Source organism: Streptomyces sp. NPDC000594 (assembly GCF_040299965.1).
Lineage (GTDB): Bacteria > Actinomycetota > Actinomycetes > Streptomycetales > Streptomycetaceae > Streptomyces.
This window is the reverse complement of record NZ_JBEPCY010000018.1, coordinates 1-115343: the sequence shown is the minus strand read 5'-3', so window position 1 is coordinate 115343 and position 115343 is coordinate 1. Positions and strand designations below refer to the sequence as shown.

Below are 115343 nucleotides of genomic sequence, written 5' to 3'. Positions count from 1 at the left end.
CCCATCGCCATCAAGCGCAAGATCTCCCTGATGTGCGACGTGGACGAGGCCGCCGTGGTCGCCGCCATCGACGCCAAGTCGATCTACGACATCCCCAAGGTGCTCCACACCGAGGGCCTGGACGCCTATGTCGTCCGCAAGCTGGACCTGCCCTTCCGCGATGTCGACTGGTCGACCTGGGACGATCTCCTCGACCGGGTCCACAACCCGGCCCACGAGGTCACCGTCGCCCTGGTCGGCAAGTACATCGACCTCCCCGACGCCTATCTCTCGGTGACCGAGGCGCTGCGCGCCGGCGGCTTCGCCAACCGGGCCCGGGTCAAGGTCAAGTGGGTCACCTCCGACGACTGCAAGACGGCCGCCGGCGCCGCCCGCCAGCTCTCCGACGTGGACGCCATCTGCATCCCCGGCGGCTTCGGCGACCGGGGCGTCAGCGGCAAGGTCGGCGCGATCCAGTACGCCCGCGAGAACAAGATCCCGCTGCTCGGGCTCTGCCTGGGCCTCCAGTGCATCGTGATCGAGGCGGCCCGTAATCTCGCCGCGATCCCCGAGGCCAACTCCACCGAGTTCGACGCCGCCACCGCCCACCCGGTGATCTCCACCATGGAGGAGCAGCTGGCGTACGTCGAGGGCGCGGGCGACCTCGGCGGCACCATGCGGCTCGGCCTCTACCCGGCCAAGCTGGCCGAGGGCTCCATCGTGCGCGAGGTCTACGACGACCAGCCGTATGTGGAGGAGCGCCACCGCCACCGCTACGAGGTGAACAACGCCTACCGTGCCGAGCTGGAGAAGAAGGCGGGCATCGTCTTCTCCGGCACCAGCCCCGACAACAAGCTGGTCGAGTACGTGGAGTACCCGCGCGAGGTGCACCCCTACCTGGTGGCCACCCAGGCCCACCCGGAGCTGCGCTCCCGCCCGACCCGCCCGCACCCCCTCTTCGCCGGTCTGGTGAAGGCGGCCGTGGCGCGTCGCACCGCGAGCTGACGGCGGGCACGGCCCCGGCGGAGCGCACCGCGCCCGCCGGGACCGTGACCCCCAGGCGTTACCGTTGACCGGGGTACGTGTCCAAGTGACGACATGTACCCCGGTCGACGTTTTCGCGGGAGGACAGCGCACATGGACAGGACCGCACCGAAGGTGGACACCCCCGAGGAGTGGCGGGTCATCGCGACCGCGACACCGTTCCGGGGCAACAAGACCAGCGTCCGCACGGACGACGTGGTCATGCCCGACGGCCAGGTGGTGCGCCGGGACTACCAGGTGCACCCCGGATCGGTCGCGGTGCTCGCCCTCGACGCCTCGGGCCGGGCCGTGGTGCTGCGCCAGTACCGCCACCCCGTGCGCCACAAGCTCTGGGAGATCCCCGCCGGGCTGCTCGACGTACCGGGGGAGAACCCGCTCCACGCCGCCCAGCGGGAGCTGTACGAGGAGGCCCATGTCAAGGCCGACGAGTGGCGGGTGCTGACCGATGTCTACACCACCCCCGGCGGCTGCGACGAGGCGGTACGGATCTTCCTCGCCCGGGGTCTCTCGGAGGCCGAGGGCGAGCGGTACGACGTCTCCGAGGAGGAGGCGGACATGGAGCTGGCCCGGGTGCCGCTGACCGATCTGGTACGGGGCGCGCTCGCCGGGGAGCTGCACAACACCTGCCTGGTGACGGGCGTCCTCGCGGCGGCCGCCGCGCTCGCGGGCGAGGGCTTCGACGCGCTGCGCCCGGCGGACGCGCCCTGGCCGGCCCGGCCCTTCACCGCCTAGCCCTTCACCATCTAGCGGCTTCGCTTCCCATCCGAAGAGCCCCGAGCCCCGGGGCTCTTCGGATGGGACCCTTCGCAGGGGGCCCTTCGGCTGGGCCGGATGGCCGTATCAGTGCGATGATCTTTCGATCCTACTGATCCGATCAGGCGATATAACGGACACGTTCCTTCCGATCCGTCGCAGAGAGTGAACTACGCTCGTCGGAGTCCGAGCGGAATCCCGCCGGGCGCGACGGACGCACGGACTGGACGGGAGCGTGGCCCGTGACGGATCAGGCGGTGGACTCGGGCGGCCGGGCCGGCCCGGCCCGGGGCCAGTTCTGCGGTCGGCAGCGGGAGTTGGACTCCCTGCGCGCCGATATCGAACGGGCCGGTCTGGACACGATCGCGGGCCGCAAGGCGCCCCGCGCCCGGGTGCTGCTGATCGCCGGGCGGCCCGGCTCCGGACGGACCGCGCTCGCCGAACGGCTGGTCGAACGGATCGCCCCCGACTACCCGGACGGAGTCCTGCGGGCCCGGCTCACCGAGCCCGACGGCCGCCGGGTGCCCCCCGAGGAGACCGCCCGCGAGCTGCTGGAGACCCTCGGTATCGAGGGCCCGCCCGGCGCCGGTGAGGAGGAGCTGAGCCATCTGCTCCGCAAGGCGTTCACCGGCCGCCGCGCGCTGCTCCTCCTCGATGACGCCGCCGACGCCGAGCAGGTCGACGCGGTGCTCCCGGACGCCCCCGGCTGTCTGGTGGTCGCCGTCTCCGGCGGACCGCTCACCGGGATCCCCGATGTCCGCCCCTGCACCCTCGGCGGGATGGACCCCAAGTCCGCGATCGAACTGCTGACCGGGTACGCCGGGTCGGTCCGGGTCACCGTCGACCCGCAGGCCGCGGAATCCGTCGCCGAGGAGTGCGGCGGAATGCCCGCCGCCCTGGTCCTCGTCGGCGGCTGGCTCGCCGCCCGGCCCGCCCTCTCCGTCGCCGACGCCACCCGGCAGCTGCGGGCCCTGTCCGGCGACGGCGACGACGGGCCGCCCGGGGTCGCCCGGCCGCTGGTCCGCGCCTTCCACCTGGTCCACGGCTCGCTGCCGGCCGCCGCCGCCCGGCTGCTGCGGCTCTGCCATCTCGCCCCCGGGGGCCTGGTGGACGAGCACACCGCGGCCTCCCTCGGCGGCTGCTCCCTCTCCCAGGCCGGGGAGACGCTGGAGCGGCTCGCCGGCTGGGGCCTGCTCCACCGGGACGGGGACCGCTACCGGGTGCCGGGCGCGCTGGCCCCGCTGCTGCGGGCCGCCGCCGGCACCACCGACCGGCCCGAGGAGATCCGGCTGGCGCGCGCCCGGATGCTGGAGCGGACCGTCCGCAGGCTCCAGGCGTGCCGGGGGGTGACCGAGCCGCCCGGCTCCCCGGCCCGGGAGGCGCTGGACACCCTGCCGAACGGGCTGCGCTTCCCGGACGCGCGGGCCGCCGCCGAGTGGCTGCGGTCCCGCCAGTCCACCCTGCTGGCCGCGGCCCGGGTCGCCGTCGCCGACGGGGAGCTGGACACCCTGGCCCGGCGGCTGGTCTCCGCGCTGGTACGGGCGCTCGCCGCGCACCGGGGCACCGAGGCCGCCGCCTCCGAGCTGTACACCCTGCACGGTCTGGTGCTCTCGGTCGCCGAGCGCCGGGGGCTCCACCGGGAGGCCGCCGCCGCCCTGCTCAACCTGGGCGACCTCGACGCCGGGACCGGCCGTACCGAGGAGGCGCTCACCCGCTACCGGGCCGCGCTGGACGCCGGACGCCTCGCCCGCGACCCGTACGCGATCGGCAGGGCGATGGAATCCGTAGGCGGCGCCCACCAGGATCTGGGCGACTGGAACCGGGCCGCCGACTGGTACGGCAGAGCGCTGGTGGAGCGCCAGACCCGGGGGGAGCGCGCCGACGAGGCCCGGCTGTACGGGCGGCTCGGCACCGTCCACACCTATGCCGGCCGCTACGGCGAGGCCCTGCGCCACTGGCGGGCCTCGGTCGCGGGCTACCGCCGGGTGGGGGACCTCCCCTCGCAGGCGAGGGCGCTGAGCGAGGTGGCCCGGGTGCAGGAGTACGCGGGCCGCCCCGAGGAGTCCGTGCAGACCTGCCGGCAGGCGGTGGAGTGGGCCCGCCGCTCCGGCGACCTGCGGCTTCAAGCGGCGCTTCAGCTCCGCCTGGCAGATACATGGGAGCGCCTCGGCGACCCGGCCGCCGCCCGGCTGCACCGCGGCACCGCGCGGCGGATGCTGGACGAGTCGGCGGACGGACGGCAGGCGCCGGAAGCGGACGACCCGGGGAGCCGGTCGTCCCGGCCGGACCCGGCGGGGCCGGGCGCCCGGCCGGCGGGAAGGAGTGCCGGGGCGGCGGGGGATCCCGCGCCCGCCCCGGGGCCGAAGGGACGGGCCCGCACGGCCGACCGCACCGGCGGTCGGGGCGCGGACGGCACGTCCGGAGAGGCAGAGAAAGGCAGGAGAGGCGGTTCTGCCTGCGAAATCCGTAGTGCCCTTGCTGAAGATTAGTGGTTTGCAAGGCTAGACAGCGCGTACTCCTTCATTAGACTGGCTCCACCGCGTCTTTTCCGTGGTGTCTCCCGGTGCGCCCCCCGTTGCCGGGTATGTATGGAATAACCCTCCTGTATCCCCTGAGCCAAGGACCGTGATCGACGTGAAGGTCGGCATCCCCCGCGAGGTCAAGAACAACGAGTTCCGGGTGGCGATCACCCCCGCCGGTGTGCACGAGCTGGTGCGCCACGGCCATGAGGTGTTCGTGGAGCAGCACGCCGGTGTCGGCTCCTCGATCACGGACGACGAGTACCTGGCCGCCGGTGCCCGGATCCTGCCCACCGCCGACGAGGTCTGGGCCACCGCCGACCTGCTGCTGAAGGTCAAGGAGCCCATCGCCGAGGAGTACCACCGCCTCCGCAAGGACCAGACCCTCTTCACCTACCTCCACCTCGCGGCCTCCCGTGAGTGCACCGACGCCCTGGTGGCCTCCGGCACCACCGCCATCGCCTATGAGACGGTCGAGACCGCTACCCGCGCCCTGCCGCTGCTCGCCCCGATGTCCGAGGTCGCGGGACGGCTCGCCCCGCAGGTCGGCGCCTACCACCTGATGCGCTCGGCCGGCGGCCGGGGCATCCTCCCCGGCGGTGTCCCGGGCACCCACGCGGGCCGCGCCGTGGTCATCGGCGCCGGTGTCTCCGGCTGGAGCGCCACCCAGATAGCCGTCGGCATGGGCTTCCACGTCACCCTGCTCGACCGGGACATCCACAAGCTGCGCGAGGCGGACAAGGTCTTCGGGACCAAGGTCCAGACGATCGTCTCCAACGCCTTCGAGCTGGAGCAGGCCGTCGTCCAGGCCGACCTGGTCATCGGCGCGGTGCTCATCCCCGGCGCCAAGGCCCCCAAGCTGGTCACCAACGAGCTGGTCGCCAAGATGAAGCCCGGAAGTGTCCTTGTCGACATCGCGATCGACCAGGGCGGCTGCTTCGAGGACTCGCGTCCCACCACCCACGCCGAGCCGACCTTCACCGTCCACGACTCGGTCTTCTACTGCGTCGCCAACATGCCCGGCGCGGTCCCGCACACCTCGACCTACGCGCTCACCAACGCGACGCTCCCGTACATCGTGGAACTCGCCAACCGGGGCTGGACCGAGGCGCTCCGCCGTGACCCGGCGCTGGCGCTCGGCCTCAACACCCATGACGGACAGGTCGTGTACGGGCCGGTCGCCGAGGCCCACGGGCTGCCGCTGACCCCCCTGCACACCCTGCTCGGCTGAGGGTTCCGCACCCCCCCTGCGGCCCCGGGGCGGGTCAACCCGCCGCCGTCAACATCGCCCACCCGGCCGGACCTTGCCCCGCGAGGTCCGGCCGGTGGCATGTTCGGTGGTGTGTTCGGTGGTGTTCCGGCGGGCGCGGCGGCGTGCGGCCCGGCGATGGAGCGGTCAACTCGCCGCGAACGCAACGCTTCCACCGATTCGCACACCCCCGGAACTCCGGCGACACCGCCGGTCCGAAGGGGCGCGCACCCTTGACAGAACGGTGTTCCGTTGCCGACACATCGGGCCGGGTCCGGCGCATTGTGTTGCTGCGGAGCGGTGACACGCCATAGAGTCGCCAACCGTCGGCATGGTGCCACGCTGACCTATCGATAAAGTCCTGGTCACATCCAAGGAGGTAAGACGACTTGTGAATGAGTCGACATTTACTCCCGGAGGTGGCCACGCGGTCGCACCCCTGCGAGGAGGGGCCCCCGCGTCCGGGCCGGGCGCTGTCGGCTCCGTAGCGGTCCGTTCTCCCGCGTCCCCAGCGTCTCCCGCGATCCGCCAGGACACCCCGCACATGACGACAGCCCACACGATGACGATGATGGACGGCCTACACGTGAACGCCACGGCCGGCAACGAGAGTGGCCGAGAGTCCACCCACTTCGCCGCTTACGAGGAACTCCCCGAGGGGCACTTCTACGACCCCGACGCCGAATACGAGCCCGACCCGGAGTACGCGGCCACCCTCGCGCCCGACGCCGCGCGGCAGCGCCGCGAGCGGATCGGTCCCACCGGGCGGCCCCTGCCGTACTTCCCCATCCCGGGCCCGCTGACCGACCACGGCCCCGCGAAGATCATCGCGATGTGCAACCAGAAGGGCGGCGTGGGCAAGACCACGTCGACCATCAATCTGGGCGCCGCGCTCGCGGAGTACGGACGCCGGGTCCTGCTGGTCGACTTCGACCCCCAGGGCGCCCTCTCCGTCGGCCTCGGGGTCAACCCGATGGAACTCGACCTGACCGTCTACAACCTGCTCATGGAGCGGGGCATGTCGGCGGACGAGGTGCTGCTGAAGACCGCGGTCCCCAATATGGACCTGCTGCCGAGCAATATCGACCTCTCGGCCGCCGAGGTGCAGCTGGTGAGCGAGGTCGCGCGCGAGTCCACGCTCCAGCGGGCGCTGAAGCCGCTGCTGTCCGACTACGACTACATCGTGATCGACTGTCAGCCCTCCCTCGGTCTGCTCACGGTCAACGCGCTGACGGCGGCTCACAAGGTGATCGTGCCGCTGGAGTGCGAGTTCTTCGCCCTGCGCGGCGTCGCGCTGCTCACCGAGACCATCGAGAAGGTCCAGGAGCGGCTCAACCCCGAGCTGGAGCTGGACGGCATCCTCGCCACGATGTACGACTCCCGCACGGTGCACAGCCGTGAGGTGCTGGCCCGGGTGGTCGAGGCGTTCGACGACCACGTCTACCACACCGTCATCGGGCGTACGGTCCGCTTCCCGGAGACCACGGTCGCCGGTGAGCCGATCACCACCTACGCGTCGAATTCGGTCGGCGCCGCCGCGTACCGCCAGCTCGCCAGGGAGGTGCTCGCCCGGTGTCACGCCGAGTGAGTCTGCCCGGCGCCGACGAGCTGTTCCGTACCACCGGCGGGAGCGCCCTCCAGTCGTCGTCGCCGCGCGGCAGGGCGGCGGAGGGGGCCCGGGTGCCCCCGCCCCCGGCGGAGAGCGATCCGCCGGCGAGCGGGACGGCCCCCGGCGGCGAGCACCCCGGCTCCGCCCAGGGCACCGGCGGGGAGGGGCGTGGCCGGGCCGAGGAGCCCACGGCGGGCTCCGTGCCGCCGATCCCCCGCAGCCGCCGCTCCCAGGCCGCCCAGACGGCCCAGGAGGGCGCCGGGGCCCCGGCACGGCGTGCCCCCCGGGGCCGGTCGAACCGCCGCCCCAGCGGGCGGGAGCGCCATGACGAGAAGATCACGGTCTATGTCTCCGCCGAGGAGCTGATGGACCTCGAACACGCCCGGCTGGTGCTCCGGGGCGAGCACGGGCTCGCGGTGGACCGGGGGCGGATCGTGCGCGAGGCGGTCGCGGTCGTCCTGGCCGATCTGGAACAGCGCGGCGACGCGAGCATTCTCGTACGACGGCTGCGGGGCCGCTGAGGGTAGCCTCGCGCTGGCCCCTCCCCGTGGGCGTGGGCCGGCCGCCTTCCGCTCCCCCTGTTTGGACCCCCGATGCCCCCGACCGACCAGCCCCGTCCCCCGCGCCGTGTCCTGGGCGGGGGACCCGGGGCGGTACGGGGGAGCGCGCCGGGGATCCGCGTACCCGCACCGGCTCCGGAGGCCGCGCCGGAACCCGCGCCGGAGGCCGTCCCCGCACCGGCACCGGAAGAGGCCGGGGAGCCGGTGGTGGACGCGGCGCCGGAGGACACCCCCGTACCGGAAGACACCCCCGTACCGGCGGACACCCCCGTACCGGAAGCGGAGGCAGAGCCGGAATCAGGGCCTGAGGCGGAGCCCGAGGCCGGGGACGACCGCCGGTTCACCGTCCGGCTCGCCAACTTCGAGGGCCCCTTCGATCTGCTGCTCCAGCTCATCTCCAAACACAAGCTGGATGTCACCGAGGTCGCCCTCTCCAAGGTCACCGATGAGTTCATGGCGCACCTCCACGCCCTGGGCGACGACTGGGACCTCGACCAGACCACCGAGTTCCTGGTCGTCGCCGCCACCCTGCTCGAGCTCAAGGCGGCCCGGCTGCTGCCCGCCGCCGAGGTCGAGGACGAGGCCGACCTCGCCCTGCTGGAGGCGCGCGACCTGCTCTTCGCCCGGCTGCTCCAGTACCGCGCGTACAAACAGATCGCCCAGATCCTCGCCGACCGGCTGGAGGCCGAGGGACGCCGCTTCCCCCGGACCGTCGGGCTGGAACCGCACCATGCCGAGCTGCTGCCCGAGGTCGTCATCAGCATCGGCCCGGAGGGGTTCGCCCGGCTCGCGGCCAAGGCGTCCAGGCCCCGGCCCCGGCCCGAGGTCTATGTCGACCACATCCACGCCCCCCTCGTCAGCGTGCGCGAGCAGGGCGAGCTGGTCGTCGCCCTGCTGCGGGAGCGCGGCCGGGCCAGCTTCCGGGAGCTGGCCGAGGGGGCGGCGGACACCCTGACCGTCGTCGCCCGCTTCCTCGCCCTGCTGGAGCTGTACCGGGACCGGGCGGTCGCCCTGGACCAGCCCGAGGCCCTGGGGGAGCTGCTGGTCAGCTGGACCGGCGGGGACGCGGTGGCCACCGTCACGGACGAGTTCGACCGGGCTCCGGACCTCCCGGACCCGGCGGGGGAGAAGAGCGGCAGCAGCGAGAGGGAGAAGGACCCGGCGTGAGCGATCTCAAGCCCGCCCTGGAGGCCGTCCTCATGGTGGTGGACGAGCCCGCCACCGAGGAGCACCTGGCCAGGATCCTGGAGCAGCCGCGCCGGGCCGTCACCGACGCGCTGTGCGAGCTGGCCGACGAGTACACCGTCCAGCGCCGGGGCTTTGAGCTGCGGCTGGTCGCGGGCGGCTGGCGGTTCTACGCCCGCCCCGAGCACTCCGCCGCCGTGGAGCGCTTCGTCCTCGACGGCCAGCAGGCCCGGCTCACCCAGGCCGCCCTGGAGACCCTGGCGGTCGTCGCCTACCGTCAGCCGGTCGGCCGATCCCGGGTCTCCGCCGTGCGCGGAGTGAACTGCGACGGGGTGCTGCGCACCCTGCTCCAGCGCGGTCTGGTCGAGGAGGCGGGCACGGAACCCGAAACAGGTGCGATCCTGTATAGGACGACGAACCATTTCCTGGAGCGGATGGGCCTGCGCGGCCTGGACGAGCTGCCGGAGCTGGCGCCCTTCCTCCCCGAGGCCGACGCGGTCGAGGCCGAGACGGAGGAAGGCGTACCGTCGTTCGATCCGGACGCTCCGGACAGTGACCCAGACCATCCAACGACGGAACTTTGATGCGAAGCAGCGGCAGGAACAGCGGGAACAGCGGCGGTCGGGGCAACTCCCGGGGCGGTAGCGGCGACGGTCGGGGCACTTCCCGGGGTGGCGGCGGCGACAGCCGGGGCGGCTCCCGGGGCGGTAGTGGCGACAGCCGGGGCGGTTCCCGGGGTGGCCCCCGGGGCGGCGACGCTCGCGGTGGCTCCCGGGGTGGCGGCGACAGCCGGGGTGGCTTCCGGGGCGGCAGCGGCGACGGCCGGGGCACCCCCACCCGGGGTGCCGGGAAGGGCCGGGACGACCAGCAGAAGCGCTCCGACCGGCCCCGTCCCGAGGAGCGCCGTTACGACGTAGGCGGTTTCTCCGGCGGTCCCGGTGGCTCCGGCGGCCCCGGTGGCGGCCCGAAGAAGGGGCGCGGCACGGCGGCGCGGGGAGGGGCCAAGGGCGGCCCCAAGCAGTCCCCCCAGCGCGCCGCGGGCGGGCGTTCCACCCCGGCCCGCTCACGTGAGTACGACGCCCGTACCGAGGAGCGGAACCGCGAGCGCTATGCGAACCGCCCCGAGATCAAGACCCCCAAGACCTTCGGGGAGCAGGAGGGCGAGCGGCTCCAGAAGGTGCTGGCGCGGGCCGGTATGGGGTCCCGCCGGGCGTGCGAGGAGCTGATCGAGGCCAGCCGGGTCGAGGTCAACGGCGAGATCGTGGTCGAGCAGGGCCTCCGGGTCGACCCGGAGAAGGACGAGATCAAGGTCGACGGGCTGACCGTGGCGACCCAGTCGCACATCTTCTTCGCGCTGAACAAGCCGGCGGGTGTCGTCTCCACCATGGAGGACCCCGACGGGCGCCAGTGCCTGGGCGACTACGTCACCAACCGCGAGACCCGGCTCTTCCACGTCGGCCGTCTCGACACCGAGACCGAGGGCATCATCCTCCTCACCAACCACGGTGAGCTGGCCCACCGGCTGACGCACCCGCGCTACGGGGTGAAGAAGACCTATCTCGCCGCCATCCAGGGCCCGCTGCCGCGCGATCTCGGCAAGCGGCTCAAGGACGGTGTCCCGCTGGAGGACGGCTACGCCCGTGCCGACCACTTCCGCGTGGTCGAGAACACCGGCAAGAACTACCTGGTCGAGGTGGTCCTCCACGAGGGCCGCAAGCACATCGTGCGCCGGATGCTGTCCGAGGCGGGCTTCCCCGTCGACCGGCTGGTGCGGACGGCCTTCGGGCCGATCGGCCTCGGCGACCAGAAGTCGGGGTGGCTGCGCCGCCTCACCAACACCGAGGTCGGCATGCTGATGAAGGAGGTCGGTCTCTAGACCGTCCCCCGGCTCCGGCGGGCGACCGCCCGACGCCCTGAAGAAGCCCGCGATCCGCCCGGTCGCGGGCTTCTTCGGCTCTTGCGCCGGGTCCCGCCCCCGCTTTATGGTCAAAGTGACCACTTAAAAGTGTCGGAGTGACCATGCACGGGGGCCGCCGTATGGCCGAGCACGCCGCAGAACCTGCCGCGGGACATACCGGGGGGCGTACCGGGGGAGATCCGGCCGGGCCCGCCGCAGGACACCTGGCCCGGTGGCCCGCCGCCGTGCCGGACCACGTCGCCGTGCCGGACGGCGACTACGACCCCCGTGCCTTCCCGCCCTTCGCCGTCGCCGTCGACCTCGCCGTCTTCACCGTCCGCGACGCCCGCCTCCAGGTCCTGCTGGTCCGCCGGGGCGAGCACCCCCACCGCGGCGCCTGGGCGCTCCCCGGCGGCTTCGTCCGCCCCGAGGAGTCCGCCGGCGAGGCCGCCCGCCGGGAGCTGGCCGAGGAGACCGGGCTCTCCCGGGAGACCGTCCGCGGCCTCCATCTGGAGCAGCTGCGCACCTACAGCGACCCCCGCCGGGACCCCCGGATGCGGGTGGTCTCCGTCGCCCACACCGCCCTCCTGCCCGATCTGCCCGAACCGAGGGGCGGCGGTGACGCGGCCCACGCCCAGTGGGTCCCCCGGGACGGTGCCGGGCCGCTCGCCTTCGACCACGGGCTGATCCTCGCCGACGCCCACGACCGGATCCGCGCCAAGCTCGAATACACCTGTCTGGCCACCGCCTTCTGCCCGCCCGAGTTCACCCTCGGGGAGCTGCAACAGGTCTACGAGACGGTCTGGGGCGTCCCGCTCGACCGGCCCAACTTCCGGCGGAAGGTCCTCGCGACACCCGGCTTCGTGGAGCCGGTCCAGGGCCCGCCGCGTCCCACCGGCGGCCGGGGGAAACCGGCCGCGCTCCACCGTGCGGGCCCCGCCTCCGTGCTGCACCCGCCGCTTCTGCGACCGGAAGGACGTCCCCAGCCATGACGACCCCGTACCGACTCCAGCGGCTCCCCGGGAGCGGCCCCCGGCACGCCGCCACCGGCGCGCTCACCGGGCTCGCCCTCGGTGACGCCCTGGGTTTCCCCACCGAGTTCGACGACGTCCCCCGGATCCTCGCCACGTGCGGCCCCTGGCGGGAGATGGCCCTGCCCACGCCCGCCTTCGTCACCGACGACACCCAGATGACCCTCGCCGTGGGCCGTGCCGTCCGCGACGCCATGGGCAGCGGGCCGCTCACCGCCACCCGGCTCACCGGGCCGCTGCGCGAGGAGTTCGTCGCCTGGTCCCGCTCCCCGGAGAACAACCGGGCCCCCGGCCACACCTGTCTGGTCGCCTGTGAGCTGCTCGCCGATCCCACCCTGCCCTGGGTCCGCGCCAGCCGTCTCGGCTCCAAGGGGTGCGGGGCCAATATGCGGGTGGCGCCGCTCGGGCTGGTCCCCGGACTCTCCGACGAGCAGCGCGCCGGGGCCGCCCAGCTCCAGGCCGCCCTCACCCATGGCCATCCCACCGCGCTGGCCGCCGCCGATCTGACCGCCCGCGCCGTCCATCTGCTGGCCCGGGGGACCGGTACCGAGCGGCTGGTGGAGCGGTTGCGGGCCTACGCGCTGGAGCACCGCGGCCACTACCACGAGCGCTGGCTGGGGCCGCTGTGGACCCTCGCCCCCGCCGACGCGGGGCCGGGGTCCTTCATGGCCCGGGGCTGGGACGAGTGCCTGGCCGTCCTGGACCGGCTGGCCGCCGCGCTGGCCGCGCCGGACCCGGAGGCGGACCCCTGCGAGGCCACCGGGGACGGCTGGATCGCCGAGGAGGCCCTGGCCACCGCCCTCCACTGCTTTCTGCTCTTCCCCGAGGAGCCGGTCACCGCGATCCGCCGGGCGGCCTGCACCCGGGGCGACTCCGACTCCATCGCCGCCATCACGGGCGCCCTCGCCGGGGCCCATCTCGGCGCGGACGCCTGGCCCGGGGAGTGGGCCGAGCGGGTCGAGTACCGCAGCGATCTGATCTCCCTGGGGGCGCTCTGGGACTCCTGACCCCGGGGCTCGGAACACCCCGGGGCTCCGGTGCACCCCGGGGCTCCGGTGCACCCCGGGGCTCCGGTGCACCCCGGGACGCCGGTAAGCCCCGGGGGCGCCGGGACCCCGGGACCCCGGGCCCTCGGGCTCCCGGGCCCACCGGCCCGCGCCCCGGGACCGGGCGGCCCGGAATCCCGCCCCCGTGCCCCGCCCGCCCCCGCCACCTGAGAATGTTGTGCCCATGACCGACCTTCAGGCCCTGGACCTGCGCGCTTTCGTCGCGACCTGTCCCGACCCGCTGCTCTTCGCCACCGTCTCCGGCGCCCATCTCTACGGCTTCCCCTCCCGGGACTCCGATGTGGACCTGCGCGGAGCGCATCTGCTCCCGGTGGCGGAGCTGATCGGGCTCGACGAGCCGGAGGAGACCCGGACCGTCATGGCCGACCACGACGGGGCCGAACTCGACCTCGTCACCCACGATCTGCGCAAGTTCGTCCGGCTGATGCTCCGCCGCAACGGCTATGTCCTGGAGCAGCTGCTCTCGCCGCTCGTCGTGCACACCACCGACGCCCACGCCGAACTGGTCGCCCTCGCCCCCGGGGTGCTCACCGTCCACCACGCCCACCACTACCACGGCTTCGCCCGCACCCAGGAGCGGCTCTTCGAGCGCACCGGTGAACTCAAGCCGCTGCTCTACACCTTCCGCGCCCTGCTCACCGGCGTCCATCTGATGCGCAGCGGACGGATCGAGGCCGATCTGACCCGGCTGGCCGGCGAGATCGACGCCGCCCCCGGCTATCTGCCCGAGCTGATCGCCGCGAAGGCGGAGGCCGAACACGGACCGGCCGCCGGGATCGACCCCGGCACCGTGGAGCGGGACATCGAGGAGCTGCACACCGTCCTGGAGGCCGCCCGGCTCGCGTCAGCGCTGCCCGACGCGGCCACCGTCCGTGCCGACCTCGCCGACTTCGTCGTCCGGACCCGGCTGGAGCCTCCCCAGCGCTGACGCCCGGCGCACCCGTACCAGGAAGTCCTCCACCCGGGCCCGGTCCGGCTCCTCGGGCAGCGGGGAGCCGGGGACCGCCCGCTCGGCCTCCTCGGCCGCCCGCTCCATCCAGGCGGCCACCCGGGGCCAGGGCAGCTCGCCCCGCCTGACCGCGAGCAGCCGCTCCCGCTCCGCGCTCCGGTCCAGCGTCAGCTCCCCGGTGCGCAGCAGGTCCCGGCAGGAGATCAGCAGCCGCAGCATGTGCACGGCGTGCTTCCAGTTCGGCTCGCCCCGCTCCCGCAGCCGGGTGTCGAGGCGCCGGCGCTGGCTCAGGGCGTAGCGGACGAAGGTGGTGTGCACCTGCCGGGAGAGAAAGGCCCCGCGCAGCTCCAGCAGCTCCCGCCCGGTGGCGTCGGCCCGCTCCACCAGCGGGGAGTACAGACACTCCAGGATGTTCGGGTTGGCCCGCAGCGCCAGCTCGCAGAAGCGCTCCAGCTCCCAGGAGAACTGCTCCTCGGCCGGCCCCTCCACATGGGTCGGCGGCTTCTCGAACCGCCAGTACAGCGGGGTCGGCGCGACGAAGACCCCCCGCCGGTCGGTGTCGCTGCGCCCGGTGGCCAGACCGAACGCCCGTGACCCCATGACGCAGGAATAGATCGTGTGGTCGCGCACCAGCTCATACGGGGTCATCCGCCCAGGTTAGAACGGTGCCCGGCGGGCCCGAAAGCCGGTTTTCCCGGGTGTGCGGCGGGCGGGTGGGCCAGCGGGACGGCCCTCCGCTGACTACGCTGAACGGAGCATCCGCAGACCTGTGTACCTCGGTGCCGCCGCCGCCCTGCGCAAGGACATCGCCCAGTGAGAACCGCCGTCGTCATCGGAACCGGCCTGATCGGTACGTCCGCAGCCCTCGCCCTGGTGGCGCGGGGCGTCACCGTCCATCTCATCGACCACGACCCCGAGCGGGCCCGGACCGCCGCCGCCCTCGGCGCGGGCACCGACGACCCGCTGGAGGGCCCGGTCGACCTCGCGATCATCGCGGTGCCCCCGGCGCACACCGCCACCGCGCTCGCCGACGCCCTGCGGGCCGGGATCGCCCGCGGCTGTCTCGATGTCGCCAGCGTCAAGGGCGGGCCCCGGCGGGAGCTGGAGGCGCTGGGTCTGGACCTCTCCGGGTACATCGGCACCCACCCCATGTCGGGCAAGGAGCGCTCGGGCCCGCTGGCCGCCTCCGCCGATCTCTTCGAGGGGCGGCCCTGGGTGCTCACCCCCACCCCGGAGACCGACACCGAGGTCCTCAATCTCGCCCTGGAGCTGGTGGCGCTCTGCCGGGCGGTGCCCGTGGTGATGGACGCCGACGCCCACGACCGGGCCGTGGCCCTGGTCTCGCACACCCCCCAGCTGGTCTCCTCGATGGTCGCCGCCCGGCTGCGGGAGGCGGACGAGACCGCGGTGCGCCTCTGCGGGCAGGGCATCCGCGATGTGACCCGGATCGCCGCCTCCGACCCCCGGATGTGGCTGGAGATCCTCGCCGCCAACCCCGGGCCGGTGGCCGACACCCTCGCCGGGATCGCCACCGACCTGGACGAGACGGTACGGGCGCTGCGCTCGCTGGAGTCCCCCGACGACGACAAGCGGGAGGACGGGGTCCTGGCGATCGAGGATGTGCTGCGGCGGGGGAACGCGGGCCGCGCCCGGGTGCCGGGCAAGCACGGGGCCGCCCCCGCGGCCTATGAGATCGTCGCCGTCCTCATCAGCGACCAGCCGGGCGAGCTGGCGCGGATCTTCGCCGACGCGGGCCGTGCCGCCGTCAATGTGGAGGATGTACGGATCGAGCACGCCACCGGGCAGCAGGCGGGTCTGGTGCAGCTGATGGTGGAGCCCTCGGCGGCGCCCGTGCTGTCGGCGGCGCTGCGGGAGCGCGGCTGGTCCATCCGCCAGTAGCCACCGGTACGGATCGGTGGTCACCGGTACGGGTCGGTGACCGGGGGCCCGGCGGCCGTCGCGGGGCCCCCGACCGGTGGTACGGGGGTGCCGTGCGGCCCTTCCCCCGGCGGTACGGGGATGCCGCCGGGGCGCTCGTCCGCCGGTGCGGCCGTACGTGTGTCCATGACGGGCCCGCGCACTCGGTAACCTTGTCCGGGGCCCACCGCACTTTCGCCCGGCCCCGCTCCCCACTCCAGGAAAGGTGTCCGACACCGTGGAATCCGTGATCGTCGCCATCGACGGCCCCGCCGGCACCGGCAAGTCGAGCACGTCCAGGGCGGTCGCCGCCGAACTCGGGCTCAGCTACCTGGACACGGGTGCGCAGTACCGGGCGATCACCTGGTGGATGATCAGCAACGGGGTCGACACCGCCGACGCCGACGCCGTGGCCTCCGCCGCCGAGAAGCCCTCGATCGTCTCCGGTACCGACCCGGCCGGTCCGACGATCACCGTCGACGGCGCGGACGCCTCCGGCCCCATCCGGACCCAGGAGGTCAGCTCCAAGGTCAGCGCGGTCAGCGCGGTCCCCGAGGTGCGGACCCTGATCACCGACCTCCAGCGCGCCATCGCCGCCGCCGCCCCCGAGGGCATCGTGGTCGAGGGCCGGGACATCGGCACCACCGTCCTCCCGGACGCCGACCTCAAGATCTTCCTGACCGCCTCCGCCGAGGCGCGGGCCGCCCGCCGCAGCGGTGAGCTGAAGGGCGCCGATCTGGCCGCCACCAAGGAAGCCCTGATCAAGCGGGACGCGGCCGACTCCAGCCGGAAGGCGTCCCCGCTGGCCAAGGCCGGCGACGCGGTCGAGGTGGACACCACCGACCTCACCCTTCAGCAGGTCATCGAGTGTGTCGTCACCCTGGTGCGCGAGGCCCGGGACCGGAAGGCCGGGAAGTGACCACCGCCGCCCCGCCGGCGGAGGCACCCTCCGCCCGGGGCGCGGGCGTGGGCCGGGGCATCGGTATCGGCCTGATGTACGGCCTGTGGCGGCCCCGGGTGCTCGGCGCCTGGCGGGTCCCGTCGGCGGGGCCGGTGATCCTCGCCGTCAACCACACGCATATCGTGGACGGCCCGATGCTGATGGGCACCGCGCCCCGGCCGGTCCACTTCCTGATCAAGAAGGAAGCCTTCATCGGCCCGCTCGACCCGTTTCTGCGGTCCATCGGGCAGCTGAAGGTGGACCGCTCCGGCACCGACCGCGCCGCGGTCACCGGGGCGCTGGGCGTCCTGGCCAACGACGGGGTCCTCGGGATCTTCCCGGAGGGCAGCCGGGGCGAGGGCGACTTCGCCTCGCTGCGGGCGGGCCTCGCCTACTTCGCGGTGCGCTCCGGGGCGCCGGTCGTCCCGGTGGCCGTGCTGGGCGGCGACGAGCGGCCCGGACGGCTGATCCCGAGGCTGCCCGCCCTCCGCGGCCGGGTGGATGTGGTCTTCGGACCCGCCTTCACCGCCGGGGACGGCAGTGGCCGCCGCACCCGCACGGCCCTGGACGAGGCCACCACCCGGATCCAGGAGCGGCTGCGCGCCCATCTGGGCAACGCCAGGCGCCTGACCGGCCGCGCCGGGTAAGACTTGAAGAGTGGACCGCCCCCGGCGGTCCTGTCGACGAACGAGGAACGGACTTCATGAACGACCAGCACGACCACGGAGCACTCGGCGACGCCGAGTACGCGGAGTTCATGGAGCTTGCCGCGGAAGAGGGGTTCGACCCGGAGGATGTCGAGAACGCGATCGACGCGGCGGGCCATGGCCCGCTGCCCGTTCTCGCCATCGTCGGCCGTCCCAACGTCGGTAAGTCGACCCTGGTGAACCGCATCATCGGCCGCCGTGAGGCCGTGGTGGAGGACCGTCCCGGCGTCACCCGCGACCGGGTGACCTACGAGGCCGAGTGGGCGGGCCGCCGCTTCAAGGTCGTCGACACCGGCGGCTGGGAGCAGGACGTCCTCGGGCTCGACGCCTCCGTCGCCGCCCAGGCCGAGTACGCCATCGAGGCCTCCGACGGGGTCGTCTTCGTCGTGGACGCCACCGTGGGCGCCACCGACACCGACGAGGCCGTCGTCAAGCTGCTGCGTCGGGCCGGCAAGCCCGTGGTGCTCTGCGCCAACAAGGTCGACGGCCCCAGCGGCGAGGCGGACGCCGCCGCGCTGTGGTCGCTGGGGCTCGGCGAGCCCCACCCGGTCTCCGCGCTGCACGGCCGGGGCACCGGCGACATGCTGGACGCCGTCCTGGACGCGCTCCCCGAGGCCCCCGAGCAGTCCTTCGGCACCGCCGTCGGCGGCCCCCGCCGGATCGCCCTCATCGGCCGCCCCAATGTCGGCAAGTCGTCGCTGCTGAACAAGGTGGCGCGGGAGGAGCGGGTCGTCGTCAACGAACTCGCCGGCACCACCCGTGACCCGGTGGACGAGCTGATCGAGCTGGGCGGCGTCACCTGGAAGTTCGTCGACACCGCCGGTATCCGCCGCCGGGTCCACCTCCAGGAAGGTGCCGACTACTACGCCTCCCTGCGGACCGCAGCCGCCGTCGAGAAGGCGGAGGTCGCGGTCGTCCTGATCGACGCCAGTGAGTCCATCAGCGTCCAGGACCAGCGGATCATCACCATGGCCGTCGAGGCGGGCCGGGCGATGGTGGTGGCCTTCAACAAGTGGGACACCCTGGACGAGGAGCGCCGCTACTACCTGGAGCGGGAGATCGAGACCGAGCTGGGCCAGATCGCCTGGGCTCCGCGGGTCAATGTCTCGGCGCTCACCGGCCGCCATATGGAGAAGCTGGTCCCGGCGATCGAGACCGCCCTCGCGGGCTGGGAGACCCGGGTCCCCACCGGCCGTCTCAACGCCTTCCTGGGCGAGCTGGTCGCCGCCCATCCGCACCCGATCCGGGGCGGCAAGCAGCCGAGGATCCTCTTCGGCACCCAGGCGGGCACCAAGCCGCCCCGGTTCGTCCTCTTCGCCTCCGGCTTCCTGGAGCACGGCTACCGCCGCTTCGTGGAGCGCAGGCTGCGCGAGGAGTTCGGCTTCGCCGGCACCCCGATCCACATCTCGGTGCGGGTGCGGGAGAAGCGCGGACGCAAGAAGTAGGACCGCGCACCCGTGCGCGTCGCCGCCCCGGCCGGTCCCGGTCCGGGGCGGCGCCATGTCCGCCCCGAGCCGCTCACAGACCCCGGCGGGGGCCCGGCGGCAGCGCGGCCGGGTGGTGCGCGGGCATCCGGTAGCCGGGATGGGGCTCCCAGCCCGACCCCGGGTAGGGCGTATGGAGGCCGGTGCCGAAGCCCCGGCCGAGGAGCGGCCCGCTGCCAAACGGCCGGAAGGCCAGATCCTCCTCCCCGCTGCGGTCCCCGGGCAGGGTCCTGAAGGCCCTGCGGTACTCGGCGCACAGCGCGTCGTAGAGCGGTGTCGGGGACACCGGCGGCAGGGGGGACGCCGTGGGCCCGTGGTCGTACGGGTTCTCCCGCGCGGGTCGCATCGCGGGGATCTGACCGTACGGATAACGGCTGGGGTCGTATGAGTGCACGTACCTGAAACGACGCACGCCCCCGGCCCGTCACTGCCCGGCGCGCTTCGGAAACGGGCCCCGGGAGCGGATGTTCCCGGGGCCCGCCGTCATGCGATCGGATGTACGGGGGAGGGGGCCGCGCGGTTCCGGGGATACGGCGCTTCAGGGCTTCGGCGATGTGTCGACACACGGACACACCGACACACCCGTACAGGGACACAGCGGTCAACGGACACGGCGGCAAACGGACACAGCGGTACAGGGACACAGACACACAGCGACTCGGCGGTACAGCGCTCCAGCGCTACGGCGATACGGTGCCCTGGCGTTCCGGGGACACCACCGGGCGCCCGCCGCCCCGGGTGCCGCCGGGCTCAGGAGGCGCCGGTGCCCGCCAGCGGCATCGCCGCCGCCACCAGCCGCCCGCCCGCCGCCGCCTTCTCCAGCGCGTCCCGCATCAGATCCTCCCGGGGCTGCTGACCGATCGAGCCCGCCGGAGCCGCGTACACCAGCACCGTATGGGTCTTGTTGGCGGTGGTCCGCCAGTCGTCGGTGACCTGGAGCGGCTGGTGCGCCTGCCACCAGGCGACCGGACTGCCCCCGGCGGCCCCCGGGGCGAGCACGGCGTGCAGCTGGCCCATGGCCAGCAGCACCGACCAGCCGGAGAGCGGCACCGGCGCCCTGTTCACCTCGTGGACCGGGGCGAAGCCCTGCTCGATCAGGAGCGGAAGGAAGACATCCCCGCCCGATCCATCGGTACCGGGACGGGCGATGGGCCCTGTCGGCTCGACCACGAGGGCGGGGTGCAGCTCGCCCTGGACCAGGATCAGCCCGCTGGTGATGCCCAGCACCGCCTGGCCCGGCGCGGGCTCCGGCGTCCGGGCGGGCGGCCCGGCGGGTGCCGGTGGCGGGGCGGCGGGCCGCTCCCCGGTGATGGACCGGACCGCCCCCTGCAACTGGGCCTCGGCGACCCGTACCACCTGCGAGGGGATACAGCTGGCATGGGCGAAGGCGAGAACGGCGGTCTCCTCACCGACGAACAGCACCGTGCTGGTGCGCTCCTGCTCGGTGTCGCCCGGGGTGCGGCAGGAGGTGCAGTCATAGCTGCTCGGTGCGGACTCGCCGGCGAGCAGCCGGTCGGCTTCCTGATCACCGATCTCGGCGCGTACGTCCTCGCTGACGTCGAGCATGCGCGGCACGGGTGGCTCCTCGGAATCGTTCTCGTGCGCCGGGTGGCCCCCGGCTCCTCCACGGTTCAACGGGTCTTGGTGGCCTGAGTCACGCATGGAAGGGAACGGAATCGAACCGGCGCTCCCGGGGACCGCGTCCACTTGGGCAGTAAGGTCCGATGTGGACCGCATTGCACCTCCGGGGGAACGGAACCCACCCGCATGCGCATCTCCTTTCTGCTCCACAACGCGTACGGGATCGGCGGCACGATCCGTACGACCTTCAATCTCGCGCACGCCCTCGCGGAACGGCACGAGGTCGAGATCGTCTCCGTCTTCCGGCACCGGGACGACCCGCTCATGGGGGAACCGGCGGGGGTCACCCTGCGGCACCTCGTCGATCTGCGAAGAAACACCCCGGGATACGAGGGGGACCACCCCGACCAGCTGCGCCCCGCGAAGGTCTTCCCGAAGGGCGACGGACGCCACGGGCAGTACAGCAGGCTCACCGACCGCCGGATCGCGGCCCATCTGGCCGGGGTCCGGGCCGATGTGGTCATCGGCACCCGGCACGGGCTCAATGTCCATGTCGCCCTCCAGACCCGCCCCGGACCGCTGCGGATCGGCCAGGAGCATCTGACCCTGGACAGCCATGGCCACCGGCTCCGCCGGGAGATCGGCTACCGCTACCCCCTGCTCGACGCGCTCACCACGGTCACCGAGGCCGACGCCCGCGCCTACCGGGAGCTGGGCCTGCCCGGAGTGCGGATCGACGCGGTGCCCAACAGCGTGCCCGCGCCCGCCGTCGCCCCCGCCGACGGGAACGCCCGCTGTGTCGTCGCGGCGGGCCGTCTCACCCGGGTGAAGCGGTACGACGTCCTGATCGAGGCCTTCGCCGCGGTGGTGGCCGAACACCCCGACTGGCGGCTGCGCATCTACGGCAGCGGCGACCGGACGGGCAACGAGCGCGGCGCGCTGACCGAGCTGATCGCCCGGCTCCGGCTGACCGAATCGGTCGCGCTGATGGGCAACGCCGCGCCGCTGGAGAACGAGTGGGTCAAGGGCTCGATCGCGGCGGTCACCTCCGCCCGGGAGGCCTTCGGCATGACGATCGTGGAGGCGATGCGGTGCGGACTGCCCGTGGTCGCCACCGACTGCCCGCACGGCCCCCGCGAGATCATCGAGGACGGTGTCGACGGCCGGCTGGTACCGGTCGGGGACGTGGCCGCGGTCGCCTCCGCACTGCTCGGGCTGATCGGCGACGACGGGGCCCGCCGCCGGGCCGGGCGGGCCGCCCGTGCCGCCGCCGAGCGCTTCGACCCCGGGCGGATCGCCCACCGCCATGAGGCCGTCTTCACCGAGCTGCGCGCCCGCGCGGGGTCCGGGGCCGCCCGGAGCGCGCTCCGCGACACCCGATTCCGGGCCTCGGGCGCGGTACGGGACGGGCTCTGCGCCCTGCGCTACCGCGCCGCCGTCCTGGTCCGCCGGGGCTGACCCCCGTACCCCCGTACCCCCGGAGGCCGGGCCCGCAGCCCCGGGTCATCGCGGACCAAGGGTGTCCGCAAGGACTGTCAGACTGGCGCCATGCTGGAAACCTCCGCACGACTGCTGCGCCTGCTCTCGCTGCTCCAGGCCCACCGCGACTGGTCCGGCGCCGATCTCGCCCACCGGCTCGGGGTGACCCCGCGGACCGTGCGCCGGGATGTCGACCGGCTGCGGGAGCTGGGCTACCCGGTCAACGCCACCCCCGGCACCGGCGGCGGCTACCAGCTGGGCGCGGGTGCCCAGCTGCCCCCGCTGCTCCTGGACGACGAGGAGGCCGTCGCCGTCGCCGTGGGGCTGCGCACCGCCGCCGGCCAGGGGATCGAGGGCATCGGCGAGACCTCCGTACGCGCCCTCGCCAAGCTGGAGCAGGTGCTGCCGGACCGGCTGCGGCGCCGGGTGGGCGCGCTGACCTCGTACACCGTGCCCATGCTGCGCTCCCCGGCGGACCGGGTGGACCCCTCCGTCCTGACCGAGCTGGCCAACGCCTGCCGGGACGCGGAGCTGCTGCGTTTCCGCTACCGCGACCACGGCGGCACCGAGAGCCGCCGTACCGTGGAGCCGCACCGGCTGGTCTGCACCGAGCGCCGCTGGTATCTGGTCGCCTGGGACACGGACCGCGACGACTGGCGCACCTTCCGGGTGGACCGGATCACCCCCACCCCGCCGCACGGCCCCCGCTTCGCCCCCCGTACCCCGCCCGCCGACGATCTCGCGGCCTATGTCTCCACGGGGGTGTCGACGACGGTCTACGCGACCCGCGCGGTGCTGCGGCTCAAGGTGGGCGCCGAGGAGGCCGCCCGGATGGTGGGCCCGTCCGACGGGACGCTGGAGCCGATCGACGACGGCTCCTGTCTGCTGCGGACCGGCGCCACCAGCCTGGAGGTGATGGTGATCCATGTGATGCTGCTGGGGGTGGACTTCGAGGTGATCGAGCCGCCGGAGCTGAAGGAGCGGTTCAGGGAAGCCCGGGACCGCTTCTCGCGGGCTCTTCGCTGACGGGCGGCGGCGGCCGCAGCGGGGCGTACTCCGGGTGGTGGAGGTCGAAGGCGGGGGACTCCGAGCGGATCCTCGGCAGGGTACGGAAGTTGTGCCGGGGCGGTGGACACGAGGTGGCCCACTCCAGGGACCGCCCGTACCCCCAGGGATCGTCCACCTCCACCTTCCTGCCGTACTTGGCGGTCCGCCAGACGTTGTACAGGAAGGGCAGGGTGGAGATCCCCAGCAGGAACGAGCCGATGGTGGAGACGGTGTTGAGCGCGGTGAAGCCGTCGGCCGCCAGATAGTCGGCGTAGCGCCGGGGCATTCCCTCCGCGCCCAGCCAGTGCTGGACCAGGAACGTGGTGTGGAATCCGGTGAAGAGGGTCCAGAAGTGGATCCGCCCGAGCCGCTCGTCCAGCATTCTGCCGGTGAACTTCGGCCACCAGAAGTGGAAGCCCGCGAAGGTCGCGAAGACCACGGTGCCGAAGACGACGTAGTGGAAGTGGCCCACCACGAAGTAGGAGTCCGTCACCGCGAAGTCCAGCGGGGGTGACGCCAGGATCACGCCGGTCAGCCCGCCGAAGAGAAAGGAGACCAGAAAGCCGACGGACCAGAGCATCGGGGTCTCGAACGAGAGCGAGCCGCGCAGCATCGTCCCCGTCCAGTTGAAGAACTTCACCCCGGTGGGGACGGCGATGAGGAAGGAGAGGAACGAGAAGAACGGCAGCAGTACCGCGCCGGTGGCGAACATGTGGTGGGCCCACACCACCACGGAGAGCCCGGTGATGGCCATGGTCGCCCCGACGAGGGTCAGATAGCCGAAGACGGGTTTCCGGGAGAAGACCGGCAGGATCTCGGTGACGATCCCGAAGAACGGCAGCGCGATGATGTAGACCTCGGGATGGCCGAAGAACCAGAACAGATGCTGCCAGAGCAGCGCCCCGCCGTTCGCGGGGTCGAAGACCTGGGCGCCCAGCCGGCGGTCCGCCTCCAGCACCAGCAGCGCGGCGGCCAGCACCGGGAAGGCGAAGATCACCAGCACCGAGGTGAAGAGCACGTTCCAGGTGAAGACCGGCAGCCGGAACATCGTCATCCCCGGCGCGCGCATCCCCACGATGGTGGTCAGGAAGTTGACCGCGCCCAGGATCGTCCCGAAGCCGGAGAGGGCGAGACCCATGATCCATATGTCGGCGCCGACGCCGGGGGAGTGCTCACGGGCGTTGAGCGGCGCATAGGCGAACCAGCCGAACGAGGCGGCGCCGGACGGGGTCAGCAGCGAGCCGACCACGATCAGCCCGCCGAACAGATAGAGCCAGTACGCGAGGGCGTTCAGCCGGGGGAAGGCGACATCGGGGGCGCCGATCTGGAGCGGCATGATCTCGTTCGCGAATCCGGCGAACGCGGGGGTGGCGAAGAGCAGCAGCATGATCGTGCCGTGCAGGGTGAACGCCTGGTTGAACCGTTCGTTGTCGATCAGCTGGAGCCCGGGGCGGGCCAGCTCGGCGCGCATCACCAGCGCCAGCACCCCGGCGAAGAGGAAGAAGCCGAACGAGGTGATCAGATAGAGATGCCCGATCCGCTTGTGATCGGTGGTGGTCAGCCACTCCACCAGGACCCGGCTGCCCCGCAGCTCATGGACCCGCTCCCGGTCCCCGTCCCCGCCGCCTGGGGCGTCGCCCGGTGCGGAAGTCTCTGTTCCGCTCACCGGTCCCCGCTCCGGGCCCGGCGGAATTCACCGGTGTCCGCCCCACGGCCCGCCGAAAGGTCAGCCAATTCGCCCTCCGCTGTTCACCGGCCCGATTACATCCGGGAATTCTGCATGATCAGGGGACGTCACGGAATTACCGTACGGCGGGTGTCGAAGTGCTCGTTCGGGTGATGTGGTGCGCTACCGGCGGGAGTACGGATCTGTGACGTAGGTGTGACGCGCGACCAGGGGTGGGCGACAGGCGGGCGATGCCCTCCGCCGACCCGGCCTTCCGTCACCGTCCGCTGCCGCCTACGGTGGGGCGCATGGCACCCACATCCCCGCCGGGGCGCCCCGACGAGGCCCCCGCGTCCTATGTCGGCCTCGCCGCCGACACCGCCGAGCGGCGCGCCCGGCAGCACGGCTGGACCACCGTCCGCTCCCTGCCGCCCGGGGCGCTCATCACGCTGGAGTATCTGGAGGGGCGGCTGAACTTCGAGGTGAAGGGCGGCACCGTCGTCCGCTGCTGGCCCGGCTGACAGAAGGCGGCAGAGAGCTGGCAGAGAGCCGACGGAGGCCGACGGAAGGTCGACGGAAGGTCGACGGAAGGTCGACGGAAGATCGACGGAAGGTCGACGGAAGGTCGACGGAAGGTCGACGGAAGGCCGGCGGGAAGCCGGTGGCGGGCCCACGGAAAGAGGCCCCGGCCGGGAGCCAGGGCCTCGTACCCACGGACGAGTGACGGACCGCACCGGTGTGACCGGTGTGACCGGACGGACCGGAGCCGACGCGGTCGTGTCAGCCGCGTGCCGTCGGCCGTGCCCGGACCTGCCGGGCACCCGCCGGGCCCATCGCGGGCTGCGGGATCGTCTGGGTGAGCCGGTCCCCCGAGCGCACGGGGGTGCCGGGTCTCGGCGCTGCCGCGGGAGCCGCGGGGCAGCCCGGCCCCCCGGCGAGCGTTCCCACCGAGACCTGTCCGCGCGGCGCCTGCGCCGGCTGCTCCACCGGGGGCCGCTGCGCGGTGGGCACACCGGGACGCGGACCGCCCGCCGCCACCGGCAGCGAGGGCGCGCCCTGCCGCCTTCTCGCCCGCCACATCTCCCGGCGTCCGAGGATCCAGGCCTCCGCCCGCCCGATCAGCGGCTCGCACCAGGGCAGCGCCAGCAGGATCAGCAGCCCCGCGGCCCAGCCGAGCAGAACATCGCTCAGCCAGTGCGTACCGAGATAGACCGTGGTGAGCCCGACCCCCAGCGAGACCGCCGCCGAGAGCGCCGACAGATAGCGCCGGGTCGTCGGGGTGGTGGCCAGATACGCCAGGATTCCCCAGGTCACCACCGCGTTGGCGGTGTGCCCCGAGGGAAATATATCCCCGCCCGCGAACAGCTCGGCCGAGCCGATCTGGGTCGCGTAGTGAGGGCCGAGCCGGCCGAGTCCGATCTTGACCGCGCCGACGGTCGTATTGAGGAGCAGCAGCGAGACGCCGAGCACCAGCAGCGGTCGCAGGGTGTGCTGTCGCCAGGAGCGCCAGCCCAGCCAGGCCGCGACCATCACCGCGGTCGGGCCGCGCTGGCCGAGCACCACGAAGGAGTCCAGAAAGGCGTGCAGCTCCGGCCACTGCTGGTAGGGCCGGAAGAGCATGACCTTCCAGTCGATCAGGACCAGCCAGGACGACGCCAGCACGGCGATCACGATGGCGAGATAGAACACGGCTGTCCCGCCGAAGAGGGCGAGCCGGGTCCGGCTCATCCGCGGGATCTCTATCTTCGGCGGTTCCGTCTCTCGGTCCAAGCGGGCAAAGATGTCGGTACGCACCCAATCGACGTTACAGGGAGTGAGGGTGGTGCCTGGTCGATCCCGCGGCTTTGTGATGACCATGTGATGTGGAGTATGTCTCAGCCGGGAGGATTATTCGGGGCCAACTCGGAAATCCTGGAGGCCATCCGTCCTATTGCTCAGGGCTGTTGCGGAAGGAACCTTTCCAGGCCATGAATTGACGTTCTCCACCCGGCTGTATGAATTCTTTCTCACGTTTGACGCCGGTGATCACGGGACCGCCCCGCCCCGGGGGCCGTGACGGCCCGGACCCCGCCCGCTCCCCCCGGCCCGTCCACCCGGGGGTTACCCGTCGGAAACATGGGTGGCGTACACCACAGCCCTCCCGGGGAAGCTGTGAGAGCCGGGCCACACGGGCCGGGTCGGACCTCGCGTAATCTGACGGCTCACTCGCCCGTCGACGCCGGACCACCCGTGAGGGGCCGTCCCCTTCTCCGGCTGGCCCGCCGAGCGCGAGGGGACACGGGAGGTAAGTGCATGTCAGGGACGACCACGGCCGCGGCACGGCTGCGTGCGGCGGGCAGCGGCAAGGACCGCTGGGTCGTTCTGATGGTCCTCTGCGTCAGCCTGCTGCTGGTCGCCGTCGACGCCACCGTCCTCCATGTCGCCGTCCCCGCCGTCACCGAGGACCTGCGCCCCAGCGGCATCGAACTGCTCTGGATCGTGGACGCCTATCCGCTGATCTGCGCCGCGCTGCTGATCCTCTTCGGCACCCTCGGCGACCGGGTCGGCCGCCGCCGGGTGCTCCTCCTCGGCTATGCCCTCTTCGGCGCCGCCTCCGCCCTCGCCGCCTTCGCGCCCACCCCCGGGATACTGATCGCCGCACGGGCCCTGCTGGGCATCGGCGGCGCGATGATCATGCCCGCCACCCTCTCCATCCTGCGCACGGTCTTCCCCGACCGGCGCGAGCGGGCGACCGCCATCGGCATCTGGACGGCGGTCGCCGCCGTCGGCGCCGCCACCGGACCGGTCCTCGGCGGCTTCCTCATCGAGCACTTCCACTGGGGCTCGGTCTTCCTGATCAACATCCCGCTGATGGCGGTCATCCTCCCGCTGGGCCGATGGCTGCTGCCGGAGTCCCGGGGCGGCTACGAGGGCCCCTGGGACGTCCTCGGCGCGCTGATGGCGGCGGGCGGCATCCTCGGCGTGGTCCTCGGCGTCAAGCGGCTCGGCGTCGGCCACTCCCCGCTCGAACACCTCACCGCGGGCCCGCTGCTCACCGGGGCGCTGCTGCTGGTCCTCTTCGTCCACCGGCAGCGCAGCCGCCGCCATCCGCTGATCGACATCCGGATGTTCGCCGTCCCGGCCTTCTCCACCTCGGTGGGGTGCATCGTCCTCGCCATGCTCGCCCTGGTCGGCCTGGAGCTGATCGCCGTCCAGTACCTCCAGCTGATCCTGGGGCTCGGGCCGATGGAGACCGGGCTGCGGCTGCTGCCCCTGACCTTCGCCGCCATGGCCGCCGGCGCCACCGGCTCGTACACCCTCCGCAGGATGGGCCCGCGGTGCATGGTCGGCTGGGGCTTCGTGCTGACCGCCGCCGCCGTGCTGCTGCTCACCGCGATGGGCCAGCAGGACCGGCCGCTGCTGCTCACCGCCGGTTTCGTCCTGCTCGGCTTCGGGCTCCAGACCACGCTGTTCGCGGCGTACGAGTCGATGCTCAGCGAGGCCCCGGCGGAGCGGGCGGGTGGCGCGGCGGCCATCGGCGAGACCTCGTACCAGCTCGGTGCCGGGATCGGGATCGCCCTGCTGGGCAGTGTGATGAACGCGGCCTACGCCCCCGCCGTCCAGGGGGTCGCCGGGGTGCCGGAGGGCGCGCGCGACTCGGCCGCCCACTCGCTCGGGGAGGCGTACCAGATCGCCGACGGTCTCGGCGGGGGCACGGGGGAGCTGCTGCGGACCACGGCCCGTCAGTCCTTTGTCACCGGGCTCCATGTCACCCTGCTGGTCAGCGCCGGGCTGCTGCTGCTCGGGGCGCTCGCCGCGCTGCGGCTGCCCCGCCGGATGGAGGGCGGGCCGGACGGCCCGGCCGAGTGCGCCGCCGCCCGGGTGGCCCTGGGCCCGGTGCCGGAGCAGGCCGCGGGCGCCCGGCGGGCCCCGGCCCCGGCCCTTCCCGGCAGCCGGGAATCGTCCGAGGTGACAGGCGTGGTGCGGCGCGCCCCGGCCGAGACGGGCGGGTCTGGACGGACCGCGCACTGAGCCGTAACGTCGGGCCCCGCGGTACGACGTCGTACGGAGGTGGAGGCCCGCCCATGCGCGAAGAGCCCATGTCCGGGGAGCCGGAGCCCGGGGAGCCGGAGCCGGGGAAGCCCGGGGAGCCCGAGCCCGGGAGGTCGGCGCCGGGGAGCTCCGGGCCAGGGGGGTCCGGGCCGGAGAGGTCCGGGCCGGGGCGGTCGGAGCACGGCAGGTCCGGGCCCGGGGGATCCCTGTTCGAGGAGCCCCTCGCCCCCGCCCGCTTCGACCCGCTGGACCCCCTCGGCCTCGACGATCTGCTCACGGGCGAGGACCGCGCCTTCCGGGACGCCGTCCGGGTCTGGGCCGGGGACCGGGTGCTGCCGTACATCACCGACTGGTACGAGCGCGGTGAGCTGCCCGGGATCCGGGAGCTGGCGCGCGAGCTGGGCGGCCTCGGCGCGCTCGGGATGTCCCTGAAGGGGTACGGCTGCGCGGGCGCCTCCCAGGTCCAGTACGGCCTGGTCTGTCTGGAGCTGGAGGCCGCCGACTCGGGGATCCGCTCCCTCGTCTCCGTCCAGGGCTCCCTGGCGATGTACGCCCTGCACCGCTTCGGCTCCGACGAGCAGCGCGGGCGGTGGCTGCCCGCGATGGCGGCGGGCGAGGTCATCGGCTGTTTCGCGCTCACCGAGCCGGACCACGGCTCGGATCCCTCGGGGATGCGGACCCACGCCCGGCGCGACGGCGGCGACTGGGTGCTGACCGGCCGCAAGATGTGGATCACCAATGGCTCGGTGGCCGGGGTCGCCGTGGTCTGGGCCCGGACCGACGAGGGCATCCGGGGATTCGCCGTCCCCACCGACACCCCCGGCTTCTCCGCCGTGGACATCCCCCACAAGTGGTCGCTGCGGGCCAGTGTCACCAGCGAGCTGGTGCTGGACGGGGTACGGCTGCCCGCCGACGCGATGCTCCCCGGGGCACGGGGGCTGCGCGGGCCGCTGAGCTGTCTCTCGCACGCCCGGTACGGCATCGTCTGGGGCGCCATGGGCGCGGCGCGCAGCTGTTTCGCCTCGGCGCTGGAGTACGCACGGACCCGGGAGCAGTTCGGCCGGCCGATCGGGGGGTTCCAGCTCACCCAGGCCAAGCTCGCCGACATGGCGGTCGAGCTGCACAAGGGGCTGCTGCTCGCGCACCATCTGGGGGTACGGATGGACGCCGGGCGGCTGCTGCCGGAGCAGGTGAGCTTCGGGAAGCTGAACAACGTACGGGAGGCCATCGAGATCTGCCGTACCGCGCGCACGGTGCTCGGCGCCAACGGGATCTCGCTGGAGTACCCCGTGATGCGGCATGCGGCCAATCTGGAGTCGGTGCTCACCTATGAGGGCACCGTGGAGATGCACCAGCTGGTGCTGGGCAAGGCGCTCACCGGCCTGGACGCCTTCCGGTGACCCCTCGGGGGAGGGGGCGGTACCGGAAAGCGGACGGCGGGGGGCTCGGGGGAGCGCCCGATCAGCTCTGGTTGTAGAACCCGTCCTGGGGGCGTCCGGCGCTCTCCTGGCCGACGACCTGGGTGTGGGCGGGGCTCAGCAGGAAGACCCGGGTCGCCACCCGCTCGATGGAGCCGCGCAGCCCGAAGGTCAGCCCGGCGGCGAAGTCCACCACACGCTTGGCGTCGGCCGACTCCAGCGAGGTGAGGTTGACGATCACCGGGATGCCCTCCCGGAACAGTTCGCCGATGCCCCGGGCGTCCCGGAAGCAGGTCGGGGAGACCGTCGCGATTCTGCGGCCCCCCTCCTGGGCGGAGTCGGAGGCGACCCGCACCCGGGGGTCGGTGACCCAGGCGTCTCCCGTCTCTCCGCTCTCGGGGTACTCGGCGTACTCGTCGGCGTAGTAGCGCTCGTCGTTGTCGACGAGACCCAGCCATGCGCTCGCCTTGCGCACAGATCCCATGGACGCCTCCTTCCACTGTGGTCCGCTCACGAGCGGTCTTTCGTCTTTCCTGTCCCCATCGTCGTCCATCATGCGGATCGCGCGCCAAGTGGATAGCCGCCGCGCAGGTTTTTCGTGACGGGACTGGTGCAGAAGATGTGGTACCTCGTCAGGTTTCTTCCACTCTACGGAGAATGATCCGCACAAAATATGAAAGTCGGTCCGGATGGGTGAGGTGACGGGCGTACAGGTGAACGATCCGGTGGATACGATGCCTGCCGCACCAGCCGATCGACACCCGCCGCGCCGGTCCGTCCGGCCGTGGCGACCGGTGCCGGTCGCGTTTGTCCACGGGGGGAACAGAACAGTGTTCGGAATCGTCAGGCCCTGTACACACCGGCTCACCCAGGGCCTCAGGACCGAGTGGATGGCCCATCTGTGCGGGCTCTGCCTGGCGCTCCGCTCCGACCACGGGCAGTTCGCCCGGGTCGCCACCAACTACGACGGGCTGATCATCTCCGTCCTCACGGAGGCACAGTCCGAGCGGACCCCGGACGGGCGCCGCACCGCCGGGCCCTGCCCGCTGCGGGCGATGCGCACCGCGCCGATAGCCCGGGGCGAGGGGGCCCGGCTCGCGGCGGCCGTATCGCTGGTACTGGCCTCGGCGAAGATGCGGGACCATGTCGCCGACCGGGACGGCCTGCTGGCCCGCCGTCCGATGGCCGCCGCGGCCCGCCGGGTCGCCCGGCGCTGGGAGGGGGCCGGGACACGGGGCGCCGCCGGTCTCGGCTTCGACACCGCCGTCCTGCTGGACGCGGTGGACCGCCAGGCCGGCCTCGAACGGCTCGCCGGGCCCGGTACCCCGCTGCTCACCGTCACCGAGCCCACCGAGACCGCCACCGCGGCGGCCTTCGCGCACACCGCGGTGCTCGCCGGACGTCCGGGGAACGCGGCGCCGCTCGCCGAGGCGGGCCGGCTCTTCGGGCGCCTCGCCCATCTGCTGGACGCGGTCGAGGACCGCACGGCGGACGCCGAGGCGGGCGCCTGGAACCCGCTGACCGCCACCGGCACCTCACCGGAGGAGGCCCGCCGCCTCGCCGACGACGCCGTGCACGGCATCCGGCTCGCCCTGCGCGACGCCGACTTCACCGACGACCGGCTGGTCCACCGGCTCCTCGCGCACGAGCTGTCCGTCTCGGTGGCGCGGGCCTTCGGCGACGGCGCGGGCTGCGGCCACCGGACCGCCTCCATGGGCTGGGCCGCCCCCGATGAGGAGGGCGGCGCGCCGCCCCGGGAGCCCGAGCGTCCGCCCCGGGGCTTCCTCGCCGGGTGCGCCGCCTTCACCTGGGTCTTCTGCTCCTGCCAGATGTGCTGCGCCGGTTCGTACGAGGGCCCCTGGTCACGCAAGCGCCGGGAGGGCTGCTGCCACACCTGCCAGTCCCCCGACTCGGGCTGTGACGGCGGCTGCTGTGACAGCGGCGGCCGGGGCGGCTCCGGGGGCTCGGGGGGCTCCGGCGGTGGCTGCGACGGCTGTTGCTGCTGTCCCTGCGACTGACCGCTCCGCCGGGGGGTGTTCCGGGGTACGGGCACGGCGGCGCACCCCGCCCGGGGAAGCGGGCGGGGTACACGGCGGTACTGCCGAGGGGAGGGCAGGGCGCGCGGGCGAGGAGGTGTCCGTGGAACGGGAACGGGCGAAGGGGCGGCCGGACGGGCCCGGGTGACGGAGGGTCATGGCCGTCAGGGGCCCGGCGACGCGGTGGCGGGTCGGCTCGGGAGCCTCAACAGGAGGCGGACCACACGCGACCGAGGTCGATGTGGGAGCGCTTGACCAGCCGCAGCGGTGACGACATGGCCCCAGTGGAACAGTCATCCGAATCTCCGTCAACCGCGCCTGGACACCGTGACCACAGTGTGGACGGCCTTGACAGCGGGCCGTGCGGACCGCCTAGCCTCGGCGGCGGGGACCGTGCTGAGGGGCGCGCTCCCCGCGTGTGACGCGCCGGTGGGCAGCCGGAGCCGGTGAGGGCGACCGTGGACGACCCCGTCCCCACGGAGCCCCGCCATGGCCGCGTCCGCAGCCCGATCCCCCGAGCCCCACCTCTTACCGGGGCACCCCCATGCCTCGGCCCGCCGCCCGTACGCCTCGGCCCGCCGCCCGCACCGGGCCGCGCGGCCCCGCGCGGGGCGCTCCGGCCGGGCCGTCGCCGATCGGCCGGATCGCGTGATGACGCCCGTGGGGGGTGCGCCCGCCGGACCCCGGCCGCCGGTCCCGCGCGCCTGCCCGCCACCGCCCCGGCCCGGGGGCGTGCCCTCCGTGCGACCGCTCCCCGCTCGGGACCGGACCCGGGTCACCCGCCCCGCCCGGCGCCCCGGGTCGCTCCCGCCCGGGTCCGGAGTTCCGGGGTGGAGGGGGGCCGATGAGGGATGACCGCCGGGGGTACGGGTGGCCGTGTCCCCGAGGGAGGGGCGCGGGCCCCCGTACCCGGCCGTGCTCCTGATCCGTACCCCCTGATCCGTACCCCCGCCGTTCCCGTTCCTTCCTTCAGGACCGACCCCCCGGAAAGGCATTCCATGTCCGCCACCCGTCCGCTGCATCTGGCCGTCGCGCTCGACGGACCGGCACGCTTCGACGCCACCCCCTACGCCGATCTCGCCCGGCTCGCCGAGCGCGGCGCGCTGGACTTCGTCACCCTCGGGGACTCCTTCACCCGCCCCGGTCTCGACGCGCTCGCCGTGCTCGCCCGGGTCGCGCCGCTCACCTCGCGGATCGGTCTGGTGCCCACCGTCACCACCACCCATACCGACCCCTTCCAGGTGTCCACCTCGCTCGCCACCCTCGACTGGGTGAGCCAGGGCCGGGCCGGCTGGGCGGTCGGGGTGTCGGGCACCCAGGCCGAGGCACGGCTCTTCGGCCGCCACCCCGCACCCTCCGCCGACGCGCTGTGGAGACAGGCGGGCGAGACGGCCGAGGTGGCCGCCCGGCTCTGGGACGGACTGGAGGACGGCGCCGGGGCCGGCGGCGGGACGGGCGAGGGAGCGGACGCGCCCCGCCCGCCCCAGGGCAGACCACCCGTCGTCGTGGACCTCACCGGCGCCGGGGAACCGGGCCGCCGCACCGCCGCCCGCCACGCCGATGTCGTCCTCCTCCGGGCCCGCACCCCGGAGGAGGCCGAGCGGCGGCGGGCCGCCGTGCTCCGGGACGCCGCCGCGCTCGGCCGGGACCCGGCCGACCTCAGGGTGCTGCTCTCCATCTCCGTCGACCTCGGCGAGGGCGAGCCCTGTCCCGCCTTCCCGCGCGCGGACGCCCGCGCCCGGGCCGCCGCCCGCGCCGCCCACTTCAGCGGCGGACCGGTCGAACTCGCCGAGCTGATCGGCGGCTGGCACCGCGACGGCGCCGTGGACGGCTTCCACCTCGTCCCCCTCGTCCCCGCCCGGGACATGGAGCGGATCGTCAACGGCACGGTCGCCCTGCTCCAGCACCGCAGCCTCTTCCGTACCTTCCTCCCCGGCGGCACCCTGCGGGAGCATCTGGGGCTGCGCCGACCCCTCGACCGCCGTCCCGCCGCCGCCGTCGCCGGGAGGGCCAGGTGACCGCCCCGGAGCGACGGCTGCGGCTCGCCGTGCGCATCCCCGACGCCCGCGACGCCCGCGCCACCGCCGTCCCGGCCGGGGACCGCGACCCCGGCCGGATCGCCTTCTCCGCCTTCGGCCGCCTCGCCCGTACCGCCGAACGAGGACTGTTCGACTTCGTCCTCCTCCCGGACGGGCGACGGGCCCGGGAGCGGCACACCCCTGGCCATGAGACCGGCCGGGAGACCGGTCATGACCACGGTGCGACGGGCCGCCCGGAGCCCCTGACGGTGCTGAGCGCGCTGGCCGCCGTCACCGAGCGGATCGGCCTGGCCGCCGCCGTCGACCTCGGCCGCCATGAGCCGTACGAACTCGCCCGGCGGCTCGCCTCGCTGGACCATCTCAGCGGGGGCCGGGCCGCCTGGTCCGTGGTGACCTCGGTGGACCCGTTCGCCGGTGCCGACCGCCGCCAGGGCGGCGCCGACCACGCCGAACAGCACGCCCGCGCGGAGGAGTTCGTCCGTACCGCCCGTGCCCTGTGGGACTCCTGGACCCCCGACGGACGGCAGCGCCCCCTCGACCACCGGGGCCGGCACTTCAGCGTGGCGGGCGAGTTCACCGTGGCGCGCTCCCCGCAGGGCCACCCCGTGGTGATCCAGTCGGGCGGCTCGCACGCGGGCCGGGAGCTCGCCGCCAAGGCCGCCGATGTGGTGCTCTCCCGCCACCGCACCCTGGCCTCCGCACGCGCCTTCGCCGCCGATCTCCGGGGGCGGTTCGCCGCCCAGGGCCGGGACCCGGCGGAGCTGACGGTGATGCCGGGGGTCACCGTGGTCCTCGGCGACAGCGCCGCCGACGCCCGGGAGCGGGCCGCCGCGCTCCGGGAGGGACAGCTCTCCCCGGCCGGGGCCATCGCCGCCCTGGAACGGATCTGGGGCCGGGACCTCTCCGGCCACGACCCCGAAGGACCTCTTCCGGAGATCGACCCGGCCCCCGGCGGCGGCCCGCCCGCCCGGTGCGGGGGCCGCACGGCCGACGGACCGGCCGTCGCCGAACGGCTGCGGGCGCTCTCCCGCCGCAAGGGCCTCACCAGCCGGCAGACGGTCGCCGAGGTCACCGCCCGGCAGACCTTCGTCGGCACCCCGGAGCAGGTCGCCGCCGAGATGGCGGTCCTGCTGCGGGAGCGCGCCGCCGACGGATTCCTGCTGCTGCCCCAGCCCACCCCCGGCGGACTCGACGACTTCGTGGCCCGGGTGGTGCCGCTGCTCCAGGAGCGCGGCATCCTGCGGACCGGGTACGAGGGCTCCACACTCCGCTCCCATCTCGGACTCGCCGAGCCGGTGTGGAAGGGTTGACGGCATGAGTACCGACGCACGGCACACGGCCGACGCGGCCCAGCCGCCGCACACCTGGCTGACCTGGCAGGAACGGCGGGCGAAGACCCTCACCGCCCCGTACGGGCCGCTCTCCCTCACCGGCACCCACTGGCTGGACGACCACCCCGGCGGGCGGCTGCCGGGCATCGGGGGCCGCTGGCGGGCCGAGGGGGACGCGGTGGTCCTCACGGCGGCGCCCCAGGACGGGATCACCCTGGAGGGGGTGCCGGTCGACGGGGAGGTACGGCTCACCGCCCACCAGGGCCCCGTCCCCGACGCGCCGCTCGCCCTTGGCGGGCGCAGGCTCGTGGTCCTGCGGCGCGAAGGGCTCTGGGCGGTACGCGACTTCGACCCGGACGCCCCGGCGCGGGTCACCTTCCCCGGCATCGCGGTCGGTGACTACGACCCCCAGTGGGCGCTGCCGGGCCGCTTCCGGCCCTACCCGGACCAGCGCAGCGTCCGGGTGGCCAACGCCGACGGGCGGGAGCGCGGGCTCGGCCTCCATGGCGAGATCGTCTTCACGGTGGCGGGGGAGGAGCACACCCTGGCGGTGGCGGTCGAGGAGGACGGCTCGCTCTGGGCCGTCTTCGCCGACGGTCTGCGCGACCAGGGCGGATATCCCTTCCGCTTTCTGCGGCCCCCGGCCCCGGCGGCGGACTCCACGGTGACCGTCGACTTCAACCGGGCGCTGCTGCCGCCGTGCGCCTTCGCCGATCACTTCATCTGCCCCTTCCCGCCGCCGGGGAACACCCTTCCGTTCGCGGTGCCGACGGGGGAGCGGGCGGTACGGGCCGACTGACCCCGCCCCGGGGCGCCCCTGCCCGGGGCGCTCCGGTTCGGTGCTCCGGGCGGGGGCTCCGGCACGGGGAGCGGGCCCTCGCGTGGATGACCGCCCGGGACGCCCCCTTGCGTGGATTCCCGGCCGGTCGAATACTCCCGAACGGCGCCTGTCAGCCGCGGGAAGTGGCCGTGGACGGGACGGTTTCCCCCAGGCGTCGCACGGGCCCCGCACGCCCCGCGGGTCCCTGGCCCCCTCGGGAGGAGAACCACGTGAGGACCGAGCCCACCGCCCCCTTACGCACCCCCGCCCCCACCGCTTCCGCCGCTTCCGTTCGCCCGGTCTCCGGCCGGGCCACCGGCCGGTCCATCACAGCGCGATGGATACGGGCCGCCGCGGCCCTGACCGGTCTGGTCACCGCCGCGGTCCTGACCGCCCCCGCCGCCGTGGCCGCCCCCGCCGAATCCACCGCGCCCCCCGGGTCCGTCACCCCCGGTGTCCTCGCCGCCGTCGGTGACGCCGTGGGCGCCGCCGATGTGGCGGGCACCGCCTGGTACACCGATACCGCCGCCCGCCAGGTGGTCGTCACCGCCGACTCCACCGTGGACACCGCCGGGCTCACCCGGCTGAGAGCCGCGGCCGACGGCCTCCCGGGCGCCCTGCGGATCGAGCGCACCTCCGGCACCCTCGGCGCACTCGTCAGCGGCGGCGACCGCATCTACCGGCCCGGCGGCTCCTGCACCGCCGGCTTCAACGTCCGCAACACCTCCGGCACGTACTACATCCTCACCGCCGGGCACTGCACCACCACACCGGCCACCTGGTACGTCGACGGCGGGCTCACCGTGCCGATCGGCCCGGTGGCGGGCGGCACCTTCCCCGGGCAGGACTTCGGACTCATCCGCTACGACAACCCGGCCGTGCCCCGGCCCGGAACCGTCGGCACGGTGGACATCACGGGGGCGGCCAACCCCAGTATCGGGTTGCGGGTCTCCAAGCGCGGTGCCACCACCGGAGTCACCAACGGCACCGTCCTCGGGCTGAACGCCACGGTCAACTACGGCGGAGGGAACATCGTCTACGGTCTCATCCAGACCAATATCTGCGCCCAGCCGGGCGACAGCGGCGCCCCCCTCTACTCCGGTACGACGGCCCTGGGCATCCTCTCCGGCGGCAGCGGCAACTGTGTCTCCGGCGGGGTGAGCTTCTACCAGCGGGTGGTTCCGGTCCTCAGCCAGTACGGCGTCTCCGTCTACTGACCGGCCCACCCGCCGCCCTGCCGATCCGCCCGTGCGCACCCGCCCCGGCCGCCCCGGCGGCCGGGGTCCGGCGGCCCCGGAGTACCGCTCCCCGCTCCCCTCTGTCGTGTGTCCGCGCCCTTTCACTCTTTGGACGGAATTCCGCCCGCCGCGCTCACCCGCCACCCCGTCAGGTCCCGGCCTGCGCAAATACCGGGAATACCGGAGGCGGGCCGGATGCATTGTCCGCGGGCCGCCCCGGCGGGAGTGGGCCGAAGAGTAAAGTCGTGCCGCCACCGTCGCCCCGACGCGTGGCGAACTGCATGGGAAACACACACAAGGACGGCCCCATGAACACCCCCGACACCACTCCCGTCACCCCTGCCGAGAACAGCCGTGTCCCGCTCGGACTGCTCGATGTGAGCACCGGTGAAGCGGCCGAGAAGCTGGCCCGTGTCCTCCCCGTCAACCGTGAGAGCCGACGCGTCTCGACGTTCAACTCCGCTCTCTAGTCTGCCTCTAGACTGACGGAATGAAAGGACCCCTGGTCCCATTCCGTGAGATCGTTCTGAAAGTCCACAGCAGATGCGATCTCGCATGCGACCACTGCTATATCTACGAGCACGCCGACCACAGTTGGCGTAACCGTCCCCGGGCCATCACCGACGAGGCCATCACCTGGACCGCTCTGCGACTGGCCGAGCATGCCAAGCGTCATGACCTGCCCTCCGTGTCGGTGATCCTGCACGGAGGGGAGCCACTGCTGGCCGGGACCGCCCGGCTGCGGCGGGTCTGCGAGGAGCTGACCGCCGCCCTCGACGGCGTGGCCGCGCTCGATCTGCGGATCCACACCAACGGCCTCCAGCTCGGCCCGCGCCATCTCGAACTCTTCGACGCCTACGGGGTCCGGGTCGGGGTCTCCCTCGACGGGGACCGCGCCGCCAACGACCGGCACCGGCGCTTCGCCGACGGCCGCACCAGCCACCCCCTCGTGCTGCGGGCCGTCTCCCTCCTCCGCCAGGAGCGGTGGCGCCATCTCTACCTCGGGCTGCTCTGTACCGTCGACATCGCCAACGACCCCGTCGCGGTGTACGACGCCCTCGCCGCGCTGGAGCCCCCGCGCATCGACTTCCTGCTGCCCCACGCCACCTGGGACACCCCGCCCGAGCGGCCCGGCGGCGCGGCCACCGCCTACGCCGACTGGCTGCTCACCGTCTACGACCGCTGGGACCGGCAGGGCCGGCCCGTCCCCGTACGGCTCTTCGCCTCGGTCCTCTCCACCCTCGCGGGCGGCCCCAGCCTCACCGAGTCGCTGGGCCTCGCCCCCACCGATCTGGTGGTCGTGGAGACCGACGGCACCCTGGAGCAGGTCGACTCCCTCAAGAGCGCCTACGACGGCGCCGCCGCCACCGGGTTCGATGTCTTCCGCCACTCCTTCGACACGGTCGCCGCCCACCCCGGGGTACGGGCCCGGCAGCGCGGACTCGACGGGGTCAGCGCCGACTGCCGCCGCTGTCCGGTGGTCCTCTCCTGCGGCGGCGGCCTCTACACCCACCGCTACGGCGCCGCCCATGGCTTCGACCGGCCCTCCGTCTACTGCGCCGATCTGGAGGCGCTGATCCGGGGCGTCGAGCGGCGGGCCGCCCCCGGGCTCGTCCCCGCCGCCGTCACCGATCCCGGGGCGCTCCGGGACGACCACCGGGAGCTGACCCGGACCCTGCTCGCCCTGCTCCACCGGGAGCTGACGGGGCGGGGCGGGGCCGACGCCCGGTGGGAGCGGGCCTGGGGGCTCGCCCTCGCCCTGGACACCGACGGCGGGCCGCTCGATCTGCTCTGCGGCCACCCGTACACCCACACCTGGCTCAGGGACACCCTCACCGCCCTCACGGATCCCGGGGCGGGCACCGAAGCCCCCGGGGTACCCGATCCGGTGGGGGCGCCGGCCGGTGTCCTCGCCGCGCACCTCGCCGCCGCCCTGATCCGGGCCGGCGACCCCACCCCCGTCCCGGTGCCCTACCGCGACGGCGTGCTCCGGCTGCCCGCGCTCGGGCGGCTGCGCCTGGGCGCCGCCGGGGCGCCCGACGGGCGGGGAACGGCCCGGGTGTGCGCCCGCGACGGGGGCTTTTCGGTCACCGTGGACGGGGCCCCGCCCCGCCGGGTGGTGCTCACCGCCGAGGGCGACGGCTGGGAGCCCGTCCGGGTGATCGGCGGCCGGGCCGGGGTCCCGGCGCTCCGGCTCGACGATCTCGACCCCCACCGGGACTGTTTCGCCTCCCCGGCCCGCCCCCGGCTCACCGCCGCCGAGGCGGAGCAGTGGGACGCCCGGCTCACCGCCGCCTGGGCGCTGCTGGCCCGCGCCGCCCCCGGGGCGGCCGCCGAGGCCGCCGGGATGTTCACCACCCTCACCCCACTGGCACCCCCCGCCCCCGGGGAGCCGGTCCTCTTTGGCCAAAGGTCCGCGCGTGGCGGCGCCCGGCGCGGGCACGGTTATGGAGCACTGGGGATCGCGCTCCCCGACACCCCCGGTGAGCTGGCCGCCCTGCTCCTGCGCGGAGTGGGGCTGGCCCGGCTGGACGCGTTGCTCGATGTGTGCGACCTGTACGCCCGGGACGGCCGGTGGCGCTATCCGGCCCCCTGGGAGGAGGCGGAGGTCCCGGTGTCCGAACTGCTGGCGGGCGCGGTGGAGCGGGCGGCGGTCGCCCCCCTGCTCCCGCACGCAGGAGCCGAGGCCGAAGCGGCCCTCGCCGCCCTCGACCACGCCCCCGAACTCTCCGTCGCCGGGCGCCGCCTGGTGCGTACCCTCCGCGCCGGACTGACGGCCCGTACCCCCGCCCGTACCCCCGCCCCCCGCGGACATGGCTGACCCGGGGCCGCCCGCCGGGCGCGGACCGGGGAGAACGGCGGCACCGGCGTCGGCCCGCCCGCCCGCCGGCCCCTGCCCGGCCGTCCCCAGGGGCGGCATCCGGACAGCGGGAAGCACGGCGACCGACGGTACGCGCGACCGCGCACGCCTGGCCCGCGCCCTGCGCGCCCTCGGGGTCGAGCCGGGCATGATCCTGCTGGTGCACGCCTCCCTGCACGGCACCGGAGTACGTTCGGACACCCTCCGCGACGCCCTCCTGGAGGCGCTGGGCCCCGAGGGCACCCTGGTCACCCCGGCCTTCACCGCGGCCAACTCCGACACCTCCGACGCCCATCGCGCCCTGGTGGCCGGACTGACCCCGGCCGAGGTACGGGAGTTCCGCCGGGCCATGCCCCCCTTCGACCCCGCCACCACCCCGAGCCAGGGTGTGGGGCGGCTGGCCGAGGCGATCCGCACCACCCCCGGAGCCGTACGCTCCACCCACCCCCAGACCTCGTTCGCCGCGCTCGGCCGCCGGGCGGCGGAATTGCTCACCGATCATGCCCCCGACTGCCACCTGGGTGAGGAATCCCCCCTGGGCGCGCTCTACCGCGCCGCGGCGCACGTTCTTCTGATCAATGTGGCCTACCAGGTCTGCACCGCATTCCATCTCGCGGAATACCGGATCGGCGCCCCTCTTCGCACCTACCGTTGTGTAGTTCGGAAGCCCGACGGGGGTAAGAAATGGACGGAGTACGAGGACGTCCATCTCGACGACAGCGACTTCGGTGCGATCGGCGCCGCGTTCACCTGGGGAATGGAACGGAAGGGACACCTGGGAGGACGTCAGGCGCTGTTCTTCCCGATGCGGGAAGCCGTTGATCACGCCGTCGGATGGATGACCGAAAAACGGCACTGATACGTCGGACAGCGCGGATCGGGGAGTCCCGGGCTCCAGAATATTGGCAACACCCGCGCTCTCCGGCGACAGGGGTGCGGGTGGCGGGTGTTCACACAGGACGGGGGTCGTGTGTCGGATTCAGCGCGGCGTGCGCCGGACCACCGGCCGTACTTCTTCTTGAGTTATGCCCACACACCGCGGTACGGCGGCGGTGGCCCCGACCCGGACATGTGGGTGGAACGGCTGTTCCGGGATGTCTGCGGCCATGTGATGGCCATGACCGACCTGCCCGCCGGAGCCCCGGCCGGCTTCATGGACCGGGAGATCCGCTCCGGCGAGGGCTGGTCGGAGCGGATCGGTGAGATGCTCGCCACCTGCCGGGTCTTCGTCCCGCTCTACTCCCCCCGCTACTTCGCCAGCGAGATGTGCGGCAAGGAGTGGTACGCCTTCGCCCAGCGGGCCATCTACCACCGCGCCAAGCACAACCGCGCCGCCGAGGCCATCGTCCCCGCCCTGTGGGTGCCCATATCACCGGAACAGCTCCCCGGCCCCGCGGGCCGGCTCCGGCTGGACCACCGGGCCTTCGGCGACCGCTATGCCACCGACGGCCTCTACGGACTCATCAAACTCCGGGTCCTCGCCGAGGAGTACGAGGCCGCCGTCTACGAACTGGCCAAGCGGATCGTCAGTGTCGCCGACACCACCGGGGTCGCCCCCGGCAGCCCCGTCGACTACGGGCTCGCGCCCAGCGCCTTCGGCGGCGCGGCCGGCCCCGGCCCGCGCCCCATGCAGCTGACGATAGCCGCCCCCACCCGGCACGACCTCCCCGAGGGCCGCGCCCCCGACTACTACGGCAAACAGCCCCAGGACTGGAACCCGTACCATCCCGACTCGGCCCGGCCGCTCGCCTATGTCGCCCAGGACCTGGTGCGCTCCCTCGACTACCAGGCCACCCTCTCCTCCTTCGACCACGAGGTGCCGCCCGCCCCCGGGACCCCGCCCACCCGGCCCGAGATCCTGCTGATCGACCGGTGGGCCCTGGAGGACGACGACCGCTGCGCCCGGCTGGCCGCCTTCGACGCCACCCCGCGCCCCTGGGTCGGGGTGGTGGTCGCCTGGAACCGCGAGGACCCGCAGAGCCGGATATCCGAGGCCCAGCTCGTCGAGAAACTGGAACGCACCATGCCGCACCAGCTGAGCCAGGGCCGGGCGGCCTGTCGCGCGGCGGCCCGGGGCGTCCTCAGCATGGAGGCGTTCGGGCAGATCCTGCCCCAGGTCGTGGAGGCCGCGGCGCAGGAGTACCTGCGCCACGCCACCGCCTTCGCGCCCAGCCCGTCCCCCGGGGCCGTCCGCCCCTTACGCGCCCGGCTCACCGGCCCCATGGCCGGCTCCGGGCCCCTCTCCCCGACCGCGCCACGCGGCACCCCCGATGCGGAGGACACGGATGACAGCCAGTCGTGACGGACGCATCGTCACCTTCTACTCGTACAAGGGCGGAACCGGCCGCACCATGGCCCTCGCCAACACCGCCTGGATCCTCGCCGCCAATGGCCAACGGGTCCTCGCTGTCGACTGGGATCTGGAGGCGCCCGGTCTGCACCGCTTCTTCCACCCCTTCCTCGACCCGTCCACCCTCGGCGCCACCACCGGCGTGATCGATCTGATCACCGAGTACGCCTGGGCCGCGATCACCCCCGACACCGGCCGCCGGGACGACTGGCACGTGGACTACGCGCGTATCCAGCCCCACGCGGTCTCCCTGGCACCGGAGAGCCTGGGGTGGCGGTTCCCCGGCGGCGGCACCCTGGACTTCGTCTCGGCGGGCCGGCAGAACCGCGAGTACTCCGCCACCGTCTCCACCTTCGACTGGGACAACTTCTACGACCGGCTGGGCGGCGGGCTCTTCTTCGACGCCCTGCGCGACGACATGAAGGCCCACTACGACTATGTCCTCATCGACAGCCGCACCGGGCTCAGCGACATCGCCGACATCTGCACCGTCCATCTGCCGGACATCCTGGTCGACTGCTTCACCCTCAGCGACCAGTCGATCGACGGCGCCGCCGCCGTCGCCCGCCAGATCGACGAGCGCTACGGCGGGCGCGGCATCCGGATCTACCCGGTCCCCATGCGCATCGACGAGGGCGAGAAGGAGAAGGCGGACGCCGGACGGGCGCTGGCCCGGGTCAAGTTCGACCGCTTCCCCACCGGGCTCACCGGCGACGAGCTGACCTCCTACTGGGGCGCGGTCGAGATCCCGTACCGCCCCTACTACGCGTACGAGGAGACACTCGCCACCTTCGGCGACGAGACCGGGCTCACCAACTCCCTGCTCTCCGCCTTCGAACGGCTCACCGCCGTCGTCACCGAGCAGCGGATCACCGCCATGCCCCCCGTCGCGGACGAGATCAGGCTGCGGATCAAGGACGCCTTCACCCGGCGCAGGCCCGCCCTCCCCGCCGATCTGTCCCTCAGCTATGTCGCCGAGAACCGCATGTGGGCGGATTGGATCGAGTCCCTGCTCACCCAGGCCGGCTTCCGGGTCGTCCCCCGCGATGTCTCCACCGGGCCCGAACCCGGCTCCTCCGACGACCACCCCGGGCAGAACGCCTCCCGGAGCGTGGTCCTGCTCTCCGCCGCCTACCTCAAGTCGCCCCGGGCGGTGGAGGTGTGGCAGCGGGCCCTCGCCGAGGACGCCGGCGGGACCCGTAACCACCTGCTGCCCATCCGGGTCGGCGATGTCCGGCTCACCACGCCCTATATCGACCGCAACCCCGTCGACCTCTTCCGGCTGGACGAGGTGCAGGCCACCGGCGCCCTGCTGCGCGCGCTGGACCGGCCCGTCCAGCTCGGCGACCCCGGCCGGCCGCCCGGTCCGCGCTTCCCCGGAACCGTGCCCACCATCTGGAACGCGCCGCCCCGCAACCCCGGCTTCACCGGGCGCTCCACCGCCCTGGAGCAGATGCGCGACCGGCTCGGCGGCGGGATGTCGGTGGCCGCCGTACTGCCCCAGCCGCAGACCCTCTACGGACTGGGCGGCGTCGGCAAGACCCAGGTCGCCATCGAGTACGTGCACCGCTTCATGGCCGACTACGACCTGGTGTGGTGGATCTCCGCCGAACAGCCCGACGATGTGATCTCCGGTCTCGCCGAACTCGCCGCGCGCCTCGGCGCCCAGGGCGGCGAGGACATGGCCGCCGCCTCCCAGGAGGCCATCGATCTGCTGCGGCGCGGGGTGCCGCACGCCCGCTGGCTGCTGGTCTTCGACAACGCCGACGACCCCGAGCAGCTGAAGCGGTTCTTCCCGCCCCAGGGGCCCGGCCATATCCTGGTCACCTCCCGCAACCAGACCTGGTCCCAGTACGGGGACGCCCTCGCCATCGATGTCTTCACCCGCGAGGAGTCCGTCGAGCACCTCCAGCGGCGGGCCCGCGGACTGACCACCGCCGACGCCGATCAGGTCGCCACCGCCGTCGGCGATCTGCCGCTCGCGGTCGAACAGGCGGCGGCCTGGATCGCCGAGACCGCCACCCCCGTCGCCGAGTACCTCGACCGGCTGCGCGAGCAGGCCACCAGCGTCCTGGCGCTCAACCAGCCCGCCGGCTACCCCGAGCCGGTCGCCGCCACCTGGAATGTCTCCATCGAGAAGCTGAAGGAGCGGTCACCGGCGGCGGTGCGCCTCCTCCAGCTCTGTGCCTTCTTCGCGCCCGAGCCGATCTCCGCCAATCTCCTCTACAGCAAGGAGATGATCGACGCCCTCAAGCCCTATGACGCGTCGCTCCAGGAGAAGCTGGTCCTCGGCCGGGTGATCCGGGAGATCGGACGGTTCGCCCTCGCCAAGGTCGACCAGGTCAACAACAGCATCCAGGTGCACCGGCTGGTCCAGGCGGTGATCCGGGCCCAGCTCAGCGAGAAGGAGCAGCGGGACGCCCGGCACGCCGTCCACCGGGTGCTCGCCGGGGCCCGCCCCGACGACGACGAACCCATCGACAACCCCGCCACCTGGGACCGCTTCGCCACCATCTGGCCGCATCTGGCGACCTCGGAGGCGCACAGCTGCACCGAGCCGGAGACCCGCCGGCTCCTCATCGACCGGGTGCGCTATCTGTGGAAGCGCGGCGACTGGGCCACCGCCCGGGGCATCGCCGACGAGGTGCGCGAGACCTGGCGCACCAGGCTGGGCACCGATGACCTCCAGTACCTCTACCTCTGCTTCCACATCTCCAACCTCTACCGCTCCGAGGGCCGGTACAAGGAGGCCAGGGCGCTGGACGAGGAGACCCTCCAGCGTCAGCGGCGGGTGCTGGGCCCGACCCATCCGCACACGTACATGACCACCAGCGGACTGGCGATGGACCTGGGCACGCTGGGCCAGTACGGCAGGGCGATGGAGCTGGCCCGGGAGGCCCATGACGGCTTCAGCCAGATCTTCCACGAGTCCCATCCGCGCACCCTGGCCGCCGCCAACAATCTGGCGCTCAATCTGCGGATGGTGGGCCAGTACGCGCGCGCCCGCGAGATCGACCAGGATGTCTTCGACCGCCGTACCGAGGTGCTGGGCCCGGACCATCCGTACACCCTCTCCTCCGCCGGATCGCTCGCCCGCGATCTGCGGGAGGTGGGGCGGTACGAGGACTCCGTCGTCCTGCTGAGCCGCAGCTACGAGCTGTACAAACAGCAGCTGGGGCGGACCTTCCCAGGGACCCTGGCGGCGGCCAAGAGCCTGGCGGTCTCGCTGCGCCGGGCCGGGCGTCTGGAGGACGCCCGGCGGCTCACCACCGCGACCCGCAACCGGTACCGCTCCCGGTACAGCTCCACCAATCCGGACTCCCTCGCCTGTGATCTCAATCTGGCGGCGGACCTCTTCGCGGCGGGGGAGGCGGTCGCCGCGCGGGATCTGGCGCAGGAGGTCGTGGACCAGTACACGCTGGTGCCGGGGGACCGGCACCCGTACACCCTGGCGGCCATCAACAACCTCGGCATCTACCAGTGGGGGTGCGGGGACCCGGAGGCGGCCGAGCGGCTGCTGGTGACGGTGGGCACCCTGATGCGGGAGGTGCTGGGGGAGGGGCACCCCCACTACCTCTACAGCACCATCAACCTCGCCAACGCCAAGGCCGATCGGGGGGCGGTGGAGGAGGTGCTGGAGATCGAGCAGCGCTCGGTGGCCCGGCTCCGGGAGGTGCTGGGGCGGCACCACCCCGAGGTGCTGGGGGTCGCCTCCAATATGGCGGTCACCCTCGGGCGGCTGGGGCGCACGGCGGAGGCGGCGCGGCTGCGCACGGAGACCGTGGAGGAGCTGGCCCGCCAGGTCGGCGAGGAGCACGCGCTGACCCGGCTGGCCCGGGAGGAGCGCAGGGTCCACCGGGATCTGGAACCGCTGGCGGTGTGAGGCACCGGTCCGGCGGGGCCTCCCGCCGGACCTCGGTCCCCCTTCGGTCCACCCGTCCTCCGGTCCACCTGCCGGGCGGCTCACCCGGCGGGTGGCTGGAGCGTGCCGGGCGGCTCACCCGTCCAGCAGCCAGGTCAGTGCCCGGGGCAGCGCGTGCAGCGCGTCGAAGTGCGCCGCCCTCGGTTCCAGTACGGCGGTCGCCCCCGGGATCCGCTCGGCGAGCCAGCGCGAGTGCCCCACCGGGGAGAAGACGTCCTTCTCGCCGTGCCAGAGCATCACGGGCGGGGTGATGTCCGCCGGGTCGAACCCCCAGGGGCCGCAGAACGCCAGGGCGTCGTCGATCCAGCCGTACGCCGAGGTGCGCAGCGCCTCCTGGTAGTTGCGGAGGAGCATGCTCCGTACCCCCGCGTCCTGCACCACCATCCGATCCGATTCGGTCAGCTCCTTGCGCAGATCATTAAGGAGTCTGATCGGATCCTTGCGGATCTGGGCGGAGCGGATGATGAACCGCTCGGTGAGGACCTCCGGATGGTCCGAGGCGAAGGTGTACTCCAGGACATTGGAGGCCGCCATGCCCTCGAACCAGTCCAGCCCGGCCGCGTCCCGGGGCGCCAGGGTGACCAGCGCCGCGGCCCGGGTGACCCGCTCCGGCAGCAGCGCCGCGCAGGCCAGCGCGTGCGGCGCCCCGCCGGAGCGGCCCACCACCGCGAACCGTTCGAGCCCCAGCTCGTCCGCGATGTCCCGGACATCCTGGGCGACATCCGCGACACTGCGCCCGGGGAGCCGGTCCGATCCGCCGTAACCGGGCCGGTCATAGGTGATCAGCTGGGTGCGCCGCTGGTAGAGCACCATCCCGCGCGGCGCCGGGCCCAGCCGGGACCCGGGGGTGCCGTGCAGCAGGAAGACCGGCCTGCCCCGGGGATCGCCCAGCCGCTCCACCATCAGCTGCCGGCCGTCGGACGTACGCATCTGTTGTCGCACGGCCTGCCCCCTTGGCTCGCTGCCGGTCGGGACCGTGTGGGTCTCTGACAATGTCCCACCCCCTGCTCCCCGGTGTCGGCCGCGCCGGCCGGCCGGGCTGTCCTACGGGCTGTGGGGTCCGTCCGACGGACCCTAAACGGGGATTACCGCCGAAAGGGCGTACCTATGCGGTCGGAGGGCGGCCGAACCTCCCAGGACCGGAGTTCGGCCATCACCCGGGGATGCCCGGCCCGGAAGCGGTCGGGGCCGGGGCGGGCGCCGGGCGCTTGTGGGCGCACACCAGGGTGACCAGGGTGCCGCCGGCCGCCCAGGCGGCCAGCACCAGGAGTGAGCCGCCCAGGGCCCGCTCCTGGAAGTAGCTGATCGAACGGGCCGCGAAGGTGCCCGCGCCGGGCGGCAGCGCCGGGCCGATCGCCGACCAGAAGGGCGGCAGCATCGGCCAGGGGTAGGCGCCGCCCGCGCTGGGGTTGCCGAGGACGACCACCACCAGGATGGCCAGCCCGATCCCCACGATGCCCAGCAGCCCCTGAAGGGCGAGGGTGAGCACCCCGACGGTGAACACCAGCAGGGTGCCCAGGCCCCACAGCGGTGCGATCCCGCCCGGCAGCGCGTCCAGGACCGGCCCGGCGATCACCGCGCCGAGCAGCCCGGCGGCGATCGAGTACAGCAGCAGCGCGCCGAGCCGGATGAGCGCCCGGTGGACATTGGCGGGCCGGGCCCCGGCGCTGATGGCGAGGATCGCGGCACAGAGATAGCCGCCCACGCACCAGCCGATGACCAGATAGAAGGAGGAGAGCCCGCGGGCGTCCCCGGGGGCGTTGGGGACGATGTCGGTCACCTCCAGCGAGCGGCCCCGGGACTGCTCGGCGGAGCCGACGACCCCGCCGAGGGCGTCCGCGAGCGAGGCGCCCGACGCACCCGCGACCAGCAGCCGGTCGGTGGTGGTCCCGGGGTCGAGGATCAGCGCCCCGTCGATCTCCCGGTTCTGGATCTGCCGCCGTGCCGAGGCCTCGTCCGCCACCACCCGGGGCGCCAGCGGATCACCGGGGAGCGCCGCCAGCTCCCGTACGGTGTCCCGCGCGAGCCGGTCGGAGGGGGCCACCACGGCGAGCGGGACCTCACGGGGTTCGGGTGCGTGGAAGGCGCCGATGTACGAGGTGACAAAGGCGAGCTGGAGCGCGAGCACCCCGATCACCAGGACCGCCGCCCGCAGCGTCACCGCGTCCCTGACCTCGGCGAGAAAGCCGTTCGGTGTGCCGCCCGGGGTCCGGGCGCCCCAGGCCCCGGCCTGCGACGGTTCCCCGGGGCCCTCCGATGTCCGCTTCATGGCCCCACGCTCCTGGGCGTGCGGCGCCCGCGCAGGCGGTACGCGGCCGAATGGCTGACGCCGCCCCGGGATGGCGTGGGATGGACCCGGGGCGGCGTCAGAGTCATGGGCCGGCCGGTCGGACCGGCCGGGTGGAGCGGGGTCCCGGGCCGGGCACCCGTCCGTGGTGGGCGGACGGGCACCCGGCGGCTCCGGGGGACGGGTCAGCGCGCGGCGCGGCCCGTGGCCCGGCGGCGGGCGGCACCGAACATCCCGGCCGCGCCCAGCGCGAGCGCGGCGGCACCGCCGATGGCGATGTACGTGGTGCTGCTGGAGCCACCGGTCTCCGCCAGGTTCTCGCCCTGGGTCGCCAGCTCGGTCGTCCCGGCGTTCTGGGTCTCGGGGGCGTTGCCGCCGTCCTGCGCGGCCTTCGCGTCGCCACCGGAGACCGCGGAGGTCTGCTGGGCGACATGGGCGGCGTTCGCCTTCTTCTCGGCCGGGGTGTCACCGCCCTTGCCGCCGTGGTCCACCGAGGAGTTCGTGGTGGCCTGCTTGATCTCGTTCTCGGTCGGGGCCTTGGCGGCCGGGGCCGGGGTGGTGCCCGCGGTGCTCTTGCCGAAGACCACGTCGGAGCAGGTGTAGAAGGCCTCGGGGGAGTCCGAGCGCTGGAGGATCGAGTAGATCAGGTGGCGGCCGGTGCGCTTGGGCACCTTGCCCTCGAAGACATAGGAGCCGTTCACCAGCCGGGGGTTGGTGACCTTGGCGAAGGGCTGCGCCCCCAGGTCCGACCACTTCAGCGCCTTGGTGGGCTTGTAGCCGGCCTTGGTGATGTACAGCTCCAGCGTGCCCAGGTGGGGGGCGGTGGCCCGCCAGCGGAAGGTGTTGTTGCCCGCCTTCATGGGGCTGGACGGCCAGTCGGCGCGGGGCGCGTTCAGGCCCTGGTACTTGGCCCGGTTCGCGCTGCACAGCTTGCCGTCGGGGATGATCTGGCGGTGCCGCCCCGCGGCTTCGCCGATGTTGACCTCGTTCCAGTCGTACAGCGGCTGGGTGCCGCCGGCCGCGACCAGCGCCTTGCATGCCGCGGAGTCCGGGCTTTCGGGTCCCTCGGCGAAGCACGCCGTGATCCGGCTGACCGGGTCCTGCATCGACCCGTGCGCGGCGGCGGGAGTGACGCTCAGGGTGGTCAGCGCGAGCGGCGCGATACCCAGGACAGCGGCCACGGCCACCTTGCGACGAGCGGTCATTGACGATCTCCTCAGTGGGACATTGGGGGGCCCGGGGCCGTCCGGACACCGGTGGACGCGACTCGGTCCACCACGGGTGCTTGTTCGAACCGGCCCCGGTGAGCAGCAAGTTAGCCGTTCGGGAGGGCCGAATCGCCCCGTTGGGCGGCTGTCGGGGGATCCTTATCCTTGCTTTAAGGAAGAACTAAGCGGCGGCTGAGGAAGGGCCCTTCGGGTCCGGCGGGACACCGCCCCGCCCGGTGCTTCCGGCCTGCTCACCGGGTGTGCGCGCAGGGTGGCGCGGGGGCCCGCGGGGTGAACGCCCAGGGCGCGGGGGTGACGCCCCGGGCGGGTGTCCGGGGTGTTCGCGACGGCAATTCCGGCCGGGAGAACAGGGCCCTGGACCGCCGGGTGGCCCGGTGGGCGGTCGTTGGGCGGTCAACCAAGGGGGCGGAAGCCGCTCGCCCGTCCGGATGAACCGCCCCGGCGCGCTCCCCGAGGGGCCCGCCGGGCCGCCCCGGACGGACCGGGGCACGGCGGTGCGGGCGGGTTCCGCGACCCTGTCCCGCCGGGCGGCCGGCCGGGCGCGGCGCGCTGCGGGAGGGGGTGCCCGGCGGGGGTGGACCGGGCCCCGGCCGACCCCTCCCGCTCCGGCGGACCGGGCCGGACGGCCATCGCCTCCGACGGGTCCGGGCCACCGTCCGCCGGCCGGCCGGGGGGGCGCCCCGGGCGGCCCGTTCCCGCCCCCGGCGGACCCTCTGTGCGCCGGGGCGGTGGACGGTGCGCCGCACCCGCGTCGCGCCCACGGCGCGCAGGGGGCGAAAGTGGTCAACCGATAACCCACGGAGTGGTCAAGTCCGGTCCGGCGTCCGGCGGGGACCTGTAGCTTTGCCAAGTCAGCGGGACGATTACCAGCCGACGATCACACCCGGCCCCGGACCGGCACGACCGGTGGACCGACGCGAAGGAGTCATCCGTGACCCTGACCCGTGAAGAACGCCAGCAGTTCCTGGCCGAACCGCATATCGCGGCCCTGGCGGTGGACGCGGGAGAAGACGGGCGAGCGCCCCTCACGGTGCCGGTCTGGTACCAGTACGCCCCGGGCCGCGACGTCTGGATCATGACCGGCCTCGGCTCCCGCAAGGAACGTCTGATCTCCCGTGCGGGCCGCTTCTCCCTGCTGGTCGACCGGGAGGCCCCCACCGTCCGCTATGTCTCCGTCGAGGGACCCGTCGTGGAGACCCTGCCCGCCACCCGTCGGCATGTGGTCGAGATCAGCGCCCGCTATCTTCCCGCACGCAAAGTCGCGTCCTATGTCGAGTTCGTGGAGAAGGAGCTGGACGAGCAGGTCATCATCCATATGCGCCCCCAGCGGTGGAACAGCGCCGACCTCGGCCCCGTCTGACCGCCCGCGCCCCGGAGCGGAACCGCCGGCGGGCCCCCGTCCCAGGAGCGTCCCGGGGACGGACCCGCCGTCCCAGGAAGGGGCCCGTCGTCCCAGCAGCGGACCCGTCGCCTCAGGACGGGGCCCACCGCCCCGCCTCCCGCTCCGGGGAGGGCCGCCGCTCGCCGAGCAGCCCGCCGCCCGCCAGCCGGTAGCGCCGCTCCGGCCGCCCGGTCCCCCCGTACCGCAGACTCACCTGCACCCGGCCCGTCTCCACGAAGTACTCCAGGTACCGCCGGGCGCTCACCCGCGACAGCGAGCCCGCCTCCGCGCACTCCGTCGCCGACAGATCGCCCCCGTGCTCCCGCAGGATCCGCTCCACCAGCTCGGCGGTGTGCGCCGCGAGCCCTTTGGGCAGCTCCCGCGAGCCCGGCGGCCGGGTCCCGAAGATCTGGTCCACATCCTCCTGCCGGGCCTCGCCCAGCCGGTCGAACCGGGACCGCAGCGCCGCCACATGCCGCAGCTGCTCCTGGAGCGCCGCCTGGTTGAACGGCTTGATCAGATAGTGCAGCGCCCCCGCCCGCAGCGCCGCCCGTACCACCCCCGCGTCCCGTGCGGCCGTGATGAACAGGGCGTCCGCACTCGGCCGTGCCGCGTCCAGCCCCTCGGCCACCCTCAGCTCCCGAAGTACCGCGAGCCCATCCATATCGGGCAGATAGATATCGAGCAGCACGAGGTCCGGCCGCAGCCGCTCCGCAGCGCTCAGCGCGTCCGCGCCGCTGTGGGCGACTCCGGCTACCCGGAACCCCGCCGTCGCGGTCACATAGCGGCTGTGCAGCTTGGCGACCATGAAGTCGTCGTCCACCACCAGCACGTTCATCACGAGGCACACGCTAGGGCGAGACCACAATGACCACAACGTCCGTTGATTCCGGAAGAGAGACACTTTCTTAACGCACAGGCAACATGTGGGCCACTTCACATCTCCACCACCGAAAGGCGGCTCACGTGCGATTGCGCACTCCCCTCGCCGTGCTCGGGGCGGCACTGCTGGTGTTCGTGGGGCCGCCACTGCTCAGTGACGGCGACGGCGACGACAGCGGTACCCGGATCCCCGGGCTCCGGATCATGGTCCCCAACACCCCCGGCGGCGGCTACGACATCACGGCCCGTACCGCGGCCAAGAACGCCGAGGACGCCGACCTCAGCAACAACATCGAGGTCTTCAACCTCCCCGGTGCCGGTGGCACCGTCGGACTCGCCCAGCTGGTCAACGAGCGCGGCAATGGCAAGCTGATGATGTCCATGGGCCTCGGTGTCGTCGGCGCCGTCCACACCAACAAGTCCCCGAAGACCCTGGCGGACGCCACCCCGATCGCCCGGCTCACGGAGGAGCAGGACATCGTGGTGGTGTCCAAGGACTCCCCGTACAAGACCATCCAGGACCTGGTCGCCGCCTGGAAGAAGAACCCCGGCAAGCTGCCCGTCGGCGGCGGTTCCTCGCCCGGTGGCCCCGACCACCTCGCCCCCATGCTGATGGCGCAGGCGGCGGGCATCGCCCCCAAGACCGTCAACTACATCCCCTTCGACGGCGGCGGCGAACTCCTCGCCTCCATCCTCGGCAACAAGGTCGCCTTCGGCGTCTCCGGTGTCGGCGAGTACCTCGACCAGATCAAGGCGGGCGAGCTGCGGCTGCTCGCGGTCACCGGCCCCGAGCGGGTGCCCGGACTGGACGCCCCCACCCTGCGTGAGGCCGGTATCGACACCGAGTTCACCAACTGGCGCGGGATCGTGGCGCCCCCCGGACTCTCCGACGAGGAGCGCGAGAAGCTCATCGCCCTGGTCGCCAAGCTCCATGACTCCAAGGAGTGGAAGGAGTCCCTGAAGACCCATGGCTGGACCGACGCCTTCATGACCGGGGACAGGTTCGGCGACTTCCTGGACGCGCAGGACGAGCGCGTGGACACGGTGCTGAAGGAGCTGGGACTGTGAACTCACAGGAATCTCCCGTGAACCGGACGGAGAGCTCCGCCCGCCCCGCCGGATCCGGCGGCGGCTGGCTGCGCGAACACTCCGAGATCGGCGTCAGCGTCCTGCTCTTCGCCATCGGTCTGCTGGTCCTCGGCGACGCCATCACCATGGACGTCGACATCTCCCAGCGCGGCCCGGTCGGCCCCAGGACGGTGCCGATAGCCGTCGGCCTCGGGCTGCTGGTGATCGCCGTCCTGCTCGCCATCGATGTGGTGCGCGGCGGCCGGGGCGAGGCCGAGACCGGCGAGGACATCGACCTCAGCGAGCCCAGCGACTGGCGCACCGTGCTGCTGCTCGCCGGAGTCTTCCTCGGCTTCGCGGTCCTCATCGGCCCGGTCGGCTTCCCCATCTCCGGGATGCTCCTCTTCTGGGGGGCCGCCTTCGCCCTCGGCAGCCGGAGCCACCACCGGGATCCGCTGATCGCCGCCGTTCTGTCGCTGGTCACCTACTACCTCTTCAACAATCTGCTCGGCGTTCCGCTCCCCGGTGGCCCGCTGATGGGGGTGCTCTAGCCGATGGACTCTTTCAATTCCCTGATCGACGGCTTCGGCACCGCGCTGACCCCGATCAACCTCCTCTGGGCGGTGATCGGTGTGCTCCTGGGCACCGCCATCGGCGTCCTGCCCGGCATCGGTCCCGCCATGGCGGTGGCCCTGCTGCTGCCCGTCACCTACGGCCTGGAGCCGACCGGCGCGTTCATCATGTTCGCCGGTATCTACTACGGCGCCATGTTCGGCGGCTCCACCACCTCGATCCTGCTCAACACCCCCGGTGAGAGCGCGGCGGTGGTCGCCGCGATCGAGGGCAATCCCATGGCCAAATCCGGCCGGGGCTCCCAGGCGCTCGCCGCCGCGGCCATCGGCCACTTCACCGGCGGTCTGATCGGCACCCTGCTGCTGGTCGCCCTCGCCCCGACCGTCGCCGAACTCGCCGTCGACATCGGCGCCCCCGACTACTTCGCCATCATGGTGCTCGCCTTCATCGCGGTCACCTCCGTCCTCGGCTCCTCCCGGATCCGCGGTCTGGCCTCCCTGCTGATCGGTCTGACCATCGGCCTCGTCGGTCTCGACTCGATGACCGGCCAGCAGCGGCTCACCTTCGGCAATCTCCACCTCGCCGACGGCGTGGACGTCGTCATCGTCGCGGTCGGTCTCTTCGCCATCGGCGAGGCCCTGTGGGTCGCGGCCCATCTGCGCCGCGGCGGCGCCGAGCCCATCCCGGTCGGCCGCCCCTGGCTCGGCAAGGAGGATGTGAAGCGCACCTGGAAGCCCTGGCTGCGCGGACCGTTCATCGGCTTCCCCTTCGGCGCGATCCCCGCGGGCGGCGCGGAGATCCCGACCTTCCTCTCCTATGTCACCGAGAAGCGGCTCTCCAAGAACAAGCAGGAGTTCGGCAAGGGCGCCATCGAGGGCGTGGCCGGACCCGAGTCGGCGGCCTCCGCCTCCGCGTCGGGCACCCTGGTCTCGATGCTCACCCTCGGCCTGCCCACCACCGCCGTCGCCGCGGTGATGCTCGCCGCCTTCCAGCAGTACGGCATCCAGCCCGGACCGCTGCTGTTCGAGCGCGAGCCCGACCTGGTCTGGGGCCTGATCGCCTCGCTCTTCGTCGGCCTGGTGCTGCTGCTGGCGCTGAACCTGCCGCTCGCCCCCGTCTGGGCCAAGCTGCTGCGGATCCCGCGTCCCTATCTCTACGCGGGCATCCTCTTCTTCGCCGGTGTCGGCGCCTACGCGGTCGGCGGCGAGGCCCTCGACCTGGTCATCCTGCTGCTCATCGGTCTGCTGGGCTTCGGGATGCGGCGGTACGGGCTGCCGGTGCTACCCGCCGTCATCGGTGTGATCCTCGGCCCCAACGCCGAGCAGCAGCTGCGCCGTGCGCTCCAGATCAGTGACGGCAGCGTCTCCGGCCTGGTCAACACCCCGTTCTCGGTGACCGTCTACGCGATCATCGTCGTCCTTCTCGCCTGGCCGCTGATCATGAAGCTGGTCGTCCGGCGCCGAAGCGTCTCTGAATAATCCCCCCACACACTCTCCCCGCGGCCGGTACTCCGGTCGCGGGGAGAGTGCTTTCCCGGTGCCGGTGCCGGTGCCGGTGGTCGGTCCTGGTCCCCGGTGGCCGGGTGCCCGCTCAGCGGTGCGGCGGCGGTACGGGCGGGGTTACGGGCGGGGGTACGAGCAGCTCCCCGATCCGGCCGGCCCGGGCCAGGGCCTCCAGCTCGTCCAGGGCGCTCAGTGCCTGCCGGGCGGCCTCGGGGTCCCTCCCCTCCAGACCGCTCGCCGCGAACTCGTCCTCGTCCAGCCGGAGCACCGGAGAGCCCTCCGCGCCTACCCACAGATCCAGGTCCAGGTCCTCGGCGACCACCTCGCCGCCGTCACCGGGGATCCGCGCGGGCCGGGTGATGTCGCAGTACCAGCCCTTGAGCACACCGTCGCCGGTCCGGACCTCCTTCACCGCGTACCAGCGGTCCCGCCAGTAGTGCTCGATAAACACATCGCCGGGCTCGAACCGGACAAAGCCGAAGTCCCGGACGCCCGAACCGGCCCAGCGCGCCCGGACGGTCAGCCGGGTCCCGTCGTCACCGACCACCTCCGCCGGATACGCGATCTTCTCCCGGCCCGCCTTCATCAGCCGGACCGTCACCGTTCTCGCTCTTTCCATGATCCGTACGTTAGGTACGGCGGGGACCGTGTCGCACGGGCATTTCCGGTGGACACCCCGGGGCCGGGGGAGAATCGGGGGGTGACTCTGAAGATCGTGATCGACACGGACTCGGCCATCGCCCCCTTCGAACAGCTCCGTGCCCAGCTCTCGGAGCGGGCCCGCTCCGGGGCGCTGCCGGTCGGCTACCGGCTGCCCACCGTGCGCGGGCTCGCCCAGGAGCTGGGCCTGGCCGCCAATACGGTCGCCAAGGCCTATCGCGCGCTGGAGACGGACGGGGTGATCGAGACCCGGGGCCGGCACGGCACCTTCGTGGCCGCGGCGGAGGACGCCGCCGCGCGGGAACTGGCCGCCGCCGCGGGGGTCTTCGCCGACCGGGCCCGCAGACTCGGCGCGGACCGGGAGGCGGCGGGGGCGGCGGTCCGGGACGCCCTGCGGGCCGCGTACGACGGCTGAGCCCCTCCGGGCGGCCCGGGGGCTCAGCGGCGTCGGGGGTTCAGCGATGTCGGGGCTCGGAGGTGCCGGGGCTCAGAGGTAGAGACCGGCCCCGGCCCCGGCGTTCTGCTCGGGTACGGAGGCGGGCCCCGTGCCCCGGCGCAGCGCGTACAGCTCCGCCAGGGTGGAGCCCTCGCGCCCCACCCCCTCCTCGGTGCCCAGCCAGTTCGCCGACTCCTCGCGGGTCAGCGCCCCCACCTCGATCCGGGCCAGACAGCGGCCCGGCCGTACCACCGCCGGATGCAGCCGCTCCAGGTCCTCGTTGGTGGTCACCCCGACCAGGACATTGCGGCCCTGCCCCAGCAGGCCGTCGGTGAGATTGAGGAGCCGGGAGAGCGCCTGGCCCGCGGTGTGCTTGGCCTCGCCCCGGATCAGCTCGTCGCAGTCCTCCAGCAGCAGCAGCCGCCACCGGTCCTTGCCCGTGCCGTCGTCCTCGCCGATGGCGATGTCCATCAGATAGCCGACATCGCTGAAGAGCCGCTCCGGGTCGAGCACACAGTCCACCTGGCACCAGTCCCGCCAGGAGCGGGCGAGGGTGCGCAGCGCCGAGGTCTTCCCGGTGCCCGGCGGCCCGTGCAGCAGGAGCAGCCGGCCGGCGATGTCGTCCGGGGTGACCTTCATCAGCCGGTCCATGGCCCCGGCCACCGGGGCGGTGTAGTTGCGCCGGATGTCGGACCAGCTGCCCGCGGTGATCTGGCGGGTGGTGCGGTGCGGGCCCCGGCGCGGGGAGACGTACCAGAAGCCCATCGGTACGTTGTCCTGCTGGGGTTCGGGCTCGTCGGAGGCGTCCGCGGTCGACTCACGGACGATCCGCTCGGCCAGCTCGGGGCTGACCGCCGTGACCGAGACATGGACTCCCCGGTTCCAGCGGGAGATCAGGACGGTCCAGCCCTCGCCCTCGGCGAGCAGGGCGCTGCGGTCGTCGTCGCGCGCCGAGCGCAGCACCTTCGCCCCCGGCGGCAGCAGCTCGTGGCCGTGCTTGACCCGCTCGATCTGCCGGGCGTGGGAGTAGGGCTGCTCGCCGCTGGCGAACCGGCCGAGGAAGAGGGCGTCGACGACATCCAGCGGCGAGTCGCTGTCGTCCACGGTGAGCCGGATCGGCAACGCGCTCTGCGGTGGTACTGCTGCGGCGGACATGCGCTCCCACTGGTGTCGGGTGGATCGGGTGGATCGGGTGAAGCCATGCGGTGGATATGCGCCCCATGATCCGGCATCGAACCTTTCGGCGCACCGGGTTTCCCGAGCGGAAACGGCGGACGCGCACCGAGTTGTCTCCTATGCTCCGCCTCAGGGCGCTTTGGTCGTTGATGATCCGTTGAAAGCGCTTGCTACAGCGGTATCTGAGGCTCCGTCAAGAGGTATTCGATTGATTGTCATGAACACTTCCGAAGTTCCGTACTGACTGGTAAGAACGTGAATCGACGCAGCGATCCTGCTACTTGAGAGGTCTCATGAAACTGTCGCGCATCACGGCTCTCTCGTCCTCGCTCCTGCTCGGAGCCGTGCTCGCCCTGACCGGCGCGGGCCAGGCCCAGGCCGCCGAAAGCGCCGCCCCCCTCGACTATGTGGCGCTCGGGGACTCGTACTCCTCGGGCGTCGGCGCCGGCAGCTATGACAGCGCCAGCGGTGACTGCAAGCGCAGCAGCAAGGCGTTCCCCCGGCTCTGGGCGGCGGCGAACGCCCCCTCGTCCTTCTCGTTCACCGCCTGCTCGGGCGCCATCACCAGTGATGTGACCGGCAGGCAGCTGGGGCCGCTCAACGCCTCGACCGACCTGGTCTCGGTCTCCGTCGGCGGCAATGACGCGGGCTTCGCCGATGTGATGACGACCTGCATCCTCCAGTCCGAGGCCAACTGCATCAACCGGGTCAACACGGCCAAGGCGTTCGTCGACAGCACCCTTCCGGGGAGGCTCGACAGCGTCTACAACGCGATCTCCGGCAGGGCGCCCGCCGCCCAGGTCGTCGTCCTCGGCTACCCCCGCTTCTACAAGCTGGGCGGCGGCTGTCTCGCCGGGCTCTCCGAGAACGAGCGCGCGGCGATCAACAACGCCGCCGACCATCTGAACACCGCCATCGCCAAGCGGGCCGCCAACCACGGCTTCGACTTCGCGGATGTCGTCCCCTACTTCACCAACCACGAGATCTGCTCCAGCGCCTCCTGGCTGCACAGCGTGAACTGGCTGAACATCGGCGAGTCGTACCACCCCACCGCCAATGGCCAGTCCGGCGGCTATCTGCCGGCCTTCCGCGCGAAGGTCTGACCCGGGCCTCCGTCCGACCCGGGGTGCATCCGGACCCGGGGCGCCGCCGGCACGGCCTCGGGCCGGAGGCGCCCCGGACGCCGTCACAGGGTGTGACCGTCATCACGCCAGAGGCCGCTCGGGCGCATGGGGCACGTGAGGAAGGGAAGAATCCTTCCCGGGTGCTCGTAAGCTGTCCAACTCGCCCGGGATTCGGGTGGATTCATCGGGCGAAGGTCAACTCGCCTGCGGTCATGGTGAATCCTCCGGGCGGGATACCCGGGTGCCCGGCGGGGACGATAGGGTTAGCCTGCCCAGGGCCGGGTGTGCCAGGGGCGGGGAAGACGGCGGAGTGACGGTGGGATGGACCGGAAATGGACATGGAACAGATAACTGCGCGCAGCAGGCCGCGTGTGCCTGCGATCACCTGCGGGAACAAAGCGACCAGCACCCGCCTGGACCGGCATCTCTCGGTGCTCGGCGGTCCCGCCGTGCCCCGGCGTGACGCCGTCGAGGCCACCTCGCTGATGCGCGAGCTGACCAAGCGCGATGTGACGCACGACCGGGGGCGCCGGGGCGGGGTCTCGCTCTTCGCGCCGCTGCGCCGACTGCGCCGCTCGCTCTTCGGCAGCCGCCACTGACCCTCGTCGCTCCGCTCGACGGCACGCCTCCCCCACGCGCGTGCCCGCCGTCACGTGTCACCGCCTGAGCGACCCCGCGCTCGGGCCATCACTCCTTCCCGGCGCGGCTCCGCCGTCACTCCGCGTCCACCGTGACCGAGAAGGAGAAGCGGTCCCCCCGGTAGCGGATACGGGCCACATCCACCACGCGGCCGTCCCCGTCGTAGGTCACCCCCGTGTAGTGCAGGATCGGGCTGAGCAGCGGCACCTGAAGGAGCTGTGCGGTCGGCGGGTCGGCGAGCCGGGCCTCGACGGTGTCGGTGATCCGGCTGATCCGTACCCCGACGGCGTCCCGCAGGACCTTGGTCATCGGCCAGCGCTCCAGATCGGCCAGGTCGATCCGGGCGGCGATCTCGGGGTGGACGGCGTTCTCCGCCCAGTTGGTGGGTTCGCCGCTCTCGCCGTCGCAGCGCAGCCGCCGGTAGGTGACCACCTCGGTGAGGCCGGGGAAGTACTCGGTGATATCACCGGGGACCGGCCCGGGGCCGTGCCCCAGGATGGTGGTCCGCTCGCCGGACTGCTGGGCGACGATCGCGTCGATGGAGCCGAGCAGCCGCCGGGGAGCCCCCCGGCGCGCCCGGGGCTCGATAAAGGTGCCGCGCCGCCGGTGGCGGCTGATCAGCCCTTCCTCCTCCAGTTCCTTGAGCGCCTGGCGCATGGTGAGCACGCTGACCCCGTAATGCGCGGCCAGCTGTTCCTCGGTGGGCAGCCGCAGCGAGGCGTCGGGCCCACGGCCGAGTATCGAGGCCCGCAGTGACTGCGACACCTGGTACCACAGCGGCAGCTTGCGGTTGAGCACCACCGAGTCGGGGGCGAAGGAGGAGGTCACGGCGGGCTCCGTCTCTCCGGATCAGGAGGGGAAATGACGCTCAAGACCCTGCCATACGCCGTCGTACCCCTTCTGCCGGTGGTCCGCCCCGGCCGCCTGCTCCGTGGTGAGGATCGGCCAGCGGGTCTCGAACATGAAGGCGAGACCGTCGTCGATCCGCTGCGGTACGAGGTCGGCGGCGCTCGCCCGGTCGAAGGTCTCCCGGTCGGGGCCGTGCGCCGACATCATGGGGTGCAGTGAGCCGCCGCCGGGGACGAAGCCGCCCTTTCCGGCGGTCTTGGCGTCGTACGCGCCCTCGATCAGCCCCATGTACTCGCTCATCACATTGCGGTGGAAGTACGGCGGGCGGAAGGTGTCCTCGCCGACGAGCCAGCGCGGGGCGAAGACCACGAAGTCCACTCCGGCGAGCCCGGGGGTGTCCGACGGTGAGGTCAGCACCGTGAAGATCGACGGATCCGGGTGGTCATAGGAGATCGACCCGATCACATTGAAGCGGCGCAGGTCGTAGACGTAGGGGACATGGTTGCCGTGCCAGGCGACCACATCGAGGGGGGAGTGGTCCAGGGTGGTGCCCCAGAGGTTGCCGCAGTACTTGGTGACCGTCTCGACGGGCGCCTCCACCTCCTCGTAGGCGGCGACGGGGGCCCGGAAGTCACGGGCGTTCGCCAGTCCGTTGGCACCGATGGGGCCGAGGTCGGGAAGGACGAAGGGACGGCCGAAGTTCTCGCAGACATAGCCCCGGGCTCGCTCGTCCAGCAGCTCGACCCGGAAGCGGACCCCGCGCGGGATCAGGGCCACCTCGCCGGGGCGGGCGGCGAGGACACCCAGCTCGGTGACGAGCAGCAGCCCGCCCAGCTCGGGCACGATCAGCAGCTCGCCGTCGGCGTCGCCGAAGACCCGGGTCATGGGCGCGTTCGCGTGGTAGAGGTGCACGGCCATGCCGCCGCGCCGGGCGGGGTCGCCGTTGCCGCCGAGGGTCCACAGACCGGCCAGCCAGTCGGTGCCGGGCGCGGGCTCGGGCAGGGGGTCCCAGCGCAGCCGGTTGGGGTCGGGGGCGGCCCCGGTGAACGGGGCGCCGCACAGGCTCCCGTTCTCGATCCGGCGCAGCGGGGGATGGGCGGCCGAGGGGCGGATCCGGTAGAGCCAGGTGCGGCGGTTGTGGGCGCGCGGCTCGGTGAAGGCGGAGCCGCTGAGCTGTTCGGCGTAGAGACCGAGGGGGGCGCGCTGGGGGGAGTTGCGTCCCACCGGGAGGGCCCCGGGGACCGCCTCGGAGCTGTGCTCGTTGCCGAAGCCCAGGGAGTGCCCCAGGCCTCCGGCGGTCTCCCGTGCCTGTTCCCGTTCCCGTGCCCTGGCCTGCTCGATGCCGCTCATCGCCGCTCCCGGTGGATAGCCGAAGTCAATCCTATGGGTCACCGTAGGATTGCGCGCCCCGGGCGTCAATGGCGACCCGGCGGACGGGTGCCGGCGGCGGTACGGAGGTGGTCCCGGGACGGTACGGAGGCGGTCCGAGGGCGGTTCGGAGGCGGCCCGTCGGGTGGTCCGGAGGTGGTCCGTGGCGTGGCCCGGGGGGTGTCGGCGGGCCGCCGGAAGGCCCCGGGAGCGCCGTTCCGGGGCGCGGATCGGCCGTATCCGCCTTCACCTGGTGTTTTGCTCTTATTGCTCACACGTCAACATCTTGTTAACAGCTTTTGACGGGACCTAACGTCATCCGGACCGCCGCTCCGGTGGGAGTTCAAGGATGAACGTTAGGTAGCCCCCATGCTGACAATCCTCGGCTTCGCCATGATTGCGACCTTCCTGGTCCTGATCATGATGAAGAAGATGTCGCCCATCGCGGCGCTGGTCCTCATCCCCGCGCTCTTCTGTGTGCTTGTCGGCAAGGGCGCCAAGCTCGGGGACTACGTCATCGAAGGGGTGGGCAATCTCGCTCCCACCGCGGCGATGCTGATGTTCGCGATCGTCTACTTCGGTGTGATGATCGATGTCGGTCTCTTCGACCCGATCGTCCGCGGCATTCTGAAGTTCTGCAAAGCGGACCCGATGCGGGTCGTGGTCGGTACGGCGGTGCTCGCCGCGATCGTCTCGCTGGACGGCGACGGCTCCACCACCTTCATGATCACCGTCTCGGCGATGTATCCGCTCTACAAGCGGCTCGGGATGAGCCTGGTCGTGATGACCGGTGTCGCCGCCACCGCCAACGGCGTCATGAACACCGTGCCCTGGGGCGGTCCCACCGCCCGCGCGGCCACCGCGCTCAAGCTGGACGCCGCCGACATCTTCGTCCCGATGATCCCGGCGCTTCTCGTGGGTCTGCTCTTCGTCTTCGTCCTCGCGTACTTCCTGGGCCTGCGGGAGCGCAAGCGCGTCGGCTACCTCAGCCTCGACGAGGCGCTGGAGACGGAGCAGGGCGATGTGCTGGTCACCTCCGGCGGCGGCACCTCGCTGACCAAGGACGCCAAGGGCGGCACGGGCGGCACGGACGGCAAGGGTGCCACCGGCTCCGCGGGTACCGGCACGGACGGCGACGGGACGCCCGGCGACGCCGATGACGAGGGCTTCCATGGGCTGGACCCCAACCGCCCGACCCTGCGCCCCAAGCTCTACTGGTTCAACGCCGGTCTCACCGTCACCCTGCTCACCGCGATGATCATGGAGCTGCTGCCCATCCCGGTGCTCTTCCTGCTCGGTGCGGCCCTCGCCCTCACGGTCAACTACCCCAACATGGCGGAGCAGAAGGAGCGCATCGGCGCCCACGCCGAGAACGTCCTCAATGTCGCCGGCATGGTCTTCGCCGCCGCTGTCTTCACCGGTGTCCTCACCGGTACCGGCATGGTCCAGAGCATGGCCGACTGGCTGGTCGAGACGGTCCCCGAGGGCATGGGTCCGCACATGGCCATCGTCACCGGTCTGCTGAGCCTGCCGCTCACCTACTTCATGTCCAACGACGGCTTCTACTTCGGTGTGCTGCCGGTCCTCGCCGAGGCGGGCGCCGCCCACGGCGTCTCCCCGCTGGAGATCGCCCGCGCCTCCCTGGTGGGCCAGGCGCTGCACATGTCCAGCCCGCTGGTGCCCGCCGTCTACGTCCTGGTCGGCATGGCCAAGGTGGAGTTCGGCGACCACACCCGCTTCACCGTCAAATGGGCCGCGCTCACCTCGCTGGTGGTGCTGGCCGCCGGGCTCCTCTTCGGCATCATCTGACCCTCGCCCCGGGCCGTCCCGCACGGCCCCCGCGACCGCCCCCGTACCGACCGGAACGGCCTCGCGACCACCCCCGTACCGCCCAGGCGCAAGCACCGGCCCACCCCCGGTGTCCGGCCTCCTCCGTCCTGCCGGAGACCGTCCCACGGTCTCCCCGGAGGCCATGCGCCCGGCGGTGCGGGGGTTTTCCGTTCCATGAGAGGAATGTCATTTTGGGACGGGCCCCGGGTGGGTAAGGGAAGGGCGCCGGGGCGGGTGACCGAGGGGTGCCGGGGAAAGGCCGGGTAAATCTCTTCCGCCGCCATGTACCCGCCGGGGGCGGTCGGATAATTTCAGGCGTCTCAGCCGCTCCCCACATCACGGCGGGACCCCCACATGACACGCGCCATTTCCCTGCACAACGTCAGCAAAAGCTATGGACGGGCACCGCGCGCCGTCGACCGGCTCACCCTCGGAGTCGCACCCGGTGAATTCCTGGCCCTCCTCGGCCCCTCCGGCTGCGGAAAGACCACCGTCCTGCGTCTGATAGCCGGACTGGAACACCCCACGGACGGTGAACTCCTGCTCGACGGAGAACCCGCCGGCCAACTCGCCCCGGGCGCCCGCGACATGGCCATGGTCTTCCAGGATTTCGCCCTCTACCCCACGATGACCAACCGCGACAACATCGGCTTCCCCCTTCGGGTGATTCACCCGCGCCGCGACCCCGGCCCCCTGGTCGAGGCCACCGCCCGCCGGCTCGGGATCGAGGAGCTGCTCGACCGCTACCCCGCCCAGCTCTCCGGCGGCGAACGCCAGCGGGTCGCCATGGGGCGGGCCCTCTCCCGCCGCCCCTCCGTCCTCCTCCTGGACGAACCCCTCGCCCACAGCGACCCCAAGCAGCGGCTGAGACTGCGGGCGAGGATCGTCCGCTTCGTCCGGGAGACCGGGGCCACCACCCTCCATGTCACCCATGACCAGGCGGAGGCGATGGCGCTCGGGGACCGGGTCGCCGTGCTGCGCGCGGGGGTGCTCCAGCAGATCGGGCCGCCCCGCGACATCTACGGCCTGCCCCGGAACCTCTTCGTCGCCACCTTTGTCGGCACCCCCCGGATCAGCCTCCTCCAGGCCGTGGTGCACGCCCCGCCCGGCGGGGGAATGGCCCTGGACCTCGGCGGACAGCGGCTGCCGCTGCCCGAACCGCTCAGCGTCGACCATCAGCTGCTCCGGATCCAGCAGGGGCGGCGGATCGTGGTCGGGCTGCGCTCCGAGGCGGTCCGGATCGCCCTTCCCAGCCGGGCGCGACCCGGCGAGGTCCCGCTCGGCGGGGTGGTGGCCCATACCGACTACCAGGGCCACGAGGCCCTGGTGCACTGCGACACCGGCTCCCGGGCCGCCGCCGTGCCGGAGCCGGAGCCACCCCGTCCGCCGCGACCCCGGCGGAGCCGGCCCACCGGGCGCGGCACCGGCCGCCCGGTCCGCGGCCGGCCACCCACCGGACCGGCCGAGGCGGGCCGCTCCGGAGCCCGCGGCACGGGTCGGCCCCCGTACGACCCCTATGCCCTCTACGACCCGGAGGGCGCCGCCCTGACCCCCGGTGACCTGGTGGTCCGGGCCCGCCCGGACCTCTGGCTCCAGCCCGGGGCGCGGGTGCCGCTCCTGGTCGACCTGGCCCGGCTCTATGTCTTCGACCACCACGGCCGCCGGGTCTGTCCCACCCCCGCCGACCTGCTGGGTTTCGACGGCTGACGCCGCTCGGGCCCGCCCCCGCGCAACGGCCCGCCCGGCACCGGGTGGACCGTTTTCGCGGGGGCGGGCGTGGGTGGCAGCCGGGACCCGCGCTGGCTACGTTGAGCCGTACGGGTGAAGCACCACCCCGTCAGCGGTCAGCGGCCAGCGGTCACCGGTCGGCGGAGTTCCAGGAGGAGTCGCGTTGAACCCCCACAACGGGATGTACATCGGTGGAGCGTGGCGCCCCGCCGCCACCGGCGACACCATCGAGGTGGTCGACCCCGTCACCGAGGAGGTCATCGCCGAGGTCCCGGCGGGCACCGCCGAGGACATCGACGCGGCGGTACGGGCCGCCCGCGCCGCCCTGCCCGGCTGGGCGTCGACCCCGCCCGCGGCACGGGCCGCCGGGATCGCCGCGCTCCGGGACGTCCTCGCGGCCCGCGCGGACACCATCGCCGCCACCATCACCGCCGAGCTGGGCGCCCCGCCCGCCCTCGCCCGCCAGGTCCACGCGGGGCTCCCGGTGACCATCGCCGGGTCCTACGCCGAACTGGCGGCCGGCTTCGCCTTCGAGGAGCGCGTCGGCAACTCCACGGTGCTGCTGGAACCGGTCGGTGTGGTCGCCGCCATCACCCCGTGGAACTATCCGCTGCACCAGGTGGTGGCCAAGGTGGCGCCCGCGCTCGCCGCCGGGTGCACCGTGGTCGTCAAGCCCGCCGAGAACACCCCGCTGACCGCCCAGCGCTTCGCCGAGGCCGTCCACGAGGCGGGGCTGCCCGCCGGGGTGGTCAATGTGGTGACCGGCACCGGCCCGGTCGCCGGTGCGGCGCTCGCCGCCCACGACGGTGTGGACCTGGTCTCCTTCACCGGCTCCACCGCCGTCGGCCGGCAGATCGGCGCCCTCGCCGGGGGAGCGGTCAAGCGGGTGGCGCTGGAGCTGGGCGGCAAGTCCGCCAATGTGATCCTGCCCGGCGCCGATCTCGCCCGCGCGGTCACCACCGGGGTCGCCCGGGTGATGTTCAACTCCGGGCAGAGCTGCAACGCGTGGAGCCGGATGCTGGTCCACCGGGAGCGGTACGAGGAGGCCGTCCGGCTGGCCGCCGGGGCCGCCGCCGGACACCCGCCGGGCGAGGGCATCGGGCCGCTGGTCAGCGCCCGGCAGCGGGACCGGGTCCGGGGCCTGATCGAGCAGGGGATCGCTGAGGGCGCCCGGCTGGTCACCGGCGGACCCGAGGCGCCCCGGGAGAAGGGGTACTACGTCAGCCCCACGGTCTTCGCCGATGTCACCCCGGGGATGACCATCGCCCAGGAGGAGATCTTCGGTCCGGTGGTGGCGGTGCTGCCGTACGAGGACACCGAGGACGCGCTGCGGATCGCCAATGACACGGTGTACGGGCTCGCGGGCGCGGTCTGGGCGGCCGACGAGGCCGAGGCGGTCGCCTTCGCCCGGCGGATGGAGACCGGACAGGTCGACATCAACGGCGGCCGGTTCAACCCGCTGGCCCCCTTCGGCGGCTACAAGCAGTCGGGTGTCGGGCGTGAGCTGGGCGAACACGGGCTGCGGGAGTATCTTCAGACCAAGTCGCTCCAGTTCTGACGGTTTCCGGTCCCGGCGCTCACCGGCGCCCGGTGCCTTTCGATCCGGCGGGGACCCCGCCGGATCCCCGCCGGGCGGTCCACCCGCCCGGCGGATCGCACATCTAAGCGCTTGCTCACCTGCCGGGGTATGGTGTTCCCCCTGGTAGCAGGAGAGAGGCGGGCCATGAACACGGCCGACGAAAGAATCGGCGACGAGGCCCCCTGGGCCGAGGTCGCGCCGGAGGCGGCGAGAAAGCTGCTGGTCGCGGCCGTCGAGGCGTTCGCCGAGCGCGGCTATCACGCGACGACCACCCGGGACATCGCGGGCCGCGCCGGTATGAGCCCCGCCGCGCTCTACATCCACTACAAGACCAAGGAAGAGCTGCTCCACCGGATCAGCAGGATCGGCCACGACCGCGCCCTGGAGGTGCTGTCCACCGCCGCCGAGCGCCCCGGCACCCCCGGCGAGCGGCTGGCCGACGCCGTCAGCTCCTTCGTCCGCTGGCACGCGGGCCGCCATGACACCGCCCGGGTGGTCCAGTACGAGCTGGACGCGCTCTCCCCGGAGCACCGGGCCGAGATCGTGGAGCTGCGCCGCCGCAGCGGCGCCGTGGTCCGGGGCATCCTCCACGACGGTGTGGAGACGGGCGAGTTCGATGTGCCGGATCTGCCCGGGACCACCCTGGCCGTGCTCTCGCTCTGCATCGATGTGGCCCGCTGGTTCAACATCCGGGGGCGGCGCACCCCGGAGGAGGTCGGCGCGCTCTACGCCGATCTGGTCCTGCGGATGGTCACCGGGGGAGCCGGCGCGGCGCCGGGGGCACCGGCCCGGAAGCCGTAACGGCAGTCGGGAGCGGCGGCCGGATCCGGAAGCGGTAGCGGCGCCGGAAGCGGTAGCGGGGTCGGAGGCGGGTACGGGGTCAGAAGTAGTAGCGGGAGACCGACTCGGCCACACAGACCGGTTTGGTGCCGCCCTCGCGCTCCACCGTGACCACCGCGGTGACCTGCACTCCGCCACCCGTCTCCACCACATTCGCGATCACCGCCGTGGCCCGCAGCCGGGACCCCACCGGCACCGGGGCGGGGAAGCGCACCTTGTCCGTACCGTAGTTGAGCCCCATCCTCAGGCCCTCGACCCGCAGCACCTGCGGCACCAGCGCGGGGAGCAGGGAGAGCGTCAGATAGCCATGGGCGACGGTCGCCCCGAACGGCCCGGCGGCGGCCCGCTCCGGGTCCACATGGATCCACTGGTGGTCGCCGGTCGCCTCGGCGAAGAGGTCGATCCGCTTCTGGTCGATCTCCAGCCAGTCGCTGTAGCCGAGCGGTTCGCCGATCGCGGCGCGCAGTTCTCCGGCGGAAGTGAAGATCCTCGGTTCGGCCATCTCACCCATCCCTGTCCTCCGGCGCGGCCCCGCGACGCCCACGGGCCTTCCCCGGACGCCCGCTCGGCGCTGAGCGCTTGCTCAGCATGGTGAAAGGGCGGGCGGCTGTCAACGACGGACCCAGTAGGGTGGACGGGGTGTCCGAGACTCCCGAGCAGAGCCATGAACTGACCGTAGGTCAGCTGTCCGCGCGCAGTGGCGCGGCCGTCTCAGCCCTGCACTTCTACGAGGCCAAGGGGCTCATCAAGAGCCGCCGCACCAGTGGGAACCAGCGCCGCTACGCCCGGGACGCCCTGCGCCGGGTGGCCTTTGTCCGGGCCGCGCAGCGGGTCGGCATCCCGCTCGCCACCATCCGGGACGCCCTGACGGAGCTGCCCGAGGAGCGGACGCCCGACCGGGACGACTGGGCCCGGCTCTCCCACACCTGGCGTACCGAGCTGGACGACCGGATCAAGCAGCTGCACCGGCTGCGGGACCATCTCACCGACTGCATCGGCTGCGGCTGTCTCTCCCTGGAGACCTGTGTCCTCTCCAACCCGGAGGACGCCTTCGGCCGTCGGATGGCGGGCTCCCGGCTGCTGCCGGTCCGCTATCAGGACGAGGACTGATCTCCGCGCCCGGCCGCCACGGCTGATCTCCATGGCTGATCTCCGCGCCTGACTTCCGCGCCCGGCCTTCACGGGTGGACGGCCTCCTGGGGCCGGGGCGGCCCGCCCCCGTACTCATCCGGGCCACCGCCTCCACCGGGGCGCCGTTCGCCCCGGTCCGTTCTCAGGCCGCCGACGCCAGGGCGTTCCGGGTGGCCCGCTTGGCCGCCGCGACCGTCTCCGGGGTGAGCGCCGGGCGGGGCACCACGATGCCGCAGCCCGTGCAGACCGGCCCGTTCCACGGCTCGTCCGTCAGATCCCGCCGCCACACGATCACGGTGGCCGCGCAGACGGGGCAGTGGGCGGCGGGCTCCCGCTCCAGCGCCTCGATCAGCCGGCTCAGCACCTCGTCCAGCGGGGCCGAGGGGTGGGCGTGCGGGCGGTCGCACCGTGCCACGCCATTGCCGCCCCGGGCGCGCCGGTGCCACTCGTCCTCGGCGGAGAGCCGTCGCAGCCCGTCGTACTTCTCCCGGCGGCGCCGGTCCGCGAAGCGCTCCTCATAGGCGAGCCAGACGGCCCGCGCGCGCTCCAGTTCATCGAGTGCGGCCACCAGCCGCTCAGGGTCGGGGGACCTGTCCTCGGGATGGATCCTGTGCCGGGAGCACAGATGGTCCCAGGTCGCCCGGTGCCCATAGGGGGCGAAACGCTCCAGACACTTCCGCAGCGAGTAGCGCCGTAGCGCCATGTCGCACCGTGTGTCCCGGACCTGTCTCGCGAGACTCCGAAAACCGGCCATCGCTCTGCCACCTCCGTCGCTGGTACATCGGCGTTACCGCTTGGACGTACGGGTGCCCGTTCCGGCTCCATCGAAGTGTGATGATGAGGAAAAGGTGACGTGCAGATGTCCTGTACACGAAACTGACGGTCGGTGATGTCCGTGGGGGACGGGGGTCCCGCGGTCCGCTCAGTGCCCCATCCGGCCCGCCGCCACCACCACCCGGGCCAGCTCCCGATGGCAGATGTCGTTGTGCGCCCCGGACGGGGGCCCACCGCGCCGTACCACCGACGCCGTGTCCACGCTCACACATCCCGAGCCCGGCATCCCCGAGCCCAGCGCCTCCTCCAGGGTCAGCCGGACCGAGGGCGAGGAGACCGCGCGGAGCCCGTCGTGCCCCACCGCCCACCAGCGCCGGTCCTGGCCGCCGAGGCCGTTCCGCTCGTCCCGCGCCAGCCGGGAGGCGAGCGGGTACAGCACCCCGAGGGCGCTGTCGTACCGCGAGTAGCAGGCCACCACCGGCCCGTCGACCCGGTCCTCCATCGCCCGCAGCGCCCCGGACTTCTGGGCCGCGTGGGGCAGGCTCGCGGCGAAGGCGTAGTGCGAGAAGGCTCCCTGGAGGAAGGTCACCGACTTCACGTTCCGTGCTCCGTCGGGCAGTCCGCGCAGGGCGAAGGCGACCAGCCGGGCGCCCTGGCTGTGGCCCACGAGATGGACCCTGGTCCCCGGGCGGCTGCGGGCCAGCTGTCCCAGCAGGGGGCCGAGCCCCAGCTCGCCGACGGCCCCCGCGCGGCGCTTGAGCGCGTAGTACGTGGTCTGGCGGAGCAGCTCCTTCGCCCCCCGCCACAGCCGGTCCGCCGCCGCACCGGTCTCCCCGGCCGGGCGGGCGCTCTCCAGCGCCGCCGTGAACTCCCGGCAGAGGGTGAGGGTGTCCTCGTATAGCAGTGCGGGTGGCCCCTGCTCGTCCTGGGGCAGGTCCTGGCCGAAGCAGCTGCCGAGACCGCCCGGCGGGGTCTCCGCCAGATTCCGGGCCAGCCGCCCGAACTCATGGAACGCCCCCTCGGCCCGGGGCCGCCGCTCCAGCAGCGCGGCGAGCCGGGCGACCGTCCCCTCATGGCCGGGGAACAGCCCCTGGAGCGCCAGCCGGGTCCCCGGGTCCAGCGCGATCCGCCCGTCCTCCGGTACCGCGCCTGGTGGACGGACCGCTCCCGTCCCCGGCTCCGGGAGCGGTCCCCGCGGACCCGGCGGATCCGGCGGTACGACGAGCGGCGGCGCCGGTTCGTCGGTGAACCGCATCGACGGCCAGACGATCCCGGCGTACGCCATCCGGACCCCCGTCCCCAGCAGCCCGGGGAAGGGCGCGAAGAACGCCGAGAACAGCCGGGCCGCCTCGGTGGGGGAGTTGTTCCGGTCATGGGCGAACATCACCAGATCGGTGCAGTCCAGCCCGAGCAGCCGGGCGCGTTCCGCCCGGTCGGCCTCACCCTCCTCATCGAAGGTGATGTCCTGATAGGGCCCTACGCTCATCCCCGGCATGGTGCCCCCTCCCCCGATACGTCCGCATCTGTCAGAAGGATCCTGCCTCGGGGGCGCCACAGCCATACCTGGGATGGCTTGTTCTCGTCAGAGTCGTCAGAGTTGTCGGGGTCGTCGGGGTCGTCGGGGACCCGGTCAGCCGCGCCGGTCCGTCGGAGCACCGCCGGCGGGCGGCAGCAGCCGGGAGGCGGTCACCCGGCGGAGATGGATCAGGATGTCGTACCCGGTGGCGAGCCGGGCCGGACGGGCCCGCTCCGGCCAGGAGTTGCCGATGCTCCACACCGGCCGGTACGTGTTCAGCCACTCCCGCGCGGGCGCCGGAACGGTCCGCAGATCGAGATAGTGGTCCTGCCGGGCCACCCGCTCCAGCGTCTCCTCGGCGCTGCCCGGCTCCGGGCCCCGGATCGAGAACTCCCGCAGCGGCTCCGCCGGGTCCGTCAGATCCATCGCGTGGAACGACCCCCGGCCGAAGGTGAACCCGACGCTCACATAGCGGTCCCCGACCATCTCCCGCAGAAACGCGCCCTGGAGCTTCGGATACCGCTCGGGGTCGACCGTCTCGTACCCCACATGCCCGTTGTGCGCGGAGAGCAGGACCCGCCCACCGGTCCTCCGCTGCCACCACACCGTGTTCTCGGCCATCACCCGGTCGCGGTAGCGCATCATGGGCCCGGTCTGCGCCGGGTCGAAGTAGTCGTACGCGTAGAACCCGCCGACCTGTGCGATGGCGCGGGCGTGCCGGCGTACCCAGGAGTGCCGCTCCGGGTCGGCCCCGTCCGGCCGCCGCTCGATCAGGGCCGCCACCGCCGCCAGGTCGTCCCGCATCCGGTGGCGCTCCGCCAGCGGGGCGGCGAGGAGCCCGCTCACGGTCTCCGCCACGGTCCCGGTCGGCCGCCAGGGCCGGTACCGCTCCCGTACCTCGGCGAGCAGCCCCGGCCGGTGGTCGGCGACATAGCGGGTCACGGTGTCGAAGAGCGCGGCGCTCGCGTAGGAGCAGTCATTGCCCATGAACCGCACGGGGTGGCGCGGATGCCGCAGATTGTGCTCCCGCATCCAGCGGATCAGATCCCGGTACTCCCGGGTGTTCCAGAGGGTGTACGAGCTCTGGAACTCCTCGCGCATGATCTGTTCGAGGTCGCCCCGGCCGTGCACGACATAGTCGTCGAGGCGGACCCCCGTACTCCAGTTGGCTTCCAGGGCGAAGGTGGTGAAGCCCGCTCGCTCCACGAGGTGTTCGAGGATCCGGTGCTTGACGCGGAAGAACTCGCCGGAGCCATGGGTGGCTTCGCCGAGGCCCACGATGGACGCCCCGCGGATCATCCGTTCCAGCGGGCGCAGCTCGGTGAGCGGGTGCGCCGCCCGTGCCAGCGCGGGTACGGGGTCGGCGGGGGCGGGCCGGGTGTCCGGGGGAGCGGATGCCGGGCCGGTCGGGGGGTGTCGGCGTTGCCGGGCGGCGGCGGGGGATGCCACCGCCCCGGAGGCGAGCAGGGTGGTGAGGGCGAGCGCGGTCAGCCGTCGTCGTCCCAGCGGTGCGGTTGTCGGGAAGTCCATGGCTCCAGGCTGGCGCGGGCGCGGGGACGCCACCATCCGGTGGCCCCCCTGCCACCGGGTGGGGGACACCCCCGGGACGCCCTCGGGCACACCGCCGGGACCCTCCCGTGCCCCCGACACCCCCGGGTGGCCGGGCTCAGTAGCGCAGATAGCGCCGTCGCAGCCGGCGGAACGCGGCCAGTTCCGGCTGCCACGACGCCACCACCGCGTCGGTGTCCGCGCCCGCGTCGATCAGGGCGCGGACCCGCCCGGAGCCGGTCAGCCGGTCGATCCACCGCCCGTCCTGGGTCCAGCCGAAGCCGCTCCAGCTCCGCCGGGCCGTCACCAGCAGCCCGATACCGGTCCGTACCGGATCGAAGGCCTCCCGGTCGTGGACATGGAGCTGCACCCCGCCCACGGTCTGCCCGGTGAACTTGGAGAAGGTGGGGGCGAAGTACGCCTCGCGGAAGCGCACCCCGGGCAGCTCCAGCGCGTTCGCCGCCGCGGCCCAGCGGTGGTCGATCCCGGGCGCGCCCAGCAGCTCGAACGGCCGGGTGGTGCCCCGGCCCTCGGAGAGGGTGGTTCCCTCGAAGAGGCAGGTCCCCGCGTAGACCAGGGCCGTGTCGGGGGTGGGCATATTGGGGCTCGGCGGCACCCAGGGCAGCCCGGTGGAGTCCTGGAAGTCGCCGCGCCGCCACCCCGACATCCGGACCGTCTCCAGCTCCACCGGCCGCTCCCGCAGAAACTCCGCGTTGAAGAGCAGGGCCAGTTCGGCGACGGTCATGCCATGGGTCTGGGGGATCGGTTCCAGACCCACGAAGGAGGCGTACGCCGGGTCGAGCACCGGTCCCAGCGCTCGGCGGCCGGTGATCGGATTGGGCCGGTCCAGTACGACGAATCGTTTCCCCGCGAGCGCCGCCGAGCGCATGCAGTCGTACAGCGTCCAGATATAGGTGTAGAAGCGGGCGCCCACATCCTGGATGTCGAAGACCAGGGTGTCCACGCCCGAAGCGGTGAAGACATCGGCGAGCCGCTGCCCGCTGAGCCGGTAGGTGTCGAAGACCGGCAGCCCGGTGGCCGGATCGTCGTACCGCCCCTCGGAGCCGCCCGCCTGGGCGGTGCCCCGGAAGCCGTGCTCGGGCCCGAAGACGGCGATGAGGTCGACCCGGTCGTCGGCGTGCATCACATCCACGATGTGCCGCAGCTCGGCGGTGACCCCGGTGGGGTTGGTGATCACGCCCACCCGCTCCCCGGCCAGCGGGGCGTATCCGGCGGCGGCGAGCCGGTCGAAGCCGGTGCGCACCCGCCGGGCCCCCGCCCTCCCGAGCCGCTCCGCTTCTGTGGCTTCCCCGGCGGCGGCGGAGGGGGTGCCCGCCGCCAGTGCCCCCATCGCTCCCGTGGCGGCCAGCAGCCCCCGTCTGGACAGGCTCATCCGATCCCCTTCCGGCCGGAACGGTCCGTCATGGCGCGTCGGCGATGCGTACGTCGGCGAGGCGTACGTCGGTGATGTGTACGTCGGCGAGGCGTACGTTAGCGCCACGCGGGGCCCGGGGGAACGATCCGGACGGCGCGATCCGCTCTGTCCAGGGTCATACCGACCGGTTAGTATGTGCCTGATCGCGTCGGGGCGGGACGCCGGCCGAACACGGACAAGGGGAGAGCGATGGACGAGGTCAAGGGCGCGGGAGTGGTCGTCACCGGAGCGGGCGGCGGGATCGGTGCCGCACTCGCCCGCCGGTTCGCGGCGGAGGCCGCCAGGGTCGTCGTCAACGACCTCGACCCCGGCAAGGCGCGGGCCGTCGCCTCCGCCATCGGCGCCACGGCGGTCCCCGGCGACGCCTCCGCCGTCATCGCCGACGCCCGTGAGGCACTCGGCGGCACCGTCGACATCTACTGCGCCAACGCCGGACTCGCCTCCCCCGGCGACGCCTTCGCCGACGAGGAGGTCTGGGCCGCCGCCTGGGACGTCAATGTGATGGCCCATGTCCGCGCGGCCCGCGCGCTGCTCCCCGACTGGCTGGAGCGCGGCACCGGCCGCTTCGTCTCCACCGTCTCCGCCGCCGGGCTGCTCACCATGATCGGCGCGGCCCCGTACAGCGTCTCCAAGCACGGCGCCCTCGCCTTCGCCGAATGGCTCTCCCTCACCTACCGCCACCGCGGACTGAAGGTGCACGCCATCTGCCCGCAGGGGGTCCGCACCGACATGCTCACCGCCGCGGGCTCCGCCGGGGAGCTGGTCCTCGCCCCCACCGCCATCGAGCCGGACACCGTCGCGGACGCCCTCTTCGAGGGCATCGCCGCCGACCGCTTCCTGATCCTGCCCCACCCCGAGGTCGCCGGTTTCGCCCGCAACCGGGCCACCGACCCCGAGCGCTGGCTCGATGGGATGAACGGCCTCCAGCAGGCCTGGGAGACGGGTCCCGGGCACGGCACCCCCCGCGATTAGTGGGAAGATCCTCGGAACGGAACCGGTGCCTCCTGGAACCGCGCCCCCCGCGCGGCCGTCAGAATCGTCACGGACAGCACAGACGTCACGGACAGCACGCGGCCGTCGCGGACCGCGCGGACCGCGCGGACCGCGCGGACCGCACGGACGGCACCGGACATCACGGAGCAGAGCGAACGAGAGGTTGGTGGCGGCCATGGCCAGGACGACGGACGGGGACGACACCCCGGTGCCGAGCAGACTGCTCGCCGCCGCCACCCGCCTCTTCGCCGAACAGGGCTACGACCGCACCTCGGTCCAGGAGATCGTGGAGGCCGCCGGGGTCACCAAGGGCGCCCTCTACCACTACTTCGGCTCCAAGGAGGACCTCCTCCACGAGGTCTACGCCCGGGTGCTGAGGGTCCAGCAGGAGCGGCTCGACGCCTATGCCGACGCGGACGAGCCGGTCGAGGTCCGGCTGCGCGCCGCCGCCGCCGATGTCGTCGTCACCACCATCGACAACCTCGACGACGCCTCGATCTTCTTCCGCTCCATGCACCATCTGAGCCCGGAGAAGCACAAGCAGGTACGGGCGGAGCGCCGGCGCTACCACGAACGCTTCCGCGCCCTGATCGAGGAGGGCCGGCGGGCGGGGGTCTTCTCCACCGCCACCCCCGCGGACCTCGTCGTGGACTACCACTTCGGCTCGGTCCACCATCTCTCCACCTGGTACCGGCCCAACGGGCCGCTCACCAAGCGCGAGGTCGCCGACCACCTCGCCGATCTGCTGATGCGGGCGCTGCGCCCCTGATCCACCGGACCGCCGGACCGGACCCGCCCAGGGGTCCGGTCCGGCGGTCACCGCTGTATCGGAAGGGCTGCCGTGGTCACCGATGGCGGTCCAGCTCACGGCGGGCCAGCGAGCGCTGGTGCACCTCGTCCGGGCCGTCCGCCAGCCGCAGGGTCCGCGCCGACGCCCACAGCTCCGCCAGCGGGAAGTCCTGGCTCACCCCGCCGGCCCCATGGATCTGCACCGCCCGGTCCAGGATCTCCTGCACCGCCCGGGGCGTGGCGATCTTGATGGCCTGGATCTCCGTATGGGCCCCCTTGTTGCCCACGGTGTCCATCAGCCATGCCGTCTTCAGCACCAGCAGCCGCAGTTGCTCCACCGTCACCCGGGAGTCCGCGATCCAGTTCCGGACCACCCCCTGGTCGGCGAGGGGCGTGCCGAACGCCGTCCGGTCGAGCGCCCGGCGGCACATCAGCTCGATCGCCCGCTCGGCCATCCCGATCAGCCGCATGCAGTGGTGGATCCGCCCCGGCCCCAGCCGCGCCTGGGCGATGGCGAACCCCCCGCCCTCCTCCCCGATCAGATGGGAGACCGGCACCCGGACATCCTCGAAGACCACCTCCGCGTGCCCGCCGTGCGCATGGTCCTCGTACCCGTACACCCGCATCGCGCGGCGCACCGTCACCCCGGGGGTGTCCACCGGGACCAGCACCATCGACTGCTGGCGGCGGCGGTCGGCGGCGTCCGGGTCGGTCTTGCCCATCACGATGAGGATCCGGCACTCCGGGTTCATCGCCCCCGAGATGTACCACTTGCGGCCATTGATGAGGTACTCGTCGCCGCGCCGCTCGATCCGGGTACGGATATTGGTCGCGTCCGAGGAGGCCACCTCCGGCTCGGTCATCGCGAACGCCGACCGGATCTCCCCGGCGAGCAGCGGCTCCAGCCACTCCTTGCGCTGCCAGGCGTCACCGAAGTGCGCCAGCACCTCCATGTTCCCGGTGTCCGGCGCGGCGCAGTTCAGCGCGGTGGGGGCGAGCTGCGGGCTGCGGCCGGTGATCTCGGCGAGCGGCGCGTACTGGAGATTGGTCAGCCCCGCCCCGTACTCCGGGTCGGGGAGGAAGAGGTTCCACAGCCCCCGCCGCCGCGCCTCGGCCTTCAGCTCCGCCACCACCCGGGGGGTGTCCCACGGTGACGCCAGCCGCTGCCGCTGTTCCTCGGCGATCTCCTCGGCCGGGTGGACCCGTTCGTCCATGAAGGCGAGCAGGCGCTCCCGCAGCTCCTCGGTGCGCGCGTCGTATGCGAAGTCCATGGGTGGGGTTCAGCCTTCCTGGAGTGTGGTGAGGCCGTGCTCGATGAAGACGGGGACGACGGCGCCGATCCGGTCGAAGCCCTCGCCGACGGTCTGTCCGAGGGTGTAGCGGTAGTGGATGCCCTCCAGGATCACGGCCAGCTTGAACCAGGCGAAGGCCGTGTACCAGGAGATCGCGGAGGTGTCCCGGCCGGACCGGGCGGCGTACCGCTCGATCAGCTCCGCCACGGGCGGATGGCCCGCCGACCCCGCCGTACCGCCGATCGGGGAGCCGGGCAGCTCGGCCGGGGTGCTGTACATCGCCAGCAGCCCCAGATCGGTCAGGGGGTCGCCGAGGGTGGACATCTCCCAGTCGAGGACGGCCGTGATCCGGTCGTCCGGGCCGACCAGGGCGTTGTCGAGCCGGTAGTCGCCATGGACGACGGCGGGCGCGGGGGAGGAGGGCAGTGCCCGGCCGAGCGCGGTGTGCAGCTCCTCGATCCCCGGCAGCTCCCGGCTGCGGGAGGCGGCGAGTTGCTTGCCCCAGCGCCTGAGCTGCCGGTCGAGAAAGCCCTCGGGTCGGCCGAAGTCGCCGAGGCCGACCGCGTCCGGGTCCACGGAGTGCAGCTCGACCAGGGTGTCCACCAGCCCGAGCACCACCTGGCGGGTGCGGTCGGGGCCGAGCGGGATCAGCTCCTCGGCCCGGCGGTAGGGGGTGCCGGGGACGAAGTCCATCACATAGAACGGGGCCCCGATGACCGTTTCGTCCTCGCAGAGCAGGACCGCCGTGGGCACCGGGACGGCCGTGGACTCCAGGGCGCTGATGACCCGGTGCTCCCGGCGCATGTCATGGGCGGTGGCGAGGACATGGCCCAGCGGCGGCCTGCGGACCACCCAGCGCCGGGCCCCATCGGTGACGCGATAGGTGAGATTGGACCGGCCGCCCTCGATCAGCCGGGCGTTCAGCGGTCCGCTCACCAGACCGGGGCGGACCCGGTCGAGATGGCCGCGCAGCCTCTCGGGGTCGAGACCGGGCGGGGCGACTGGGCTCATCGGGGCTCCTCCGAGGGGCGACAGGGGGCTGTGCGGGGAACGGGGGTGCGGTGCCCCGCTTATGATGACCGACCAGTCGGTATGTCGTCCAGTGGGTACGGGAGCCTCCGCCGACGCGCGGGAAAACCTCAGGTGGGAAGGGGTGTTACGGGGGTACGGGCGACGCCGCCGCCAGGCCGGGGGCCGTCGTGGGTCAGACGATCATCGTCATCGCGAGCGCCGCCAGGGCCAGCGTGCACGCCGCCGCCGCGCGCGCCTCCCAGGGGCCGAGCAGCGGGGGCACCGGACCGCCGCCCAGGACCCGGATCCTGCGGTGCGCCAGCGCCAGCAGGGCCAGCCACACCAGGGCCCCGGCGGCCAGGGCGACCGTGCCCCGGGTCCCTTCGCCGCCGGTCATCAGCGCCTGGCGGACGGCGAGCACGCCCACCACGGTGAAGGCCAGGGTGGTCCGGCGCCAGGCGAGGCGGGTCCGCTCGGGCTGGAGCCCCGGATCGCGTACCGGCCGTTCCGCCGCAGGGCCGTCGGAGCCCGGACCCCCGGAGCCCGGACCTGCGGATTCCGGAGCCTTGGCCGGCCCCGGGCCGTCGGTCACCGCCCGCCCTCCCAGCCGAAGAGCACCACGACCACCATCGCCACCGCGACCGCCGCTGTCACCAGCCCCAGCAGCACCGGGAAGCGGGAGACCGGCAGATCCTCGCCGCGCCGCATCGCCCGTTCGCACCGCACCCAGTGGTTCACCGCCCGCAGCGCGCACAGCACCCCGGCGCCCAGCAGCCCCAGCGCCAGACCCACCCGTACACCCCAGCGCAGATCGGGCAGGAACTGGTCCACGGCGAACCCTCCGCCGATGAGCGCCAGCGCCGTGCGCAGCCAGGCCAGGAAGGTGCGCTCATTGGCGAGCGAGAAACGGTAGTCGGGCGTCTTTCCCTCCGCCCGCACCCGGTCGGGCGCGAACCACAGCCGCAGGCTCCGCGCGAAGTCGCTCACCTTTCGCACCCTACCCGCGCGGAACGATCAGATGATCAGTGGCCGTACTCGGTCAGCAGCCGGTACGCGGCCAGCCCGTCCGGGACCCACTCGCCGTGCGCCGTCTCCTCCGCGAGCCGCCGCTCCAGCTCCGCGCGGGGCAGAAACGCGTACCAGTCGACCTCCTCGGGCTGGGGCCGTACCGGAAGATCCCAGCGCACCTGGTAGACCGCCGACCACCAGGACATGCCCTCGCCGTCGTAGCGGAAGCGGAACAGCGGTGTGGGCTGCGGCAGCCCGCTGACGCCCAACTCCTCGCCCGCCTCGCGCAGCGCCGCCCCGTCATAGCTCTCGCCCGCGCCGACGACACCGCCGGTGAACATGTCGTACCGCGAGGGGAAGACCAGCTTCCCCGGGGTCCTGCGGTGGACGAAGATCTCCCCGGCCGCATTGGTCACCAGGACGAACACACAGCGGTGGCAGAGCCCCCGCGCGTAGACCTCGCCCCGGGGCGCCTGACCGATCACCCGGTCGGACGCGTCCACGACATCGAGCAGTTCCTCGGCGGCTCCCATGCCACCCCGCCTTCCCCCGGGCGGTGCCTCCCGGTGATCCGACTCGGTCCGGGGCGTTGACGGGTTACCGGACCGTACGGAAGATCGGACCGGTCGCCGTCACCGCCGGCCGCCCCACCGGACGGGCGCCCGGTCGCCCGCCGATCGTCCCACCCTCCGCGCCGACAAGGATGGTTGCCATGGCGTACGACGCTGATGTGATCGTGATCGGGGCCGGTCTCGCCGGTCTGGTGGCCACGGCCGAACTGGCCGCCGCCGGGCGCAAGGTCGTCCTGCTCGACCAGGAGCCGGAGGCCTCCCTCGGCGGGCAGGCCCACTGGTCCTTCGGCGGGCTCTTCCTGGTGGACTCGCCCGAGCAGCGGCGGCTGCGCATCCGGGACAGCAGGGAGCTGGCGCTCCAGGACTGGCTCGGCACCGCCGCCTTCGACCGGTCCGAGGACCACTGGCCCCGCCGCTGGGCCGAGGCGTATGTCGACTTCGCCGCCGGGGAGAAGCGGGCCTGGCTGCACCGGCGCGGCGTGCGGTTCTTCCCCGTCGTCGGCTGGGCCGAGCGCGGTGGGTACGGTGCGCGCGGCCATGGCAACTCCGTCCCCCGCTTCCACATCACCTGGGGGACCGGGCCTGGGCTGGTCGCCCCCTTCGCCCGGCAGGTGCGCGAGGCCGCCGCCCGGGGCCTGGTCGAGCTGCGCTTCCGCCACCGGGTCACCGGTCTGGGCACCACCGGGGGCGCCGTCGACACCGTCTGCGGGGAGATCCTGGAGCCCTCCACCGCCGAACGGGGCACCGCGAGCAGCCGCGAGGTCGCGGGCGCCTTCGAGCTGCGGGCCCCGGCGGTGATCGTCGCGTCGGGCGGTATCGGCGGCAATCAGGAGCTGGTACGGGCCCACTGGCCGGAGCGTCTCGGCACCCCGCCGCGCCGGCTGCTCAGCGGGGTCCCGGCCCATGTCGACGGGTTGCTGCTGGGGGTCGCGGAGCGGGCGGGCGCCAGCCGGATCAACGGCGACCGGATGTGGCACTACACCGAGGGCATCGGGAACTGGGACCCGGTGTGGGAGCGGCACGGCATCCGGATCCTGCCCGGTCCGTCCTCGCTCTGGCTGGACGCGCGGGGGCGGCGGCTGCCGGTCCCGCTCTTCCCCGGCTTCGACACCCTGGGCACCCTGGAGCACATCATGCGCTCCGGCCATGACCACACCTGGTTCGTCCTCAACCAGCGGATCATCGGGAAGGAGTTCGCGCTGTCGGGCTCCGAGCAGAATCCGGATCTGACCGGGAAGTCGGTCCGGGGGGTGGTCGAGCGGGCCCGTACCGCCGTACCGGGGCCGGTGCGCGCCTTCATGGAGCACGGCGCGGACTTCGTCGTGGCGCGGGATCTCCCGGCCCTGGTGCGCGGGATGAACGAGCGCACCGGGGAGGGGCTGATCGACGAGGCGGAGCTGCGCGGTGAGATCACCGCCCGGGACCGGGAGATCCGCAACCCCTTCACCAAGGACCTCCAGGTGACGGCGATCCGGGGGGCGCGCAACTATCTGGGCGACCGGCTGGTCCGTACGGTCGCGCCGCACCGGATCCTGGACCCGAAGGCGGGGCCGCTGATCGCGGTGCGGCTGGGGATCCTCACCCGTAAGACCCTGGGCGGGCTGGAGACCGATCTCTCCGCACGGGTCCTCGACGACGGGGGCGAGGTGCTGCCGGGGCTGTACGCGGCGGGCGAGGCGGCGGGGTTCGGCGGGGGAGGGATGCACGGGTACCGCTCGCTGGAGGGCACCTTCCTCGGCGGCTGTGTCTTCTCCGGGCGGGCGGCGGGCCGGGCCGCCGCGCGTGCCGTGGCCTGAGCCGCCGGGGGGTACGGGTAAGGGCGGGCGGTCCGCTGGGGACCGCCCGCCCTTACCCGTACCGCCGCTGTCGCTACAGCACCAGCGAGAGCAGCAGCACGAAGACGATGCCGACCACCGAGATGATGGTCTCCATCACCGACCAGGTCTTGAGCGTCTGGCCGACCGTCATGCCGAAGTACTCCTTCACCAGCCAGAAGCCCGCGTCATTGACATGGCTGAAGAAGAGCGAACCGGCACCGATCGCCAGCACCAGCAGCGCCGACTCGGTCGAGGACATCCCGGCCGCCAGCGGGGCGACCAGACCGGCGGCGGAGATCGTCGCGACCGTCGCCGAGCCGGTGGCCAGCCGGATCGCCACCGCGATCAGCCAGGCGAGCAGCAGGGTCGGTATCGACCAGTTCTCGGAGATGTCCAGGATCATCTGGCCCACGCCGACATCGATCAGCGTCTGCTTGAAGCCACCGCCGGCGCCGACGATCATCAGCACACCCGCGATCGGGGCGAGCGACTTCTCGACGGTGGAGGCGAGGCGGTCCTTGGTGAAGCCCGCCGCGCGGCCCAGCGTGAACAGACCCACGAGCACCGCCGCCAGCAGCGCGATCATCGGGGAGCCGATGACATCGGTGACCTTCTGCACCGGGTTCTCGGGGTCGTCGACGACGATCTCGACCAGGGCGTTGGCGAGCATCAGCACGACCGGCAGCATCACCGTGAAGACGGTGGCGCCGAAGCCGGGGCGGTGCTCCAGGTCCTCGGAGGGGCGCGCCGGGATCATCTTCTCCGGGGCCGGGATGTCCACCCAGCGGGCCGCGTACTTGGCGAAGACCGGACCGGCGATGATCACGGTGGGGATGGAGACCAGCACACCGAGGCCGAGGGTGATGCCGAGGTTGGCGTCGAGGGCGTCGATCGCGACCAGCGGGCCGGGGTGCGGGGGCACCAGGCCGTGCATCACCGAGAGACCGGCGAGGGCGGGGATGCCGATCCGCATCAGCGAGTAGTTGCCGCGCTTGGCGACCATCAGCACCACCGGGATCAGCAGCACGATGCCGACCTCGAAGAAGAGCGGCAGACCGATCACCGAGGCGATCAGCACCATCGCCCAGGGCATGGTCCGGCCATTGGCCTTGGCGAGGATGGTGTCCACGATCTGGTCGCCGCCGCCGGAGTCGGCGAGCAGCTTGCCGAGGATCGCGCCCAGCGCGATCAGGACGCCCACGCCGGCGACGGTCGAGCCGAGGCCCTTGGAGAAGGACTCGATGGCCTTGCCGAGCGGCGCCCCGGCGAAGGCGCCCAGCGCCAGCGACCCGATGGTCAGCGCCAGGAAGGCGTGCAGCTTGAACTTGGTGATGAGCAGGACGATGACGGCGATGCCCGCGAGGACGGCAAAGCCGAGCTGGGCGTTGCCGGCCGAGGTGATCGGCGCTACGGCGTCCGCTGCCAGCATCTCGACGCTGAGACTGGTCACGGTGGTTCCTTGGTGAGTGGTGCGATGGGGGTGGGGGCGGGCCGGGGCCCGGTGCTACGTCTGGCTCTCGGTCCGGTCCCGATCCCGGTCCCGGTCGTGGCCGTGCAGGGCGGTGACCGCCCGCGCGGCGATCTCCTCGGGGGTGCCGGAGACATCGACGGCGAAGCCCGCCTCGTCCTGACCCAGCGGCTGGAGGGTGGCGAACTGCGAGTCGAGCAGCGCGGTGGGCATGAAGTGCCCGGTCCGCTCCGACATCCGGCGCTCGATCAGTACGCGGTCCCCGGTGAGGTGGAGGAAGACGGCGTGCGGTGCGGCGGCCCGCAGCCGGTCCCGGTAGGACCGCTTGAGGGCGGAGCTGGAGACCACGCCGCCGAGTCCCGCCCGGCCGTGGGCCCACTCGCCGATGGCGTCCAGCCACGGCCAGCGGTCGTCGTCGTCCAGCGGGGTCCCCGACGACATCTTGGCGATGTTCGCCGGGGGGTGGAAGTCGTCGCCCTCGGCGTAGGGAACGCCCAGGGCCTCGGCGAGCAGGGGGCCGACCGTGGTCTTGCCGGTCCCTGCCACGCCCATCACCACGACGACGTGAGGGGTGCTCATCTGGATGCCTCGCTGTTTCCGTCCCACCGGCGCCGACCACGGTGTCGACACCGGCCTGTCGCGCTACTGAAACCTATTAGGTACGACTTATTCAAGAGGGTGAGATCTAAACGTCATACTTTTTCTTGGACGGATGGCCGATGGGCGCCCCGTACCCTTGATCCATGACGACAGCGGGACCGGGCCTCCATGAACAGGTGCTCGACACCCTGGGCCTCGCGATCACCGCGGGTGAGTACCCCCGGGGCAGCGTGGTGCGCACCGACGAGATCGCCCAGCGCTTCGAGGTCTCCCGCACCGTGGTCCGTGAGGTGGTCCGGGTCCTGGAGTCGATGCGGCTGGTCGAGTCGCGCCGCCGGGTCGGGGTCACGGTCCGCGCCATCGAGGAGTGGAACGTCTACGACCCCCGGGTCATCGGCTGGCGGCTCGCCGGGGCGGACCGGCCCCGGCAGCTGCGCTCCCTGACCGTGCTGCGCTCCGCCATCGAGCCGGTCGCCGCCGGGCTCGCCGCCCGCAACGCCACCCCCGAGCAGTGCGCCGAGCTGACCGCGTGCGCCCTCGGCATGGTCGCCACCTCGCGCGGCCAGCGGCTGGAGGAGTACCTCGGGCATGACATCGCCTTCCACCGGGTGATCCTCACCGCCTCCGGCAACGAGATGTTCGCCCGGCTCGGCGATGTGGTCGGCGCGATCCTCACCGGACGCACCCGGCACCAGGTGATGTTCGACGACCCGGACCCGGCGGCGGTGACCCTCCATGTGGAGGTGGCGCAGGCGGTACGGGAGGGCGACGCCGAGCGGGCCGAGCGCATCACCCGGGAGATCGCGGTGGGTGCCCTCGCCGAGCTGGATGTGCTCGCCCCCGACTCCACCTCCTGAGCCACCCGTACGCCCCCGCCTCCTGAGCCGCCGGTACACCCCCGCCTCCTGAGGCCTCTGAGCCGCCGGTACGCCCCTGCCTCCGGAGGCACCGGTACGCCCTCTGAGCTGCCGGTATGCCCCGACTCCGCGCCGTGCCCCGTACATCCCCGGCCCCCGGCACATCGTGAATGTCACATCCCGTACGGCACTCCCCTTGTCCCTCAAGGGGTCGGGCCCCCGCCGTCCCGGCCGGTGATCCGCAATGCGCGCAAGCCATGATTTACTGCGACGGTTTACTTTTCCCGGGCCTTGCTTTATCCGCCCGCAACCTCAGAAAGTCCTCAGATCTATGTCTGTGTGACCTTCAGCACTGCCAGAATCGCAGGGCTGCTGATGACCCTTGCACCACACACGAAGGCGACTCTCCCCCCATGAGCGAACGCACCAGCGCTGTCGAAGCGCCGATCACCGCTGCCACGGCGAAGAGTTCTTCGAGTTCTCCGCATGTGGACGCCGGTGACGCCGGTTACCGCAAGGACCTGAAGTCCCGCCATATCAACATGATCGCTATTGGCGGGGCGATCGGTACCGGTCTCTTCCTCGGTGCCGGCGGCCGGCTGGCCGACGCGGGCCCCTCGCTCGCCATCGCCTACGCCGTCTGCGGTGTCTTCGCCTTCTTCGTGGTCCGCGCCCTCGGTGAGCTGGTGCTCTACCGGCCGTCCTCCGGAGCCTTTGTCTCCTACGCCCGTGAGTTCATGGGCGAGAAGGGCGCGTACACGGCGGGCTGGCTGTATTTCCTCAACTGGTCCACCACCTGTATCGCGGACATCACCGCGGCGGCGACCTATGCGCACTTCTGGGCGATGTTCAGCGATATCCCGCAGTGGATCCTCGCGCTGATCGCCCTGGCCGTGGTCCTCACCGCCAATCTGATCTCGGTGAAGTACTTCGGCGAGATGGAGTTCTGGTTCGCGATCATCAAGGTGGCCGCCCTGGTCGCCTTTATGCTCGTGGGAATCTTCCTGCTGGTGACCCAGCAGGACATCGGCGGGCACACCCCCGGCTTCTCCACCGTCTCCGCCAATGACGGCATCTTCCCGATGGGCGCGCTGCCCATGCTTCTGGTGATCCAGGGTGTGGTCTTCGCCTATGCCTCGGTCGAGCTGTGCGGTGTCGCGGCGGGCGAGACCAAGGACCCCCACAAGGTCATGCCGGGCGCGATCAACTCGATCATGTGGCGGGTCGGTGTCTTCTACGTCGGCTCCGTGGTGCTCCTCGCGCTGCTGCTCCCGTACACCGCCTACACCGGCGACGAGAGCCCCTTTGTCACCGTCATGGACAAGCTGGGCGTCCCCGGCGCCGCCGGGGTGATGAACCTCGTGGTGCTGACCGCCGCGCTCTCCAGCCTCAACGCGGGTCTGTACTCCACCGCCCGCATCCTGCGCTCGATGGCCCTGGCGGGCTCCGCGCCCAAGTTCACCGGCCGGATGAACAAGGGCCAGGTGCCCTATGGCGGGGTGCTGCTCACGGCGGCCTTCGGCATCGGCGGCGTGGCGCTGAACTATGTGATGCCCGGTGAGGCGTTCGAGATCGTCCTCAACCTCGCCTCGATCGGCATCCTCGGCACCTGGGGCATGATCATGCTCTGCTCGCTGATCTTCTGGCACCGCTCCCGGGACGGCCGGGTCACCCGCCCCGCCTACCATCTGCCCTGGGCCCCGTATACCCAGATCGTCACCCTGATCTTCCTGGTCACCGTGCTGGTCCTGATGTGGTCGGGCGGCGGTGTGGGCCGGACGACGGTGATGTTCCTGCCGCTGATCGCCGCGGCGCTCGTCGGCGGCTGGTTCCTGGTGCGGAACCGGGTGACCGCCATCGCCGAGGGCGTCCGGAAGGACTGAGCCCGAGAGCTTCCGTACCCCGGGGGAGGCCCCCGCGACCGAGGTGTCGCGGGGGCCTCTGTCTCTTCGCCCTGCCCGCCCGGCGGTCAGTGGTGCGGCCCGTGTCCGCCGCCGTGGTCGAACTTCAGCACCTCCCGGGGCATCACCACGAACGGCCGCATCATGCCCATGTCCTCGTGCTCCAGCAGATGGCAGTGGTACATGAACCGCCCGTGCGCCCCGGCGAAGTGGCCCATCACCGTCACCATCTCCGCCGCACCGACCCGGAACACGTCCTTCCAGCCCTGCTCGTTCGGCGGGACGGGGGTCGGGCGGGCCGGGTCGACGGCGACCGGGCTCCGGGTCCCGCCGAGCACGGGGTCGAAGCCCCCGACGGTGTACGCCTCGCGCGCCAGGATCTGGAAGTCGGTGAGATGGATGTGCATCGGATGGACCGGGGCGCCCAGATTGAGGAACGACCACTGCTCGTGGGAGCCCTCGGCGAGGGTGATGCCGAGACCGTCGTTGAAGGTCCGCGCGGTGCGCCGATAGGTCCGTACGGTCCCGTCCCGCCCCCTGACCTGGATCACGCCCTCGGCGGGCAGCCGGACCGAGGACTCCGGGATCTCCCGTGTCTCCCAGATCTCGGGGTGGCCCCCGCCGCCGACCGTCGCCGGGGGCGTCAGCACGATCAGCCGGTGGCCATGGGCCGTGTCGTCGTGCGCGTACCGCTGGAAGGAGCCGGAGAGCACCTGCGGCAGCGCGAAGTCGTCCGGCCGCTTCTCCCGGCCCACCCGGAACTCCATCACCTGCGGGTACGGGACGTTGTCCGCGAGGTCGTGCATCCCGGGGCGCTGGTTCCGTCCCCGGTTGACCAGCCGTACCTTCCGTCCCGCCAGCCCGCGGAAGTCGATCAGCAGGTCGAAGCGCTCGGCGGGGGCCACCACCAGCGGTGCCCCGCCGGTGAAGTCCAGGGGCACCGGGCGCGGCAGCAGCCCGCCGTCGCTGCCGATCTGATGCATCACCCCGGGTACGGGGGTGTCGTCCTCGTCCACCAGGACGAGCTGGTAGATCCGGGCGTTGGAGGCGTTCACCAGCCGGAAGCGGTACGGGGCCGGGTCGGTCTCCAGATGCGGCCAGATCACCCCGTTCACCGTGGAGTAGGGGCCGAGGAAGGGCAGGGTCACCGGCCGGCCGGTCTCCGGGTGGCGTGGGTTGATCACGGTCGTCTTGTGCAGCAGCCGCCCGTTGAGCCGGCCGTCCTCGTCGGTGTCGAGATTGCGGTCGGCGAGGATCAGCGGGATCTCCCGCTCGCCGCCGGGCAGCCCGAGGGCGTCCTCCTCGTCGTCACGGACCAGATAGGTGCCGACCAGACCCGCGTACACATTCCAGCGGGTGATGTTCATGGCGTGGTCGTGGTACCACCACTGCACGGCCCGGTGGTCGTTGGGGTATTCGGACAGCTGGGCGTCCCCGGCGGCGACGGCGTTGTCGGCCCAGCCGTCGTTGCCGCCGCCGGTCGGGGCGCCGTGCAGATGCGTCACCGACCAGGCGGGCAGCGCGGCCACCTCCCGGTTCGGCCGTACGCCCTCCCGGCCGGGCCGGTTGTGAGGGAGGGGCTGCCCCGGTCCGCCGGCCGGTACCTCCACCGCCGTGACCGGGTACGGGCTGCCCTCCGGGATCCGGTTGGTCCAGGCGATCCGGATCCGCTGGCCGCGCCGGACCTCGACGGTGGGCCCCGGCACCGTACCGTCGTACCCCCACATCAGGGTGGGCGGCAGCTGGGAGTGCATCCGTACCCAGGTGGGCCGCAGGGCGATCTCGATCTCCCTGCGGACATCGGGCTCGTCCGGGCGGAGCACCCGGGGCACCGGCAGCGCGTCGGCGTACGGCGTCAGTTCACGGCTGCGGCCGTCGCCCCCGGCGGTCCGCGCCTCCTCGATGATCTCCTCGGCGAAATCGGCGATCTCGGTCATACGTTCCCCCGTATGGTCGTTCATGTACATGGCGCACAGATCACCCGGTGATCCGCATACGGAATGACTGGTACGAAGGCGATGGAGTTTCTTATTACGGTCAACTTGGCCGAAAGTTCCGCTCTCTGAAGCCATGTGTACCGTGCATCTCAGCCAGTACGGCGCGGCGGCGTGACACAGAACGCGCCATAGTGGTCGTCGACCGATGGACAAGGAAGGGCAGGTAAGCGATGTCGCAGCAGGTGCTCGGTGTGATCGCGCCCGGCAGGGACGAACCGGTACGGGTGGAGACGATCGTCGTCCCCGACCCCGGCCCCGGTGAGGCCGTGGTCGCGGTGCAGGCCTGTGGGGTCTGCCACACCGATCTCCACTACAAGCAGGGAGGCATCAGCGACGACTTCCCCTTTCTCCTCGGCCATGAGGCCGCCGGGGTGGTCGAGGCCGTCGGACCCGATGTCACCGAGGTGGCCCCCGGCGACTTCGTGATCCTCAACTGGCGCGCCGTCTGCGGACGCTGCCGCGCCTGTCTGCGCGGCCGGCCCTGGTACTGCTTCGACACCCACAACGCCCGGCAGAAGATGACCCTGGCTGGGGGCACCTCCCTGGCCGGAGGCTCAGGGGGAGGCAGGGAGCTGTCGCCGGCGCTCGGCATCGGCGCCTTCGCCGAGAAGACGCTGGTCGCGGCCGGACAGTGCACCAAGGTCGACCCCGCCGTCTCCGCCTCCGTCGCGGGCCTCCTCGGCTGCGGTGTCATGGCGGGCATCGGCGCCGCCCTCAACACCGGCCAGGTCTCCCGGGGCGACACCGTCGCCGTCATCGGCTGCGGTGGCGTGGGCGACGCCGCCGTCGTCGGCGCCCGGCTCGCCGGAGCCGCCAGGATCATCGCCGTCGACCTCGACGACCGCAAGCTGGAGACCGCCCGCACCATGGGCGCCACCCACACCGTCAACTCCCGCGACCACGACCCCGTCGAGGCCATCCGGGAGCTGACCTCCGGCTTCGGCGCCGATGTCGTCATCGAGGCCGTCGGCCGCCCCGAGACCTACCGCCAGGCGTTCTACGCCCGCGACCTCGCCGGAACCGTCGTCCTCGTCGGCGTACCCACCCCCGAGATGAAGCTCGAACTCCCCCTCCTCGACGTCTTCGGCCGCGGCGGCTCCCTCAAGTCCTCCTGGTACGGGGACTGCCTGCCCTCCCGCGACTTCCCGATGCTGATCGACCTCCACCAGCAGGGCCGGATCGACCTCGCCGCCTTCGTCACCGAGGAGATCGGTCTCGGCGATGTCGAGAAGGCCTTCGCCCGCATGCACGAGGGCGACGTCATCCGATCGGTGGTCCGGCTGTGAGCACCGCCCGTATCGACCGGCTCGTCACCGCCGGGACCTTCGCCCTCGACGGCGGCACCTGGGACGTCGAGAACAATGTCTGGATCGTCGGGGACGACACCGAGGCCCTGGTCATCGACGCCGCCCATGACGCCGACGCCATCCTCGCCGCCCTCGGCGGCCGGACCCTGCGCGCCATCGTCTGCACCCACGCCCACAACGACCACATCGACGCGGCCCCCGCGCTCGCCGAGGCCACCGGCGCGCCCGTGCTGCTGCACCCCGACGATCTGCCGCTGTGGAAGCAGACCCACCCGGACCGCGCCCCCGACGGCGAACTGGCCGACGGACAGCGGCTCACCGTCGCCGGGGTCGAGCTGACCGTGCTGCACACCCCGGGGCACGCCCCCGGCGCGGTCTGCCTCCACGCCCCCGCCCTGACCACGGTCTTCACCGGGGACACCCTCTTCCAGGGCGGCCCCGGAGCCACCGGGCGCTCCTTCTCCCACTTCCCGACGATCATCGACTCCATCCGTGACCGGCTGCTCGGACTGCCGCCGGAGACGATCGTCCGCACCGGCCACGGCGACCCGACCACCATCGCCGCCGAGGCCCCGCACCTCGACGAGTGGATCAGCCGGGGACACTGAGACCGTACGCACCGGTGCGCCGGCCCCCTCCGGGACCGGCGCACCGGCATGTCGGCACATCGGCACATCGGTACACCGGTGTTTCACAGCACGAGCCGCAGACCGCTCTCCAAGCGGAGCGCCCGGCCGGTGAACGGATCGGTGAACTCCAGCCCCCGCGCCAGCAGCCGGAGCGGCCGGGACCAGTCCTCGGCCGCCCCCTCCTCCCGTACCACCGGATAGAGCGGATCGTCCACGATCGGCAGCCCCAGCCCGCTCATGTGCACCCGCAGCTGATGGGTCCGGCCCGTCCCGGGGAGCAGCCGATAGCGGGCGAGACCGCCCCGCACCTCCAGCAGCTCGATCCGGCTCTCGCTGTTCGGCTCGCCCGGCACCTCCCGCGCGGCGGGCACCCCCCGCTCCTTCACGATCCGGCTGCGCACCGTCCGGGGCAGTGCCACCGCCGGGTCGTACGCGGCCACCGCCTGGTACTCCTTGCGCACCAGCCGGTCCCGGAAGAGCGTCTGGTACGCGCCCCGGTCCTCGGGCCGCACCACACAGAGGACCAGCCCCGCCGTCAGCCGGTCCAGCCGGTGCGCGGGCTGGAGCAGCGGCAGATCCAGCTCCCGCCGCAGCCGTGCCACCAGCGTCTCGGTGATGTGGGAGCCGCGCGGTGTGGTCGCCAGGAAGTGTGGCTTGTCCACCACCAGCAGCCGCTCGTCACGGTGGACGATCCCGATCCCGGACGGCACCGGCCGCTCGGGGGCGAAGTCCCGGTGGAACCAGAGCAGCCGCCCCGGCTCGTACGGCTCCGCCGCCGCCACCGGGCCGGTCAGCGAGACGATCCGGCCCTCGGCGAACAGCTCCCCGACCCGTGCCGCGCCGATCGCGCCGCCGTACCGTGCCACGAGATGGTCGTACACCGTCCGCCACACCCCACCGGGGTCCTCGGGCAGCCGCACCCGTACGGGATCCACCCCCTCCCGCTGGGGCAGCGGCGGGGTCGGCGGGGTGCGATGTCTGCGGCTCACCGCCCGACCCTACGCCCGCCCGTGGGCCCTCCGCGCCGGCCGGGTCAGTGGTGGGTGTGGCCGAGGGTGTGCAGTTCGGCGGCGGCTTCGGCCTGACGGGGGTGGTGGTGGGTGGTGAGCGTGTCCAGGGCGGTGGCCAGTACCGTGCGGGCCTCCTCGGTACGCCCGAGCCGGCGCAGGACGCGTCCGAGTTCGAGCCGGGCGGGCCCGGTCCAGGCCGTCATGTCCAGCCCTTCGAAGGTGTCCCCCGCCGTGCGCAGGGAGGTTTCGGCCTCCTGCCATCTCTCCAGGGCCGCGTAGTCGTTGCCGACGTGTTGCAGGGTGAAGGCCCGGTAGGTGGTGAGGAGATGGGGCGCCTGGCCCGGGATTCCCGTGTGGCAGATCTCCAGGGCGCGGAGGTGGTGTTCGAGGGCCCGGTCGGCGTGGCCGTGCTCGCGCAGGGTCTCGCCGAGGGCGTTGAGCGTGGTCAGCAGGGCCAGTGCGCTGGAGGGCGAGGCGCTGCGGCGATGGCAGTCGGCGGCTTCGTGGAGCCGGGCGACGGCCTCGTCCATCCGGCCGAGCCGGTGCAGCGCCCCGGCTCCGTAGCCCAGGGCCCAGCCCGTCTGGTCCAGATCGGCGCAGGCGCGGGCGACAACGAGGGCGGCGTCGGCGGCTTCGAGGGCGGCGCCGTGGTCGTAGGCGCAGACATTGTGGGCCCAGGCGAGGTAGTTGAGCTGGGTCGCTTCTTCGTGCGGGCTGCCGAGGGCGCGGGCGGCGTCGGCGGCGTACCGGAAGACGTCGACCCACTCCTGCCAGTGATGGGTCACATCGGAGAACCAGTGCATGGCTTCGGCGGTGTCGACGGCCTGCCGGTGCCAGCCGTGGGTGTGGGCGTGGTGGAGGGCGGCGAGCCACTGGGCCCGTTCGGTCTCCAGCCAGACACGGGCCCGGTCACGGCCGGTGGGCGCGGTGGCGGGGTCGGGGTCGCCGGCCGGCGCGTGATGGCGTTCGGCGTCGAAGTGGAGGGCGGCGGCGGTGGCGCGGGCCAGCATCCAGCGGGCGGTACGGTCCAGGGCCCCGGCCCGGTCCGCCGGATCGTCCTCGGCCGCCGTCCGCTCGGCGGCGAACAGCCTGAGCAGATCGTGGAAGCGGTACCGCTCGGCGGTGGGGTCCGCCTGGAGCAGTCCGCGGTCGCAGAGTTCCTCCAGGCCGAGTCCGGCGTCAGGGACCGGGATCCCCGCCAGGAGGGCGGCGGTCTCGGGGCTGACATCGGGGCCCGCGGCGAGGGCGCAGCGCCGCAGCAGCAGCCGGGGGACGGGGTCGAGCCGCTGGTAGGAGAGGGCGAAGGCGGCCCGTACGCGCAGGTCGCCCGCTTGGAGGGTGTCGAGTCGGCGTTCCTCGCGGTCGAGGAGTTCGGTGAGTTTGGTGAGGGTCTCCTGGGGCCGGGCGGCGAGGCGCTGGCCGGCGATCCGCAGGGCGAGCGGCAGCCGTCCGCACCGGTCGGCGAGGTCGCGGGCGGCCTGTGCCTCCCGGGCGACCCGCTCCGGGCCGACGATCCGGGTGAGGAGCGCGACCGCTTCCTCACGGCGCAGCAGGGGGAGGTCGACGCGGTGGACGGCCTCCAGGCCGGTGAGGCTGTTGCGGCTGGTGACGATGGTGAGGGAGGCGCCGGCCCCGGGCAGCAGGGGCCGTATCCGGCCCTCGTCGGCGGCGTTGTCCAGGATCAGCAGCAGTCGGCGGGGCGCGGCCAGTGAGCGGAACAGCCCGGCCCGGTCCGCCAGGCCCTGGGGCAGGGCTCGTTCGGCCACTCCGAGGGCGCCCAGCAGTCGGGCGAGGGCGTCGCCGGGCCGGACGGGTTCGGGGTCCATGGCGCGCAGGTCGAGATAGAGCTGTCCGTCGGGGAAGCGGGGGGCGAGCCGGTGGGCCGCGTGGACGGCGAACGCGGTCTTGCCGAGGCCGGGCGCGCCCGCGACCACGGCCACCGCCGGATGGGCGGACTCCGCGCCGTCGGCCAGGGACTCCAGGGCCGCCAGGGCATGGCCGCGGGCGGTGAAGTCGCCGGTGTCCCGGGGCAGGGAGAGGAATCCCGGCACCGGCGGCTCGGGGGCGGTACGGGCGCGCAGTCGTCCCGGGCCGGCGGTCGCCTCCAGGGCCGCGGCCTCGGCGGCGCTCAGCCGCAGCGCGCGGGTGAGGGCCTGGACGGTTCTGCGCTGGGGGCCCGGGGTCCGGCCGCGTTCCAGATCGGCGAGGGCCCGTACGCTCACCCCCGCGCTGTGGGCGAGCTGTTCCTGGCTGAGCCCGGCGCCGAGGCGCAGGGCGCGCAGGCGCTGCCCGAAACCGTCGGGCGTCCTGGTCATGTTCCCCCTCGGTGTGCGCCTCGGGCCGGGGTGTGATGGCCCGGCAGAAGTATCGCGCACGGTACTTCTGCCGGTGGTTCTGCCTGGTGGCGGTGGGGCCCCGGCGCTGGAATGGGGATGTGGCCCCGGGTGGCCCGCTGGTGTCGAAGCCCCTGGGGTGCAGGTCTGCCGAGGCCCGGACGAAAGGTGTCTCCCCACCATGACGATCGCTCGCCGGGCGCCGCTCGCAGCCATGGCACTGGCCCTGACCGTCGCCACCCTGACCGGCTTCACCCCTCCTCCCGACCGTCCCGACCGTTCCGGCTCGATGGAGGTCTGCTCCCCGCCGCATCCGGGGGGCCGCTTCCTCTGCGACCACGGCGTGCTGTCGGCCGGGGCGGCCCTGGCACTGGCGGTCCCGCTGGCCCCGGTGTCCGGGGCGGTCACCGGGGGAGGCCTCTTCTCCGGGACGGCCCCGTCGGCCGATGGGGCGTCGGGCGGGGGCTCGGTGATGACCCGCCAGGCGCCGATCCTGGACGCGGCGTACGAGATCACCGACCTGGTGCAGAAGTACCCGGACCGTGGGTACAACGGCTTGAGGATCTCCGTGGAGACGTACGGATACACCGTCCGCTGGAAGGGGAAGCCGCCCGGGAACATCGCCCGCGTGATCGCCTCGCACCGGAGGAAGGGGCTGGACGTCACGGTCGCCGCCGCCCGCTACAGCGCCGTGGAGCTGAAGAAGCGGTCCCATGCGATCATCACCTCCGGGGTCCGGGTGAACGGCGCGCGGATCGTGAGCGCGGGCCCCGGCAAGGACGGGAACTCCCTCGCCGTCGGGATCGAATCCCCCAGCGCGAACCGTCCCGTCACCAGAAAGCGCAAGGCCTCCGGAGGGATTCCGTCCGCCCTGACGCGGGGGATTCCGGTGACCCTGCGGACCGAGAGCGCCGCATCCCCCCTCGGCGACGAGCGCACCGGGTTCCGGGGCTCCATGGTCTTCGGCGGACAGGGCCTCCGGACGGCCGACTCGGCCTGGTGCACCATCGGGTTCACCGGCCGGGCCGGCTCCAAGGACTACGTCATCACGGCGGAACACTGCGCCACGGGAACACCCGGGCGGTTCCGGACCGCCACCGGGGACTCCTTCGGAACGCTCCGGTCCAGGGATGTCGTCAACGACGCGGCCTTCATCGAAATGGACCCCGGCAGATCGAACGGGTCCGCCGTCGTCGGCGGCGACCCCGTCAGGAGCCCCGGGCAGCCGGTCCACCCCGTGATCGCCACGGCCGATGTGTTCGAGGGCCAGTTCGTCTGCCTCAGCGGATCACTGACCGGAGAGGTGTGCTCCCTGCCGGTCACCGACGGATTCCGATGGGTGCGGACCACCGACGGCAAGGTGCGCTGGTCCGCCGCCGCCGGCCGCTGGGACTACCCGGTCGATCACACGGCCGGCCCGGGCGACAGCGGCGGCCCCGTCTACAGCTACCGACCCGGCGGCGTGGTGGCCCATGGCCTCATCTCCTCGGGCACCGGAGTGAAGCCCTGCCCGAACCCGCTGACCGGTCGCCCACGGTCCGACCTCTGCTCGAAGGTCACGCACTTCACCAGCATCGAACGCGCGATGGCCCGGTACCCCGGGATGTCCCTCACCCGGCGGTGAGGACGGCCCCCGCGGGCCCCGGCCATGGCGGCTCCGCTTTCCGCCGCCTACCCCACCCCGGGACCGAGCCGGTGGAGCACCGCGTCGATGATCTCCGGCGACTCGGGCGACGCGGCCCCGTGCCAGTGCGGACTCGCTCTGACCAGTTTCTGCCGGAGCTCCTCGGCCAGGGTCAGACGCTCGTGGGCCGTCGGTGCCAGAGCGATGCGGCGACCCCAGCGGACGGTGTCCACCACAGCGGATTTCATCTCCTCGTAGGCGAGGTAGAACCCCAGGTTGTCCTGCCAGCCCAGCCTGCACTCCGCGGGTGCCGCCCGCTCCCAGCCCGCCAGGACACGGTGCCGGTCCGATGCGTTGTGCGCCGTCTTGTGCAGGTGATCGGCCAGGTCGTACACCGGATCGCCCCACAGGGCGAGCTCCCAGTCCAGGAAGACGACCGCCGCTTCGTCAAGAATCATGTTCTTGCGGTGGATATCGGCGTGCAGCAGTCGGAACGGCCGTCCGGACAGCTCTCCCGCCGCCCGCTCGGACAGCGGTCCGCAGGGATCGGCCGGGATGCCCAGATCCTGGTACAGGCCTTCCAGCGAACTGTCCGCACGGCTCCGGATCTCCCGGACGCCGGTCAGGAGCCGCAGCGCGAACGCCTCCGTGTCCCCGTCCTGCGGCCAGTCGGAGGGCACGGGCGGAAGGGCGGTACCCGGGACGCGGAGCATCTCACCGAAGAGCTGCTCCAGGCCGTCCAAAACTATCTGCGGCAGTGACGTGCCGCTGTCGGGCGAGACTTCGTCGACCCGGCGTCCTTCCACGAACCCGTGGATCTGGAATTCGGGATCGGCGCTGGTGTGCAGCAGTCGGGGTGCCCGGGAGATGTACGGCTGGATGGCCTCCAGTACGGCCGACTCGGGCCAGAGCGTGAGGTCCATGGACTCTGCGCCGGGCCCGGGGGTCCGCACGAGCACGGGGCCCGTGTCCGTGTCGACCCGGACATTGTGGTGGTAGAACCCGGCCAGTGATCCTTTGTGTGTGCGGGCCTTCTCGTACAGAGCTAGGGAGTCCATGCCCCTCCCCCTACCCACGGGGCCAGGGCCCGAGCGACCCGTGCCCGGGTCATCTCCGGCGGGGAGCCCCACACGGCGCGGGCGAGGTTGAGCTTGCGTGCCAGCCGCCCGGTGAGGAAATCGCGCTCGGCGGCGTCGGCACCGGCCAGCTGCTTCGAGTAGCGGACCGTGTCCACGATCGCCGACTTGATCCGTTCATGGGCCAGATACAGGTCGAGATCGGCCGCCGGCCCCGCCGTGCAGGCCGAGGGCAGGCGCTCCCGCCACTGCCGGAGGGTCTCGGCGTACTGCTCGTCCGGGTAGTCCATCTTGTGGAAGTGGACGGCGATCTCGTAGAGCGGATCGCCCCACAGCGCCAGCTCCCAGTCGAGGAACCAGGTCGACCCTGCGGAAACGATCATGTTCTTGCGGTGCAGATCCGAGTGGAGGAGCGTGAACGGCCGGGAGGCGAGCGTGGACCAGCGCGGCTCGACGACCGCGAGCGGCTCGGCCGGGATGCCGAACGCGTCGAACACGGTGGCGTAGGTGTCCCGGTACAGGTCGTGGACGGACTGGGTCAGTGCCGCGAGCCGCCGGCCGAACCCGGCGCCGTCGCCGGACTCCGGCCAGTCGGCGGGCAGCGCCGGAACCTTCTCCCGGGGAATGCGTACCAGCTGGTCCATCAGCGTCACCACGTCGCCGATCACATGCGCCGGAACCGCGCTGCCCCGGGGCGAGAAGTCGTTCAGTACCCGCCCTTCGACGAAGTGCTGCACCTGGAAGCGGGGGTCGGGCGACGCATGGCGCAACCCGGGTGCCTGATCGACGTACGGTCCGGTGCAGGCCAGCACGTCCTCCTCGCGCCACAGCCGTACGTCCATGGTGTCCGCGGCCTCCAGCGGAATACGGACGTTGACCTTTCCCTCGTCGGTGGGCAGTCCCACATTGCGGTTGTAGTAGCCGGCCGCGGACTCGTCGGATCGCAGCGCCCGCTCGTACAGCGCCAGCCAGTTCACGCGGTCTCCTCAAGGAACATCGACAGGACGGTTTCCATGCGGTCCTGCAGCTCCGCCGGCGAACCGAGTGGCCGTACGGACGGGCGCGCCCGGTCCGCGAGGGCCGTCAGCTCCTCGCCGCCGAGCCCGAGCCGCTCGGCGGCGCCACGGATCGCCAGGATCAGAGACGGGTAGACCTCGCACGCCGCGAACTCGCGCGCGGAGTGCAGGAGCAGCTCTCCCGCCTCCGTTTCCCGGCCCTGCCGGTGCAGCAGAAGCGCCCGGAACATGTCCGCACGGGCCCGCCCCGAGCGATAGCCCGCCCGGTCGAGGGCCGCGTTGGCGCTGAGGTACGAGGACGCGGCCCGCTCGTACTGGCCGAGCCGGGTCTGTGCCATGGCCATGGCGGTGAAGGCCTTGCCGATCTCGTGCTGGGCGCCCAGGTCGCGCTGTACCTCCAGGGCCGCGGCGGCCGCCCGCACGGCCGCCACCGGATCGGTGAAGGCGTACAGCTCCGCCTGATTCGTTTGTACGTTCGACAACCCGATGGCTGCGTTCGCCGCCCGGTACTCCGCCTCCGCTTCGGCCAGCAGCCGGGCCGCGCTGTCGAAGTCCATCAGGAATCGGTGGCCGAGGTGCATCAACCGTTTGAGGTCGCCCCGGATCACCGCGTCGTCGGGCATACAGATCCCGTGTACCTCCTCCGCGAGCGCGAAGGCGCTCCGGAAGTCGCCCTGCCACATACGGAGGTCCGCCACGCAGTATCCGGCCGCCGCGCGCGCCTCCCCGTCGTGCTCCTCCCAGACCCGCTCGAAGATCGATGCGGCCAGGGTGCTCTCCCCGGCGATACGCCGTGCGTTGGCTCCGGCCAGGGCGAGCCGGGCGGAGACGAGTGAGCGCACGGGCCGGTCCAGACGGGGGGTGAGCTCGATCGCACCGGCGGCGTCGCCCCGGTCCAGCCTCGCCTCCGATTCCAGGCAGTCCGCCGCGTCGCGCAGGGCGGCGAGCGATTCCGGTTCCCCGCCGCTGTCCCCGGCAGGCGGCGCCGCGAGATGGTCCCGCAGATCCTTGACGATGCCGTCGACAGCCTGCCTGCCGCTCTGGACGACGGCCCGGTCCGCGTGCCGCTGGATCTGTTCCGGGGTGATGTCCGCCGCGTGCAGCCCGTGGAAGACCGCCTCACGCAGCGGCGAGAGCCGGGCCGGACCGGGGCTCCGGGCCGGCTCCCGCTCCATCCGGTCGGCCAGATCCTCCCAGTACACCCGCAGGATGCCGTGGGCATGGCGCTGGACGGCGGGGGAGAGGTGCCGCTGGAGCGCTCCGATCATCAGCTGGTGCAGCCGGTACCACCCCTCGGGCAGCGGGTAGGCGAACGAGTACGCGGTGAGCGACTCCCAGACCAGCAGATTGGCCGGCAGGTCAAAGGCGCGGCCGACCGTCTGAAGCACCCCGAAGTCGAAGGTTCGGGCCACACTGAGCAGCTCCAGGATCCGTACCTCGTCCGGCGAGACATGCTGGAGGAAGCGCTGAACGATCTCCTCCGCCGTCCCCGTGTGCCCGGGCCGGGCCCCGTTCTGCAGATGGGTGTCGACGGCCAGGTGCAGATAGAACGGCACCCCCTCGCTGGCCTCGGCGATCGACCGCTGCCGGGGAATCTCGGTGATCCCGGCCTGGGTCAGCAGATCGAGTCGGGCGTCCATGGGCAGCCCGTCCAGCTCCGAGCGGCGGATCACCGCCGCCCAATCCGGGTCGTACGCCGTCCAGCGCAGCGCCTCCCGGCTGGCGAGCACGGTGAGTCCGCCGTGCAGCTGGCCGAGCAGATCGCGCAGCCACGCGTCGGACCCGTAGGCACGGCCACCCGGCAGCGGGGTGGGTACGAGGGCCTCGTAGGCGTCCACATAGACGACATAGGGCTGCTCCGCCGCCGAGGTCCGCAGCTCCTCCGAGAACAGATACGAGACCGCGTGACCCAGCTCGGCGTTGCTCAGGCTGTCGAGTTCCTGGAGTGTGGGATCGGCCTCGATCCGCTGGCGCCGCTTCCGGTTCTTGACCGTTTGCCCCGTCAGCCGAACCAGTCCGGCCGCCGTCCCGAAGACGGGCAGCCCCATCGCCTCGTCGAGGATCCTGGAGAGGATCTCGCTCTCCTCGGCGAAGGGCGTGGTCGTGGGGTTCAGCTGGAGCTGGGGATGGACCCGCTGCCACAGCACCGCGTAGGCGATGTCGAAGCGGTCGAACTGCACCCCCTGGGCGCCGAACTCCACACGGAGTACCGCGAGCGCGTCCTCCTGCTGCCGCATGGTCGGCAGCTGCAGATCGAGGCGCGCGGTCCGGTAGGCGTCGGGCGTGCGGTTCCGTAATTCCTGGAGCAACCGGGACTTGCCGATCCCGCCGACACCGACGACGTTCAGAATCCGGGGCCGGTCCGCGACCTCCCGCAGCTCCTCGTCGTAGGCGCTGAGGATCCCCTCCCGGTTGAAGAACTGCCGCTGCAGAGCCGAAACCCGTCGGTACTGCGGTCTGATGGCCATGGTGGCCTCCCCCGTGTCGCCATCCGCGTGCGAGGGGCAGGCTAGCCGGATCCATGAACCGCTGAAAGCTCTTTCCGCCCCGCTGGGACAGGCTCCGGACATGCAGAAAGGCCCCACATGAAGTGGGGCCTTTTCTGTGTGGTGTCCGAGGGGGGACTTGAACTCTTCCTTCGGGCACCAGCCCCAACCGTCTCTGACCTGCGGAAACGCTGGTGACATGCCGCAGAGTTGACAGTCTCCATTGGCCATGTGTTACCAGCGTTTCCGGCTGTTCCCGGGCGCTGTTGGTCATGCGTTGGTCACGTTACCAACGGTGTGCCATGGGCCTCATGCCGAGATGCATCAAGGCGAGCCGAGCAGGTACCTGAAACGGGTGTTGGTCGGGACTGAGTCCTTCTCACCCAGGCTAGCTGTGGCCTCACGGCATGTGACCTCAACGAACGTTTCAACGGCGGCGCGGTCCGCCTGTCGCCAACTGGCGAATCCGTTCAACCAGGCCATGGCCTGTTCGGGGGGCTGGCCGAAGGCCATAAGCCATCGGGCCGTGTAGGCGGCATCGACCCAAGCGGGTCCGAGTGCGGGCATGGCCCAGTCCACGACATACGCCTGTCCGTCTCGGTCGATCATGACATTGTGTGGGTTGGTATCCGTGTGAAGAAGGTGGGTGCCGTGGAGGGCGTCTGCCTCTCCGGGCCTCAGGTGTCCGGCCAAGGTGTCGGCCAGTTGCGGGATGTGGAACGACGGGGTCTTCAGGTCGTGCATCCGGCGCAGGATGGCCCTGACCGCGCCCAAGTCGCCCGTGCCGGGCCCATAGTCGACGTGCCTGCCCTCAACGTGGACGAACGCCAGACAGAGCCATCCGGCCCACTCGAAGCGGTGGCGGATGGTCGGCCCAATACCGGCAACCACCCCGTTGAGCCGCTCCTCGCACAGCAGCCCGGCCATACCCTTCTCGTCGGTGATGGGCACCCCTTTCAGAAACAGGCGCCCGCTCCTGCGGGTGTGCATCTTGAGTGCCACGGCGCAGTTGAACCCACTGCTCACAGTCTCGGCCGCGACCACCGCCCCGGCACGTGCTTCGATGGCGTCGCGCAGTTCGGCCGGTAGCTCTTCCCACTGGACTCGGTCGGTCATCGATTCCTCATGTCGACGCGGGGAGGGGCACCGGAACGACCGGCACCCCTCCCCTTCTGCTAGATCACGTGACTATCGCTGAGTGTGCCCGCACTTGATGCAGCGCTGAGCCCCACTCCACTGCTCGTACTGGTGGTCGCACTCGTTCAGAATCCACGGCTCTTCCATAGCTGAACCTCTCTTCTGCCGGGTGGTGCGTTTCCCGGCCCGGTCGGGCCGGGGATTCCCGTCCCCGCCGTGTGCGTGTCTGCGGGGCCGGAAGCTGTACGTCTACCTAGCGCGTCGCCGGGCCCTGCGGCGGGCTTCTGCGGGCCGCCGACGCCACCATGTGATGGCCGCCTCGGACCGGTTCCGTATCCGCACATTCCAGTCGCTGAAGCGGTCACGGAGCCATTCAGCGCGCACGCCGTAGTCGTGGGCTATCGCCTTGATCGACTCCCCGTCGTGGTACCGCTCGATCACGTCGTTTCTCTCCGCAAGGACGCGTCCGCGTGCGACGACGGTCTGCGGCGACGGGTATGCCACGGCTTCTCCTCGTAAGTGGTGGGCCCGCCGGACTGCCTGCGCGAGGGGCCAGCAGTCCGGCGGGGGTCATGCCCGCCCCCGCCGGAGCCGTCGGGCCGGGGGAGCCTGATCAGTCGGTTTCCGGCGGAGGCGGAGTCTTCAGTGGCTGTTCCTGGCGAGCACGATCAGTAAGAAGGCCACAGCCGAGTAGGCGACCGCGAAGCCGAGAGCGACGGCCGACGATCGGAACTTGTTCATGCCACCCCTCGGCCCATGCGGCGATCGTTGTCGTCCCGGACCCATGCCCGGAGGGCGGCGAGTACAGGATTGTCCTCCGAGGAGGCTGCGGGGGTGGCGGGTTCGACGGGGCCACGGTCCGGGCAATCCGGATCAGGGCACTGACAAGGCGGGAACCTCAGGGGGTTCAGTTCGGGATGGCCGCGCAAGCGGTTCTGGCCCATTGGTTGACCTCCGGCCAGGCTGGAACGGGGGGTGACCTGGCATCAACTAGCTCTCCATGCACCGGACATGTGCTCAGTGCTTGGATTTCCAGACTGCACGGCGGTACATCGCCATGCAAGACTTCATAGCGATGTACCGCTGTTAGTGAGTCGAACTGGTGGCTTGTCCTGCGGGGCGAGCGCTAGACCACTTTCATCCCGAGTGATGGAAGTCCGTCATACTGAGGGCAGGAGAAGGAGTGGAGATGGCTGAGGGGCCGACAGGATCAACCGTTCCGCGCCGACAGTTGGGGCGGCACCTCAAGGAGCTGCGTAATCGCGCCCGCCTGACCGTCCGCGCTGCGGCAGCGAAGCTGGAGTGGTCCGAAGCGAAGATGTGGAGGATCGAGACGGGGCAGACTCCGTTGCGGTCCCTGGATGTCCAGGCGATGTGCACGGTCTACGGAGCACCGAAGGACCTGACCGACGCGCTGATGGGTCTTGCCAAGGAGACCAAAGCGCGTGGCTGGTGGCACGCATACGGAGATGTCATCCCAGAAGGCTTCGACGTGTACGTCGGCCTGGAGGAAGCCGCCACGGGCCTGTCCTCATACGAGAGCGACGTTGTTCCGGGACTGCTCCAGATCGACGGTTACGCCCGTGCGATCACCCGCATCCACTACCCGGACATGGAAGAGGCAGAACTCGACGGTCGGGTACGGCTGCGAATCGAACGCCAGACCCTGCTCACGCGCGTGACTGATCCGCCCACTCTCAGGGTCGCCCTGGCTGAGACCGTGCTGCGCAGGCCCATCGGAGGGCACGCCGTTATGGCTGCCCAGCTTGCGCACCTGGTCTATGTGTCCGAGCTGCCGAACCTCTCGATCCGGATCGTGCCGTTCGGCGTCGGTGCCCACATGGGAGTCGTCACGGGCCCCTTCGTCATCCTCCGCTTCCCGGTGAACGGCGACGGGGTTGAGATGGAGCCGCCAACCGTCTACGCGGACGGGTACACAGGTGGCCTTTACCTCGACAAACCAAAGGAAGTGGACCAGTACGAGACCGCATTCGAGGGCATCTGGGATGCGGCGCTCGATGAGCAGGCGTCAAGGCGCTTGATCGCCGAGGTGGCAGGGAGCTATAGGGAGCCATGAACAGGAAAGATCCACACATCGGACAGTGGCTGAAGTCGAGTTACAGCAACGGAAACGGGAACTGCATCGAGGTATGCCTCGCCCTCGATGCGGTAGCTGCACGGGACAGCAAGGTCACCCATGGGCCGGAGGTGACCGTGAACGGCTCTTCGTGGTCCGCGTTCGTCCACGCGGTCAAGGACGGCGCGTTCCACAGCGCATAGGCCCCGGCCCATGACGCAGAGTGCCCCGACCGGAGTGATCCGGCCGGGGCACTTCCTTTGTTTGTTCAGAGGAGAGCGAGGAAGGGGTTGTCCGTACGGGGAGTGAGCGAGGACGGCTGCTCCGCCGAGACAGTCGGGTTCGCGGGGCGGTAGGCGGCCATGTGGACGACGGTGGCGCGGTTCTGTTCACGTTCCGTGCTGGCCGGCTGCGGGTTCGGGGCCTGTTTCGGTTCCTCTGTGTGAGCAGAACTGTCACCCCGGAGCGTGAAGACGGTGGACGGTCGGCCGGTCTTCCCAGCCTTTTCGACGGTGACCGTGAAGTCCGGGAGGGCTTTGACCTCTGCGGCGGTGGCTCCGACGAAGGGGAGTACCTGGGAGGAGGTGGCGCGTCCGCCGTGCATTTCAATGCGGGCCCGGACCTTGTCCGTGAGGCTGGGCGCCTGACGCTTCGCCTTCGGGGAGGTGGCTCCCTTACTAATCCTCACGGTGTCGTGGACGGAGCGGCGGACGAGAGTGAAGGCGGCGTGCAGCATGTCGCCGGTGATGGTTTCGGAGCACTCGGAGGCTGCGAGGCAGGCCGCGACCCGCAGGGTCTGTTCCGCTGTCCGTTCGATGAACACGGCCTGGGACTCGGGCAGGGTCTCCCCCAGGATGCGCGCGTAGCGGCGCACGATCCGCCAGAGCGGCCGGGCATCGTCGGCAAGGGTGATGGCCCGGGGTCGGGCGGTGGCCCATCCGTAGGCGTCGGCAAGGTCGCCCCCGTCCACGGTGGGCAGGCTGGTCCGGTCGTCGTCCAGCATCGGAACCGATCCGAGGAGGAAGGGGAGGATGCGGTTGTACGAACCTCCGGCCGCTTCCGACTCCCCGACGTATTTGGTCCAGTCGGAGGGAGTGATGTGGGAGTGGAGGACCATGGCCGGGTTGCGCACTTCCTGCGCCTCTTCCTTGGTCGTGTTCCGCAGGGTGGCCCCGTCCCACGCGGCCCGCAGTTTGGTGGTGAACGACGGGTCCCGCTTCACCCGGCGGAGCACTTCCGACCATTCCTCTTCTACCACCAGGGCCCGCACGTCGCGCCCGTGCTCCGTCTCGGCCGTCGCTTCCTGCTGCTGCCACAGGTGGTTGACCATGCTCGCCCCGGACGTGATCCCGGATGTGGTGTGGGTGGCGAGGAAGCGGCCCAACGGTCTGTCCAGGATGTGGCGGGCATCCCGCAGTGCCGTTCCCTTCCCCCGGCCCGTTCCGGCGACCAGTGCCGACCACAGGAGTACGGGCCGTGCGCTGCCCCGGGAGGACACGGTGACCGTGCCGCCGATCGCGGCCGACCACATCGAGAGAACGGCCACGTAGATACCGAGCGAATCGGCTTCCGTGAACGGTGCGATCTTGCGGACCGCCCGTCCGATGGGACCGTACAGAACGGGGGTGTTCATGCTGCCGCCGCTTCCTGGGAGTTGGTTCGGTGCCGGGGGCGGACCGGGCGCCAGCGGCCCCCGTCCTTGATCACTGCTTCGGGGTGCTTCGGGGTGGCGGGGCACAGGGGCAGGCTGTCGCCGCCGTCGGCCGGTACGACCACGGCCTTGCAGCGCGCTTCCTTGGCCTGTCCCACCTGAGCCGACCGCCTCACGGTGGCCAGGGCGAACGGGTCGCTGCTGACGATGCCCTCACGCTGCTTCCCGTTCGGGGCCGTCCACGCCACCCAGCTACCGGGGGCGTAGTCGCGCTTGCTGGGCTTGGCCCCTGCCCCGTAGCCGGTGGCGTTCTTCCACACGCTCAGGTCACGGGGCCCGGGGTGCCGACCGCCACTCGGGACGGTCGGCCCGGTACGGGGTGCGGCACTCAGGCCGCCGCCGCTTTTCCCTCCGGGGCGTTCCGGTGAGCCGTCTCGTACGCGTGTCGCACACGCATCGGGATGCGGCCCTTCGAGGGGACGGCGTAGCCCTGTTCCCAGGCCCATGCCCGCACGGCACGGTTGCGGTCCCGCTCGCTCAGGCCCGACCGGTCTGTCTTGGCAGGCTCCGGAAGCGGGTCACCTGCCGTGAACTGTCCCGCCCGGATCGCGTCGCGGAACCGGCCCGGGGACCGCACGTCCATGCAGGGGATGTCTCGCTCTGCCGCGTCCCGCAGCTTGGTTCCGTTGCGTTCCCCGCCCTCACCCAGGATCAGCAGAACGGTGGAGTCGTCGGCCCGGCCCACCACCTCGTACCCGAGGTTCCGCACCGCCTCACGGGCCGTGTCCCACTCGTACCCCGGTATCTCCCCCGCGATCATCACGGACGGCACCGGCTCAGGCCCGGAGTCATCGGAGTCCGCCTCACAGGCTCTCGTGTCCGCGCCCGCTTCCCGCTCCGTCTCGATGACGGACTCCGGTTCCCCGGTCGTCGTGCCGTCGTCCGGCGCAGGCTCACCGTGCGGTTCGTGGCCGTCGTCCACCCCCGCTCCCAGTGCATCCGTCAGGTAGCGGCTGAACGTCGCCTGGTGCGCCCCGCACAGGTCCCACGCACGCTCCCCGAGAGTCAGGGTTGCCGTGGCGTCTTCCTCGCTCCCGTCCCGCGCTATGTGAGCGTCGCACAGGGTCTTCAGAACGGGCACGAGAACGGTCCTACGCATGACTCTGCATTCCTTCGTTCGTGTGTGACAGGGATTCTCAGAAACCGGGCCGGAGCGATGCGCTCTGACGGCCGTCCGCATTCGTCGCTGCGGTGTGAGATCAACTCTGCCGACGATCAATCACGAAACGATTACGCACAGATATATGATGCGTAACTAAGGTGAATGCAAGAGGTGGGGGTAATGCGTGTTAGTAAGGAATGAGGACCCACCGGGGGTGCCTTCCTCGGACCGTGTACGGGTATCAAATTATCAGGCTTTCCCGATTCCCTGGTCTCATTTTCCTGGGAATCACGCCCTCGGGAACTCCAGAGAGGTGTTTTAATCCAGAATGAGCGCAATATGTAGCGGCGTGCGTCACTTCTCAGTGCTGTGAAGTGACAGATTCCGGGAATCACACCTAGTGGCCCTCGACTGGGTCGATTTTCGTCACCCTGAGCGGCGGCCGGCACCCCCTGAAGATCGACGGAGGGTGAAAGGAAGCGGGCCCCGCCGGTCGGCGGGGCCCACAAATCCTGCGGTCAGGCCGCCAGTGCCCATTCCACGGAAGCCTTCACGATGCCCTTGGTGGGCTTGGACTCATCAAAGGTGCTGTCCGCCTTCTTCGTGTCCATTCCCGGGTACCGCACGATCTTGCCGCCGTAGAGGTGCAGCGTGTCCACGTAATCGGCCCGGTACTTCTCCGACTGGCCCTCGCGGAAGCCCGTGAACTGGCTTGCGTAGGTGGCGAAGTCCTTGTGCCCGGCGACGATGTCCACACCGGTCGGCATGGCCGTGGTCGTGAGAATCGTGAACCCGGCCAGCTTCGCCACCACGCCGTTCGCCGTCACACCGCCCTCACCGTAGGCGGCGGCGTTCGCAACGGCCGGATGCTCGATGAGATACCGCTTCACACGGGGCGAGACGACGACGTAGCGGCCTGCGGGAACGTCGTTGTCGTCCAGGGCCAGCATCATGTCAAGGATCGCACTGTAGAGCGCCTGTGGCGCGCTCTGGGCCGTCGCCTTGACGGTCGGAAGGGCCGTTGCGCCCTTGGCGATGGTGTCACCCATGAAGGCGTCCGCCTCGCGGGCAAGGGCACGGATCATCTGCTGATTGATCGGCGAGTCCAGATTCTCGGCGCCGAGCTGCACCCGCTCCGAATCCTCGATCAGGATCTGAAGATACTTCGCCTCAGTGATCGGGAGACTCTGGGCAACGGTTTCCGGACGCTGGGCCGTCATCCCGTCAGGGAGCTTGTAATCTCCGACGGTCGGACGGGCCAGGCTGTTGATGTGGACAACATCGCCCTTCTGCCGAATCTCCCCCTCGTACTTGTTGTTGGAGACGATGGGGGATGCCCAGACCAGCAGTGGATCGAAGGCACAGAGAAGCAGGGCGTCCCAGAGTTCCGGGACAAAGGTCTTAGTCCCGGGGGCCTGGTAGTTATAGGTCATATGTGTACTCCAGCTCAGCGCTTACGGGTGTCAAGGGAAACGGGAGGCCGGTCAGGGATGGGCCCACAGCGGCCAAGCCCCAGATCCTGGGCAAAAAGAGGCTTCTTCAATGCCTGAAGCGGCTTGAGAACCAACTCGATGGCCTCAGGCGACGGGGAACCGTCCTCACCGAGCAGCTTCGAATGGTCCAGGTAATCGGCGAAACCGTCAGGCAGTTTGATGCCGTCCTGGGCCGCCTGCGCCCGGAGTTCAGCCGCGGCCAGTTTGGCGGCGTACTCCCGCTGCACCTCGGCCCGGACGGAAGGGACCGGATCGGCCGGCCTCGCATCAGGGAACGGGGAATCGGTCTGGTGGTCGCTCACGGCGACACCTCCTCGGAATCTAATCAAGTGATCACTACTTGGGGCTCTCGTCTGCCAGACAGGCCGCAACCGCCTCCGCCGTTCTGCGCCCCGGCGAGCCGTCTTTCTTGACCAGGACCAAGAGCGAAGTACGCAAGTGCCGTGCGGCGAGAACCAGCGTTGTAAGGCTCGGGCTGGTGGCGCCCGACTCCCACCGGTGAACGGTGGACGGCGCCACACCCATGGCCTGTGCCAGATCGTCAACCGACAGGGCCAGAGCGATACGACGGGCAGCGAAAACGTGTCGGTCGAACATGAAAACTCCACTCAGTTCCATGCAGAAATGCATGATCGTGGACATGGAAGAACCCCGGGCCCACGCACGGCCGGGGTTCTGGATCCCACTCCTGAGAGAGCTATCTAAGCAACCCTCTCACTATGTATGTAGGTGTGATCACAGGCATTCAATGACACCTATGCATGAAAATGAGTCTCAGATCACTTCAAGCCGCCCAAGAGCGGCCGTGGTCAAGAGGGTAAAAAAAGAAGGGCCGAGGCTCCTGTACCCGCCCCGGCCACACTCTCCCTATTTAAGAAAGCCCGTGCTTTCCCCCCTTGCAATCAAGCCGCCGAGGCCGCCGATCCGTTAACGGTGCCCTCGCGCACGCTGCGGGCCCATGAGGGCGACGAGAACGGTTCCCCGCCCCGGGCGACGTTGTCGCACTCCAACTCCCACTCCCGCGCCCGCTCCGGCGTGCGGAACAGCCAGTCACTCCGTCGGCCGTCCCAGGGGACATTGTGGCCGTGAGTGGCGCACTCTTCCCGCGCCCTGACCGGGGCATCCATAGAGGCCACGTCGGACGGCACCAACAGACACCGGGCCGAAGCCGAGGGCGCCAGAAGCCCGGCCTTGACGAGATTGCCCCGTACCTGCCGGTACCGTCCGTCGCTGTAGGGCTCCCCCTTCTCGTTCGTGAGGATCAGTTCCAGCTCACCGGACCCCAAGGGGGCGTGCCCTCCCCGCTGCATCCGGTCCAGCGCCAGCAGCCACATGCGGGTCTCCAGATGCAGTAGCGGACTGCCTATCGCGGGGTTCGATCGCTCCGGCCGGTAGACCTTGGTGAACCAGTAGCTCAAGCCGATGCCTCCCCGTCCAGCCACCTGTCCAGATCGGCAGGGCGGCAGCGGAGCGCCTGGCCGACCTTCCGGAACGGAATCTCCCTGGCCCTCCAGTTCTTGTACACCCACCCCTTGGGCTTATCCAGGTGATCAGCCACATCGTCAACGGTCATCAGCTTTGCGCGCACAAGATCCCTCTGCTGGCCGGTGGGCGACCATTTCGCCCTGCTGCTATCCGGCTCACTCTCAGAATGCCCATGCCGAACAAGTTGCGCCACATTCGGTTTGGTGGTGATCGTCACAAGACCCGAACTTGACGCTGCATGTTCGGGTCCTGTTAGTCTCGATCTTGTGAACAAACCAAAACCACATGAGACAGGCCATGAGTGGCACCGCGACGGAGACGAGTTGGTCTGGCGCCGCGCCTACGGCCCCTGGGTCGTCATCGCGCGCTGCCCTGTCGCCGCCCCCTTCGGTGGCCCTTCCGAGCTGACTGTTCGCCTTGCGGTAGGCGGAAGCGACGAGGACATCGATCAGGGCATGAGCGAGGCACTGGAGACGGACGGCATCCCGGCCAACCTTCTCCGCCGGATCCCGATGGCAGAGATCAAGGCGGGGGCCCGCGCCGCGCTGGCCCGGCAAGAGGACAGGGTGATGCGCGGCCCGTACCCGGTGCCCTCACGCTGTCGCTCAGACGAGGACTACACGCTTCTCGTGGCCGAGCTGGCCCGGATGCGGGCCACGGGCACCACCGCCCCCCAGGGGGAGCTGGCCGGCCGTTTGGGCATCGGCAAGGCCACGATGTCCGAGCGCATCAAACGATCTAAAGAACTCGGCCTGTGGGACGGACAGAGGCTCACCGACAAGGCGTTGGCGATCCTCGCTCACTGGCAGCGTGAGCAGGAAGGCGACTGACCCACGTGGCCAAGAAGGGCAACGGGCTCGGCGGTACCCCCGTGGAGATCAAGCGGGCGGGACGGCCGAACACCTGGGGCGTGCGTACGCCCCTCCACTTCAACAAGGCAATCGGAAAGCAGGACCGCTACTGGATAGGCCGCGAGTACAAGACCAAGACGGAGGCGGAAAAGGCGCTCCGTCAGTGGCACAGCGACCACGAGGCGGGCAAGGTCGCGGCCCGCTCGGACATGAAGCTGGGTGACTGGCTCGACAAGTGGCACACCAACCTCAGAAAGGAGGGGACGACCGTGGCCGGGTACGAAACGAAGATCCGTCTGCACATCAAGCCGCACATCGGCGGCATCAAGCTGTCCGAGATCACGGACGACACGCTGAACGATCTGTACCGGCTGCTGGAGACGGCACCCTGCCCCACCAACAAGGGAAAGCCCCTGGGGGCGAAGAGTGTGCGGCACGTGCACAACATCCTCTCCGGGGCCCTCGGCGCGGCCGTTCCGAAGCTGATCCCGTCCAACCCGGCCGCCGCCGCCAACCCGCCCACCGGGCGCGAGATACGGGCACAGGAACGCGACTTCCCCACCCTGGACGACGGCCAGACGGCCCGCTTCCTGGCCTCGGTGTGGGAGCCGTGCGGCAACCGGGCCTGTGACAGAGGGGTGACGCACCACTGCCTCCGGGACGCTCCCCTGTGGACCGTCTACGCCGCCACCGGCGTCCGGCGCAGTGAGGCACTGGGCATGAAATGGTCCCTGATCCACTGGGACGAGGGCTCCATCGAACTGGGCTGGGTCGTCGTCGAGGAGGGCAACGGCTACCGGCTGCGGAAGCTCACCAAGGACGGCGACGCCAATGCCCGCATCTACGTGGACCAGGCAGTCATGAACGTTCTCAAGCGGCAGAAGGAGCGCCAGGACGCCGAACGGGAACGGCTCGGCCCCGCGTGGGTCGATCATGACCTCGTGTTCGCCCGGGACGGCTTCAAGCTGTACCGGGGCGAGGCTGGCGGGCCACAGGACCCTGAGAAGGTCTCGGCCCGCTGGCGCACCCTGCGGAACCGGCTGCGCCTGCCGGACGACTTCCGGATTCACGACTGGAGGCACAGCAAGGTCACGAACGATCTGGAGGCCGGGGAGAACCCCGTAGAGGTCTCCGCCAACGTCCGGCACCACTCACCCGGCTACACCATGGCCCGGTACGGCCACTCACGTAAGGACGGAGCGCGCCGACTGGCTGCCTCCGGCGCGGGCCGACTCGGCCTGTCATCCCTGGTCTGATCAGGAAACTTTCTGGGCCGTTGGTCACGTGGTTGGTCACGCCACTGCCCTGAAATGCAAAAAACCCCAGATCAACTGGGGTTCTCGCTGGTGTCCGAGGGGGGACTTGAACCCCCACGCCCGATAAAGGGCACTAGCACCTCAAGCTAGCGCGTCTGCCATTCCGCCACCCGGACCGGGTGTCTGTCGTTCGGCCTGGGCCGTTCCGACGAGGAAAACCATAGCAAACATTCGAGCCCCCGATCACGCCCCCCTCGTCAGGCCCCGGGCATCGGCCGGGCCCGGGGCGGGGGGCGTCGTGGGGCGGTGGGGCGGGGGTGCGGGGCTTCCGGTGTGTGACAGACCCATGACGCCCGGCGCCGGGCCTTGGGGTCCATGGCGGCGCGGGAGAGGATGGGCCGGGAATCACCAGCAGCCACAGCGGGAGGAATCAGCGTGAGCGAGTCGAACACGGCCCGTGCCGTCTCGGGCGAGGACGAGGTCGTCGACCTCTGCCGCGAGCTGATCCGGATCGACACCAGCAACTACGGCGACCACTCCGGACCGGGGGAGCGGGTCGCCGCCGAGTACGTCGCGGAGAAGCTGGCCGAGGTCGGGCTCGAACCCCAGGTCATCGAGTCCCACCGGGGCCGCGCCTCCACAGTCGCCCGGATCGAGGGGGAGGACCCCTCCCGTCCGGCGCTCCTCATCCACGGTCACACCGATGTCGTCCCGGCCAACGCCGCCGACTGGACCCATGACCCCTTCTCCGGGGAGATCGCCGACGGCTGTGTCTGGGGCCGGGGCGCCGTCGACATGAAGGACATGGACGCGATGACGCTCGCCGTCGTCCGGGACCGGCTGCGCAGCGGCCGCAAACCCCCGCGTGACATCGTGCTCGCCTTCCTCGCCGATGAGGAGGCGGGTGGCACCTATGGTGCGAAGTACCTGGTCGACAAGCACCCCGACCTCTTCGAGGGCGTCACCGAGGCCATCGGCGAGGTCGGCGGCTTCTCCTTCACGGTCAACGAGAATCTGCGGCTCTACCTGGTGGAGACGGCGCAGAAGGGCATGCACTGGATGCGGCTGACCGTGGACGGCACCGCCGGGCACGGCTCCATGACCAACAAGGACAACGCCATCACCGAGCTGTGCGAGGCGGTCGGGCGTCTCGGCCGGCATCAGTGGCCGGTCAGGATGACCAAGACCGTGCGGTCCTTCCTGGACGAGCTGTCCGACGCGCTGGGCACCCCGCTCGACCCGGAGGACATGGAGGCCACCCTGGCCAAGCTGGGCGGCATCGCCAAGATGATCGGCGCCACCCTGCGCAACTCCGCCGCGCCCACCATGCTCGGCGCCGGATACAAGGTCAATGTCATCCCCGGCCAGGCCACCGCCCATGTCGACGGGCGTTTTCTGCCGGGGTACGAGGAGGAGTTCCTGGCCGACCTCGACCGGCTGCTCGGCCCCCGGGTGCGGCGCGAGGACGTCCACGCCGACAAGGCGCTGGAGACCGGCTTCGACGGCGGTCTGGTGGACGCCATCCAGAGCGCGCTGCGGGCCGAGGACCCCATCGCGCGGGCCGTCCCCTACATGCTCTCCGGCGGCACCGACGCCAAGTCCTTCGACGACCTCGGCATCCGCTGCTTCGGCTTCGCCCCGCTCAAGCTCCCCCCGGAGCTGGACTTCGCAGGGATGTTCCACGGTGTGGACGAGCGGGTCCCGGTCGACGGTCTGAAGTTCGGTGTGCGGGTGCTTGACCGGTTCATCGACGCCTGCTGAACCGGATCGGGTGACAGCCGTCGATCCGCCCCGAAAAGACACTCCCATAATCGTGACTGTGTGCGTGGCTGACTGAAAAGAGTGAAAGGAACATCGGGCTCGTAGCCCCGTTCCGTCTCCTTCGTTACAGATGTTGCGGTCCGTGGCTGGGGCCGCAACCGCCAACAAGGAGGAAGAATGATCAAGAAGGTCGTCGCCGTCGCGGCTGCCACGGGAAGCCTGATGCTCGCGGGCGCGGGCGCGGCCGTGGCCGACGCCGGTGCCCAGGGTGCCGCAGTCGGCTCCCCCGGCGTCATCTCCGGCAATGTGGTCCAGGTCCCCGTGCATGTGCCGGTGAATGTCTGCGGCAACACGATCGACATCATCGCGCTGCTGAACCCTGCCTTCGGCAACACCTGCGTCAACGCTTGATGGCGTGACCCGGCCCCATCGGGTCCGGGTTCCACCCCGGGCGGTCCCGAGTGCGTGCCAGGCACTCCGGGGCCGCCCGGCATTTTCCGCTCCCGGGCAGAGCGCCCGGAGGGCCTGTGAAGAAGGCAGGACATCAGCTATGCGACAGGTCACGCGCAAGGGCCTGATCACCATCGCCGCAGCGGGCGGAGCGCTCGCCCTCGGCGGGGGATACGCACACGCCGGATCCGGTGCCTCCGGGGCGGCCGTGGGCTCCCCCGGGGTCGCGTCCGGGAACGCCGTCCAGGTGCCGGTGAACGTCCCCGTCAACGCCTGCGGCAACTCGGTGAACCTCGTCGGTCTGCTGAACCCCACGTTCGGCAATACCTGTGTCAATGAGTCGAGCGGTGCGGCGACGGCGCCGGGCGAGGCGCCCGGCGGGGTACCGGGCGGCACCCCCGGCGGGCTGCCGCCCGGGGCGCTGGCCCCGACCGGCGGCGGCGCCCAGGCCACGGGGGTGGCCGCAGGGTCGCCCGGCGTCGGTTCGGGCAATGTCGTCCAGGCACCCGTTCATGTCCCGGTCAACGCCTGCGGCAACAGTGTCGACATCGTGGGCGTGCTGAACCCGGCGTTCGGCAATGAGTGCGTCAACGAGTCACCCGGCAATCCGGTGGTTCCCCCGCCGCCGGTCGAGCCGCCGGTCAAGCCGCCCGTTGAGCCGCCCACCCCTCCGAAGCCGCCGGTCAAGCCCCCTCAGGAGCCCGGCAACCCCCCGGAGCCCGGTAAGCCGCCCACCCCCTCGGAGCCAGGAGGCCCCCGTACCCCGAACGAGCCCACGCCTCAGCTGGCCGAGACCGGATCCGAGTCCCTCGGTGTGATCGTCCCGGTCGGGGCGGGCATGCTGCTCGCGGGAGCGGTGCTCTACCGCCGCGCCCGTGCCTCGGCGCGCTAGGCACCGGTACCGGTACGCCCAGGAGCGGGCCCCGCGTCGGCGGGGTCCGCTCCTCGCCGATCACCAGGTGGCCCTCAGCTGGCGGATGATCCGCCGCCGCAGCCGCACCCGGCGGCTGCCGTCCCTCCGCAGCGTCAGCCGGTCCAACTCCCAGTGGCCGTACTCGGCGTGGTCGGTCAGCAGGCGGGTCGCCTCCGCCCGGGAGACGCCCCGGGGCACGTACACGTCGACAAATTCGTATTCCGGCATCGCATCTATTGTGCGGGCACCTGCCCGGTACGGATAGCGTCTGCACTATGTCTGATGCTGCGCCGCCCACCGCTGCCGAGGTACGTGCCGCCGCCGAGGCGGTCAAAGCCGCACTGGACCGCCACCTCGCGGCGGTCGAGAACCGCACGGGGGAGGACGACCCGGCCGTCTACGACGCCTTCAACGCCCTGGCCGTGGCGGCGGAGGCGTACGACGAGCGCCTCTACGACCGCTACGACGAGGTCACCCCCTTCGAGATCCCGGGCGCGGACGAGTCCCTGCCGCCCTACGCGGGCCCCGAGGAGCCCAGCGCGCTCAGTGTGCTGATCCGCCGGGACTACGCGGTGGCGGAGCCCGCGCGGCTGCTCGCGCAGGCACGGCGCATCGCCGACCTCGACCCCGACGAGGCCGCCCCGGAGCGCGGCCGGTCCGCCCGGACGGGGGTGCATGCGGCGCTCGGGCTGGTCTTCGGGGAGTACGAGCCCGATGAGATCTCCTCCCGGCACCAGGAATTCGGACTGGAGGAGGGTGACTCCACCCTCTGGATCTCCGCCCTGGACGAGCTGCCCGACGCGGGCGAATGGCTCAGCGCCCCCTTTGAGCAGGCGGACCCGCAGCGGGTCGTCATCCGCTACGACGTCAGCTCCGTCTTCGACGACGAGTATGAGGATGAAGGGGACGAAGGCGACGAGGGCGGTGCCGGCGGGGTCGGCGATGGGGCCGGGGCCGGTGGCCGGGCCGCGTCGGACGGGATCCAGGACACCCTGCCGGTCGACCGGGGCTGACCCGGGCACCCGGTGGCGGTCGGGCCGGGGTCCCGGTGACCGGC

General features: G+C 72.0%; 102 protein-coding genes and 1 tRNA gene (1 of these 103 running past the window's edge). 59 read left to right on the top strand and 44 right to left on the bottom strand.

Features of this window, described 5'->3' with window-relative positions; translation table 11 throughout:
• From pyrG to ABT354_RS23850, 12 genes are all read left to right on the top strand, one after another.
• A protein-coding gene (gene pyrG / locus ABT354_RS23905) for a CTP synthase (RefSeq protein ID WP_351497097.1) crosses the window boundary here: on the top strand, nt 1-984 show its 3' portion. 666 nt of this gene lie to the left of the window's left edge; only the last 984 of its 1650 coding nucleotides appear in the window; its start codon lies beyond the left edge, outside the window; the stop codon is at nt 982-984.
• 132 nt (nt 985-1116) lie between these two features.
• On the top strand, nt 1117-1755 hold the full coding sequence (locus ABT354_RS23900; protein WP_351497096.1) for an NUDIX domain-containing protein: 639 nt from the start codon (nt 1117-1119) through the stop codon (nt 1753-1755).
• 263 nt (nt 1756-2018) lie between these two features.
• On the top strand, nt 2019-4265 hold the full coding sequence (locus ABT354_RS23895) for a tetratricopeptide repeat protein (RefSeq protein WP_351497094.1): 2247 nt from the start codon (nt 2019-2021) through the stop codon (nt 4263-4265).
• Nucleotides 4266-4410: 145 nt separating this feature from the next.
• Nucleotides 4411-5526 carry an alanine dehydrogenase gene (gene ald, locus ABT354_RS23890; protein WP_351497142.1) on the top strand — a complete coding sequence of 372 codons (1116 nt, stop codon included), beginning with the start codon at nt 4411-4413 and terminating at the stop codon, nt 5524-5526.
• A 580-nt stretch (nt 5527-6106) separates the two neighbouring features.
• Entirely contained in the window at nt 6107-7132 is a 1026-nt protein-coding gene (locus ABT354_RS23885; RefSeq protein ID WP_351497140.1) for a ParA family protein, read from the top strand.
• Nucleotides 7117-7674, top strand: a complete 558-nt coding sequence (locus tag ABT354_RS23880) for a hypothetical protein (RefSeq protein WP_351497092.1) — start codon at nt 7117-7119, stop codon at nt 7672-7674. Before ABT354_RS23885 ends, ABT354_RS23880 begins: the two co-directional genes overlap by 16 nt.
• Nucleotides 7675-7746: 72 nt before the next feature.
• Nucleotides 7747-8880 (top strand): segregation/condensation protein A, encoded by a 1134-nt coding sequence (locus tag ABT354_RS23875; protein ID WP_351497090.1) that lies wholly within the window; start codon nt 7747-7749, stop codon nt 8878-8880.
• On the top strand, nt 8877-9482 hold the full coding sequence (scpB, locus tag ABT354_RS23870; protein WP_351497088.1) for an SMC-Scp complex subunit ScpB: 606 nt from the start codon (nt 8877-8879) through the stop codon (nt 9480-9482). The genes ABT354_RS23875 and scpB overlap by 4 nt, the downstream gene beginning before the upstream one ends.
• Nucleotides 9482-10774 (top strand): pseudouridine synthase, encoded by a 1293-nt coding sequence (locus tag ABT354_RS23865; protein ID WP_351497087.1) that lies wholly within the window; start codon nt 9482-9484, stop codon nt 10772-10774. The genes scpB and ABT354_RS23865 overlap by 1 nt, the downstream gene beginning before the upstream one ends.
• Before the next feature lie 266 nt (nt 10775-11040).
• Nucleotides 11041-11787: an NUDIX hydrolase gene (locus tag ABT354_RS23860; RefSeq protein WP_351497085.1), complete on the top strand. Its 747-nt coding sequence runs from the start codon at nt 11041-11043 to the stop codon at nt 11785-11787.
• A complete protein-coding gene (locus ABT354_RS23855; RefSeq protein WP_351497083.1) occupies nt 11784-12833 on the top strand; it encodes an ADP-ribosylglycohydrolase family protein in 1050 nt (349 codons plus the stop codon). The genes ABT354_RS23860 and ABT354_RS23855 overlap by 4 nt, the downstream gene beginning before the upstream one ends.
• A gap of 223 nt (nt 12834-13056) precedes the next feature.
• Nucleotides 13057-13821, top strand: a complete 765-nt coding sequence (locus ABT354_RS23850) for a nucleotidyltransferase domain-containing protein (protein ID WP_351497081.1) — start codon at nt 13057-13059, stop codon at nt 13819-13821.
• Here ABT354_RS23850 and ABT354_RS23845 read toward each other — a convergent pair.
• Nucleotides 13738-14490 carry a nucleotidyltransferase domain-containing protein gene (locus ABT354_RS23845; RefSeq protein WP_351497079.1) on the bottom strand — a complete coding sequence of 251 codons (753 nt, stop codon included), beginning with the start codon at nt 14488-14490 and terminating at the stop codon, nt 13738-13740. The genes ABT354_RS23850 and ABT354_RS23845 overlap by 84 nt on opposite strands.
• A gap of 165 nt (nt 14491-14655) precedes the next feature.
• Between ABT354_RS23845 and ABT354_RS23840 the strand changes: the two genes are divergently transcribed.
• Nucleotides 14656-15741: a prephenate dehydrogenase gene (locus ABT354_RS23840; protein WP_351497077.1), complete on the top strand. Its 1086-nt coding sequence runs from the start codon at nt 14656-14658 to the stop codon at nt 15739-15741.
• 20 nt (nt 15742-15761) lie between these two features.
• On the opposite strand, the gene ABT354_RS23835 is transcribed toward ABT354_RS23840, so the two are convergent.
• Nucleotides 15762-15908, bottom strand: coding sequence for a hypothetical protein (locus ABT354_RS23835; protein WP_351497075.1), 147 nt, complete (start codon nt 15906-15908; stop codon nt 15762-15764).
• A gap of 77 nt (nt 15909-15985) precedes the next feature.
• On the opposite strand from ABT354_RS23835, the gene cmk reads away from it, so the two are divergent.
• From cmk to der, 3 genes are all read left to right on the top strand, one after another.
• Nucleotides 15986-16678 carry a (d)CMP kinase gene (gene cmk, locus ABT354_RS23830; RefSeq protein WP_351497073.1) on the top strand — a complete coding sequence of 231 codons (693 nt, stop codon included), beginning with the start codon at nt 15986-15988 and terminating at the stop codon, nt 16676-16678.
• A gap of 74 nt (nt 16679-16752) precedes the next feature.
• A complete protein-coding gene (locus ABT354_RS23825) occupies nt 16753-17346 on the top strand; it encodes a lysophospholipid acyltransferase family protein (RefSeq protein ID WP_351497138.1) in 594 nt (197 codons plus the stop codon).
• Nucleotides 17347-17402: 56 nt separating this feature from the next.
• A complete protein-coding gene (gene der / locus ABT354_RS23820) occupies nt 17403-18851 on the top strand; it encodes a ribosome biogenesis GTPase Der (RefSeq protein ID WP_351497071.1) in 1449 nt (482 codons plus the stop codon).
• Between the two features lie 73 nt (nt 18852-18924).
• On the opposite strand, the gene ABT354_RS23815 is transcribed toward der, so the two are convergent.
• Nucleotides 18925-19236, bottom strand: coding sequence for a hypothetical protein (locus ABT354_RS23815; protein ID WP_502983486.1), 312 nt, complete (start codon nt 19234-19236; stop codon nt 18925-18927).
• A gap of 404 nt (nt 19237-19640) precedes the next feature.
• Nucleotides 19641-20465, bottom strand: coding sequence for a DUF8842 C-terminal domain-containing protein (locus tag ABT354_RS23810; protein WP_351497067.1), 825 nt, complete (start codon nt 20463-20465; stop codon nt 19641-19643).
• Between the two features lie 192 nt (nt 20466-20657).
• Here ABT354_RS23810 and ABT354_RS23805 point away from each other — a divergent pair, with 192 nt between their 5' ends.
• Nucleotides 20658-21929, top strand: a complete 1272-nt coding sequence (locus ABT354_RS23805) for a glycosyltransferase family 4 protein (RefSeq protein WP_351497065.1) — start codon at nt 20658-20660, stop codon at nt 21927-21929.
• Between the two features lie 90 nt (nt 21930-22019).
• Complete coding sequence (locus tag ABT354_RS23800; protein ID WP_351497063.1) at nt 22020-22976, top strand: helix-turn-helix transcriptional regulator; 957 nt, start codon at nt 22020-22022, stop codon at nt 22974-22976.
• Here ABT354_RS23800 and ctaD read toward each other — a convergent pair.
• The gene (gene ctaD / locus ABT354_RS23795; RefSeq protein ID WP_502983485.1) at nt 22936-24663 is read right to left on the bottom strand and encodes an aa3-type cytochrome oxidase subunit I; all 1728 of its coding nucleotides are present in this window, start codon (nt 24661-24663) and stop codon (nt 22936-22938) included. The two genes, ABT354_RS23800 and ctaD, sit on opposite strands and share 41 nt — an antisense overlap.
• A 308-nt stretch (nt 24664-24971) precedes the next feature.
• Between ctaD and ABT354_RS23790 the strand changes: the two genes are divergently transcribed.
• Nucleotides 24972-25184 (top strand): I78 family peptidase inhibitor, encoded by a 213-nt coding sequence (locus ABT354_RS23790; RefSeq protein WP_351497061.1) that lies wholly within the window; start codon nt 24972-24974, stop codon nt 25182-25184.
• A gap of 259 nt (nt 25185-25443) precedes the next feature.
• Here ABT354_RS23790 and ABT354_RS23785 read toward each other — a convergent pair whose 3' ends face one another.
• Nucleotides 25444-26457 (bottom strand): phosphatase PAP2 family protein, encoded by a 1014-nt coding sequence (locus ABT354_RS23785; RefSeq protein WP_351497059.1) that lies wholly within the window; start codon nt 26455-26457, stop codon nt 25444-25446.
• A gap of 498 nt (nt 26458-26955) precedes the next feature.
• On the opposite strand from ABT354_RS23785, the gene ABT354_RS23780 reads away from it, so the two are divergent.
• The gene (locus tag ABT354_RS23780; protein ID WP_351497057.1) at nt 26956-28674 is read left to right on the top strand and encodes an MFS transporter; all 1719 of its coding nucleotides are present in this window, start codon (nt 26956-26958) and stop codon (nt 28672-28674) included.
• A 227-nt stretch (nt 28675-28901) separates the two neighbouring features.
• Nucleotides 28902-30095, top strand: coding sequence for an acyl-CoA dehydrogenase family protein (locus ABT354_RS23775; RefSeq protein ID WP_351497134.1), 1194 nt, complete (start codon nt 28902-28904; stop codon nt 30093-30095).
• Nucleotides 30096-30156: 61 nt separating this feature from the next.
• Here the strand turns inward: ABT354_RS23775 and ABT354_RS23770 are convergent, their stop codons facing one another.
• Nucleotides 30157-30597: a cell division protein SepF gene (locus ABT354_RS23770; RefSeq protein ID WP_351497055.1), complete on the bottom strand. Its 441-nt coding sequence runs from the start codon at nt 30595-30597 to the stop codon at nt 30157-30159.
• Between the two features lie 346 nt (nt 30598-30943).
• Between ABT354_RS23770 and ABT354_RS23765 the strand changes: the two genes are divergently transcribed.
• The 10 genes from ABT354_RS23765 (at nt 30944) to fxsT (ending at nt 46670) form a co-directional block, all read left to right on the top strand.
• Nucleotides 30944-32131, top strand: coding sequence for a DUF5685 family protein (locus ABT354_RS23765; RefSeq protein ID WP_351497054.1), 1188 nt, complete (start codon nt 30944-30946; stop codon nt 32129-32131).
• A 1016-nt stretch (nt 32132-33147) separates the two neighbouring features.
• On the top strand, nt 33148-34167 hold the full coding sequence (locus ABT354_RS23760; RefSeq protein ID WP_351497052.1) for an LLM class flavin-dependent oxidoreductase: 1020 nt from the start codon (nt 33148-33150) through the stop codon (nt 34165-34167).
• Entirely contained in the window at nt 34164-35498 is a 1335-nt protein-coding gene (locus ABT354_RS23755) for an NtaA/DmoA family FMN-dependent monooxygenase (RefSeq protein WP_502983484.1), read from the top strand. The genes ABT354_RS23760 and ABT354_RS23755 overlap by 4 nt, the downstream gene beginning before the upstream one ends.
• 4 nt (nt 35499-35502) lie before the next feature.
• Entirely contained in the window at nt 35503-36318 is an 816-nt protein-coding gene (locus ABT354_RS23750; RefSeq protein WP_351497050.1) for a DUF1684 domain-containing protein, read from the top strand.
• A 347-nt stretch (nt 36319-36665) separates the two neighbouring features.
• Nucleotides 36666-37556 carry a S1 family peptidase gene (locus ABT354_RS23745; protein WP_502983488.1) on the top strand — a complete coding sequence of 297 codons (891 nt, stop codon included), beginning with the start codon at nt 36666-36668 and terminating at the stop codon, nt 37554-37556.
• Nucleotides 37557-37885: 329 nt separating this feature from the next.
• Entirely contained in the window at nt 37886-38047 is a 162-nt protein-coding gene (locus ABT354_RS23740) for an FxSxx-COOH-like cyclophane-containing RiPP peptide (protein WP_351497046.1), read from the top strand.
• 20 nt (nt 38048-38067) lie between these two features.
• Nucleotides 38068-40398, top strand: a complete 2331-nt coding sequence (gene fxsBH, locus ABT354_RS23735; RefSeq protein WP_351497044.1) for a radical SAM/SPASM protein FxsBH, inactivated beta-hydroxylase extension form — start codon at nt 38068-38070, stop codon at nt 40396-40398.
• A complete protein-coding gene (locus tag ABT354_RS23730) occupies nt 40391-41296 on the top strand; it encodes an AAC(3) family N-acetyltransferase (RefSeq protein ID WP_502983483.1) in 906 nt (301 codons plus the stop codon). The genes fxsBH and ABT354_RS23730 overlap by 8 nt, the downstream gene beginning before the upstream one ends.
• A gap of 111 nt (nt 41297-41407) precedes the next feature.
• Entirely contained in the window at nt 41408-42739 is a 1332-nt protein-coding gene (locus ABT354_RS23725) for a TIR-like protein FxsC (protein ID WP_351497042.1), read from the top strand.
• On the top strand, nt 42723-46670 hold the full coding sequence (fxsT, locus tag ABT354_RS23720; RefSeq protein ID WP_351497040.1) for an FxSxx-COOH system tetratricopeptide repeat protein: 3948 nt from the start codon (nt 42723-42725) through the stop codon (nt 46668-46670). The genes ABT354_RS23725 and fxsT overlap by 17 nt, the downstream gene beginning before the upstream one ends.
• A gap of 114 nt (nt 46671-46784) precedes the next feature.
• Here the strand turns inward: fxsT and ABT354_RS23715 are convergent, their stop codons facing one another.
• From ABT354_RS23715 to ABT354_RS23705, 3 genes are all read right to left on the bottom strand, one after another.
• Nucleotides 46785-47639, bottom strand: coding sequence for an alpha/beta fold hydrolase (locus ABT354_RS23715; protein ID WP_351497128.1), 855 nt, complete (start codon nt 47637-47639; stop codon nt 46785-46787).
• 223 nt (nt 47640-47862) lie between these two features.
• Nucleotides 47863-48978, bottom strand: a complete 1116-nt coding sequence (locus ABT354_RS23710) for an ABC-2 transporter permease (RefSeq protein WP_351497038.1) — start codon at nt 48976-48978, stop codon at nt 47863-47865.
• A 203-nt stretch (nt 48979-49181) separates the two neighbouring features.
• The gene (locus tag ABT354_RS23705) at nt 49182-50201 is read right to left on the bottom strand and encodes a lytic polysaccharide monooxygenase auxiliary activity family 9 protein (protein WP_351497036.1); all 1020 of its coding nucleotides are present in this window, start codon (nt 50199-50201) and stop codon (nt 49182-49184) included.
• Nucleotides 50202-51156: 955 nt separating this feature from the next.
• Here ABT354_RS23705 and ABT354_RS23700 point away from each other — a divergent pair.
• A complete protein-coding gene (locus ABT354_RS23700) occupies nt 51157-51585 on the top strand; it encodes a pyridoxamine 5'-phosphate oxidase family protein (RefSeq protein WP_351497034.1) in 429 nt (142 codons plus the stop codon).
• 112 nt (nt 51586-51697) lie between these two features.
• Here the strand turns inward: ABT354_RS23700 and ABT354_RS23695 are convergent, their stop codons facing one another.
• Nucleotides 51698-52444 (bottom strand): response regulator, encoded by a 747-nt coding sequence (locus ABT354_RS23695; protein ID WP_351497126.1) that lies wholly within the window; start codon nt 52442-52444, stop codon nt 51698-51700.
• A 128-nt stretch (nt 52445-52572) separates the two neighbouring features.
• Between ABT354_RS23695 and ABT354_RS23690 the strand changes: the two genes are divergently transcribed.
• The 3 genes from ABT354_RS23690 to ABT354_RS23680 are packed head-to-tail and all read left to right on the top strand — an operon-like array spanning nt 52573 to nt 55607.
• On the top strand, nt 52573-53556 hold the full coding sequence (locus ABT354_RS23690) for a Bug family tripartite tricarboxylate transporter substrate binding protein (protein WP_351497032.1): 984 nt from the start codon (nt 52573-52575) through the stop codon (nt 53554-53556).
• Nucleotides 53553-54107, top strand: coding sequence for a tripartite tricarboxylate transporter TctB family protein (locus tag ABT354_RS23685; protein WP_502983482.1), 555 nt, complete (start codon nt 53553-53555; stop codon nt 54105-54107). Before ABT354_RS23690 ends, ABT354_RS23685 begins: the two co-directional genes overlap by 4 nt.
• A 3-nt stretch (nt 54108-54110) precedes the next feature.
• Nucleotides 54111-55607 carry a tripartite tricarboxylate transporter permease gene (locus ABT354_RS23680; protein ID WP_351497027.1) on the top strand — a complete coding sequence of 499 codons (1497 nt, stop codon included), beginning with the start codon at nt 54111-54113 and terminating at the stop codon, nt 55605-55607.
• 112 nt (nt 55608-55719) lie between these two features.
• On the opposite strand, the gene ABT354_RS23675 is transcribed toward ABT354_RS23680, so the two are convergent.
• Nucleotides 55720-56250, bottom strand: coding sequence for a ribonuclease FAU-1 family protein (locus tag ABT354_RS23675; RefSeq protein ID WP_351497025.1), 531 nt, complete (start codon nt 56248-56250; stop codon nt 55720-55722).
• Between the two features lie 81 nt (nt 56251-56331).
• On the opposite strand from ABT354_RS23675, the gene ABT354_RS23670 reads away from it, so the two are divergent.
• Nucleotides 56332-56706 (top strand): GntR family transcriptional regulator, encoded by a 375-nt coding sequence (locus tag ABT354_RS23670; protein ID WP_351497022.1) that lies wholly within the window; start codon nt 56332-56334, stop codon nt 56704-56706.
• Between the two features lie 72 nt (nt 56707-56778).
• Here ABT354_RS23670 and ABT354_RS23665 read toward each other — a convergent pair whose 3' ends face one another.
• A complete protein-coding gene (locus tag ABT354_RS23665) occupies nt 56779-57882 on the bottom strand; it encodes a DUF5925 domain-containing protein (protein ID WP_351497020.1) in 1104 nt (367 codons plus the stop codon).
• Nucleotides 57883-58196: 314 nt separating this feature from the next.
• Between ABT354_RS23665 and ABT354_RS23660 the strand changes: the two genes are divergently transcribed.
• A complete protein-coding gene (locus ABT354_RS23660; protein WP_351497018.1) occupies nt 58197-59006 on the top strand; it encodes an SGNH/GDSL hydrolase family protein in 810 nt (269 codons plus the stop codon).
• A 359-nt stretch (nt 59007-59365) separates the two neighbouring features.
• A complete protein-coding gene (locus tag ABT354_RS23655; protein ID WP_351497016.1) occupies nt 59366-59626 on the top strand; it encodes a hypothetical protein in 261 nt (86 codons plus the stop codon).
• A gap of 115 nt (nt 59627-59741) precedes the next feature.
• Here the strand turns inward: ABT354_RS23655 and ABT354_RS23650 are convergent, their stop codons facing one another.
• Both ABT354_RS23650 and hmgA read right to left on the bottom strand, forming a co-directional pair.
• Nucleotides 59742-60494, bottom strand: coding sequence for a GntR family transcriptional regulator (locus tag ABT354_RS23650; RefSeq protein ID WP_351497014.1), 753 nt, complete (start codon nt 60492-60494; stop codon nt 59742-59744).
• Nucleotides 60495-60515: 21 nt separating this feature from the next.
• Complete coding sequence (hmgA, locus tag ABT354_RS23645) at nt 60516-61865, bottom strand: homogentisate 1,2-dioxygenase (protein WP_351497124.1); 1350 nt, start codon at nt 61863-61865, stop codon at nt 60516-60518.
• Nucleotides 61866-62252: 387 nt separating this feature from the next.
• Between hmgA and ABT354_RS23640 the strand changes: the two genes are divergently transcribed.
• The 4 genes from ABT354_RS23640 (at nt 62253) to ABT354_RS23625 (ending at nt 67821) form a co-directional block, all read left to right on the top strand.
• Complete coding sequence (locus ABT354_RS23640; protein ID WP_351497012.1) at nt 62253-63692, top strand: CitMHS family transporter; 1440 nt, start codon at nt 62253-62255, stop codon at nt 63690-63692.
• Between the two features lie 375 nt (nt 63693-64067).
• Nucleotides 64068-65420 carry an ABC transporter ATP-binding protein gene (locus ABT354_RS23635; RefSeq protein WP_351497010.1) on the top strand — a complete coding sequence of 451 codons (1353 nt, stop codon included), beginning with the start codon at nt 64068-64070 and terminating at the stop codon, nt 65418-65420.
• 184 nt (nt 65421-65604) lie between these two features.
• Nucleotides 65605-66999, top strand: a complete 1395-nt coding sequence (locus ABT354_RS23630) for an aldehyde dehydrogenase family protein (RefSeq protein WP_351497008.1) — start codon at nt 65605-65607, stop codon at nt 66997-66999.
• Nucleotides 67000-67164: 165 nt separating this feature from the next.
• Nucleotides 67165-67821, top strand: a complete 657-nt coding sequence (locus tag ABT354_RS23625) for a TetR/AcrR family transcriptional regulator (protein WP_351497006.1) — start codon at nt 67165-67167, stop codon at nt 67819-67821.
• Between the two features lie 79 nt (nt 67822-67900).
• On the opposite strand, the gene ABT354_RS23620 is transcribed toward ABT354_RS23625, so the two are convergent.
• Complete coding sequence (locus ABT354_RS23620) at nt 67901-68362, bottom strand: MaoC family dehydratase (RefSeq protein ID WP_351497004.1); 462 nt, start codon at nt 68360-68362, stop codon at nt 67901-67903.
• Between the two features lie 86 nt (nt 68363-68448).
• On the opposite strand from ABT354_RS23620, the gene soxR reads away from it, so the two are divergent.
• Complete coding sequence (gene soxR / locus ABT354_RS23615; protein WP_502983487.1) at nt 68449-68970, top strand: redox-sensitive transcriptional activator SoxR; 522 nt, start codon at nt 68449-68451, stop codon at nt 68968-68970.
• 163 nt (nt 68971-69133) lie between these two features.
• On the opposite strand, the gene ABT354_RS23610 is transcribed toward soxR, so the two are convergent.
• The 4 genes from ABT354_RS23610 to ABT354_RS23595 form a co-directional block, all read right to left on the bottom strand.
• Nucleotides 69134-69745 carry a hypothetical protein gene (locus ABT354_RS23610; RefSeq protein ID WP_351497000.1) on the bottom strand — a complete coding sequence of 204 codons (612 nt, stop codon included), beginning with the start codon at nt 69743-69745 and terminating at the stop codon, nt 69134-69136.
• A gap of 168 nt (nt 69746-69913) precedes the next feature.
• On the bottom strand, nt 69914-71251 hold the full coding sequence (locus tag ABT354_RS23605) for a lipase family protein (protein ID WP_351496998.1): 1338 nt from the start codon (nt 71249-71251) through the stop codon (nt 69914-69916).
• Nucleotides 71252-71395: 144 nt separating this feature from the next.
• Nucleotides 71396-72811 (bottom strand): erythromycin esterase family protein, encoded by a 1416-nt coding sequence (locus ABT354_RS23600; RefSeq protein WP_351496996.1) that lies wholly within the window; start codon nt 72809-72811, stop codon nt 71396-71398.
• A gap of 136 nt (nt 72812-72947) precedes the next feature.
• Nucleotides 72948-74222 (bottom strand): exo-beta-N-acetylmuramidase NamZ family protein, encoded by a 1275-nt coding sequence (locus tag ABT354_RS23595; RefSeq protein WP_351496994.1) that lies wholly within the window; start codon nt 74220-74222, stop codon nt 72948-72950.
• 231 nt (nt 74223-74453) lie between these two features.
• On the opposite strand from ABT354_RS23595, the gene ABT354_RS23590 reads away from it, so the two are divergent.
• A complete protein-coding gene (locus ABT354_RS23590) occupies nt 74454-75236 on the top strand; it encodes an SDR family oxidoreductase (protein WP_351496992.1) in 783 nt (260 codons plus the stop codon).
• Between the two features lie 196 nt (nt 75237-75432).
• Nucleotides 75433-76026: a TetR/AcrR family transcriptional regulator gene (locus tag ABT354_RS23585; protein ID WP_351496989.1), complete on the top strand. Its 594-nt coding sequence runs from the start codon at nt 75433-75435 to the stop codon at nt 76024-76026.
• 76 nt (nt 76027-76102) lie between these two features.
• On the opposite strand, the gene ABT354_RS23580 is transcribed toward ABT354_RS23585, so the two are convergent.
• From ABT354_RS23580 to ABT354_RS23560, 5 genes are all read right to left on the bottom strand, one after another.
• Nucleotides 76103-77317, bottom strand: a complete 1215-nt coding sequence (locus ABT354_RS23580; RefSeq protein WP_351496987.1) for an acyl-CoA dehydrogenase family protein — start codon at nt 77315-77317, stop codon at nt 76103-76105.
• 9 nt (nt 77318-77326) lie between these two features.
• A complete protein-coding gene (locus ABT354_RS23575) occupies nt 77327-78349 on the bottom strand; it encodes a phosphotransferase family protein (RefSeq protein ID WP_351496985.1) in 1023 nt (340 codons plus the stop codon).
• 193 nt (nt 78350-78542) lie between these two features.
• Nucleotides 78543-78941: a DUF202 domain-containing protein gene (locus ABT354_RS23570; RefSeq protein ID WP_351496983.1), complete on the bottom strand. Its 399-nt coding sequence runs from the start codon at nt 78939-78941 to the stop codon at nt 78543-78545.
• Nucleotides 78938-79336, bottom strand: a complete 399-nt coding sequence (locus ABT354_RS23565; RefSeq protein WP_351496981.1) for a YidH family protein — start codon at nt 79334-79336, stop codon at nt 78938-78940. Before ABT354_RS23565 ends, ABT354_RS23570 begins: the two co-directional genes overlap by 4 nt.
• Before the next feature lie 35 nt (nt 79337-79371).
• The gene (locus ABT354_RS23560) at nt 79372-79890 is read right to left on the bottom strand and encodes an NUDIX hydrolase (protein WP_351496979.1); all 519 of its coding nucleotides are present in this window, start codon (nt 79888-79890) and stop codon (nt 79372-79374) included.
• A gap of 179 nt (nt 79891-80069) precedes the next feature.
• On the opposite strand from ABT354_RS23560, the gene ABT354_RS23555 reads away from it, so the two are divergent.
• Entirely contained in the window at nt 80070-81725 is a 1656-nt protein-coding gene (locus ABT354_RS23555; RefSeq protein WP_351496977.1) for an FAD-binding dehydrogenase, read from the top strand.
• 73 nt (nt 81726-81798) lie between these two features.
• On the opposite strand, the gene ABT354_RS23550 is transcribed toward ABT354_RS23555, so the two are convergent.
• Complete coding sequence (locus ABT354_RS23550) at nt 81799-83196, bottom strand: GntT/GntP/DsdX family permease (RefSeq protein ID WP_351496975.1); 1398 nt, start codon at nt 83194-83196, stop codon at nt 81799-81801.
• 54 nt (nt 83197-83250) lie between these two features.
• Nucleotides 83251-83793, bottom strand: a complete 543-nt coding sequence (locus ABT354_RS23545; RefSeq protein WP_351496972.1) for a gluconokinase — start codon at nt 83791-83793, stop codon at nt 83251-83253.
• Between the two features lie 164 nt (nt 83794-83957).
• On the opposite strand from ABT354_RS23545, the gene ABT354_RS23540 reads away from it, so the two are divergent.
• Nucleotides 83958-84671 (top strand): FadR/GntR family transcriptional regulator, encoded by a 714-nt coding sequence (locus ABT354_RS23540; RefSeq protein ID WP_351496970.1) that lies wholly within the window; start codon nt 83958-83960, stop codon nt 84669-84671.
• A gap of 413 nt (nt 84672-85084) precedes the next feature.
• Nucleotides 85085-86554 carry an amino acid permease gene (locus ABT354_RS23535; RefSeq protein ID WP_351496968.1) on the top strand — a complete coding sequence of 490 codons (1470 nt, stop codon included), beginning with the start codon at nt 85085-85087 and terminating at the stop codon, nt 86552-86554.
• 86 nt (nt 86555-86640) lie between these two features.
• Here ABT354_RS23535 and phsA read toward each other — a convergent pair whose 3' ends face one another.
• Nucleotides 86641-88509 carry an O-aminophenol oxidase PhsA gene (gene phsA, locus ABT354_RS23530; protein ID WP_351496966.1) on the bottom strand — a complete coding sequence of 623 codons (1869 nt, stop codon included), beginning with the start codon at nt 88507-88509 and terminating at the stop codon, nt 86641-86643.
• Nucleotides 88510-88739: 230 nt separating this feature from the next.
• Here phsA and ABT354_RS23525 point away from each other — a divergent pair, with 230 nt between their 5' ends.
• Together ABT354_RS23525 and ABT354_RS23520 are read left to right on the top strand one after the other, a co-directional pair.
• On the top strand, nt 88740-89855 hold the full coding sequence (locus ABT354_RS23525; RefSeq protein WP_351496964.1) for an S-(hydroxymethyl)mycothiol dehydrogenase: 1116 nt from the start codon (nt 88740-88742) through the stop codon (nt 89853-89855).
• Nucleotides 89852-90484: an MBL fold metallo-hydrolase gene (locus ABT354_RS23520; RefSeq protein ID WP_351496962.1), complete on the top strand. Its 633-nt coding sequence runs from the start codon at nt 89852-89854 to the stop codon at nt 90482-90484. The genes ABT354_RS23525 and ABT354_RS23520 overlap by 4 nt, the downstream gene beginning before the upstream one ends.
• Nucleotides 90485-90567: 83 nt before the next feature.
• Here the strand turns inward: ABT354_RS23520 and ABT354_RS23515 are convergent, their stop codons facing one another.
• Both ABT354_RS23515 and ABT354_RS23510 read right to left on the bottom strand, forming a co-directional pair.
• Complete coding sequence (locus ABT354_RS23515) at nt 90568-91494, bottom strand: pseudouridine synthase (protein ID WP_351496960.1); 927 nt, start codon at nt 91492-91494, stop codon at nt 90568-90570.
• 44 nt (nt 91495-91538) lie between these two features.
• Nucleotides 91539-93830: an ATP-binding protein gene (locus tag ABT354_RS23510; protein WP_351496958.1), complete on the bottom strand. Its 2292-nt coding sequence runs from the start codon at nt 93828-93830 to the stop codon at nt 91539-91541.
• A 199-nt stretch (nt 93831-94029) separates the two neighbouring features.
• On the opposite strand from ABT354_RS23510, the gene ABT354_RS23505 reads away from it, so the two are divergent.
• Nucleotides 94030-95472, top strand: coding sequence for a chymotrypsin family serine protease (locus ABT354_RS23505; protein WP_351496956.1), 1443 nt, complete (start codon nt 94030-94032; stop codon nt 95470-95472).
• Between the two features lie 47 nt (nt 95473-95519).
• Here ABT354_RS23505 and ABT354_RS23500 read toward each other — a convergent pair whose 3' ends face one another.
• The 4 genes from ABT354_RS23500 to ABT354_RS23485 form a co-directional block, all read right to left on the bottom strand.
• Nucleotides 95520-96530 (bottom strand): aminoglycoside phosphotransferase family protein, encoded by a 1011-nt coding sequence (locus tag ABT354_RS23500; RefSeq protein ID WP_351496954.1) that lies wholly within the window; start codon nt 96528-96530, stop codon nt 95520-95522.
• Complete coding sequence (locus ABT354_RS23495; protein ID WP_351496952.1) at nt 96518-97525, bottom strand: phosphotransferase family protein; 1008 nt, start codon at nt 97523-97525, stop codon at nt 96518-96520. Before ABT354_RS23495 ends, ABT354_RS23500 begins: the two co-directional genes overlap by 13 nt.
• A complete protein-coding gene (locus ABT354_RS23490) occupies nt 97522-100032 on the bottom strand; it encodes a hypothetical protein (RefSeq protein ID WP_351496949.1) in 2511 nt (836 codons plus the stop codon). Before ABT354_RS23490 ends, ABT354_RS23495 begins: the two co-directional genes overlap by 4 nt.
• A 342-nt stretch (nt 100033-100374) precedes the next feature.
• Nucleotides 100375-101166: a phosphotransferase gene (locus tag ABT354_RS23485; protein ID WP_351496947.1), complete on the bottom strand. Its 792-nt coding sequence runs from the start codon at nt 101164-101166 to the stop codon at nt 100375-100377.
• A gap of 1210 nt (nt 101167-102376) precedes the next feature.
• On the opposite strand from ABT354_RS23485, the gene ABT354_RS23480 reads away from it, so the two are divergent.
• Together ABT354_RS23480 and ABT354_RS23475 are read left to right on the top strand one after the other, a co-directional pair.
• Nucleotides 102377-103264 carry a helix-turn-helix domain-containing protein gene (locus tag ABT354_RS23480; RefSeq protein WP_351496945.1) on the top strand — a complete coding sequence of 296 codons (888 nt, stop codon included), beginning with the start codon at nt 102377-102379 and terminating at the stop codon, nt 103262-103264.
• A complete protein-coding gene (locus ABT354_RS23475; RefSeq protein WP_351496943.1) occupies nt 103261-103467 on the top strand; it encodes a DUF397 domain-containing protein in 207 nt (68 codons plus the stop codon). The genes ABT354_RS23480 and ABT354_RS23475 overlap by 4 nt, the downstream gene beginning before the upstream one ends.
• A gap of 65 nt (nt 103468-103532) precedes the next feature.
• Here ABT354_RS23475 and ABT354_RS23470 read toward each other — a convergent pair whose 3' ends face one another.
• The 8 genes from ABT354_RS23470 to ABT354_RS23435 form a co-directional block, all read right to left on the bottom strand.
• Nucleotides 103533-104897: a DUF3987 domain-containing protein gene (locus tag ABT354_RS23470; RefSeq protein ID WP_351496941.1), complete on the bottom strand. Its 1365-nt coding sequence runs from the start codon at nt 104895-104897 to the stop codon at nt 103533-103535.
• Nucleotides 104894-105235, bottom strand: a complete 342-nt coding sequence (locus tag ABT354_RS23465; RefSeq protein ID WP_351496939.1) for a hypothetical protein — start codon at nt 105233-105235, stop codon at nt 104894-104896. The genes ABT354_RS23470 and ABT354_RS23465 overlap by 4 nt, the downstream gene beginning before the upstream one ends.
• Before the next feature lie 68 nt (nt 105236-105303).
• Complete coding sequence (locus tag ABT354_RS23460) at nt 105304-106194, bottom strand: Lsr2 family DNA-binding protein (RefSeq protein WP_351496937.1); 891 nt, start codon at nt 106192-106194, stop codon at nt 105304-105306.
• 401 nt (nt 106195-106595) lie between these two features.
• Nucleotides 106596-107510, bottom strand: coding sequence for a phage major capsid protein (locus ABT354_RS23455; RefSeq protein WP_351496935.1), 915 nt, complete (start codon nt 107508-107510; stop codon nt 106596-106598).
• Nucleotides 107511-107524: 14 nt separating this feature from the next.
• On the bottom strand, nt 107525-107872 hold the full coding sequence (locus tag ABT354_RS23450) for a hypothetical protein (RefSeq protein ID WP_351496933.1): 348 nt from the start codon (nt 107870-107872) through the stop codon (nt 107525-107527).
• Between the two features lie 34 nt (nt 107873-107906).
• Nucleotides 107907-108212: a helix-turn-helix domain-containing protein gene (locus ABT354_RS23445; RefSeq protein WP_351496931.1), complete on the bottom strand. Its 306-nt coding sequence runs from the start codon at nt 108210-108212 to the stop codon at nt 107907-107909.
• A 260-nt stretch (nt 108213-108472) separates the two neighbouring features.
• Nucleotides 108473-108988 carry a hypothetical protein gene (locus ABT354_RS23440; RefSeq protein ID WP_351496928.1) on the bottom strand — a complete coding sequence of 172 codons (516 nt, stop codon included), beginning with the start codon at nt 108986-108988 and terminating at the stop codon, nt 108473-108475.
• Nucleotides 108985-109143, bottom strand: a complete 159-nt coding sequence (locus ABT354_RS23435) for a helix-turn-helix domain-containing protein (protein WP_351497122.1) — start codon at nt 109141-109143, stop codon at nt 108985-108987. Before ABT354_RS23435 ends, ABT354_RS23440 begins: the two co-directional genes overlap by 4 nt.
• A gap of 367 nt (nt 109144-109510) precedes the next feature.
• Here ABT354_RS23435 and ABT354_RS23430 point away from each other — a divergent pair, with 367 nt between their 5' ends.
• Together ABT354_RS23430 and ABT354_RS23425 are read left to right on the top strand one after the other, a co-directional pair.
• A complete protein-coding gene (locus ABT354_RS23430; RefSeq protein WP_351496926.1) occupies nt 109511-109885 on the top strand; it encodes a helix-turn-helix domain-containing protein in 375 nt (124 codons plus the stop codon).
• Between the two features lie 5 nt (nt 109886-109890).
• Nucleotides 109891-111162, top strand: coding sequence for a tyrosine-type recombinase/integrase (locus tag ABT354_RS23425; protein WP_351496924.1), 1272 nt, complete (start codon nt 109891-109893; stop codon nt 111160-111162).
• Between the two features lie 88 nt (nt 111163-111250).
• Here the strand turns inward: ABT354_RS23425 and ABT354_RS23420 are convergent.
• Nucleotides 111251-111338, bottom strand: a tRNA-Leu gene (locus ABT354_RS23420).
• 259 nt (nt 111339-111597) lie between these two features.
• On the opposite strand from ABT354_RS23420, the gene ABT354_RS23415 reads away from it, so the two are divergent.
• The 3 genes from ABT354_RS23415 to ABT354_RS23405 all read left to right on the top strand — a co-directional run bounded on the left by ABT354_RS23415 (nt 111598) and on the right by ABT354_RS23405 (nt 114265).
• The gene (locus tag ABT354_RS23415) at nt 111598-112923 is read left to right on the top strand and encodes a M20/M25/M40 family metallo-hydrolase (RefSeq protein ID WP_351496922.1); all 1326 of its coding nucleotides are present in this window, start codon (nt 111598-111600) and stop codon (nt 112921-112923) included.
• A 177-nt stretch (nt 112924-113100) separates the two neighbouring features.
• A complete protein-coding gene (locus ABT354_RS23410) occupies nt 113101-113334 on the top strand; it encodes a chaplin (protein ID WP_351496920.1) in 234 nt (77 codons plus the stop codon).
• Between the two features lie 139 nt (nt 113335-113473).
• Entirely contained in the window at nt 113474-114265 is a 792-nt protein-coding gene (locus tag ABT354_RS23405; RefSeq protein WP_351496919.1) for a chaplin, read from the top strand.
• Between the two features lie 60 nt (nt 114266-114325).
• On the opposite strand, the gene ABT354_RS23400 is transcribed toward ABT354_RS23405, so the two are convergent.
• Nucleotides 114326-114514: a DUF5703 family protein gene (locus ABT354_RS23400; protein WP_351496917.1), complete on the bottom strand. Its 189-nt coding sequence runs from the start codon at nt 114512-114514 to the stop codon at nt 114326-114328.
• A gap of 47 nt (nt 114515-114561) precedes the next feature.
• On the opposite strand from ABT354_RS23400, the gene ABT354_RS23395 reads away from it, so the two are divergent.
• A complete protein-coding gene (locus ABT354_RS23395) occupies nt 114562-115299 on the top strand; it encodes a hypothetical protein (protein WP_351496914.1) in 738 nt (245 codons plus the stop codon).
• Nucleotides 115300-115343 lie beyond the last annotated feature (44 nt).

Bases quoted from the DNA above. Each gene is read 5' to 3' on its own strand.
- ABT354_RS23900 (WP_351497096.1), top strand. From the start codon at position 1,117: ATGGACAGGACCGCACCGAAGGTGGACACCCCCGAGGAGTGGCGGGTC.
- ABT354_RS23885 (WP_351497140.1), top strand. From the start codon at position 6,107: ATGACGATGATGGACGGCCTACACGTGAACGCCACGGCCGGCAACGAG.
- ABT354_RS23875 (WP_351497090.1), top strand. From the start codon at position 7,747: ATGCCCCCGACCGACCAGCCCCGTCCCCCGCGCCGTGTCCTGGGCGGG.
- ABT354_RS23865 (WP_351497087.1), top strand. From the start codon at position 9,482: ATGCGAAGCAGCGGCAGGAACAGCGGGAACAGCGGCGGTCGGGGCAAC.
- ABT354_RS23855 (WP_351497083.1), top strand. From the start codon at position 11,784: ATGACGACCCCGTACCGACTCCAGCGGCTCCCCGGGAGCGGCCCCCGG.
- ABT354_RS23850 (WP_351497081.1), top strand. From the start codon at position 13,057: ATGACCGACCTTCAGGCCCTGGACCTGCGCGCTTTCGTCGCGACCTGT.
- ABT354_RS23845 (WP_351497079.1), bottom strand. From the start codon at position 14,490: ATGACCCCGTATGAGCTGGTGCGCGACCACACGATCTATTCCTGCGTC.
- ABT354_RS23835 (WP_351497075.1), bottom strand. From the start codon at position 15,908: ATGGACACACGTACGGCCGCACCGGCGGACGAGCGCCCCGGCGGCATC.
- ABT354_RS23825 (WP_351497138.1), top strand. From the start codon at position 16,753: ATGTACGGCCTGTGGCGGCCCCGGGTGCTCGGCGCCTGGCGGGTCCCG.
- der (WP_351497071.1), top strand. From the start codon at position 17,403: ATGAACGACCAGCACGACCACGGAGCACTCGGCGACGCCGAGTACGCG.
- ABT354_RS23815 (WP_502983486.1), bottom strand. From the start codon at position 19,236: ATGCGACCCGCGCGGGAGAACCCGTACGACCACGGGCCCACGGCGTCC.
- ABT354_RS23805 (WP_351497065.1), top strand. From the start codon at position 20,658: ATGCGCATCTCCTTTCTGCTCCACAACGCGTACGGGATCGGCGGCACG.
- ABT354_RS23800 (WP_351497063.1), top strand. From the start codon at position 22,020: ATGCTGGAAACCTCCGCACGACTGCTGCGCCTGCTCTCGCTGCTCCAG.
- ABT354_RS23790 (WP_351497061.1), top strand. From the start codon at position 24,972: ATGGCACCCACATCCCCGCCGGGGCGCCCCGACGAGGCCCCCGCGTCC.
- ABT354_RS23780 (WP_351497057.1), top strand. From the start codon at position 26,956: ATGTCAGGGACGACCACGGCCGCGGCACGGCTGCGTGCGGCGGGCAGC.
- ABT354_RS23770 (WP_351497055.1), bottom strand. From the start codon at position 30,597: ATGGGATCTGTGCGCAAGGCGAGCGCATGGCTGGGTCTCGTCGACAAC.
- ABT354_RS23760 (WP_351497052.1), top strand. From the start codon at position 33,148: ATGTCCGCCACCCGTCCGCTGCATCTGGCCGTCGCGCTCGACGGACCG.
- ABT354_RS23750 (WP_351497050.1), top strand. From the start codon at position 35,503: ATGAGTACCGACGCACGGCACACGGCCGACGCGGCCCAGCCGCCGCAC.
- ABT354_RS23740 (WP_351497046.1), top strand. From the start codon at position 37,886: ATGAACACCCCCGACACCACTCCCGTCACCCCTGCCGAGAACAGCCGT.
- fxsBH (WP_351497044.1), top strand. From the start codon at position 38,068: ATGAAAGGACCCCTGGTCCCATTCCGTGAGATCGTTCTGAAAGTCCAC.
- ABT354_RS23730 (WP_502983483.1), top strand. From the start codon at position 40,391: ATGGCTGACCCGGGGCCGCCCGCCGGGCGCGGACCGGGGAGAACGGCG.
- fxsT (WP_351497040.1), top strand. From the start codon at position 42,723: ATGACAGCCAGTCGTGACGGACGCATCGTCACCTTCTACTCGTACAAG.
- ABT354_RS23715 (WP_351497128.1), bottom strand. From the start codon at position 47,639: ATGCGTACGTCCGACGGCCGGCAGCTGATGGTGGAGCGGCTGGGCGAT.
- ABT354_RS23710 (WP_351497038.1), bottom strand. From the start codon at position 48,978: ATGAAGCGGACATCGGAGGGCCCCGGGGAACCGTCGCAGGCCGGGGCC.
- ABT354_RS23705 (WP_351497036.1), bottom strand. From the start codon at position 50,201: ATGACCGCTCGTCGCAAGGTGGCCGTGGCCGCTGTCCTGGGTATCGCG.
- ABT354_RS23695 (WP_351497126.1), bottom strand. From the start codon at position 52,444: ATGAACGTGCTGGTGGTGGACGACGACTTCATGGTCGCCAAGCTGCAC.
- ABT354_RS23680 (WP_351497027.1), top strand. From the start codon at position 54,111: ATGGACTCTTTCAATTCCCTGATCGACGGCTTCGGCACCGCGCTGACC.
- ABT354_RS23675 (WP_351497025.1), bottom strand. From the start codon at position 56,250: ATGGAAAGAGCGAGAACGGTGACGGTCCGGCTGATGAAGGCGGGCCGG.
- ABT354_RS23665 (WP_351497020.1), bottom strand. From the start codon at position 57,882: ATGTCCGCCGCAGCAGTACCACCGCAGAGCGCGTTGCCGATCCGGCTC.
- ABT354_RS23660 (WP_351497018.1), top strand. From the start codon at position 58,197: ATGAAACTGTCGCGCATCACGGCTCTCTCGTCCTCGCTCCTGCTCGGA.
- ABT354_RS23655 (WP_351497016.1), top strand. From the start codon at position 59,366: ATGGAACAGATAACTGCGCGCAGCAGGCCGCGTGTGCCTGCGATCACC.
- hmgA (WP_351497124.1), bottom strand. From the start codon at position 61,865: ATGAGCGGCATCGAGCAGGCCAGGGCACGGGAACGGGAACAGGCACGG.
- ABT354_RS23640 (WP_351497012.1), top strand. From the start codon at position 62,253: ATGCTGACAATCCTCGGCTTCGCCATGATTGCGACCTTCCTGGTCCTG.
- ABT354_RS23635 (WP_351497010.1), top strand. From the start codon at position 64,068: ATGACACGCGCCATTTCCCTGCACAACGTCAGCAAAAGCTATGGACGG.
- ABT354_RS23625 (WP_351497006.1), top strand. From the start codon at position 67,165: ATGAACACGGCCGACGAAAGAATCGGCGACGAGGCCCCCTGGGCCGAG.
- ABT354_RS23620 (WP_351497004.1), bottom strand. From the start codon at position 68,362: ATGGCCGAACCGAGGATCTTCACTTCCGCCGGAGAACTGCGCGCCGCG.
- soxR (WP_502983487.1), top strand. From the start codon at position 68,449: ATGGTGAAAGGGCGGGCGGCTGTCAACGACGGACCCAGTAGGGTGGAC.
- ABT354_RS23610 (WP_351497000.1), bottom strand. From the start codon at position 69,745: ATGGCCGGTTTTCGGAGTCTCGCGAGACAGGTCCGGGACACACGGTGC.
- ABT354_RS23605 (WP_351496998.1), bottom strand. From the start codon at position 71,251: ATGAGCGTAGGGCCCTATCAGGACATCACCTTCGATGAGGAGGGTGAG.
- ABT354_RS23600 (WP_351496996.1), bottom strand. From the start codon at position 72,811: ATGGACTTCCCGACAACCGCACCGCTGGGACGACGACGGCTGACCGCG.
- ABT354_RS23595 (WP_351496994.1), bottom strand. From the start codon at position 74,222: ATGAGCCTGTCCAGACGGGGGCTGCTGGCCGCCACGGGAGCGATGGGG.
- ABT354_RS23590 (WP_351496992.1), top strand. From the start codon at position 74,454: ATGGACGAGGTCAAGGGCGCGGGAGTGGTCGTCACCGGAGCGGGCGGC.
- ABT354_RS23585 (WP_351496989.1), top strand. From the start codon at position 75,433: ATGGCCAGGACGACGGACGGGGACGACACCCCGGTGCCGAGCAGACTG.
- ABT354_RS23580 (WP_351496987.1), bottom strand. From the start codon at position 77,317: ATGGACTTCGCATACGACGCGCGCACCGAGGAGCTGCGGGAGCGCCTG.
- ABT354_RS23575 (WP_351496985.1), bottom strand. From the start codon at position 78,349: ATGAGCCCAGTCGCCCCGCCCGGTCTCGACCCCGAGAGGCTGCGCGGC.
- ABT354_RS23560 (WP_351496979.1), bottom strand. From the start codon at position 79,890: ATGGGAGCCGCCGAGGAACTGCTCGATGTCGTGGACGCGTCCGACCGG.
- ABT354_RS23555 (WP_351496977.1), top strand. From the start codon at position 80,070: ATGGCGTACGACGCTGATGTGATCGTGATCGGGGCCGGTCTCGCCGGT.
- ABT354_RS23545 (WP_351496972.1), bottom strand. From the start codon at position 83,793: ATGAGCACCCCTCACGTCGTCGTGGTGATGGGCGTGGCAGGGACCGGC.
- ABT354_RS23540 (WP_351496970.1), top strand. From the start codon at position 83,958: ATGACGACAGCGGGACCGGGCCTCCATGAACAGGTGCTCGACACCCTG.
- ABT354_RS23535 (WP_351496968.1), top strand. From the start codon at position 85,085: ATGAGCGAACGCACCAGCGCTGTCGAAGCGCCGATCACCGCTGCCACG.
- phsA (WP_351496966.1), bottom strand. From the start codon at position 88,509: ATGACCGAGATCGCCGATTTCGCCGAGGAGATCATCGAGGAGGCGCGG.
- ABT354_RS23525 (WP_351496964.1), top strand. From the start codon at position 88,740: ATGTCGCAGCAGGTGCTCGGTGTGATCGCGCCCGGCAGGGACGAACCG.
- ABT354_RS23510 (WP_351496958.1), bottom strand. From the start codon at position 93,830: ATGACCAGGACGCCCGACGGTTTCGGGCAGCGCCTGCGCGCCCTGCGC.
- ABT354_RS23505 (WP_351496956.1), top strand. From the start codon at position 94,030: ATGACGATCGCTCGCCGGGCGCCGCTCGCAGCCATGGCACTGGCCCTG.
- ABT354_RS23500 (WP_351496954.1), bottom strand. From the start codon at position 96,530: ATGGACTCCCTAGCTCTGTACGAGAAGGCCCGCACACACAAAGGATCA.
- ABT354_RS23490 (WP_351496949.1), bottom strand. From the start codon at position 100,032: ATGGCCATCAGACCGCAGTACCGACGGGTTTCGGCTCTGCAGCGGCAG.
- ABT354_RS23485 (WP_351496947.1), bottom strand. From the start codon at position 101,166: ATGACCGACCGAGTCCAGTGGGAAGAGCTACCGGCCGAACTGCGCGAC.
- ABT354_RS23480 (WP_351496945.1), top strand. From the start codon at position 102,377: ATGGCTGAGGGGCCGACAGGATCAACCGTTCCGCGCCGACAGTTGGGG.
- ABT354_RS23475 (WP_351496943.1), top strand. From the start codon at position 103,261: ATGAACAGGAAAGATCCACACATCGGACAGTGGCTGAAGTCGAGTTAC.
- ABT354_RS23470 (WP_351496941.1), bottom strand. From the start codon at position 104,897: ATGAACACCCCCGTTCTGTACGGTCCCATCGGACGGGCGGTCCGCAAG.
- ABT354_RS23455 (WP_351496935.1), bottom strand. From the start codon at position 107,510: ATGACCTATAACTACCAGGCCCCCGGGACTAAGACCTTTGTCCCGGAA.
- ABT354_RS23445 (WP_351496931.1), bottom strand. From the start codon at position 108,212: ATGTCCACGATCATGCATTTCTGCATGGAACTGAGTGGAGTTTTCATG.
- ABT354_RS23435 (WP_351497122.1), bottom strand. From the start codon at position 109,143: ATGACCGTTGACGATGTGGCTGATCACCTGGATAAGCCCAAGGGGTGG.
- ABT354_RS23430 (WP_351496926.1), top strand. From the start codon at position 109,511: ATGAGCGAGGCACTGGAGACGGACGGCATCCCGGCCAACCTTCTCCGC.
- ABT354_RS23410 (WP_351496920.1), top strand. From the start codon at position 113,101: ATGATCAAGAAGGTCGTCGCCGTCGCGGCTGCCACGGGAAGCCTGATG.
- ABT354_RS23405 (WP_351496919.1), top strand. From the start codon at position 113,474: ATGCGACAGGTCACGCGCAAGGGCCTGATCACCATCGCCGCAGCGGGC.
- ABT354_RS23400 (WP_351496917.1), bottom strand. From the start codon at position 114,514: ATGCCGGAATACGAATTTGTCGACGTGTACGTGCCCCGGGGCGTCTCC.
- ABT354_RS23395 (WP_351496914.1), top strand. From the start codon at position 114,562: ATGTCTGATGCTGCGCCGCCCACCGCTGCCGAGGTACGTGCCGCCGCC.